The 110,465-nt window shown below is 64.3% G+C and carries 98 protein-coding genes and 2 pseudogenes (1 of these 100 running past the window's edge); 46 read left to right on the top strand and 54 right to left on the bottom strand.

Translation table 11 applies throughout. From position 1 onward, the window contains the following. Positions 1-189: 189 nt before the first annotated feature. The gene (locus GCT19_RS12210; protein WP_018434595.1) at positions 190-837 is read right to left on the bottom strand and encodes a hypothetical protein; all 648 of its coding nucleotides are present in this window, start codon (positions 835-837) and stop codon (positions 190-192) included. 176 nt (positions 838-1,013) lie between these two features. After that, entirely contained in the window at positions 1,014-2,258 is a 1,245-nt protein-coding gene (locus GCT19_RS12205; RefSeq protein WP_176137820.1) for a tyrosine-type recombinase/integrase, read from the bottom strand. 558 nt (positions 2,259-2,816) lie between these two features. Between GCT19_RS12205 and katG the strand changes: the two genes are divergently transcribed. After that, on the top strand, positions 2,817-5,075 hold the full coding sequence (katG, locus tag GCT19_RS12200) for a catalase/peroxidase HPI (protein ID WP_018434593.1): 2,259 nt from the start codon (positions 2,817-2,819) through the stop codon (positions 5,073-5,075). A 132-nt stretch (positions 5,076-5,207) separates the two neighbouring features. On the opposite strand, the gene GCT19_RS12195 is transcribed toward katG, so the two are convergent. Next, the gene (locus GCT19_RS12195; RefSeq protein WP_013089534.1) at positions 5,208-6,224 is read right to left on the bottom strand and encodes an alcohol dehydrogenase; all 1,017 of its coding nucleotides are present in this window, start codon (positions 6,222-6,224) and stop codon (positions 5,208-5,210) included. Positions 6,225-6,429: 205 nt separating this feature from the next. On the opposite strand from GCT19_RS12195, the gene GCT19_RS12190 reads away from it, so the two are divergent. From GCT19_RS12190 to GCT19_RS12150, 9 genes are all read left to right on the top strand, one after another. Next, a complete protein-coding gene (locus tag GCT19_RS12190; protein ID WP_152852068.1) occupies positions 6,430-6,987 on the top strand; it encodes a carboxymuconolactone decarboxylase family protein in 558 nt (185 codons plus the stop codon). 36 nt (positions 6,988-7,023) lie between these two features. After that, the gene (locus GCT19_RS12185) at positions 7,024-7,899 is read left to right on the top strand and encodes a helix-turn-helix domain-containing protein (protein ID WP_152852067.1); all 876 of its coding nucleotides are present in this window, start codon (positions 7,024-7,026) and stop codon (positions 7,897-7,899) included. 146 nt (positions 7,900-8,045) lie between these two features. Further along, on the top strand, positions 8,046-9,317 hold the full coding sequence (locus tag GCT19_RS12180) for an MFS transporter (protein ID WP_152852066.1): 1,272 nt from the start codon (positions 8,046-8,048) through the stop codon (positions 9,315-9,317). 202 nt (positions 9,318-9,519) lie between these two features. After that, entirely contained in the window at positions 9,520-10,560 is a 1,041-nt protein-coding gene (locus tag GCT19_RS12175) for a zinc-dependent alcohol dehydrogenase family protein (RefSeq protein ID WP_018434587.1), read from the top strand. 212 nt (positions 10,561-10,772) lie between these two features. Beyond that, complete coding sequence (chrA, locus tag GCT19_RS12170; RefSeq protein WP_152852065.1) at positions 10,773-12,014, top strand: chromate efflux transporter; 1,242 nt, start codon at positions 10,773-10,775, stop codon at positions 12,012-12,014. A 157-nt stretch (positions 12,015-12,171) separates the two neighbouring features. Further along, entirely contained in the window at positions 12,172-13,026 is an 855-nt protein-coding gene (locus tag GCT19_RS12165; RefSeq protein WP_152852064.1) for a potassium channel family protein, read from the top strand. A gap of 140 nt (positions 13,027-13,166) precedes the next feature. After that, entirely contained in the window at positions 13,167-13,442 is a 276-nt protein-coding gene (locus GCT19_RS12160; protein WP_152852063.1) for a DUF1488 family protein, read from the top strand. Between the two features lie 134 nt (positions 13,443-13,576). Then, on the top strand, positions 13,577-14,011 hold the full coding sequence (locus GCT19_RS12155; RefSeq protein ID WP_018434583.1) for an Hsp20/alpha crystallin family protein: 435 nt from the start codon (positions 13,577-13,579) through the stop codon (positions 14,009-14,011). Positions 14,012-14,061: 50 nt separating this feature from the next. Beyond that, a complete protein-coding gene (locus GCT19_RS12150; RefSeq protein ID WP_018434582.1) occupies positions 14,062-14,754 on the top strand; it encodes a BON domain-containing protein in 693 nt (230 codons plus the stop codon). A 51-nt stretch (positions 14,755-14,805) separates the two neighbouring features. On the opposite strand, the gene GCT19_RS12145 is transcribed toward GCT19_RS12150, so the two are convergent. Further along, positions 14,806-16,170 (bottom strand): MBL fold metallo-hydrolase RNA specificity domain-containing protein, encoded by a 1,365-nt coding sequence (locus tag GCT19_RS12145; protein ID WP_152852062.1) that lies wholly within the window; start codon positions 16,168-16,170, stop codon positions 14,806-14,808. Between GCT19_RS12145 and GCT19_RS12140 the strand changes: the two genes are divergently transcribed. The 6 genes and pseudogenes from GCT19_RS12140 (at position 16,169) to GCT19_RS12115 (ending at position 21,174) form a co-directional block, all read left to right on the top strand. Next, positions 16,169-16,357 (top strand): hypothetical protein, encoded by a 189-nt coding sequence (locus GCT19_RS12140; RefSeq protein WP_152852061.1) that lies wholly within the window; start codon positions 16,169-16,171, stop codon positions 16,355-16,357. The genes GCT19_RS12145 and GCT19_RS12140 overlap by 2 nt on opposite strands. A gap of 72 nt (positions 16,358-16,429) precedes the next feature. After that, positions 16,430-17,362, top strand: a complete 933-nt coding sequence (locus GCT19_RS12135) for a LysR family transcriptional regulator (protein WP_152852060.1) — start codon at positions 16,430-16,432, stop codon at positions 17,360-17,362. A 118-nt stretch (positions 17,363-17,480) separates the two neighbouring features. Beyond that, the gene (locus GCT19_RS12130; protein WP_152852059.1) at positions 17,481-18,689 is read left to right on the top strand and encodes a YbfB/YjiJ family MFS transporter; all 1,209 of its coding nucleotides are present in this window, start codon (positions 17,481-17,483) and stop codon (positions 18,687-18,689) included. An 18-nt stretch (positions 18,690-18,707) separates the two neighbouring features. Beyond that, positions 18,708-18,955: pseudogene (locus GCT19_RS12125) on the top strand (MFS transporter); the annotation flags it as partial. Between the two features lie 85 nt (positions 18,956-19,040). Next, positions 19,041-20,141, top strand: coding sequence for an NAD(P)H-dependent flavin oxidoreductase (locus tag GCT19_RS12120; RefSeq protein ID WP_018434575.1), 1,101 nt, complete (start codon positions 19,041-19,043; stop codon positions 20,139-20,141). 79 nt (positions 20,142-20,220) lie between these two features. After that, entirely contained in the window at positions 20,221-21,174 is a 954-nt protein-coding gene (locus tag GCT19_RS12115; protein WP_018434574.1) for a LysR family transcriptional regulator, read from the top strand. A gap of 28 nt (positions 21,175-21,202) precedes the next feature. Here GCT19_RS12115 and GCT19_RS12110 read toward each other — a convergent pair whose 3' ends face one another. Next, positions 21,203-21,913: an SDR family NAD(P)-dependent oxidoreductase gene (locus GCT19_RS12110; protein WP_013089504.1), complete on the bottom strand. Its 711-nt coding sequence runs from the start codon at positions 21,911-21,913 to the stop codon at positions 21,203-21,205. A gap of 500 nt (positions 21,914-22,413) precedes the next feature. Between GCT19_RS12110 and GCT19_RS12105 the strand changes: the two genes are divergently transcribed. The 6 genes and pseudogenes from GCT19_RS12105 (at position 22,414) to GCT19_RS12080 (ending at position 27,890) form a co-directional block, all read left to right on the top strand. Next, positions 22,414-23,976, top strand: a complete 1,563-nt coding sequence (locus tag GCT19_RS12105) for a DHA2 family efflux MFS transporter permease subunit (RefSeq protein WP_152852058.1) — start codon at positions 22,414-22,416, stop codon at positions 23,974-23,976. Positions 23,977-24,058: 82 nt separating this feature from the next. Beyond that, a complete protein-coding gene (locus tag GCT19_RS12100) occupies positions 24,059-24,496 on the top strand; it encodes a MarR family winged helix-turn-helix transcriptional regulator (RefSeq protein ID WP_013089501.1) in 438 nt (145 codons plus the stop codon). Positions 24,497-24,550: 54 nt separating this feature from the next. Next, positions 24,551-26,071 carry an efflux transporter outer membrane subunit gene (locus tag GCT19_RS12095; protein WP_152852057.1) on the top strand — a complete coding sequence of 507 codons (1,521 nt, stop codon included), beginning with the start codon at positions 24,551-24,553 and terminating at the stop codon, positions 26,069-26,071. A gap of 34 nt (positions 26,072-26,105) precedes the next feature. Continuing rightward, entirely contained in the window at positions 26,106-27,410 is a 1,305-nt protein-coding gene (locus tag GCT19_RS12090) for an HlyD family secretion protein (RefSeq protein ID WP_152852056.1), read from the top strand. Further along, positions 27,407-27,574 (top strand): annotated as a pseudogene (locus GCT19_RS12085) (MFS transporter); the annotation flags it as partial. The gene GCT19_RS12090 and the pseudogene GCT19_RS12085, both read left to right, overlap by 4 nt. A gap of 115 nt (positions 27,575-27,689) precedes the next feature. Beyond that, the gene (locus tag GCT19_RS12080; protein WP_013089498.1) at positions 27,690-27,890 is read left to right on the top strand and encodes a hypothetical protein; all 201 of its coding nucleotides are present in this window, start codon (positions 27,690-27,692) and stop codon (positions 27,888-27,890) included. A 110-nt stretch (positions 27,891-28,000) separates the two neighbouring features. Here the strand turns inward: GCT19_RS12080 and GCT19_RS12075 are convergent, their stop codons facing one another. The 3 genes from GCT19_RS12075 to GCT19_RS12065 form a co-directional block, all read right to left on the bottom strand. Beyond that, entirely contained in the window at positions 28,001-28,465 is a 465-nt protein-coding gene (locus GCT19_RS12075) for a RidA family protein (RefSeq protein WP_018434568.1), read from the bottom strand. Between the two features lie 47 nt (positions 28,466-28,512). Then, the gene (locus tag GCT19_RS12070) at positions 28,513-29,220 is read right to left on the bottom strand and encodes an SDR family NAD(P)-dependent oxidoreductase (protein ID WP_018434567.1); all 708 of its coding nucleotides are present in this window, start codon (positions 29,218-29,220) and stop codon (positions 28,513-28,515) included. A gap of 155 nt (positions 29,221-29,375) precedes the next feature. Next, entirely contained in the window at positions 29,376-30,062 is a 687-nt protein-coding gene (locus tag GCT19_RS12065) for an NnrU family protein (protein WP_018434566.1), read from the bottom strand. 511 nt (positions 30,063-30,573) lie between these two features. Here GCT19_RS12065 and GCT19_RS12060 point away from each other — a divergent pair. The 5 genes from GCT19_RS12060 (at position 30,574) to GCT19_RS12040 (ending at position 35,308) form a co-directional block, all read left to right on the top strand. Beyond that, entirely contained in the window at positions 30,574-31,293 is a 720-nt protein-coding gene (locus GCT19_RS12060; RefSeq protein WP_013089494.1) for a response regulator transcription factor, read from the top strand. Positions 31,294-31,900: 607 nt separating this feature from the next. Next, positions 31,901-32,575: a response regulator transcription factor gene (locus GCT19_RS12055; protein ID WP_026228506.1), complete on the top strand. Its 675-nt coding sequence runs from the start codon at positions 31,901-31,903 to the stop codon at positions 32,573-32,575. Between the two features lie 420 nt (positions 32,576-32,995). Further along, entirely contained in the window at positions 32,996-34,069 is a 1,074-nt protein-coding gene (locus GCT19_RS12050) for a DNA-binding protein (protein ID WP_018434564.1), read from the top strand. A 104-nt stretch (positions 34,070-34,173) separates the two neighbouring features. Further along, positions 34,174-34,857, top strand: a complete 684-nt coding sequence (locus tag GCT19_RS12045) for an FMN-dependent NADH-azoreductase (protein WP_018434563.1) — start codon at positions 34,174-34,176, stop codon at positions 34,855-34,857. A 4-nt stretch (positions 34,858-34,861) separates the two neighbouring features. After that, positions 34,862-35,308, top strand: a complete 447-nt coding sequence (locus GCT19_RS12040) for a cupin domain-containing protein (RefSeq protein ID WP_018434562.1) — start codon at positions 34,862-34,864, stop codon at positions 35,306-35,308. Between the two features lie 72 nt (positions 35,309-35,380). Here GCT19_RS12040 and GCT19_RS12035 read toward each other — a convergent pair whose 3' ends face one another. Beyond that, complete coding sequence (locus tag GCT19_RS12035; protein ID WP_018434561.1) at positions 35,381-35,788, bottom strand: hypothetical protein; 408 nt, start codon at positions 35,786-35,788, stop codon at positions 35,381-35,383. A gap of 292 nt (positions 35,789-36,080) precedes the next feature. Between GCT19_RS12035 and GCT19_RS12030 the strand changes: the two genes are divergently transcribed. Then, entirely contained in the window at positions 36,081-37,433 is a 1,353-nt protein-coding gene (locus GCT19_RS12030; RefSeq protein WP_018434560.1) for an MFS transporter, read from the top strand. 54 nt (positions 37,434-37,487) lie between these two features. Here GCT19_RS12030 and GCT19_RS12025 read toward each other — a convergent pair whose 3' ends face one another. Continuing rightward, the gene (locus GCT19_RS12025; RefSeq protein ID WP_321576790.1) at positions 37,488-40,004 is read right to left on the bottom strand and encodes a penicillin-binding protein 1A; all 2,517 of its coding nucleotides are present in this window, start codon (positions 40,002-40,004) and stop codon (positions 37,488-37,490) included. Positions 40,005-40,137: 133 nt separating this feature from the next. On the opposite strand from GCT19_RS12025, the gene fabV reads away from it, so the two are divergent. Then, positions 40,138-41,334 carry an enoyl-ACP reductase FabV gene (gene fabV / locus GCT19_RS12020; protein ID WP_018434558.1) on the top strand — a complete coding sequence of 399 codons (1,197 nt, stop codon included), beginning with the start codon at positions 40,138-40,140 and terminating at the stop codon, positions 41,332-41,334. A gap of 82 nt (positions 41,335-41,416) precedes the next feature. On the opposite strand, the gene GCT19_RS12015 is transcribed toward fabV, so the two are convergent. The 3 genes from GCT19_RS12015 to GCT19_RS12005 form a co-directional block, all read right to left on the bottom strand. After that, the gene (locus GCT19_RS12015) at positions 41,417-41,761 is read right to left on the bottom strand and encodes a hypothetical protein (protein ID WP_013089486.1); all 345 of its coding nucleotides are present in this window, start codon (positions 41,759-41,761) and stop codon (positions 41,417-41,419) included. Between the two features lie 157 nt (positions 41,762-41,918). Next, complete coding sequence (locus tag GCT19_RS12010) at positions 41,919-42,542, bottom strand: glutathione S-transferase family protein (RefSeq protein WP_152852055.1); 624 nt, start codon at positions 42,540-42,542, stop codon at positions 41,919-41,921. A gap of 84 nt (positions 42,543-42,626) precedes the next feature. Further along, positions 42,627-43,526, bottom strand: coding sequence for a LysR family transcriptional regulator (locus GCT19_RS12005; RefSeq protein WP_152852054.1), 900 nt, complete (start codon positions 43,524-43,526; stop codon positions 42,627-42,629). A gap of 94 nt (positions 43,527-43,620) precedes the next feature. Between GCT19_RS12005 and tam the strand changes: the two genes are divergently transcribed. Together tam and GCT19_RS11995 are read left to right on the top strand one after the other, a co-directional pair. Beyond that, complete coding sequence (gene tam / locus GCT19_RS12000; RefSeq protein WP_152852053.1) at positions 43,621-44,418, top strand: trans-aconitate 2-methyltransferase; 798 nt, start codon at positions 43,621-43,623, stop codon at positions 44,416-44,418. Between the two features lie 248 nt (positions 44,419-44,666). Further along, a complete protein-coding gene (locus GCT19_RS11995; protein WP_013089482.1) occupies positions 44,667-45,032 on the top strand; it encodes a hypothetical protein in 366 nt (121 codons plus the stop codon). 182 nt (positions 45,033-45,214) lie between these two features. On the opposite strand, the gene GCT19_RS11990 is transcribed toward GCT19_RS11995, so the two are convergent. From GCT19_RS11990 to nirB, 6 genes are all read right to left on the bottom strand, one after another. Further along, positions 45,215-45,580 (bottom strand): ArsR/SmtB family transcription factor, encoded by a 366-nt coding sequence (locus GCT19_RS11990; RefSeq protein ID WP_018434554.1) that lies wholly within the window; start codon positions 45,578-45,580, stop codon positions 45,215-45,217. Further along, complete coding sequence (locus GCT19_RS11985; RefSeq protein WP_018434553.1) at positions 45,564-46,025, bottom strand: SRPBCC family protein; 462 nt, start codon at positions 46,023-46,025, stop codon at positions 45,564-45,566. Before GCT19_RS11985 ends, GCT19_RS11990 begins: the two co-directional genes overlap by 17 nt. 118 nt (positions 46,026-46,143) lie before the next feature. Continuing rightward, positions 46,144-47,511 (bottom strand): MFS transporter, encoded by a 1,368-nt coding sequence (locus GCT19_RS11980; RefSeq protein WP_018434552.1) that lies wholly within the window; start codon positions 47,509-47,511, stop codon positions 46,144-46,146. Between the two features lie 168 nt (positions 47,512-47,679). Then, positions 47,680-51,861, bottom strand: coding sequence for a bifunctional nitrate reductase/sulfite reductase flavoprotein subunit alpha (locus GCT19_RS11975; RefSeq protein ID WP_152852052.1), 4,182 nt, complete (start codon positions 51,859-51,861; stop codon positions 47,680-47,682). Between the two features lie 49 nt (positions 51,862-51,910). After that, positions 51,911-52,276: a nitrite reductase small subunit NirD gene (nirD, locus tag GCT19_RS11970; RefSeq protein ID WP_152852051.1), complete on the bottom strand. Its 366-nt coding sequence runs from the start codon at positions 52,274-52,276 to the stop codon at positions 51,911-51,913. A 39-nt stretch (positions 52,277-52,315) separates the two neighbouring features. Next, positions 52,316-54,856, bottom strand: a complete 2,541-nt coding sequence (gene nirB, locus GCT19_RS11965) for a nitrite reductase large subunit NirB (RefSeq protein ID WP_152852050.1) — start codon at positions 54,854-54,856, stop codon at positions 52,316-52,318. A 590-nt stretch (positions 54,857-55,446) separates the two neighbouring features. Between nirB and cobA the strand changes: the two genes are divergently transcribed. Continuing rightward, a complete protein-coding gene (gene cobA / locus GCT19_RS11960; protein WP_152852049.1) occupies positions 55,447-56,247 on the top strand; it encodes a uroporphyrinogen-III C-methyltransferase in 801 nt (266 codons plus the stop codon). 38 nt (positions 56,248-56,285) lie between these two features. Here cobA and GCT19_RS11955 read toward each other — a convergent pair whose 3' ends face one another. Further along, on the bottom strand, positions 56,286-57,167 hold the full coding sequence (locus GCT19_RS11955) for an MOSC domain-containing protein (protein WP_152852048.1): 882 nt from the start codon (positions 57,165-57,167) through the stop codon (positions 56,286-56,288). Between the two features lie 260 nt (positions 57,168-57,427). Here GCT19_RS11955 and GCT19_RS11950 point away from each other — a divergent pair, with 260 nt between their 5' ends. Both GCT19_RS11950 and GCT19_RS11945 read left to right on the top strand, forming a co-directional pair. Then, positions 57,428-57,832 carry a heme-binding protein gene (locus tag GCT19_RS11950; RefSeq protein WP_013089473.1) on the top strand — a complete coding sequence of 135 codons (405 nt, stop codon included), beginning with the start codon at positions 57,428-57,430 and terminating at the stop codon, positions 57,830-57,832. A gap of 80 nt (positions 57,833-57,912) precedes the next feature. Next, the gene (locus tag GCT19_RS11945) at positions 57,913-60,087 is read left to right on the top strand and encodes a malate synthase G (RefSeq protein ID WP_152852047.1); all 2,175 of its coding nucleotides are present in this window, start codon (positions 57,913-57,915) and stop codon (positions 60,085-60,087) included. A 72-nt stretch (positions 60,088-60,159) separates the two neighbouring features. Here the strand turns inward: GCT19_RS11945 and galU are convergent, their stop codons facing one another. Together galU and GCT19_RS42710 are read right to left on the bottom strand one after the other, a co-directional pair. Next, positions 60,160-61,077: a UTP--glucose-1-phosphate uridylyltransferase GalU gene (gene galU, locus GCT19_RS11940; RefSeq protein WP_013089471.1), complete on the bottom strand. Its 918-nt coding sequence runs from the start codon at positions 61,075-61,077 to the stop codon at positions 60,160-60,162. A 285-nt stretch (positions 61,078-61,362) separates the two neighbouring features. Continuing rightward, positions 61,363-61,506 carry a hypothetical protein gene (locus GCT19_RS42710; protein ID WP_013089470.1) on the bottom strand — a complete coding sequence of 48 codons (144 nt, stop codon included), beginning with the start codon at positions 61,504-61,506 and terminating at the stop codon, positions 61,363-61,365. 259 nt (positions 61,507-61,765) lie between these two features. Here GCT19_RS42710 and GCT19_RS11935 point away from each other — a divergent pair, with 259 nt between their 5' ends. From GCT19_RS11935 to GCT19_RS11920, 4 genes are all read left to right on the top strand, one after another. Then, on the top strand, positions 61,766-63,016 hold the full coding sequence (locus GCT19_RS11935; RefSeq protein ID WP_152852046.1) for an acyltransferase family protein: 1,251 nt from the start codon (positions 61,766-61,768) through the stop codon (positions 63,014-63,016). 626 nt (positions 63,017-63,642) lie between these two features. Further along, entirely contained in the window at positions 63,643-64,482 is an 840-nt protein-coding gene (locus GCT19_RS11930) for an RNase A-like domain-containing protein (RefSeq protein ID WP_018431956.1), read from the top strand. After that, positions 64,479-64,781 (top strand): contact-dependent growth inhibition system immunity protein, encoded by a 303-nt coding sequence (locus tag GCT19_RS11925; protein WP_152852045.1) that lies wholly within the window; start codon positions 64,479-64,481, stop codon positions 64,779-64,781. Before GCT19_RS11930 ends, GCT19_RS11925 begins: the two co-directional genes overlap by 4 nt. 235 nt (positions 64,782-65,016) lie before the next feature. Beyond that, entirely contained in the window at positions 65,017-65,307 is a 291-nt protein-coding gene (locus tag GCT19_RS11920) for a contact-dependent growth inhibition system immunity protein (protein WP_152852044.1), read from the top strand. Positions 65,308-65,525: 218 nt separating this feature from the next. Here GCT19_RS11920 and GCT19_RS11915 read toward each other — a convergent pair whose 3' ends face one another. The 3 genes from GCT19_RS11915 to GCT19_RS11905 all read right to left on the bottom strand — a co-directional run bounded on the left by GCT19_RS11915 (position 65,526) and on the right by GCT19_RS11905 (position 71,706). Further along, positions 65,526-67,979, bottom strand: a complete 2,454-nt coding sequence (locus GCT19_RS11915) for a glycosyltransferase family 4 protein (protein ID WP_152852043.1) — start codon at positions 67,977-67,979, stop codon at positions 65,526-65,528. After that, a complete protein-coding gene (locus GCT19_RS11910; protein WP_152852042.1) occupies positions 67,976-69,442 on the bottom strand; it encodes a flippase in 1,467 nt (488 codons plus the stop codon). Before GCT19_RS11910 ends, GCT19_RS11915 begins: the two co-directional genes overlap by 4 nt. 62 nt (positions 69,443-69,504) lie before the next feature. Next, positions 69,505-71,706, bottom strand: a complete 2,202-nt coding sequence (locus GCT19_RS11905) for an NHL repeat-containing protein (protein ID WP_152852041.1) — start codon at positions 71,704-71,706, stop codon at positions 69,505-69,507. A 33-nt stretch (positions 71,707-71,739) separates the two neighbouring features. Between GCT19_RS11905 and GCT19_RS11900 the strand changes: the two genes are divergently transcribed. The 4 genes from GCT19_RS11900 to gmd all read left to right on the top strand — a co-directional run bounded on the left by GCT19_RS11900 (position 71,740) and on the right by gmd (position 75,194). Further along, complete coding sequence (locus tag GCT19_RS11900; protein WP_018431962.1) at positions 71,740-72,105, top strand: hypothetical protein; 366 nt, start codon at positions 71,740-71,742, stop codon at positions 72,103-72,105. A gap of 159 nt (positions 72,106-72,264) precedes the next feature. After that, on the top strand, positions 72,265-73,347 hold the full coding sequence (locus GCT19_RS11895; RefSeq protein ID WP_152852040.1) for an acyltransferase family protein: 1,083 nt from the start codon (positions 72,265-72,267) through the stop codon (positions 73,345-73,347). Further along, positions 73,344-74,093, top strand: a complete 750-nt coding sequence (locus GCT19_RS11890) for an SGNH/GDSL hydrolase family protein (RefSeq protein WP_152852039.1) — start codon at positions 73,344-73,346, stop codon at positions 74,091-74,093. Before GCT19_RS11895 ends, GCT19_RS11890 begins: the two co-directional genes overlap by 4 nt. Before the next feature lie 57 nt (positions 74,094-74,150). Next, positions 74,151-75,194: a GDP-mannose 4,6-dehydratase gene (gene gmd / locus GCT19_RS11885; protein WP_152852038.1), complete on the top strand. Its 1,044-nt coding sequence runs from the start codon at positions 74,151-74,153 to the stop codon at positions 75,192-75,194. A 41-nt stretch (positions 75,195-75,235) separates the two neighbouring features. On the opposite strand, the gene GCT19_RS11880 is transcribed toward gmd, so the two are convergent. The 16 genes from GCT19_RS11880 to GCT19_RS42705 form a co-directional block, all read right to left on the bottom strand. Further along, positions 75,236-75,601 carry a response regulator gene (locus tag GCT19_RS11880; RefSeq protein WP_018431965.1) on the bottom strand — a complete coding sequence of 122 codons (366 nt, stop codon included), beginning with the start codon at positions 75,599-75,601 and terminating at the stop codon, positions 75,236-75,238. A gap of 31 nt (positions 75,602-75,632) precedes the next feature. Continuing rightward, on the bottom strand, positions 75,633-76,613 hold the full coding sequence (locus tag GCT19_RS11875; RefSeq protein ID WP_152852037.1) for a chemotaxis protein CheX: 981 nt from the start codon (positions 76,611-76,613) through the stop codon (positions 75,633-75,635). 28 nt (positions 76,614-76,641) lie between these two features. Next, positions 76,642-77,181 carry a hypothetical protein gene (locus tag GCT19_RS11870; RefSeq protein WP_321576789.1) on the bottom strand — a complete coding sequence of 180 codons (540 nt, stop codon included), beginning with the start codon at positions 77,179-77,181 and terminating at the stop codon, positions 76,642-76,644. After that, a complete protein-coding gene (locus tag GCT19_RS11865) occupies positions 77,178-77,909 on the bottom strand; it encodes a methyl-accepting chemotaxis protein (RefSeq protein WP_321576788.1) in 732 nt (243 codons plus the stop codon). Before GCT19_RS11865 ends, GCT19_RS11870 begins: the two co-directional genes overlap by 4 nt. Before the next feature lie 37 nt (positions 77,910-77,946). Beyond that, positions 77,947-80,325, bottom strand: a complete 2,379-nt coding sequence (locus GCT19_RS11860) for an ATP-binding protein (protein WP_152852035.1) — start codon at positions 80,323-80,325, stop codon at positions 77,947-77,949. A gap of 329 nt (positions 80,326-80,654) precedes the next feature. Continuing rightward, the gene (locus GCT19_RS11855) at positions 80,655-81,821 is read right to left on the bottom strand and encodes a glycosyltransferase family 4 protein (RefSeq protein ID WP_018431970.1); all 1,167 of its coding nucleotides are present in this window, start codon (positions 81,819-81,821) and stop codon (positions 80,655-80,657) included. A gap of 70 nt (positions 81,822-81,891) precedes the next feature. Further along, positions 81,892-83,121: a glycosyltransferase family 4 protein gene (locus GCT19_RS11850; RefSeq protein ID WP_152852034.1), complete on the bottom strand. Its 1,230-nt coding sequence runs from the start codon at positions 83,119-83,121 to the stop codon at positions 81,892-81,894. Beyond that, positions 83,118-84,620 (bottom strand): glucose-6-phosphate isomerase, encoded by a 1,503-nt coding sequence (locus tag GCT19_RS11845; protein ID WP_152852033.1) that lies wholly within the window; start codon positions 84,618-84,620, stop codon positions 83,118-83,120. The genes GCT19_RS11850 and GCT19_RS11845 overlap by 4 nt, the downstream gene beginning before the upstream one ends. Before the next feature lie 3 nt (positions 84,621-84,623). Beyond that, a complete protein-coding gene (locus GCT19_RS11840; protein WP_018431973.1) occupies positions 84,624-85,784 on the bottom strand; it encodes a glycosyltransferase family 4 protein in 1,161 nt (386 codons plus the stop codon). Next, a complete protein-coding gene (locus tag GCT19_RS11835; protein WP_152852032.1) occupies positions 85,781-86,722 on the bottom strand; it encodes a glycosyltransferase family 2 protein in 942 nt (313 codons plus the stop codon). The genes GCT19_RS11840 and GCT19_RS11835 overlap by 4 nt, the downstream gene beginning before the upstream one ends. A gap of 56 nt (positions 86,723-86,778) precedes the next feature. Next, on the bottom strand, positions 86,779-88,977 hold the full coding sequence (locus tag GCT19_RS11830) for a polysaccharide biosynthesis tyrosine autokinase (protein ID WP_152852075.1): 2,199 nt from the start codon (positions 88,975-88,977) through the stop codon (positions 86,779-86,781). Positions 88,978-89,114: 137 nt separating this feature from the next. After that, on the bottom strand, positions 89,115-90,320 hold the full coding sequence (locus tag GCT19_RS11825) for a polysaccharide biosynthesis/export family protein (protein ID WP_152852031.1): 1,206 nt from the start codon (positions 90,318-90,320) through the stop codon (positions 89,115-89,117). Further along, positions 90,314-90,769 carry an arsenate reductase/protein-tyrosine-phosphatase family protein gene (locus GCT19_RS11820; RefSeq protein ID WP_018431976.1) on the bottom strand — a complete coding sequence of 152 codons (456 nt, stop codon included), beginning with the start codon at positions 90,767-90,769 and terminating at the stop codon, positions 90,314-90,316. Before GCT19_RS11820 ends, GCT19_RS11825 begins: the two co-directional genes overlap by 7 nt. Before the next feature lie 33 nt (positions 90,770-90,802). Further along, positions 90,803-92,248 carry a UDP-glucose dehydrogenase family protein gene (locus tag GCT19_RS11815; protein ID WP_152852030.1) on the bottom strand — a complete coding sequence of 482 codons (1,446 nt, stop codon included), beginning with the start codon at positions 92,246-92,248 and terminating at the stop codon, positions 90,803-90,805. 81 nt (positions 92,249-92,329) lie between these two features. Then, complete coding sequence (locus GCT19_RS11810) at positions 92,330-93,727, bottom strand: undecaprenyl-phosphate glucose phosphotransferase (protein WP_152852029.1); 1,398 nt, start codon at positions 93,725-93,727, stop codon at positions 92,330-92,332. Between the two features lie 229 nt (positions 93,728-93,956). Further along, positions 93,957-94,127 (bottom strand): hypothetical protein, encoded by a 171-nt coding sequence (locus GCT19_RS42705; protein ID WP_176136293.1) that lies wholly within the window; start codon positions 94,125-94,127, stop codon positions 93,957-93,959. A gap of 204 nt (positions 94,128-94,331) precedes the next feature. Between GCT19_RS42705 and GCT19_RS11805 the strand changes: the two genes are divergently transcribed. Beyond that, the gene (locus tag GCT19_RS11805; protein WP_152852028.1) at positions 94,332-95,903 is read left to right on the top strand and encodes a mannose-1-phosphate guanylyltransferase/mannose-6-phosphate isomerase; all 1,572 of its coding nucleotides are present in this window, start codon (positions 94,332-94,334) and stop codon (positions 95,901-95,903) included. A 69-nt stretch (positions 95,904-95,972) separates the two neighbouring features. Here GCT19_RS11805 and GCT19_RS11800 read toward each other — a convergent pair whose 3' ends face one another. Continuing rightward, positions 95,973-97,166, bottom strand: a complete 1,194-nt coding sequence (locus GCT19_RS11800; protein WP_018431980.1) for a transposase — start codon at positions 97,164-97,166, stop codon at positions 95,973-95,975. A 582-nt stretch (positions 97,167-97,748) separates the two neighbouring features. Beyond that, the gene (locus tag GCT19_RS11795; protein ID WP_018431982.1) at positions 97,749-98,048 is read right to left on the bottom strand and encodes a YciI-like protein; all 300 of its coding nucleotides are present in this window, start codon (positions 98,046-98,048) and stop codon (positions 97,749-97,751) included. Positions 98,049-98,496: 448 nt separating this feature from the next. Here GCT19_RS11795 and GCT19_RS11790 point away from each other — a divergent pair, with 448 nt between their 5' ends. The 3 genes from GCT19_RS11790 (at position 98,497) to GCT19_RS11780 (ending at position 100,453) form a co-directional block, all read left to right on the top strand. Further along, positions 98,497-98,796 (top strand): PsiF family protein, encoded by a 300-nt coding sequence (locus GCT19_RS11790; RefSeq protein ID WP_018431983.1) that lies wholly within the window; start codon positions 98,497-98,499, stop codon positions 98,794-98,796. A 234-nt stretch (positions 98,797-99,030) separates the two neighbouring features. Further along, positions 99,031-99,480, top strand: a complete 450-nt coding sequence (locus GCT19_RS11785; RefSeq protein WP_026228011.1) for a hypothetical protein — start codon at positions 99,031-99,033, stop codon at positions 99,478-99,480. A gap of 385 nt (positions 99,481-99,865) precedes the next feature. Continuing rightward, a complete protein-coding gene (locus tag GCT19_RS11780) occupies positions 99,866-100,453 on the top strand; it encodes a BPSL1445 family SYLF domain-containing lipoprotein (RefSeq protein ID WP_026228012.1) in 588 nt (195 codons plus the stop codon). Between the two features lie 231 nt (positions 100,454-100,684). Here GCT19_RS11780 and GCT19_RS11775 read toward each other — a convergent pair whose 3' ends face one another. The 11 genes from GCT19_RS11775 to mltG all read right to left on the bottom strand — a co-directional run. Then, positions 100,685-101,752, bottom strand: coding sequence for a glycosyltransferase family 4 protein (locus GCT19_RS11775; protein ID WP_152852027.1), 1,068 nt, complete (start codon positions 101,750-101,752; stop codon positions 100,685-100,687). A gap of 268 nt (positions 101,753-102,020) precedes the next feature. Beyond that, positions 102,021-103,433, bottom strand: a complete 1,413-nt coding sequence (otsA, locus tag GCT19_RS11770) for an alpha,alpha-trehalose-phosphate synthase (UDP-forming) (RefSeq protein ID WP_018431987.1) — start codon at positions 103,431-103,433, stop codon at positions 102,021-102,023. 144 nt (positions 103,434-103,577) lie between these two features. Continuing rightward, positions 103,578-104,801 (bottom strand): mechanosensitive ion channel family protein, encoded by a 1,224-nt coding sequence (locus GCT19_RS11765; protein WP_152852026.1) that lies wholly within the window; start codon positions 104,799-104,801, stop codon positions 103,578-103,580. A gap of 156 nt (positions 104,802-104,957) precedes the next feature. Continuing rightward, positions 104,958-105,314: a Rap1a/Tai family immunity protein gene (locus GCT19_RS11760; RefSeq protein WP_018431989.1), complete on the bottom strand. Its 357-nt coding sequence runs from the start codon at positions 105,312-105,314 to the stop codon at positions 104,958-104,960. 24 nt (positions 105,315-105,338) lie between these two features. After that, positions 105,339-105,509, bottom strand: a complete 171-nt coding sequence (locus tag GCT19_RS42700; protein WP_176136286.1) for a hypothetical protein — start codon at positions 105,507-105,509, stop codon at positions 105,339-105,341. Then, positions 105,506-106,237 (bottom strand): ankyrin repeat domain-containing protein, encoded by a 732-nt coding sequence (locus tag GCT19_RS11755; protein ID WP_152852025.1) that lies wholly within the window; start codon positions 106,235-106,237, stop codon positions 105,506-105,508. The genes GCT19_RS42700 and GCT19_RS11755 overlap by 4 nt, the downstream gene beginning before the upstream one ends. A 52-nt stretch (positions 106,238-106,289) precedes the next feature. Beyond that, the gene (locus tag GCT19_RS11750; RefSeq protein ID WP_152852024.1) at positions 106,290-107,081 is read right to left on the bottom strand and encodes a TatD family hydrolase; all 792 of its coding nucleotides are present in this window, start codon (positions 107,079-107,081) and stop codon (positions 106,290-106,292) included. A 91-nt stretch (positions 107,082-107,172) separates the two neighbouring features. Further along, on the bottom strand, positions 107,173-107,688 hold the full coding sequence (locus GCT19_RS11745) for a GNAT family N-acetyltransferase (RefSeq protein WP_013089432.1): 516 nt from the start codon (positions 107,686-107,688) through the stop codon (positions 107,173-107,175). Between the two features lie 48 nt (positions 107,689-107,736). Continuing rightward, entirely contained in the window at positions 107,737-108,771 is a 1,035-nt protein-coding gene (locus tag GCT19_RS11740) for a DNA polymerase III subunit delta' (protein ID WP_152852023.1), read from the bottom strand. 94 nt (positions 108,772-108,865) lie between these two features. Continuing rightward, positions 108,866-109,486, bottom strand: coding sequence for a dTMP kinase (tmk, locus tag GCT19_RS11735; protein WP_018431994.1), 621 nt, complete (start codon positions 109,484-109,486; stop codon positions 108,866-108,868). Continuing rightward, positions 109,486-110,465, bottom strand: the 3' portion of a protein-coding gene (mltG, locus tag GCT19_RS11730) for an endolytic transglycosylase MltG (protein ID WP_152852022.1). 31 nt of this gene lie beyond the right edge of the window; only the last 980 of its 1,011 coding nucleotides appear in the window; its start codon lies off the right edge, out of view — the gene reads right to left on this strand; it ends in the stop codon at positions 109,486-109,488. Before mltG ends, tmk begins: the two co-directional genes overlap by 1 nt.

The raw sequence follows: 110,465 nt of genomic DNA, 5'->3' as shown, positions 1-110,465 counted from the left end.
CCCCGCGCCGGCGATGGCCGTGCACGGACAGCCGCCGCGAGCCCACCAGCACGCCACCGGGCTGGTCAGGCCCGCGCGCGTGACAGCCGCGCACCGATCGCCGCGCCACGCCGACATACACGCCGCCGGGCCGCACAGGCCTGCGCGCGCTGTCTCGCCGCTTACGCGATCACCCGCATGGCGGCGACGTTACGACTTTCTCGGCTCTTTCGGCATCCGCTTGCCCGATGGTGCCGGCGCGGGCCTGACCGGCCCGGCGACTTTCATGTCGGCTCGGTGCGGTTGTCTGTGCGCGGCCATCGCGCGCGCAGGCCTGTGCGGCCCGGCGGCGTGTATGTCGGCGTGGCGCGGCGATCGGTGCGCGGCTGTCACGCGCGCGGGCCTGACCAGCCCGGTGGCGTGCTGGTGGGCTCGCGGCGGCTGTCCGTGCACGGCCATCGCCGGCGCGGGGCCGGAAGGGCGAGAGAGCGGCGGACGCGCGTCACCCGGATGCCCCGGCAGATGACCGTCATGGCTCGCCATCACGCGATGCAGCTCCTCACGGCGATGGAAAACCTCCGCGCGACGATCGCCATGCGCATAGAACTGGCGTTGCCGGACACCGTCCCGCCCGACGACCCAGATATATGTATCGCCGCCGACAAACACCACGTCGCGATCGACCACATTGGCGACGTACACATCGGTCGGCAACGGCTGATACGCGGTCACCGTCACTTCGGTCGGGCGGTTCGGTGCGCTGACGAGCTGGCCTTGCCCGCTGGTCACGCAGCCTGCGAGAAAGGTCGCGCACGCAGCCGACGCCAACAGCGCCTTTGTGATGTTTATCAACTTCATTCCCCGGTTTGTCTTGTTTATTTGTCGAGCGACGCCCTTTTAACGGCCGGGCATTTTGCATTCTTGAGATATGAATCGCCGATCGGGAAAATTAGTTGGTCAATGCGCAGGCGAAAACCGCGCAGGCAAAAAAGCATGCGCCATTGCGCGTGCGCAGCCGGGGCTCCGATCCGCGCTTAATTGCCGCCCGGATTGCCTTCTTTAGACTTCGCGTCGTGCCAGTTCATCCGGTGCCGATTGACGGTCTCGGTATGCCGCGCGTCGTCCTCGGTGTGCAGATAAAGGCTGGTCGTATTCAGCGACACGTGGCCGAGATTGTCGCGAATCGTGCGCAGATCGACGCCGCCGTCCGCCTGATGCGAACCCGCCGTGTGCCGCAGCCAGTGCGCCGACGCGCGCTCGAGTTCGTCGGCGCGATCGGCGAATTCGGGGCCGCGCGCGCGCAACCACATCGCCGCGCCCGCGAAGATGCCCTTGATTGCGTCGTGAATCGCCGAGCGCGACAGGCAGCGTTTGCGACCCTTGAACGGCAGCACGAGCGGCGTTTCCTCGGCGCGGGTCGGCAGCGCGGCGAGGCCATTCAGCGTCCGGTAGCTGCGCAGCTCCTGAACCAGTTCGGCCGACACCGGCACGATCCGCTCCTTGTCGCCCTTGCCGAGCGTTTCGAGCCACCACTGGTCCTGACCGTCGGCGCCGAGCCTTCTGAAGAACTGGCCCATCTGCCCGCCGGCGACCTCGGAAATGCGCATGCCTTGCAGATAGAACAGCGTGGTCAGCCAACGGCAGCGCGCGTAGTACGCGCGCTGCGCATCGGTATCTTGCGGCAGCTGCTCGACGAACAGCTTCACTTCGTCCCACAGCGACGTCGATAGATAGCGCGTGACGCGCGGCGCCGAGCGCTTCGCGCGCTGTCGCAACAGCGCCATCGGATTGCCGCGCAGATAGCCGGCGTTGACGAGCCACGTGAACATCGCGTTCAGGATGATCAGCGCCTGGCGCTGGCTGGCCGGCGACAGCGGCCCGTTGAACGGGCGCCAGCGCGCGTCGCCGCGCGCGTACTTGCCGCCGTTCGCCGACACCCAACGCGCGGCCGGTTGCGGATCGGCGATGAACGCCTTGAACAGCAGCAGATCTTCATGCGTCAGCGACGACAGCGGCTTGCCGAGTTGCACGACGGCCCACAGCAGCAGCCGCTCGGCTTCCTTGCGGTAGTTGTCGAAGGTGGTCTTGGTGTCCGCGTAATTGGAGAGCCACGCGCGCACCGCGTCGAGGTCGTTGCGCGCTGATAGCTGGGAGTTTTCCGCCGCGCCGCGATTGGTGCCGTCGCGGCCATCGAGCAGTTCCGGCACGACGAGCGATTCGACGGGCTGGACGGTGGCAAGCTCAGCGTTCGGGGCAGCTTTCGGCACGGCTTTGGACACGGTTCGGGACACTCCTCGGGCGCACGCCGGTTGGCGTCATTCTGCTCCGCTCAGGCGATGTGCGAAGCGCTTGCCTGAAAAGAAAACAGTGCCCATTTTGTTGCGGACGAAACGCGAAACCCTATCACACAGTCGGGCGCGCCTGGCGCAAAACAGCGGGGCCCGCTCAAGCTTCGACGCAGTGACGATCGTTCGGCATACAGTAATGGAGGGCGCCGTGCGATTGTTGCCCGCTATAGTCGCCATCTATTACCGGCATTGCCGGATTCGAATTCTATTGAAGTTTGCCCTCGCCTATATTCGAATAGGAGTGGCGCGTCGGCCGGAGTCATCCCCCGGGGTTATCCGTCAGGGACTCCGGCCACGTTTCCTTCAACGTTGGATTTCATGAGTGCACTGCCGAATCGTTCGGCTGACTGTCGGGTTTCTCGATCGTCAATTTGCCACGGAAGCCTGACAGGATGACAAACGCATAACAAGTACCTTGCATGGGATTGGAGAAAGTGCTGCGCACCGACTCCGATCGACAACGGAGACATCCTCCAAAGGAGAGAACGCATGTCAAACGAAGCAAAGTGCCCGTTCATCCACACCGCCGGCGGCGGGACAACCATTCGAGACTGGTGGCCGAAGCAATTGCGCGTCGACCTGCTGAACCAGCATTCGAACCGCTCCAATCCGCTAGACAAGGACTTCAACTATGCCGAGGCATTCAAGAGCCTCGACTACGACGCGATCAAGAAAGACCTCGCCGCGCTGATGACCGATTCGCAGCCGTGGTGGCCCGCTGACTTTGGCCACTACGGACCGCTGTTTATCCGTATGGCATGGCACAGCGCCGGCACCTATCGCATCGGCGACGGCCGCGGCGGCGCAGGGCGCGGCCAGCAGCGTTTCGCGCCGATCAACAGCTGGCCGGACAACGTGAGCCTCGACAAGGCGCGCCGGCTGCTATGGCCGATCAAGCAGAAATACGGCCAGAAAATTTCGTGGGCCGATCTGCTGATCCTGACCGGCAACGTCGCGCTCGAAACGATGGGCTTCAAGACATTCGGTTTCGGCGGCGGGCGCGAGGACACGTGGGAACCGGATCAGGACGTTTATTGGGGCAATGAAAAGACCTGGCTCGGCGGCGATGTGCGCTACGGCAAGGGCGCGGCCGGCAGGGAAGACGACGAAGGCGTGCTGGTCGCCGATGAAGAACTGCACGGCACCGAAAAGAGCCGCACCGATCCGCCCGGACGCAACCTCGAAAACCCGCTCGGCGCGGTGCAGATGGGCCTGATCTACGTGAACCCGGAAGGCCCGGACGGCAATCCCGATCCGCTCGCGGCCGCGGTCGACATCCGCGAAACGTTCGCCCGCATGGCGATGAACGACGAGGAAACCGTCGCGCTGATCGCCGGTGGCCACACATTCGGCAAGACGCACGGCGCGGGGCCCGCCGATAACGTGGGTCCGGAACCGGAAGGTGCCGGTCTCGAGGAGATGGGGCTCGGCTGGCGCAACAGCTTCGGCACCGGCAAGGGCGCCGACACGATCACGAGCGGGATCGAGGTCACGTGGTCTTCCACGCCGACGCAGTGGGGCATGGGCTTCTTCCACAACCTGTTCGGCCACGAATGGGAGCTGACCAAGAGCCCGGCGGGCGCGAATCAGTGGGTGGCGAAGGGCGCAGAGCCCACGATCCCGCACGCGCACGACCCGTCGAAAAAACTGCTGCCGACGATGCTGACGACCGACCTGTCGCTACGCCTCGACCCGATCTACGAAAAGATCTCGCGGCGCTTCATGGACAATCCGGACGAGTTCGCCGACGCGTTCGCGCGCGCGTGGTTCAAGCTCACGCACCGCGACATGGGTCCGCGCGCCCGCTATCTGGGCCCGGAAGTGCCGGCGGAAGAACTGCTGTGGCAGGACCCGATTCCGGCCGTCGATCACCCGCTCGTCGATGACAAGGACGTCGCGGCGCTGAAGCAGAAGATCCTCGCGTCCGGACTATCGGTGTCGCAGCTGGTCACGACCGCGTGGGCCTCGGCCTCGACGTTCCGCGGCTCGGACAAGCGCGGCGGCGCCAACGGCGCGCGCATCCGGCTCGCGCCGCAGAAGGACTGGGCAGTCAACCAGCCTGCCGAGCTCGCGAAGGTGCTGAAGGTGCTCGAAGGCATCCAGAGCGAGTTCAACGGTGCGCAGTCCGGCGGCAAGAAGATTTCGCTCGCCGACCTGATCGTGCTGGCGGGGAGTGCCGGCATCGAGCAGGCTGCGAAGAACGCCGGGCAGCAGGTGACGGTGCCGTTCTCGCCGGGTCGCATGGATGCGTCGCAGGATCAGACCGACGTCCAATCGGTCGGCGCGCTCGAGCCGGTCCACGACGGCTTCCGCAACTATCTGGGCGGCAAGTTCCCGGTGGAGGCGGAGAAACTGCTGATCGACAAGGCGCAACTGCTGACGTTGACGGCGCCCGAGATGACGGCGCTGATCGGCGGCCTGCGCGTGCTGAAGGTGGGCGGTGGCAAGGAAGGCGTGCTGACGGACAAACCGGAAACGCTGACCAACGACTTCTTCCGTAACCTGCTCGATATGGGTACGGAATGGACGCCGGTGTCGGAGGCCGCGGAAACGTTCGAAGGCGCCGACGCGAAGACCGGCGAGGTCAAGTGGACGGGTACCCGTGTCGATCTGGTGTTCGGCTCGAACTCGGTGCTGCGCGCCCTGAGCGAGGTCTACGCGAGCGAGGACGGTAAGGAGAAGTTCGTGCGCGACTTCATTGCCGCGTGGGTCAAGGTGATGAATCTGGATCGTTTCGATCTGGCTTGATCCAGCGACTGCGGCGCGTGGTTCCTTGCCACGTGGACGCAGTGTTTGAAGGTCGTTTTGAGAAGTCATCGAGCGCGATTGCCGGGATGCCGGCAATCGCGTTTTTTCTTCGTCTGCGTCCGAGATATCCACTCAGACCATCTTCAATACCACCCTGAAACGCGCGTGACCGCTGATCATCCGGTCGTAGGCCTGCGCCGCCTCGGCGAGCGGATACTCCTCGATCATCGGCTTGACGCCGGTGAGCGCGCTGAACGCGAGCGTGTCCTGCGAATCGGCCGAGGTGCCGGAGGGCCAGCCTTGCACCGAGTTGCGTCCCATGATGAACTGCACGATCGGCACTTCGATCGGTTCTTCGGAAACGCCGACCATCACGAGCTTGCCGTTCAGGCCGAGACCGCCGAGCGTGGCGGTCATCGCCTTGCCGCTCGTCACCGTGGCGAGGATCAGCTTCGCGCCGCCCAGTGCCTGCAATTTCTCGGCGACGTTTTCCGTCTTGCTGTCGATGTAGTGATGCGCGCCCAGTTGCTGCGCGAGCGGGGCCTTGTCCTGACCGCGCGCGATCGCCACCGTGCGAAAGCCCATCTTGCGCGCGAACTGCACGCCGAGATGACCGAGGCCGCCGATACCCAGAATCGCGACCACGTCACCGGCGCGCGCGCCGCTATTGCGAATCGCGTTGAAGGTCGTGATGCCCGCGCACAGCAGCGGCGCGGCATCGACATCCGACAGATCGTCGGGAATGCGCGCCAGCGCTTCGACCGGAGCCACCATGTATTCGGCGTAGCCGCCGTCGTAGCTGATGCCGGGGATCAGCGCGAACTTGCACAGCACGAAGTCGCCCTGGCGGCAGTGTTCGCATTTGCCGCAATGCCCGCCGTGCCAGCCGACCCCGACACGCTGCCCGGCCTGCCAGCCCTCGACACCCGCACCGACCGAATCGATCACGCCTGCGATCTCGTGACCCGGCACACGCGGATAGGTGAGGCCCGGCCACAGCCCGTCCTTGGTCATCACATCGCTATGACAGATGCCGCAAGCCTGAATCCTGATCCGCACGTGACCGGCGCCCGCCTCGGGCACTTCACGTTCGACCAGTTCGAGCGGGCCGCCGGCCTGCTTCACTTCGACTGCTTTCATCGTGGGCATGATGTTCTTCCTTTCCAGTGGTGAACGGGACAAGAGGGGAACAAACTCAAACATCATAGTCCGCGCCCAGGCGGCTCGCCAGAAAGAAGCCGCCGTCAATTGGCTGGTGACGATGACATCCGATGTAATTGGCGCGCGGCGTGGCCGCCACTAATCTTCGACTACCGCGCCGCCAATCCGATGGCGCACACGTCCAGGAGATACCATGTCCAGCTATCCCGTTCACACGATCGAGTCCGCTCCCGAGCAATCGAAACCCGTGCTGCAGAAATTGCAGCAGACGTTCGGCGTGATTCCGAACATCGCGGCCAAGATGGCGGCTTCACCGGTGCTGATCAACGGCTTCATCGGCCTGTTCGAGCGCGTGCATGCGAGCAGTCTGACGGAGCCGGAAATCCAGACTTTGCTGCTCACCAACGCCGTGACGAATGCGAGCGAATGGGCGGTCGCGTTTCATACCGCGGTCGGCTTGCATGAGGGCTTGCGTCGCGCCGATGTCGACGCGATCCGCCAGCGCGGTGTGCCCGACGACGCGAGGCTCGCGGCGCTGTCGACGCTCGCGCGCACGCTGATCGAAAAGCGCGGCCGCCTCGATGATGAGGACCGCCAACGCTTCCTCGCGGCAGGCTTCAGCGCGGAGCAGATTCTCGAGGTGGTCGCGGTGGTCGCCGCATCGACGATCACGAACTACACCGGCAGCGTGACCGAGCCGCCGCTCGAACCGCAGTTCGCGGAGTTCGTGTGGCACGCGCCGGCGCGCTGAAGTGTTCCTTTCAGCCATTAAAAGGAGGGCAATGCGATGAACGTCACGAGTCACGATCCGAAAGTGCAGCCGGGCGATATCGGTAGTCTGTTGCGCTACTGGCGTGACGTTCGTGGCGTGAGTCAGCTCGATCTGTCGCTCGAGGCCGGCTTCTCGCAGCGGCAGATCAGCTTCATCGAAAGCGGGCGCAGCGTGCCGGGCCGCGACACGCTGCTGACGCTTGCGCAAACCCTCGACGTGCCGCTGCGCGAGCGCAACGCGCTGCTGCTTGCCGCCGGTTATGCACCGGTCTATTCGGAAGCACCGTGGAATGCGCAGGAAATGCACGGCGTGGTTCGCGCGCTCGAACGGGTCGTGCGTCAGCATGAACCGTTTCCGGCGCTCGTGATGGACCGCGACTGGAACGTGCTGATGAGCAACGATGCGGCGCCGCGCTTTTTCAACTGCTTCATCGACATGGCCGCGCGCGAAGGTCCGCGCAACATGCTGCACTTGATCTTCGATCCGCTCGGCATGCGGCCGTTCGTCGCCGATTGGGAGGAGGTCGCGCGAAGTTTGCTGCAACGCGTGTATCGCGAATCGGTGGGTCATGTGGTCGGCGCCCACACGCAGCGTCTACTCGATGAACTGCTTGCGTACCCCGATGTGCCACGCGACTGGAAGACCCATCATGGCTCTTCCACGACGGCCGCGACGCTGCCGATGATTCCACTCGGCTTCATCAGCGAAGGCGTGGTGCTGCGTTATTTCTCGATGGTCACGACCGTCGGCACACCGCAAAACGTGGCCGCGCAGGAGCTGCGCATCGAATGCATGTTCCCCGCCGACGACGAAACCGAAGCACGACATCAGCAGTTGCTTGCGGCGCATGGGTTGCCGCAACCTTCAATTTCGGCAAACCGTACGCCGTGATCATGCAGTTTCGCCAGCGGCGCGGGATTGCTTCGTGGCAGTCCCGGGCACGCTCGATGCTCCGGCGACATATGCGCTGATCTCCTTGCGCAATGTCCCGACGGACGCCTGATCGATAGAAGTCCATCGCTCGCGGCCGCCGAAAACTGGAAGAACACAACACGAAACCGACCACCCCCTTACTGGCAGTCAGCCTCTTCGCGGCCGATGTGCAGGCAGGCGCGGGACCCTTTCTCGGCATCTATCTGCAAGCGCATGGATGGAGCCCCGACATGATCGGCACCGTGCTGACGTTGGGGGCCATCGTCGGCGTGCTCGTGACGGCTCCCGCTGGCGCGCTGGTCGATGCCATTTCCCATCGTCGCGCGGTGGTCGTTGCCGCAAGCGCGCTGACGGTCGCCGCCGCGGGCGTGATCTGGATGTCGCGCGGCTACTGGCCGATCGCGCTCTCGCAGATCGCGACTGCGGTGGCGGGATCGGTGATGGGCACGGCGCTGATGGGACTGACGCTCGGCATGACCGGCCGCAGAAACTTCGACCGGCAATACGGCCGCAACCAGGTGGCGAACCACGCCGGCAACATCGTGGCGGCGGCTTTGTCCGGCGCGGTCGGCTGGTGGCTCGGCATCGTCTGGGTGTTCGCGCTCGGGGCGGCGTTCGGCGTTGCGTGCATTGTCTCCGTGCTGCTGATTCCCGCGCGCGCGGTGCATCGGCACTATGCGCGCGGCCTCGCGCACGAGGACGACAAGGACCGCGCGCAAGTGCGCGCGGACAGCGTGCGCGCGCTGATCCGCTGCCGCCCGCTGCTGTTGCTCGCGCTCGCGCTGGCCGCTTTCAGCCTCGGCAATTCCGCGCTGCTGCCGCTTTACAGCCTTGCGCAAGCGGCGGCCCACCACCGCAACGCCAGCGCGATCACGGCGGCCAATATCATCATTTCCCAGCTCGTGATGCTGAGCGCCGCGCTCTACGCGAGCCGCGCGATCCGCCGCTGGGGTTTCTGGTGGGTCATCCTCGCGACGCTGATCACGCTGCCGCTGCGCGGCTTGACCGCGGCGTGGATCACCGCCGAGTGGGGGATCGTGCCGGTGCAAATCTTCGACGGTCTGGGCTCCGGGCTGCAAAGCGTCGCAATCCCGGCTCTGGTCGTGCACCTGTTGCATGGCAGCGGACGGGTGAACCTCGGTCAGGGGGCGGTGAAAAGCGTGGAAGCGGCGGGCGGCTGCCTGAGTCCACTGCTCGGCGGATGGCTCGCCAGCCGCTTCGGCTACCCGACGGCCTTCATTGCGCTCGGTAGTCTCGCGTTCATTTCGCTGGCCGTGTGGATCACCCAAGGCGCGACGATCAGGCGAGCGTGCGATACGCGCCGCGACGAGCTCGAGAAAATGGCCGACATCGACGCGTCGGCGTTGTTTTCGTAGCCCGGACTCTGCTGCACGGAATCAGTCGGACCCAGATGCTTGACCCAGATCAAGCCACCAGCCATGCCGGCGCGCACGATGTAAGCGCGTGACGCATTGCGTTTTCGCCGCCGCTCGCCGCCGCATGACTCGACCGGGTCGACGCGAGAACACGTTTGCCGCCACGCATCGTGTTTCATTCCGGCCACAGGAGAAGTCCGTCATGAAAGCACTCGTTTATCACGGTCCCGGCAAAAAGTCGCTCGACGAACGGCCGATTCCCGAACTCACCGCGCCCACCGATGCAATCGTCAAAGTCACTCGCACGACGATCTGCGGCACCGATCTGCACATTCTCAAAGGCGACGTGCCGACCTGCGAGCCCGGCCGCATTCTCGGCCACGAAGGCGTCGGTGTCGTGCACCAGCTCGGCGAGGCGGTGAGCGGGCTCGCGGCTGGGGATCACGTGCTGATCTCGTGCATCACCTCGTGCGGCCGCTGCGACTACTGCCGGCGCGGCATGTATTCGCATTGCACGACGGGCGGCTGGATTCTCGGTAACCGGATCGACGGCACGCAGGCCGAATATGTGCGCATTCCGCATGCGCAGAGCAGTCTGTACCGGATTCCGGCCGGCCTCGACGAAGAGACGCTCGTGATGCTGTCCGACATTCTGCCGACCGGCTTCGAATGCGGCGTGCTCAACGGCAAGGTTCAGCCGGGCTGCACGGTGGCGATCGTCGGCGCCGGGCCGATCGGGCTAGCGGCGCTGTTGACCGCGCAGTTCTACTCGCCGGCGCAGATCATCATGATCGATCCCGATGTCAACCGGCTCGAGGTCGCGCACCGCTTCGGCGCGACCGCGTGCGTCGACAACGCGCATACCGATGCGGTCGCGCAAGTGCTCAAGCTGACGGAATCGGTTGGCGCCGACTGTGTGATCGAAGCGGTCGGCATTCCGCCGACGTTCGAGCTTTGCCAGCAACTGGTCGCGCCGGGCGGAACGATCGCGAACATCGGCGTGCACGGCGTCAAGTGCGATCTGCATCTGGAACAGCTGTGGGATCGCAATATCGCGATCACGACGCGTCTCGTCGATACCGTCAGTACCCCGATGCTGATGAAGACGGTCAAAGCAGGCCGGATCGATCCGACGCGTCTGATCACGCATCGGTTCCGGCTCGACGATATTCTTGCGGCTTACGAAACGTTCTCCAGTGCGTCGAGCACGCGCGCGCTGAAGGTGTTGATCGAAGCGTCATAGACGGGGCGCGGGGTGCCGGAGCGATGGCGCAATGGCGGCGTCCGCCGACGCGTGGCTCGCGTGCGTCGCGCCGCGATTACCCAGATCGAGCGCGAGTGCGGCGCATGGCCGCGCGGCAGACCTCTATACTGTGCGTCGTCAAAACACGAGGCCCGTCGTCGGCTTGTGGCCCGTCGGCTCGCGAAGCCGGCATCGCTCGAACCCGCCCATCCATGGATACTGATTTGTCGTCGCCGCGCCGCTCACGGCTCACGCGCGTTATCGAGGTTTTCAGCGCATTTCTTAAACTCGGGCTGACCAGTTTCGGTGGCCCGATCGCTCACATCGGCTACTTCCGGCGCGAGTTCGTCGAGCGGCGCCGCTGGCTCGACGACGAAGCCTTCACCGACCTGATCGGCCTGTGCCAATTTCTGCCGGGACCGGCGAGCAGCCAGGCGGGATTTTCGATCGGGCTGCTGCGCGCCGGGTGGGCCGGGGGCCTTGCCGCCTGGTGCGGCTTCACGCTGCCGTCGGTATTCGTCATGCTGGCCTTCGCCGCGATCGCGCCGGACCTCGGCGGAGCGCTCGGCACGGGTGTGATCCACGGCCTGAAACTCGTCGCGGTGGCCGTCGTCGCGCAGGCCGTCTGGGACATGGCGCGGCGTCTGTGTCCGGACCGTCGCCGCGCGGCGATCGCGCTCGCGTCGCTCGCATTGCTGAGCGTGCTTGGCACCGTCTACGCCCAACTGATCGTGATCAGCGCCGGCGCCGTGCTTGGTGTCGCGCTGTGCCGGACCGCGGAGACGCAAGCGCCGCGTGCCATTGCGCTGGGAGCCGGCGATTTTCAGGTGTCGCGCACGGCAGGCAGCGCCGCGCTGGTGGTGTTTTGCGCGTTGCTGTTCGCGTTGCCACTATGGGCGGCAAGCGGAACCTCGCAAGGCATCCGCGTATTCGACGCGTTCTATCGCTCCGGCGCGCTCGTGTTCGGCGGCGGGCACGTGGTGCTGCCGTTATTGCAGCGTGAAACCGTCGCGACCGGATGGGTCGCGCCCAACGACTTCCTGGCCGGCTATGGCGCGGCCCAGGCGGTACCCGGACCGCTGTTCACGTTCGCGGCGTTTCTCGGCTGGATGATGGCGCTGCCACCCAGACACTGGAGCGGCGCACTGCTCGCGACAGTGGGCATCTTTCTGCCGGGTCTGCTGCTCGTGCTCGCCGCGTTGCCGTGGTGGCAGGCGCTGCGCGCGCGTGCGGCGATGGCGGCGGCGCTTGCCGGGGTCAATGCCGCAGTGGTCGGCCTGTTGGCCGCCGCCCTTTATTCGCCGGTATGGACGAGCGCGGTGTTGTCGGCGACGGATTTCGCCGTCGCGTGCATCGGCTTTTTGCTGTTGCTGCGCTGGAAGGTGCCGCCGCTTGCGGTCGTCGTGCTGTGTGTGGCGGCCGGCGTTGCTCAAACGGTGTGGCATCCGCTTTGACAGCGCCAATCGCGCACGGCTTTCGAAAGCACTGATCTGCATCAAGGCCGACAGCCACGGGTCGGTTAGCCTGCAACGATGATCGCGCGGCCTCGGTGCGTTTGCCGCACTACGACGGTATCGCGCGAAACCCGACAGGCCGGAAGCCATTCGCGCGATGACGGACCACATGATCGACCACGGCCTCGGCGGCTACGGACTGGGCGGTGCAAGCGCGCACGACGGCCCGCGCGCCGTGCGGGCATGGCGCCACCTGCGCTGGGGGCTGTGCGCGCTGAGCTTCTGCGCGATTCCCGCGTTCTACGTCGAGCTGACCGTGCCCACCCCGTTCGCGCTGACCCTGTCGCGGACACTGTACCTGGCGATGTTCGCCGGCTTTGCGTTGTCGTTCACCTGGCTGGCCCATCTGAGCAGACGGCCGAAGACGCTGCTCGCGAACAACTGGCTCGACCTGCTCATCGCGTTGGGCGCGGCGCTCAGCACCGGTTTCGGCACGCCGCCGTGGCAGCCCGTCGAATGGCTGCTGCGGCTGTCGTTCATGGGTATCGTCGCGTTGCGCATCGTGCTGTCGCTACGCGAGTTCGTCACGCCGAACCGATTGATGTGGCTGCTGCTCGCCGGCGCACTCGTGCTCGCGATGGCCGGTGCCGGCTTTTACTGGCTCGAACCGCACGTGCATTCCTACTCCGAAGGGCTGTGGCTGGCGTTCGAAAGCAGTGCGACCGTCGGCTACGGCGACATCGCGCCGACGACGCCCGCAGCGCGTGTGTTCGCGGTATTTGTCGTGCTGCTTGGCTACGGCATGTTGTCGCTGGTCTTCGCGAGCATCGCCGCCGCATTCATCGGCAAGGAAGAGAGGGCGCTGCGGCGTGAGATGCATCGGGATATCAAGCATCTGAACGATGAAATCGTGCGGCTGCACGCCGAACTGAAGGCGTTGCGGCAGACGCTCGACGCCACCGCGCGACGCAGCGACGCCGACGCCGGTTCCGTGACGCGCCCGGGCGAATGACGCTTCGTGCCGACACGGCCGCGGCAAACGGCGCCACCGCTGATGATGCGGGACGCTGCGTTGACGTACGTCAAACCCGCCGTGGATTGCGTGGTTAAGCTGGAGACGTCGCGGCACTTCATGCCCGTGGGGGCGTCACCATGCATATTTCCTTTCCATCCTGCATGCCCGAATACTGCGCCCGCGATCTGGTGCTGGCGTTTCCGGCGCTCGTCGACGATCGGCCGGTGCAGTGCGCGATCACGGCCGAGGCACTCGAAGATCATTTCGGCGCACGCTCGCTGCGCGAAGACGATCTGGTCCAGGCGTTCCTCGCGCACCGCTATCAGATCGAACAGGCAGCCAAACAGTTGCTCGAGGAGGTCGGCGCCAAGCCCGTGCTGCTGCATAGCGGGTTCTTCAGGTTCAGCGCGTGACCCGTCGAGCGGACGCGCTTGACGTGGATCAACGACGCGCCTGCGCGCCCGGCTACGCTGAAGGCATGGTGAGCCGAGCACGGCTCGGTCGACTGGGCCCCGGTCGTGGCCTGTTTTATTCAAAGGAGGGTGCAATGAGCAATCTAACGCGTATTGATCCGCTTTCGCTGGACCCTGTGTCGGAGCTGTTCCAGGGTTTCTTCCGGCCGATGCGGTCGATGCTGACGACCCAGGACACGGAACTCGCGTCGATCAAGATCGACGTGACGGAAAGCGACGCGGCTTATTCGGTGAAAGCCGAACTACCCGGCGTGGACAAGAAAGACATCGACGTGCAAATCGACGGGAGCGTCGTGTCGATCAACGCGAAGGTCGAGCGCAACACGGAGGAAAAGGAAGGCGAGCGCGTGATCCGCCGTGAGCGCTACGCCGGAACTTTCAGCCGCTCGTTCTCGCTCGGCGGCGAGGTCGACGAGGCGAACGCGAAAGCCGAGTACAGGGACGGGGTGCTGTCGCTCAGCCTGCCGAAAAAGGCGTCCGGTGATCGCAAGCGGCTGACCATCGACTGATACGGGAGGGTGGCGCGCCGTCGCACGGGCCAGTCGCGAGGAGACACTTGATGAAAACCGACAGACAACTGCAGCGGGAAGTCGAGGAAGAACTCGAGTGGGACCCCGCGGTCACCGCGACGGATATCGGGGTGGAAGTGACGAACGGCGTCGTCACGCTGTCGGGCCATCCGCCGAGCTTCGCAGAAAAACTGGCCGCCGAAAAAGCCGCGCAGCGCGTGGCCGGTGTGAAGGCGGTCGCGGTGGACATGCAAGTCCGCCTGCCGAAGCCGGACCAACACAGCGACGAGGACGTGGCGGGCGCGGTTCACGCGATCCTTTACTGGAGCGTCGCCGTACCCCACGATGCGATCAAGATTCAGGTGGAGAAAGGCTGGGTCACGCTGACGGGAATGGTCGACTGGGCCTACCAGCGCCACATCGTCGCGCGCGCGCTCGGCCAGATGCGTGGCATTCGCGGCCTGACGAACGCGATCGAGGTGCGCCGCAAGGTGGCGTCCGATGAGATCAGCAAGAACATCGAAGAGGCGATGCGGCGGCACGTCGAGCGCGAAGTCAGACACATCGGCGTCGACGTGAAGGACGGCACGGTCACGCTGACGGGCAAGGTGGGCTCCTACGCGGAACGCAAGGTCGTGCGTGGCGTCGCGTGGAGCGCGCCCGGCGTGTGCGCGGTGGTCGACGATCTCGTCGTCGATGCGAGCGTCCCACGCGAACCTGACGGTGACGCAGCCGAACGCTAACAGCCACGCTCCCACTCGCGACCGACAATTCCGTTCGACCGTTGCACAGACCTAGAGCTGCCCGAGCTCGACGCTTTGCCCATACACCGGCACCTCGCATGACCAGCCGAGCGTCTCGACGATGTGCCGCCGCATCGCATCGGCCGCGGCGGGCTCGCCATGTGTGACGAACGTGCGAGCGGGCGCGTCGGTCAGACTCGACAGCCAGTTCAGCAGCTCGCGGTAATCGGCATGCGCGGATAGCGACGGGATCGATTCGACGTTCGCGCGCACCCGCACGTATTCGCCGAACAATTTGATCGACGGCTCGTGGGCCGCCAGCGCCGCGCCGCGGGTGCCGGCCGCCTGGTAGCCGACCAGCGCGATCGTATTGCGCGGATCGGACGCATACAGCCGCAGGTGATGCAGTACGCGCCCGCCGGTCGCCATGCCGCTGCCGGCGATGATCACCATCGGCCCGTTATGCGACGCGATCGCCTTCGACTGATCGACGTTTCTGACCATGATCGCGGCTTTGTCGATCGCATTCGCGTCGGAGATCGTCAGGCGATGTTCGGCGAGATGCCTGCGATACACGTCGGTGACGCTGGTCGCCATCGGACTGTCCAGATAGACGGGCACGTGCGCCATGCGCCCGTTCTCCTTCAGCTTCGCGATGTGGTAAAGGACCTCCTGCGCGCGCCCGACCGCGAAGCACGGCATCACCACCACGCCGCCTTTGGCGAAGGTGCGGCTGAAGATCCGTTCGAGATCGTCGCGCGGATTCGAATCCGGATGCAGGCGGTCGCCGTAGGTCGATTCGACGACCAGGTAATCGGCATGCGCGAGCGGCGCGGGCGCACGCATGATCGGGTCGTCGGGGCGGCCCACGTCGCCGGAGAACGCCAGCACCTTGTGATTGCGGCACATGACGACGCTCGCCGCCCCGAGGATGTGCCCCGACGGCAGAAAGCGGAAGCACAGCCCATGCGGCAGGTCGACCGGCGTGTCGAAGCGGCGGGGCGCAAGCAGATGCAGCGCGCGCTGCGCGTCGTCCTGCGTGTAGAGCGGCAGCGCCGGCCGATGCTTCGAGAAACCGTGGCGATTCGCGAACTCCGCTTCCTCTTCCTGTAGCTTCGCGCTGTCGCGCAGCATGATGTCGCACAGCGCGGCGGTGCCGGGCGTGCAATAGACGGGACCGCGAAAGCCGTTTCGCGCGAGCAACGGCAGATAGCCGCTGTGGTCGAGATGCGCGTGGGTCAGGACCACCGCGTCGATCGAATCGGCCGGCACCGGCAGCGCGGCCCAGTTGCGCAGCCGCAGGTTTTTGAGGCCCTGAAACAGCCCGCAATCGACGAGGGTGCGCAAGCCGGGTTCTTCGAGCAGATACTTCGAGCCGGTGACGGTCTCGCTCGCACCGAGAAAGGTCAGCTTCATGATTCCTCCGTTGCTCGCGGATGGATTCTCAGATGGCACCATTTCAACGGATGCGGGCGCCGGGCTTTTGATCTGGATCATCGGTCGCGCAGCGCTCGCGCGCAAACGGCGGTTAGGGGCGCTTGCGCTCGATCAATCGCAGCAAGCCGAACAAACAGCCACTCTGACGCTTCTCGTATTCCGCTAAGATCGTGCCGGAATTCGCCGACCCAAAAGACCGCGGCGTCCCCCAAAGCCCAATCTCATCACCAAACACGCAATGGACCGTATCGACGCCATGAAGGTATTCGTCGCCACGCTCGACGAGGGAAGTCTGGCGGGCGCAGGCCGCCGGCTGGGCCGCTCGCCCGCGGCGGTGAGCCGGGCCATCGCGTTTCTGGAGACGCACACGGGCACGCCGCTGCTACATCGCACCACGCGCACGATCCGGCTCAGCGAAGCGGGCGAGCGTTATGCCCAAGCGTGCCGGCGTATCCTCGCGGATCTCGAGGAGGCGGACCTGCTCGCCGCCGACGAGCGCTCCGCGCCGCGCGGCCTGCTTGGCGTGACCGCGGCGGTGGCGGTGGGCGAGGAGGTGTTGCGCCCGATCGTCGATGCGTTTCTCGACCGCCACCCGCAAGCGTCGATCCGTTTGCACCTGCACGACCGGCCCGTCAGCATCGTCGACGAGGGCATCGACGTCGCGTTGCGCATCGCGCATCTGCAGGACTCGACGCTCGTCGCCATTCCGGTGGGCGAGGTGAGGCGGGTGGTGGTCGCTTCGCCCGACTATCTCGCCACGCATCCGGCCATCGCGGTGCCGGCCGATCTCGCCAGCCATCCGATCATTTCAATGACCCATTTCGGACTCGACTCGTGGAGCTTTCCGGCCGCGCGTCAAACGGCGCTGCCGCAGGTCGTACGGTTCACGCCGCGCTCCATCGTCAACACGATCCGCGCGGCGCGGGCTTCGGCCGTGGACGGGCACGGCGTCACGCGGCTTTTCTCGTATCACGTGGCCGAACAGGTCAGGACCGGTGCGCTGAAGATCGTGCTGCGCGACAACGAGCATGCGCCGCTGCCCGTCAATCTGGTCACGCCACAAGGCCGCCTTGCGGTGCCGAAGGTGCGCAGTTTCGTCGATTTCGCCGCGCCATTGCTGCGCGAGTATTTCGAGCGGGCCCAGCAAATCACCGACGCCGATCGACGCTGATTCGATCGCTACGCGGAAGAATGACTTCCGCAGCGCGGTGATTCTCTCGAAACGCGACTCGATCTAGACTGGCTCCCTATTCATCAGGTGCTTAACAGCATCGATCATGGGAGTCGTCATGCAGCAAGCCGTCTCGAATCCGGCCGCATCGGCCGGCTATAACGTCTGGCGAGGCACCCTCGCCGGGGCCAGCGCGAGCCTGATCGGCATCGGTCTCGCGCGTTTTGCCTATACGCCGCTTTTGCCGGCCATCATCGGCGCGCACTGGTTTCCCGCCTCGACCGCCGCTTATCTGGGCGCGGCTAACCTCGGCGGCTATCTGGCCGGCGCGCTGCTGGCGGGCTCGATGGTGCGAGTCGCGAAACCCGCCACCGTGCTGCGCGCGATGATGTTGCTCGTGACCATCGCCTTCGTCGCCTGCGCGGTGCCCGTGTCGTTCCTGTGGTTTTTCGTCTGGCGCCTGGCGTCGGGGATCGCGGGCGGCGCATTGATGGTGCTCGCCGCGCCGACGATCCTTGCGCACGTGCCGGCGGCGCGCCGGGGCTTCGCGAGCGGCGGCATCTTCACGGGGATCGGGCTCGGCATCGCGGCCTCCGGTACGATCGTGCCGATTCTGTTGCACCAGGGGCTCACCTGGACGTGGCTCGGACTCGCAGCCGTTTCGCTCGTGCTGACCGCCGTGGCCTGGAACGGCTGGCCCGAGCAGGCGGCGCCCGCGCACGCGGCCGCGCATTCGCGCTTCGAAAAAGCGCCTGCGTATCCCCGCGCCGGCCTGCGTGCGCTCTATGCCGAATATGGCCTGAACGCCGTGGGGCTCGTGCCGCACATGCTGTTTCTCGTCGATTTCGTCGCGCGCGGGCTCGGCCGCGGCGTCGATGCGGGCGCCGAATTCTGGGTGTTGTACGGCCTGGGCGCGATCGTCGGGCCGCTCGCGGCGGGGCATCTTGCCGATCGCGCGGGCTTCGGCCGCGCGCTGCGCGTCGCGTTTCTGGTGCAGGCCGTTGCGGTCGCGATTCCGGCCGCGGGCTTATTCGGACCGGCGGGGCTGATGGTGTCCGCCTTTATCGTGGGCGCGTTCACGCCGGGCATCGTGCCGCTGGCGCTCGGTCGCGTGAACGAGTTGCTGGTGCACCATCCGTCCGCCGTCAAGGACGCATGGAGCCGCGCGACGACGAGCTTCGCCGTGATGCAGGCGCTGGCGGCCTACGGTCTTTCGTTCGTGTTCTCTTCGAGCGGCGGCAATTATCCGGTGCTCTACGCGATTGGCGCGGTGGCGCTTCTGTTCGCACTCGCCGTCGATCTGTTCGCCGCGCGCAGCGCCAAATGAATGCGACGGTGTCGTCTTCACCGGCCGCGCGCGGCGGGCGTGGTTATGGCATGCTCGGCGCTCGGGAGCATGCTGCTGGCCGCGCGCCTCGGCGCGCTGGCCGACCGGTCAGGAAGCTGGCGCATGATCGTTGCGTGCCTCGTGCTCACGGGGCTCGCGATGGTGCCGCAAGCGTCCGTCACGCAGCGGTGGCCGTTCGCGGCTTTGCGTGGGCCTTGGGTATGACGCTCGCGGGCCTGTTGCCGTCGATCGGCAAGCTCGCGCGCTGGCCGCACGGCCGCGCTGGAGCCTGACAAGCTGGCAAGCCGGCATGTACATTGAACCTTTTAACGCATCCGGTGGGAAGGGAACATGAGCACTCAAGCGGACAATCGCGCGTTACTGCGCACGCTCGGCATCCACAAGCCAATCATTCAGGCGCCGATGGCGGGCGTCACCACGCCGGCGCTCGCGGCCGCGGTGTCGAACGCGGGCGGTCTGGGCTCGCTCGGCGTTGCCGCGATGAACGCGGAGAACGCGCGCCGGGCGATCCACCAGACCCGCGAGCTAACGACGAAGCCGTTCAACATCAATGTGTTCTGCCATCGTCCGGCCACCCCCGATGCGGCCGTCGAGCGTGCATGGCTCGATTGGCTCGAACCGGTGTTCCGGCAATACGGCGCGACGCCGCCGCAAGCGCTCTCCGAGATCTACACGAGTTTCGTCGTCGACACCGCGATGCAGGCGATGCTGCTCGCGGAGAAGCCGGCCGTCGTCAGCTTCCATTTCGGCTTGCCGCCCGATGCGGTGATCGCGCAACTGAAGCACGCGGGCATCCGTTTGCTGGCGAGCGCGACCAATCTCGATGAAGCGGCGGCGGCCGTCGAAGCAGGCGTCGATGCGATCGTCGCGCAGGGCATCGAGGCGGGCGGTCATCGCGGAATCTTCGACACGACCGGGCGCGACGAGCGCCTCGGCACGTTCGCGCTGACGCGTCTGCTGGTGAGCGAGTTCGACGTGCCCGTGATCGCGGCGGGCGGCATCATGGACGGCGCCGGCATCGCGGCCGCGCTCGCGCTGGGCGCGCAGGCGGCGCAAATGGGCACGGCCTTCGTCGCGTGCCCGGAAACCTCGATCGACGACGCTTATCGCAGCGCGTTGCTCAGCGATGCGGCGCGCTCGACGACATTCACGTCGGCCATTTCGGGGCGCCTCGCGCGCAGCATCGTCAATCGCTTCACCGCACTCGGAGAGGACCCGCAAGCCCCGCGTACACCGTCCTATCCGATCACCTACGACGCGGGCAAGGCGCTCAATGCAGCCGCCAAGGCCAAGGGTGAGTTCGGCTACGGCGCGCAATGGGCGGGCCAGGCCGCGCCGCTTGCGCGTTCGCTGCCCGCCGGCGAGCTGATCGCGCAACTGGAACGCGAAACGCGTGAAAGTATCGAGCGCTTGCAATCGGTGTGGAACTGAGCAGTCTGATTTTCATGCCTCGCATCGATCGAAGACATCGGCACGCGTCCTCGAAACAAAAGAACAAAGGGAGACAGGCATGCACCGCAAATTCGACGATCTGCTGTTGGGCAGCATCGAGCTCTTCTGCCTCGCGGCGGAGCTCGGAAGCTTTACGCTCGCGGCCAACGCCGCGAGTGTCACGCCGGCGGCCGTGAGCCGCTCGGTCGCGCGGCTCGAGGAACGGCTCGGCGTGCGCCTGTTCGTACGCACGACGCGCCAGATCCGTCTGACCGACGCGGGGCGGCGCTATTTCGAGCAGTGCCGTCAGGCCCTGTCGCAACTGATGGACGCCGAGCGCGAAGTGACGGGCGAACAGACCACGCCGGCCGGCGTGGTGCGCATCAGCATGCCGACGCCGTACGGGCACTATCGCGTGTTGCCGCTGCTGCCGGCGTTTCGCGAGCGCTATCCGCAAGTCCGGGTCGAGACGCACTTGAGCAATCGCAACATCGACTTCGCGGACGAGGGTTTCGATCTCGCGATACGCGGACGCGCACCGGCCGATTCAAACCTCGTCGCGCGCAAGCTCGAAGATGCGGAGATGGTCGTGGTGGCGACGCCCGCCTATCTGAAGCGTGCGGGCGTGCCGAAAACCATCGAGGACCTGCAGGCCCACGAATGCATCCAGTTCGAAATGCCGAGCAGCGGCCGTCATCTCGCGTGGACCTTCGAAGGCTCGCCTGAAAATGCCGACGTGCTGACGCGGGGAAGCTATGGAACTTCGGGCGACGCGCTCGCCGGCGTGACGCTCGCGCGTGCCGGCGCGGGTCTCTTTCAGACGTATCGCTTCGTCGTGGCGGACGACCTGCGCGAAGGTCGGCTCGTGGAAGTGTTGCGCGAGGCGGGCGGGCGCACGCGGCCATTCATCCTGCTTTATCCGCACGCGCGCTATCTGACTTCGCGCGTGCGGGCTTTCGTCGAATTTCTGATCGAGCAGTTGGCCAAACCCACGACACCGCCAGTGCCCGCGCCGCGCACGCGCGCGCACTGAGCGGCGCGCGCGTCTTCGGTTGGCTCGCTCAGTGTCCCGCGCTCTGGCCGCCGTCCACATGCAGAATCTCGCCGGTCACGAACGGCGCCGAGTCGAGATAGACGATCGCATTCACGATGTCGCTCATCTCGCCCATATGACCCACTGGATGCAACGCGCCGAGCGCCGCATGGGTTTCCGGCGCATGCATCGGTGACTTGATGATGCCGGGCGACACCGCATTGGCGCGAATGCCGCGCTTCGCATATTCGATCGCGAGCGAGCGGGTCGCGGCTGCAAGGCCGCCCTTGGTCAGCGAGGCCAGCACGGACGGCACGCCGTCGATCGCGTGATCGACGAGCGTCGTCGTGATGCTGACCACGTGGCCGCGCTCATGCTTCTCCATCTCGGCAATCGCGAGCTGCGTGATGTGGAAGAATCCCGCGAGATTGATGCCGGTGATCGTCGCGTAATCTTCGGCCGTGTATTGGGTGAACGGCTTGGCCACGAAAATGCCCGCATTGTTGACGAGCGTATCGACACGACCGAAACGCGCGACCGCTGTATCGATCACGCGTCGAGCCGTGGCCGGATCGGCGATGTCACCGGCCACGGTGACGAGGTTGGGATCGTCGGACGGCTTGATGCTGCGCGATGTCGCGACCACGTTATGGCCGAGCTTGCGAAATGCCTTGACGGTTTCGGCGCCGATGCCTTGCGATGCGCCGGTGACCACGATGACTTTGGGAGACTGACTCATAGTGAACCTCGAAGTTGGTTGGATCAGCAATCTGTGATCGGACTGTTGGTTGGTTCCGATGGCTACTAATTTATGCAGTCGTGCTCCGCTTTTGCACACAAGGCGCGGACAAACAGTTGTGAGCCGCAGGAACAAGCGGTGAGTGATGGCGCGTGTCGGCAGTGGTCCTGTCAGTGCTGGTCGCGATTGTCGCCGGCAGATCAATTCAGTTTTCCACCACGTAACGCATACAGCGAGGGAATTCGCTTGCTAAAATCTGCACAGTCAAAGATATTGAAGTCAGATATCGAGGAGGCGATCGATGACCCGCGTGCTGGACAAGCTCGAGAGGGCAGGCCGTCGCCGCGCGCAACACGCCTCGGAGTCGGACTTCGACGCGTTGAACCGGCTTCTTGCAAGACTGCTCGACCGCCAAGGCAGCATTTTTTTTGGTCATTTATCTGATATTGCAGATAATCGCCCGGCACTGACGGGCGCATCGAACCGAGACGAGGACGTAAATGAAGTCATCGACCAATCCAGGCGCGCCGGCCCAGCTGACTGGCGCAAAGTTTGCCCTCGGCACATTCGCCGTGGCGCTCGCCACCTTCATGAACGTGCTCGATTCGTCGATCGCGAACGTCGCGATTCCGACGCTGTCCGGCAACCTCGGCGTGTCGATCGACGAAGGCACATGGGTCATCACGCTGTTTGCCGCGGCCAACGCGGTGTCGATTCCGTTGACAGGGTGGCTCACGCAGCGCATCGGCCAGGTCAAGCTGTTCGTGTCGGCGATCCTGCTGTTCGTGCTGTCATCGGCGGCGTGCGGGCTCGCGCCGAACCTGCTGGTGCTGCTGATCGCCCGCGTCGTGCAGGGTGCGGTGGCGGGGCCGCTGGTGCCGTTGTCGCAGGCCATGCTGCTCGCGTCGTTTCCGAAGGAAAAAAGTTCGAACGCGCTGGCGTTGTGGGCGATGACGGCGACGGTCGGGCCGATCGCGGGGCCGGCGCTAGGCGGCTGGATCACCGATAGCTACAGCTGGTCGTGGATCTTCTACATCAACGTGCCGGTCGGCCTGTTTGCCGCGGGCGCGATCTGGGCGATCTACCGCGATCGCGAGACGCCGGCCCGCAAACTCCCGATCGACAAGGTCGGCCTGATCTCGCTGATCGCATGGGTCGCGCCGCTGCAGATCATGCTCGACAAGGGCCGCGACCTCGACTGGTTCAGCTCGCCGGTGATCTGGGCGCTGATGATCGTCGCCGTGGTCAGCTTCCTGTTCTTTCTGATCTGGGAATTGACCGAGGAAAAGCCGATCGTCAACCTGCGGCTTTTCGCCAGACGCAACTTCCTCGGCGGCACGGTTGCGATTTCGGTCGCCTATGCGATCTTCTTCGCCAATCTCGTGATCCTGCCGCAGTGGATTCAGGGCTACCTCGGCTACCGCGCGGTGGACGCGGGGCTCGTGACCGCGCCGCTCGGCATTTTCGCCGTGATGCTCGCGCCGGTGATGGGTAAGCTCATGCCGCGCTCGGACATGCGGGTGCTCGCCACGCTTGCGTTCGTCGGATTCGCCGGGGTGTTCTTCATGCGTTCCAACTACACGACCGGCGTCGACGCGTGGACGCTCGTGCTGCCCACCTTGCTGCAAGGTATTCCGACCGCGCTGTTCTTCACGCCGCTGACAGCGATCATCCTGTCGGGTCTGAAGCCGGAGGAGATTCCGGCGGCGGCGGGTCTGTCCAACTTCGTGCGGATTTTCGCGGGAGCCGTGGGCACCTCGCTGATGAGCAACGCGTGGAGCGACCGTACGATCCTGCACCATGCACGGCTTGCCGAGCAAAGCAGCGTAGAGGACCCTGGTTTTTCCGGCGCGATCGCGCACCTGCAGGCGGCACTGGACGCGGGCATTCCGAAGGCCACGGCGTTTTACGAGGCCTCGCTGAACGCGCAGGCCACGATGCTGGGCCTGAACGACATCTTCTGGATCTCGGCGGTGATCTTCGTCGTGATCATCCCGCTGATCTGGGTGACGAAGCCGACCAAAGCTGGCGCCGCGGGCGCGGCGGCCGCCGGCGGACATTGAACCCGATTGGCCAACCCGGCTCCTCTTCTTGACATTATCTGACAATGCAGATAATGTCCAAATCAACAAGGAGGACGCCGCTATGGACCACTACACGACGAAGAACTTCATGCTTACACAGAGTATCGGCTTCAGGCTCGTCAAGGCCCGCAACGTCGTCGTCGCGGAAATGGACGCGGCGCTCAAGGACCTCGACATCAACGGCCAGCAAATGGGCATCCTGCTTTCGCTGAAGCAGGGTGTGGCAACCACGCCTTTCGAGCTGTCGAAGCTGCTCGGAATCGACACCGGCCTGATGACGCGGATGCTGGACAAGCTGGAAACGAAGGGGCTGCTGCAACGATCGCGCGACCCGCAAGATCGCCGCGTGGTCAATCTGACGTTGACCGCGGAGGGGCAGAAAACCGCGGCGCGGATTCCTGAAGTCGCACCGCATGTGTTGAACGCCCGCTTGCGCAAATTCACGAAGGCCGAGTTTGCCGAGCTGGACCGCCTGCTTCGCAAGTTCACGGGCGATTGAGCGGCGCGGCCGTGGGCCGCGCTTTTTTCACCCATTAATCTGATTTGTCAGAAAATGAAATCGCAGACTTCTAAGGCAAACACCGTCGCCCGTTCGCTGAAGCTCGGTGTTTCGGTGATCTCTTTCGCAGTGCTGGCAGCGTGCGCAAACTATGCGGGCATCCACAGCGACAAACAGATCGATCAACCGCAACAGCTGGAAACGTCCCGGAGCCTCCCGCAAGAGCAGGGGCATTGGCCGTCCGCCGACTGGGTCGACCAGTTCGGCGACGCGCAACTGAAAGTCTTAATCGCCGAGGCGCTGCAAGGCAGCCCGACGCTCGAGCAGGCGCGCGCCCGAGTCGCACAGGCCCAAGCCTATAGCGAAACGGCGAAGGCGAATACGCTGCCGCGCGTCGACGCGTCGTACACGCTGACGCGCCAGCAATTCAGCAGCACCGCGTTGATTCCGCCGCCGTACGCCGGCTCCTGGCAGACCGAGAACAAGGGGCTGCTGACCGCTTCTTACGATCTCGACCTGTGGGGCAAGAACCGCGAGGCGCTGCGCGCGGCTGTCTCGGAGGCGTCCGCGAGCGAGGCCGACGCGCAAGTCGTCCGGCTCACGCTCGACACCTCGATCGCCCGCAGTTACAACGAACTGGCTCGGCTCTACGCTTTGCGCGACATCGCGCAGCAGGAAGTCGCGCGGCGCGAGCAGATCGAGCGCATCACCGCGGGCCGCATCGCAAACGGACTCGATACCGAAGTGGAGCGCAAGACGGCCGAGGCGAATCTGTCGACCAGCCGCGCTCGCGTCAGCGCGCTCGACGGCAGCATCCTGAGCACCCGGTATCAACTGGCGGCGCTGCTTGGCAAGGGTCCCGACCGCGGACTGGCGATCACGCGGCCGACGCTCGGCGGCGGCGACGACGTGCGTCTGCCGGACAACCTGCCGGCCGATCTGCTGAGCCGGCGGCCCGACATCGTCGCGGCGCGCTGGCGCGTCGACGCGATCACGCACGAAGTGAAGGAAGCGAAGGCCGAGTTCTATCCCGACATCAACCTGAGCGCCGCGATCGGTTTCGACGCGTTCGGCTTCGGCCGCTTCCTGAGCGCCGCGAGCCGCACCGCATCGGTGGGCCCGGCGATCCATCTGCCGATCTTCGATGCCGGCGAGCTGCGCGCGCAGTTGAAGGGCCGCTACGCCGAGTTCGACTATGCGGTGGCGACCTACAACCAGACGCTGATCGGCGCGCTGAGCGGCGTGGCCACGCAAATCGCGCAGATCCGCTCGAGCGACGCGCAGCTCGGCGATGCGCTGGCCGCGCAGCAGGCGGCGAGCGATGCCGACCGTCTGGCGACCACGCAATACAAGGCCGGCCTGACCAACCAGCTGACCGTGCTCAATGCCGACGTCACCGCGCTGAACGCCGACGAGGCGATCGCCAATCTGAAGATGAACCGTCGCGACCAGCAGATCCAGCTCGCCTCGGCGTTGGGCGGCGGCTATGTCGATACGTCGGCGCAAACCGGCCATCACGGGGACGTCGCCGCCGCACCCACTAGTCAAGTCAAATCCGCGGTTGCCGCCCGTTGAACGGCACGTCGGGAGACCTATCAGGAGAACTGCAATGAGCGATTCGATTACGACCGACCGCGAACTGGCGGATCGGGAAGAGGAACAGAAGACCGGCACGCCAGCGCCGGCCACGCCCCAAGGCGACAACAAGTCCACGCCGCCGGCACGCCGCAAGCGCCTGATCGCGCTGCTCGGCGCCGCGGTGGTGCTCGCGGGCGCGGCCTACGGCGCCTACTACTTCACCGAGGGCCGCTATCACGAACAGACCGACGATGCGTACGTCAGCGGCAATCTCGTGCAACTGACGCCGCAGGTCACCGGCACGGTGATCGCCGTCAACACCGACGACACCCAAATCGTGAAGCAAGGCGACGCCGTCGTCACGCTCGATCCGGCCGATGCAAAACTCGCGCTCGCCGATGCCGAAGCGCAGCTCGGCCAGACCGTGCGCCGCGTCAGCGGCTTGTTTGTCAACAATGACTTCTACGCGGCGAATGTCGCGCAGCGCGAAGCCGATCTGAGCCGAGCCCGCGACGACCTGCACCGCCGCGAGGCCGTCGCCGATACGGGCGCCGTGTCCGCCGAAGACATCGCGCACGCCCGCGACGCGGTCAGCGTCGCGCAGGCCGCGCTCGACGCCGCGCGCCAGCAGGGCGAAGCCAATCACGCGCTGACCGACCGCACCACGGTCGAACAGCATCCTGACGTGCAGGCCGCCGCCGCGAAAGTGCGAACCGCGTGGCTCGCCTATGCGCGCGATACGTTGCCGGCGCCGGTGACCGGCTATGTCGCGCAACGCCGGGTTCAGGTCGGCCAGCGCGTTGCGCCCGGCACGCCGCTGATGGCGATCGTGCCGCTCGACGGGGTCTGGGTCGACGCGAACTTCAAGGAAGTGCAGCTCAAGCACATGCGGATTGGCCAGCGGGTCACGCTTACCTCGGACGTCTACGGCCGAGGCGCCAGGTATCACGGACGTATCGAGGGCTTCTCAGCGGGCACGGGCAGCGCGTTCGCGACGCTGCCGGCGCAGAACGCCACCGGCAACTGGATCAAGATCGTGCAGCGGCTGCCGGTGCGCATCGCGCTCGATCCGGCCGAGCTGGCCGCGCATCCGCTGCGCATCGGACTGTCGATGGCAGTCGATGCCGACACGCGCGACGAATCCGGTTCGCAGTTGGGCGCGGCGCGGAACACGCGCTACAGCACCGATGTTTTCGCGCAATACGATGCACAGGCCGATGCCGAGATCGACAAGATCATCGGGCAAAACCAAATGGTCTCGCGCGCGCCGGTCGCGCAACCGCAACCGCAATCGCAGCGCGTGGCGACGCATCAGCGCAAGGCGAACGCTGGTTGATCCGAATCAGCGCGAGCTTGTCGCGACAGAGCACGAAACAGCAAGGGGCGCTAGTATCTGCATCGTCATTCGGCGGTGCGATCGGTGCGACGGTCAGCGGCTGGTCGATGACACGCTATGGCCGGACGGGCATCGTCCCGTTCGGTATCGCGCTGGGCATTCTCGCCACCGCGATTCATTGGATCGGCACGCCGCGAGGAACCGTGGCCGGGGTCCAGACAAATCCGGATGATTGCGAGCTACGCCTGGCTCTAACGTTGCTGACTGGGGAGGGAAAACGTGAAGTTCTCGATGAAAACCGAAATCCGCGCAAACGATGTTTCGACGATCGAGCATGCAATGAAGTCGGTGGACCCCGACGCGAAAGTCGCGGTCGACGTTGGCGCGCAAAGCGTGAGCGTCGACTCGTGGTTGATGCCCGAGGAGTTTCTCGTCGCGTTCCACGACGAGGACTACGACGTGGCCATCAAGGAGTGGTGACACGAACGACGCTCGCGGCGGTATCGCGGCGGGTGGATAGCTGACGCGAGGAACGCGGTGCAGCGTGCCGCGAAGCGGGAAGGGCAAGCGTCGTGCGCGGTGCGAGTCGATCAGACGGGCAGAATCTCAGCGATGACGACGATCACGACGGCGGCGTTGGCGGGACCCTGGCTATGCGAGAACGCCGAACGCGCATGTCCAGCCTTGTCACCAAGCACGGCGGCGAACAGATCCGACGCGCCGTCGACCACGGCAGGCTGATCGTAAAAACCATTGGCGGAACTGACGTGCCCCTCGACGCGAACGATGTGATGCAGGCGCTCGAAGCCGCCGAGATGCCGCGAGATCTGCGCGAGCACGTTGAGCCCGGCGAGTTGGGCCGCCTTGCGGCCCTGTTCGAGCGTCAGGGTCTCGCCGACGCGCCCCGTATAGACCATCTTGCCGGCGGACAGCGGCACCTGCCCGGAGACGAAGAGCAGGTTGCCGGCTTCGCTGACAGCCGTATAGCTGCCGAGCGGTTGCGGCGGAGCAGGCAGTTCGAGACCGAGTTCGGCGAGTTTCTGTTGGACGGACATGATGAACTCCTTGAGTGTGGTGTCGAGTGCGGGCGGCGCTAGACCATTTACTGGCCTGCGCTCTGGCCGCCGTCCACGTGCAGGATTTCGCCAGTCACGAACGGTGCCGAGTCGAGATACAGGATCGCATTGACGATGTCACTCATGTCGCCCATGCGCCCGACCGGATGCATCGCGGCGAGCGTCGCGTGCGATTCGGCGGGATGCATCGGCGATTTGATGATGCCGGGCGACACCGCATTGGCGCGGATACCGGCGCGCGCATATTCGATGGCGAGCGAACGTGTCGCGGCATTCAGACCGCCTTTCGTCAGCGACGCGAGCACCGACGGCACCTTGCTGTTTGCCTTTTCCGCGAGCGTCGTGGTCACGCTGACCACGTGGCCGGTGCCATGCTTCTGCATCGCTTCGATCGCGTATTGGGTAATGTAAAAGAAGCCGTTCAGGTTCACGTTCAGGATCGCCGCGTAGTCTTCGGCGGTGTACTGCGTGAAAGGCTTCGCGATGAAGATGCCCGCGTTGTTGACGAGTGTATCGACGCGGCCGAAGTGCTCGATGGCAGCGTCGACGACGCGGCGAGCGGTAGTAGCGTCGCCGAGGTCGCCGGCCACGGCGACATAGTCGGCCTCGACGGCCGGTGCGATCGAACGAGCCGTGGCGACGACGCGATGACCCTGCGCGCGGAAAGCCTTGACGGTTTCAGCGCCGATGCCTTGCGATGCGCCGGTAACGATGACAACCTTGGAAGTGCTCATGGTTTGTCTCACAGTGTGATTGATTCGGCCTGCTGGCCGTTCGAATCGATGGACCCGATGCAGCGCACTGTAGGCGCATCCGCCGCGAATTCGAACACACACCGTGGACAAAGAGTCTTGCGCCACGAGAACAAATCTCGTGGAATCGGCGCCGGTTACAGCCAGCGCCAGATGCCCGCCGGCCAACCGGAGAGAGGGATATGCGCCCAGGTCGCCACGAGCCAGAAAACCACGCCGCCAACCAGCGCGTGCATGCCGAACCCACCCAGCCGCGCGCGGCCGGCGGCGATCGCCGCGAACGGCAGATAGCTCGTCTTCGATTCCCATGCGGGCCACAGATCGGGTTGCAGCCGCCGCTTCTTGCGGTCCTGCAATGCGGCGCCGACCAGCGCGAGGATGATGATCGCCCCGGCAAGCACGATGTTTCGGGTGACCGGGAGCACGGCGATATGGCACAGCCCCCACAGCGCGAACGACCACATCATCGGGTGACGTGTGACCGCGTACACGCCGTGCGCCGCTTCGGGCAGAGCGGCGGGCCGGCCACCGGTGGGCAACGCCGGGTTGCGGATCAGCGAACCCATCAGAAGGATCGATGCGATCAGCATGACCACGGTCACAACCGCCCACAGCACGTTGCCTGCCGGCCATAGCGGCTCGGAGACGGGCGTCCGGTCGTAAGCCATGACCATCCAGCCGAAAGTCAGAATCGCGATCAGCGAATAGACGCCCATGGCGGCCCGTTCGCCGATTGCCCGGACCATACCGGCCCGCAGCGGATGGGACAGGAGAAAGTGGCTGCCGACAAAAGCGAACGCCGCCACGACAAGTGTGCTTTCCATGGGCCCGGCTCCTCGAGTCAGATGTTCGGTCGAACGTGTGCACTGGAGAATACTACTTCGTGTGCCGCAATGAGCGCGGCAAGCCCTTCGCGAGTTCGATTGGCGCGTGCGGGCAGCCGGCTTGGGTTACTAGCCTTTGCACGGCCCGTCGACGGGACGTGAGCCGCCCGTCGTTAAAGAGAGTAGATGATCGATCGATCGCTGAAGTCAACTTTGCAAGGCAGAGAGATCATGTTCAGCCGGAATGCCCTCATGGGTAGTCTCATCGTCGCAACGGCGGGGACACTCGCCATCGGATCGGCCGCGCAGGCGGGGCAATGGGCACCGCGTCGGGGTGCGCTCCCTGGAGGATTTAGACCAAGAATGGGTTTACTGATGACGAGGATGGACTAGGGTGACCTTTCCACGCAATAAATTAAACGTCTCAGGTCATTGGATGAAAAGAACCCAGGATCGCAAAGCGTGAAGGTAAACCCGCAGAGCAAACATCCCGGCGCTGACTATCATACAAATGTCCTATCTCGACGATATTGACAATATGGATGCGTTCGCAATTCGGGTCATCCTTGCCGATGACCACCCCGTCATGCTCAGCGGCATCTCGCATGAGTTTGCAGAGGTGAAGACGATCCAGCTGGTCGGTACAGCGAGGAATTCGACTGAGTTGATCGCGCTTCTCACGAGCACACAATGCGACGTTCTCGTATCCGATTACGCAATGCCTGCCGGCGAATACGGTGATGGAATCGCGCTGTTCTCTCTGATCAAACGTCGCTATCCCGCGATCAAGATCGTCGTTCTAACCATGCTGGACAACCCGGCGGTGATACGTGCGCTCGTTACACAAGGTGTAACGTGCATCGTCAGCAAATCCGATGCTGGCACCCACCTTATTCCTGCCGTTCATGCCGTCCATAGCGGCGGCAAATATTATTCGCCAACGATCAATCAGATCGTCCAGTCGATCGACTGGAACCGTCGGGGCAGGGGCTCATCGGACGTGCTGAGTCAGCGCGAATCCGAAGTTGTGCGTCTGTTTGCATCCGGGCTGACTGTGAACGAGATTGCCGAGAAATTGAGTCGCAGCAAGAAAACCATCAGCACGCAGAAATCGAAGGCGATGGAAAAACTCGGCATTGAACGAGAAGTCGATCTGTTTCGGTACGCGATGGAAAATGGGCTCGTGACTTCGTCGCAGAAGACGTCTGACAGTTCTTCCTCCACAGAATAAATGCGGGACGCGACTCCGTTTTTCAAAAGTAAATCTCTTACGGGACGCTTGCATTTTTGCGGATCTGCATTCCGTCGTTGGCCGGATAGTCGCTCTGAAGAACGCATGCGTGGCAAGTGCAAGTCCGCGATTCCTGGCTGTCGCAGTGACGTAGGCGCGTCTGTCCTTTGGAAGCACCGCGAACGTACGCCCGTCCTATTTTCTGAAATTCCTCACTTATAAGACTGAGCCTATTACTGATCCGATGCGGCGTAGATAAAGTCTACGCCCGTCCATTGTCAATAGGACACGACACGAGAAGCACGACGTGGAAATGCACTTGAGTTTCCGCCACGGTTGATCTGCGCTGCGATCAGCCGCGTTTTTTTATAGGGGCTCATTGACAGCGTCTGTCGTAAGGCGGCAGCGCAGCAGAAACGTATGGAAAGCCATCGCTCAGATGGCTGAGTTGACCGGGCAGGGTAATCGACAGGGGCGGCATCACCTGCGTACGAGCCGATGACACGGTGCTTCGCGGCTCGCTTTGGTCATCGGGTCTGGTCACGCGAACCCCTCATTTTTAATGGCGTCTCCGACGCCTCAAATTACATTGCTACGGAAGTCGGTTATGACCACATCAAGAATCCGCGTAATACTCGCAGACGATCATCCAGTGATTCTCGAAGGGGTGCGATACGAACTCGAAAGAAGCAGCACGATCTCGGTTGTTGGCACGGCGAAAAATTCGACCGAACTGATGGCCGCTCTCACCAACTCGCCTTGCGACGTGGTTGTCTCGGACTACGTGATGCCCGGCGGACGTTATGGCGACGGACTGGCGCTTTTCGCGGCCATTCGCCAGCACTCTCCGCACGTGCGCGTGGTTGTGCTGAGCATGATGGAAAATCCGGCGGTTGTGCGCCTGCTGATGCAAGGAGGTCACTCCTGTATTTTCAGCAAGGCTGATCCGATCAGCAACCTGACGATCGCGGTACATGCCGCCTACGCGAATGGTCGCTATCTGTCGCCGCGCATGGCGGCGATCTCAGACACGATCAAACCGGGTGCGCGCGGCAACACCGCCGGAGCCGCATTGACGCGCTGTGAACTGGAGGTCGTACGCCTGTTTGTTTCCGGGATGACCGTAACGGAAATTGGCGAGCTTTTGCGTCGCAGTAAAAAAACGATCAGTACGCAAAAAAGCACGGCAATGCTCAAACTGAGTATCGAACGAGACGCGGACCTGGTGCGTTATGGAATCGAAAGCGGATTGGTGTCGTCCGCGGAGCCGGCTAATTCGTAGCACAGCGCGACTCGTAAGTGTTTGGGGTCTCAGGCTCAATTCAGCGTGAGCATGACCCGAGTCCCGACTTCCCTGCGACGCTGCCGCTGTCGGACCGAGCGACTGCGGCCGAATGAGGGCACTCCATATCAGCAAATCATCTGTCGCGATCACAAATGATCGCGGCCACTACCCATCGAGCACCGAGTCTCCAGCCCGTAGGACTTTCCACGTCGCAGGCCGCCTGAAGCGGCGTTGTTGAATCTCAGCGCCGCAACATCCCAGGTGGCAAGTGCTGGGCAAGACAAAATCCGACAGAGTGTTGATAATACAACGTAAGGCGATAAATACACTACACACCATGTCCTTAAACACGACATTAGTACTATAATGTCGTGTATAAGATTTCTTCGAACTCGATCATCCCCAAGGCGCTTTCCCATGACCCTCGAAGCCGATATCGAAGTCGCCCGTCAGAACGCGCCCGACACGCAGACGCTTTATCGCGAAGTCTGCGCGCTGCTGTTTTTCCGCTACGGCGAAACTCCGACCGCGAACCGCCTGTATCAGTTGGTGCGCAAAGGCAGCATGAGCGCGCCGGCCAGGGCGTTGCGCGATTTCTGGAGCGACGTGCGTGACAAAACGCGCGTCGACGTCGGCCGTCCGGATTTGCCGCCCGAGGTCGCAGCGGCCGCCGGCGAATTCGCGGCGCAGATGTGGCGTCTATCCAGCGACGCTGCGACCGCCGCGCTCGACGTATTCAGGCAGGACGCCGACGCGCAAATCGCCGCGGCGAAAGAACAGGCCGAGCAACGAGACAGGCAGCGTCAGGAAGCCGTCGACGAGGCAGAACAGTCGGCCAACGACGCCGCGACCCTGCGCACCCGGATTGCCGGTCTCGAGGCGCGGATCGTCGAGCTGCAAACCGCCAACGACATGCTGGCAGCGCAACTGACGACATCGAAGGAAGAAATCGCGGCAGGAGCCGCCGCGCTCGCCGATGCCCGCCGCGATTTCGCCGACGAACTGGCGAAGCTGCGCCGCTCGCACGAGCAGAACGAGCAGCGGCTCGCCGCGGCGGAAAAGCGCGCATTGCTGGAAATCGACGGTGAACGGGCCGCGGCGCAACATCTGCGCAAGGAGCTTCAGGCGAGTCATGAACGGGCGGCGACGCTCGAAGCCGAAGCGCGAACCGAGCGCGACGCGCTGCGGGATGAGTTGGCCGCATCGAAGGCGGAACTGGCTGCCTCTGCGGCGCGGCATGCCGAGACCCGCGGGCAGCTCGCGGAAAAGGATGCGTTGCTGACTGAACGGGCGGCTGCGACCGACCTGCTGCGCCAGCGCATCTACACGCTGTCGCGGCAGATCGAGACCACGCGAACGGAAAGAACATCCGCGCGCCCTGCCCGCCGCGCCCGCGGAAAATCATCCGCGCAAGGCCGCGCAGCGGCGGGTTTCTCAGGCGGACCGTTCGTCAAACGTTCGTCCAACGCCAAACCACCCGAGTCGCAATAAGTGGCACAAGTGGCCACCTCGAATTCGACAAAACCGGTTATTCCACCAAACCAGTCGACCGTCTAATCTGATCTCACGTTAATCCCACCGCAAGGACGGTCAACATGAAGATCATGCACGTCGACGCCAGCGCGAAGCGCGAGCGATCCAATTCCCGCGCACTCGCCCGCTATTTTCTCGAGCGTCTGCGCGAAGAGCGCGTCGAGTTCGACGTCGACTATCTGGATGTGACGGTCGATACACCACCACACGTCAACGAAGCGTTCGCGATCGCCACCTACACGGCCGCGCAGGAGCGCACGGCCGCGATGCGGGCGACGCTGGCGGCGTCGGATGCGCTGTGTGCGCGCCTGCTCGCCGCCGACGCGCTGGTGTTCGCCATGCCGATGTACAACTGGTCGATGCCGTCGGTGTTCAAGGCGTTCATCGACAGCGTCACGCGGACCGGCGTGACCTACCTGCACGCGGAAGACGGCCACATCGTCGGGCAGCTCGGCCGCCACAAGGTGTTGTTCATCACGAGCCGCGGCGCGGATCTGCGCGCGGGCTCGCCGTATGAATCGATGGATGCGCTAACGCCCGCGCTGAAGGCGGCATTCGGTTTTCTTGGCGTCGCCGCGCCGACTTTCGTCAATGCGCAGCCGCTACAGTTCGCCAATCCCGAAGCGCGGACCGCGGCGCTCGAACGAGCGCGTGAAGAATTGGCCACGGTTGCGGCGCAGTGGGCACAAGGCGAACGGGTGGCAAACCAGCAAGCCGAGGCGTTGTGCCAGACTGTCGTGGAGTGAAGCTATGAATACGATCCGCACTCTATTCGCGTCGGCACTGCTCGCCGGCGCGGCGCTCGCGGGAACGTGGCAGTCCGCCTTTGCCGCCGACACCGGTGAGGCGAGCGCTGCCCCTCACGAAACCATCGCCCCCGCTTTCGCCGTACCGATCGCGAACGTGCCGGGCAAGACGATGACCGCGCTCGTCGTCGACTATGTGCCGGGCGGCAAATCGGCGCCGCATCGGCATGGCCAGGCGTTCGTGGTGGGCTATGTGCTGTCGGGCGCGATCCGCAGCCGTGTCGATAGCGGGGCCGAGCGGGTCTACCATGCGGGCGAATCGTGGACCGAGAAGCCCGGCGCGCATCACATGGTCAGCGAGAACGCGAGCACGACCGAGCCCGCAAAACTGCTGGCGATTTTCGTCGCGGATACGAACGACCAACACCTGGTGACGTTCGATAAAAAATGACTGTCATCGGGCGGCGGCACTCGCCGCCCGCGCGGATCGATGCAAGTGCAACGAGCCGCGCGCCACGCTGCGTCAGAAGCGCGGATGACACTCGAAACTGACCGACGACGCGTGCGCGGTCATCGCGCTGACGCCGCTGACGGTCTCCCTGTTCACGCTGCTTTGCATGCCGCGACGATCGCAGTAGTCGCGCGCCTCGTTCATCGCGAGTTCATGCGCGCGCGCCCAGGCCATGCGCCCACCGGTCGCGCTCGCGGCGACCGTGTAGCTGCCGGCCTTGCCGCTCGCGACCACATCCGTGCTCGACGCACAGCCGACCAGACTCGCGCATGCGAGCGCAACCGCGACCGCTGCGCGCATGCGCGTGAGCAGCGGCGCCCTCTTCCTTTCTGCGCCTGCCACTTTCGCGACGCGCTCGGCTTCACATTCCCGCACCGTTTTGCACGCTTCGGCAAGACTGTCCGAACCCTGATTCGACATCGTGGATCACCTGCATTTTTAACTGATTAGTCAGGCAGTAATTATCCGGAATCGTTCGCGCAAGATCAGCCGATACAACCGAAAACACTGTTGCGCGGCTCTTAACAATGGACACAAGCGCGATGCCGCGACGACGTCCGCAATGAGCGGACCATGTGGTTCACGAAAGAGCTTCCAGAATCCCTTTTGAGCGTTTAGTCTGTAGCGATGCCTGTTCGACGGACAGGCATATCGAACCGCGGACCCCACCACATAGCGGCATACACCGGTCGCCGAACCGGAGGAGACATATATGGATCTCGAGGCACGTACCCTTCACCGCGTCACGATGCGGCTCATCCCGTTTCTGATGCTGTGCTACTTCATCGCTTATCTGGATCGCGTCAACGTCGGCTTCGCCGCGTTGCAGATGAACAAGGCGCTCGATCTGTCCGCGAGCGCGTTCGGCTTCGGCGCGGGCGTGTTCTTTCTCGCGTACTTCTTTTTCGAAGTGCCGTCGAACCTGCTGCTCGAACGATTCGGCGCACGCCGCTGGATCGCGCGAATCATGTTCTCGTGGGGCATTCTCGCGGGCGCGATGGCCTTCATTCCGGACATCGCGCGCTTCACCGGGCTCTCGCCCGCGCACGTGTTTTACGGCCTGCGGATTCTGCTCGGCATCGCCGAGGCCGGCTTTTTCCCGGGCATCATTTTTCTGCTGACCTTGTGGTTTCCAGCCGCGTATCGCGGGCGCGTGGTCGGCTATTTCATGGCGGCAATTCCGCTATCGACGGTGATCGGCGGCCCGATCTCCGGCGCGCTGCTTTCGCTCGACGGCATCGGTGGGCTCGGCGGCTGGCAGTGGCTGTATCTGATCGAGGCGGCGCCCGCGGTATTGCTGTCGTTCGCGGTGCTGTTCTATCTGACCGACAAGCCCGCCGATGCCACCTGGCTCAGCACCGAGGAGCGCGACTGGCTGATCGCGCGCCAGAAGCAGGAGCGTGAGCATCGCGAGGCGGTGCGCCACTTCAGCGTGAAGGAGGCGCTGATCAATCCGCGCGTGCTCGCCATCGCGCTGATCTATTTTGGCGCGAATGCGACCAACTACGGCCTGAGCTTCTTCCTGCCGCAGATCGTGAAGGCCTTCGGTCTGACCAATCTCCAGACGGGTTTCGTCACGTCGCTGCCGTACGTGATCGGGCTCATCGGCATGATCGTGTGGGGGCGGCATTCGGATCGCCACCTGGAGCGCCGCTGGCACGTCGCGATTGCGCTGTTCATTGCGGCTGGCGGCATCGCGGTCTCGGCCGGACTCGACAATCCGGTGCTGAAGATGGTTGCGCTGTCGATTGCCGGCTTCGGCATCTTCGGTTGCCTGCCGGTGATCTGGACCTTGCCGGCCGCGTTCCTGTCGGGCGCGGCGGCTGCGGGCGGCATCGCCGCGATCAATTCGCTCGGCAATCTGGCGGGTTTCTTCGGCCCGTTCGCGATGGGCTGGATCAAGGACAGCACCGGCGGCTTCGGCGCCGGGCTGCTATGCCTCTCGGGAGCGGGGCTGATCGGGATGGCGGCGGTGCTGTTGCTGCATCACGACACGTCGCTCGAGACGGTGCATGGGAATCCGCATGCGCGGCCGTCGGGTGAAGCGGGCGTCGCGAGACCTTAGCCCTTCTGCCTCACCGAGTTCGATACGCACCCGGGCAGCGCGCCCGGGTCGCATTCAGTTCGCCCCGCTGCCGTTATTCGACCTTTCGCCGCCCTGAGCGCGCGCATCGGGCGGCACGACGTCGTCTGGCGTCGGGGTCGGCGCGAGCGCGGCCGCACCGCCGCCATGCGTTTCACCGTCGACGGTATTACCGGGCGGGGTCGTGGGAGCCGCTTCCGACCCAGGCGCCGGCAGCAACGGCGGCATTTCGCGCACTTCGCCCTGCACCGCGGACGCGCCCGCTGCCTCTGACGCCGCCGGTGCAGCCACGGCAGACGCCGGCGGCGCCACCGGTGCGCGCCGCGCCGGAGCACGCGCCACGACCTGCTTGTCCGGCTGCGCCGGCGTGCGCGCGAACAGGCTCTCGATCCAGTTGCGCAAACGCTCGGCGCGCTCCGCGAACCAGCCGGGCTGCTGTGCGGTATCGAATTTCATGTGGCTGTCGACGAGCCGCGAGCGCTGCGCGCGCTGGAAGAAATCGCCGACGATCGGCAGCGCGCTATGCGCCCCCTGCCCCCAGTAATCGCTGCGCAACGTCACGCGGCTGTCATTGAAGCCGACCCACGCCCCCGCCACCAGTTGCGGTTGCATCAGGATGAACCAGCCATCCGCGTTGCCCTGGGTCGTGCCGGTCTTGCCCGCGACGTCGCCGCGCACGCCGAAGCGCGTGCGGATACTCGCGCCGGTGCCGCGGCTGACGACGTCGCGCATCACGTCGACGAGCGTGCGCGCCGCGTCGGCGGGCAACTCGCGCCTCGGCGTGGCCGGGCTGAATTCGGCGAGCAGATTGCCGTTGCGGTCCTCGATGCGCGTGACCATCAGCGGCTCGACGTAGCCGCCGAGGTTCGCGATCGTGCTGTACGCCGACACCATTTCCTTCAGCGTGACCGGGCTCGTGCCGAGCGCAAGCGACGGCACCGGGTCGAGCTGGCTGTCGCGCACGCCCATCGCCCGCGCGAGCTTCGCGACCCGGTTCGGACCGACCGACTCCATCACCTGCGCGGTGATGCGGTTGCGCGAATACGCGAGCGCATCGCGCAGGCTGATCATGCGGCCGCTCGGCTCGTCCTCGTCGTTCGGCTTCCAGAGTTCGCCGCCGGCGAGTTCGATCTGGACCGGATTGTCGGGCAGTTTGTCGTCGGGCTTCGCGCCGGCCTCGAAGGCCGCCGCGTAGACGAACGGCTTGAACGTCGAGCCCGGCTGACGGCGCGCCTGCTGCACGTGATCGAACGGATCAACGCCAAAGTCGCGGCTGCCGACCCACGCCTTGATCTCGCCGGTGCGCGGGTCCATCGCGAGGAAGTCGGCCTGCACGCGCGTCTTCGTGTCGCACACGCTTTGCACGAGCTTGCGATCGGCGAGCAGGTGTTTGAGCGCGTCGTCGTCGGACAGGCCCGTATCCCTGGCCGCGCGGAAGTCGGGCGTTTCGCGCAGGAACGTGCGCAGCAGGTCCTTGTCCGCCGAGCAGCCCGCGCGCGTGCCCCACGCCGAGTTCGCGATGTTCTGCAACTGGTTGCCCTGCAGCGTGACCGCCTGGGTCGCCATCGTCTGGAGGAGCGAGTCGATCGTCGTGCGCACGACGAGTCCATCGGAATAGATGTTGTAGTCGTTGCGATCAGCCCACGCGACCAGCCATTTGCGCAGCTGCTGCGTGAAGTGCGGCGCGGGTCCGGGCGGCTCGATCTGGCGCTCGAAGTCCAGACGCAGCGGCTTGCGGGCGAGCCCGTCGTACTGGGCGGGCGTCAGTTTGCCGTACTTGACCAGCTGCGCGAGCACCGTATTGCGCCGCTGCAACGCGCGCTCGGGGTTCAGGACCGGGTTGTAGTACGCGTTGCCCTTCAGCATGCCGGTCAGCGTCGCCGCTTCGAGCACGTTCAGTTCGGACGCGGACTTGTCGAAATAGGTGCGCGCGGCCATTTCGATGCCGTACGCGTTGTACAGGAACGGCACCGTGTTCAGGTAGGTTTCGAGGATCTCGTCCTTCGTGTAGAACGCCTCGATCTTCAGCGCGGTGATCGCTTCCTTCAGCTTGCGCGTCAGCGTCGGCGCACGGCCGATTTCGTCGGGATACAGATTGCGCGCGAGCTGCTGGGTGATCGTCGAGCCGCCCTGGCGGTCGCCGGAGAACGTGTGCAGCGCCGCCGAAGCGGTGCGCCGCCAGTCGAGTCCGAAATGCTGATAGAAGCGGTGATCCTCGGTCGCGATCAGCGCGTTGACGACGTTCGGCGAGATGTCCTTCAGCTTGACCCACTCGCGGTTCGACGGCTTGAACTCGGCGAGCAGCTTGCCGTCCGCCGACAGGATCTGCGCGGGCTGCTCGATCTTCGCCTTGCGGATGTCGCCGATGCTCGGCGTGAACGGAATCAGCAGCAGCATGTACAGCACGAACAGCACCGGCAGCGCGGCGAGCCCCCACGCGAACGTGCGGCGGGTCGGGTGGCGCAAATGCCACGCGGCCTTCGCGAACAGCGGGTTCGCGAGGGTCAGCCCTTTGTCGAGGGCCGCCAGAAAGGAGGAAAAGAGGCGCTTCACGTGCTGTCGTCGGCTGGGAAAGGCGCAATCGTACCAAGATGTGGGGAGTGCGCCGATTTTTGCTCCATTCGTGGGATGGAGTGCGGCTCCGGCGGGCCACTATAATGTCGCCAATTCCGACAAGAGGTGCTTCATGATCATCAAACCGCGTGTGCGTGGCTTCATCTGTGTATCGACCCATCCGACCGGCTGCGAAGCCAACGTCAAGGAACAGATCGAGTATGTGAAGGCACGCGGCCCCATTGCCAACGGGCCGAAGAAGGTGCTCGTGATCGGTGCGTCGACCGGCTATGGCCTCGCCGCGCGCATCAGCGCCGCGTTCGGCTCGGGCGCGTCGACCCTCGGCGTGTTCTTCGAGCGCGCCGGCAGCGAAACCAAGGCTGGCACGGCCGGCTGGTACAACACCGCGGCGTTCGAGAAGTTCGCCACCGCCGAAGGCCTGTACGCGACCAGCATCAACGGCGACGCGTTCTCCGACGAAGTGAAGGCGCGCACCATCGAAGTGATCAAGCGCGATCTCGGCCAGGTCGATCTGGTCGTCTATAGCCTCGCGGCGCCGAAGCGCCAGCACCCGAAAACGGGTGAAGTGTTCAGCTCGGTCCTTAAGCCGATCGGCAAGGCAGTCAATCTGCGCGGCATCGACACCGACAAGGAAGTGATCAAGGAAACCGTGCTCGAACCGGCGACGCCGGAAGAAATCGCGCACACGGTCGCGGTGATGGGCGGCGAAGACTGGCAGATGTGGATGGACGCGTTGGGCGAAGCCGGCGTACTTGCCGACGGCGCGAAGACCACCGCGTTCACCTACCTCGGCGAAAAGATCACGCACGACATCTACTGGAACGGCTCGATCGGCGCGGCCAAGAAGGATCTCGACCAGAAGGTGCTCGGCATCCGTGAAAAGCTCGCGGCCAGCGGCGGCGATGCGCGTGTCTCGGTGCTGAAGGCGGTCGTCACGCAGGCGAGCTCGGCGATTCCGATGATGCCGCTGTATCTGTCGCTGCTCTTCAAGGTGATGAAGGAAAAAGGCACGCACGAAGGCTGCATCGAGCAGGTCTACGGCCTTTACAAGGACAGCCTCTATGGCAGCCAGCCGCATCTGGACGACGAAGGCCGTCTGCGCGCGGACTACAAGGAACTCGATCCGCAGGTGCAAGGCCGCGTGCAGGAGCTGTGGAACCAGGTGACCAACGACAACATCTACGAACTCACCGATTTCGCCGGCTACAAGACCGATTTCCTGCGTCTGTTCGGCTTTGAAATGAAGGGCGTCGATTACGAGGCGGACGTCAATCCGGACGTGCAGATTCCGAATCTCGTGCAGGTTTGATTCATAGGGGGCGGGCCCGCTTCGCGAGCTCGCCCCCTGCTGTTGCCCCCGCCTTACTCCCTCCCCTCACTCCTTCCACACGTCAGCACGGATACGCGCCCTGCAACGAGCGCAGAATCGCGAGCCCGATCGGAAAATCGTCGGAAATGCCCGGGTGCTTCGCGAAGAACGCATCGAGCAGCGGATAGACCGTCTGGTTGCCGATTGCCAGCGTTTCTGGCGGACAGAACAGCTGCGGCTGTTTCCGCGAGACCAGATCGCCGTTCGCCCAGCCGAACGCATTGATCGTGCCGGTGATGTACGCCGCATAGATCGAGTTGTTGTCGGCGTGCGCCCATTTCTTGTATTGGGCGGCAGTCATCTCGGCGCTCGCGTTCAGAGTGAAGCACGCCGTCAGCACGGCCAGCGCGAATTTCGTTACCCGCATCGTTGGACCTTCAATGTCGCTAAATGGGCGCCATTGTAGGCGACGCGGGGTACACCGCGCAGCAGCCGTCGGCGCGGCAACGCGAAAGCAATGCGTAAGCGTTAAAGGCGGATTCCGTAAGCATCGGCGAGTTGTCGAAGCGCCCGCGAATCAACGATTACGGCGTGCCGTTACGGCAATACCTGCGATACCCGTCGCGCTCGGCCAGGCGCGTCATATAAGCGGCTACCGCCGGCAAATCGTCGTGCTGCTGCGGCGTTTCGAGCCAGCGGTTCGCGGACAGCGCGATCGGAATATCGGCGAGCGAGAACGCCTCGCCCGCGATATACGCGCCGGTGCGCGCGAGTTGCTGCTCGACGATCGCCATATGCTTCGACCAGTTCGCACACGACGCGGCGATCTGCCGCGGGTCCTGATGCTCGGGCGAATGCCGCACGAGCGCCAGAAACGCGTAGCCCCACGAGCGGTTCAATTCGCTCGCCTGCCAGTCGATCCATTGATCGCAGCGCGCGCGCTCGACCGGATCGGCCGGATAGAGCCCGTCACCGCGATAACGGTTCGCGAGGTAACGGATGATCGAGTTCGATTCCCACAGCACGAAGTTGCCGTCGCGAATCACGGGGACCATCGCGTTCGGATTGAGCGCGCGGAATTCGGCGACATCGGTCGAGCGAAAGCCCGAACCCCAGTCTTCCTGCTCGAACGCAAGTCCGAGTTCCGCGCAGGTCCACAGCACCTTGCGCACGTTGATCGAGGTGGTCTTGCCGAGTATCTGCAGCATCGGTGGTTGTATGTCGCGTCGGTAAAACGGGTTGAAGGAATCAAACCCGGAAGCCAGGGAGTTTGCCTTGCGCGCGGCGCGGCGTCATCCGCTTTTCAGCGTCGCCTGTTCACGGATCATGTCGTACAGCGCCTGCGCTGCCGGCGACAACTGCGCGGTCTTGCGCGCGACCAGCACCAGTGTGCGCGACACGGTGGGCTGCGTGAGCTCGACGGTGCGCACGGTCGGATACGCGCCCTTTTGCAGCGCGAGCGCGGGCACCACGGCCACGCCGACACGCTGCGCGACGAGCCCGAGCGCGGTCGAACTGCGCTGCACCTCGTAGAACGACCGCAGCGCGAGCTCGCTGGATTCCAACGCGACGTCGAGCAGCGCGCGGTTGCCGCTGACCTCGCCGGCGAAAATCAGCGGGAACGCCTGCAACTGCCGCCATGCGATGCGCCGCCGCTTCGCGAGCGGATGGTCTTCGTGGCAGATCAGCACATAGCGGTCTTCGGTGAGCGGCACGCTGGCGAGATCGGGATGATGCTCGCGCGCGATGTTGATGCCGAACTCGACCTCCCTGCGCAATACGGCCTCTTCCACCGCCGCCGACGCGTGATCGAGAATCTTGATGCGATTGTGCGGATAGCGCGCCGAATAGGCCTGCAGGATGCGCGGCAGATATTGCACGCCGACGGTCGGCACGCACGCGATCGACACGTCGCCGCGTCGCGCGATGCCCGTTTCGCGAATTTCGACGAGCGCGTCGGCCAGCTCGCCGAGCAGCCGGCGCGCGTGCGGCAGAAAATTGCGGCCGATTTCGGTGAGCGCCATCGAACGTGTGGTGCGCTCGATCAGTGTGACGCCGAGATAGGTTTCGAGCTTGCGCAGCCGCTGCGTAATCGCGGTTTGCGTTACGTGTAGCGAATCCGCCGCGCTCTGAAAACTGCCGCGATCGGCAATCGCGACGAACGCCTGGACGCCGAGCGTGTCGATTTTCATTAGAAAAATGAAGTAATCGGAATCATAAATTCATTTTACTCTGGGCTGAGAGCGGCCGAGAATGACCGCAACGAACCCCGCGAAGGAGCCAAAGATGACCGGCAAAACCACCAGCGAGCACAGCGATTGGCACGCGAAGCAGTACACGCTGTTCGAGAACGAGCGCACGCGGCCGGTGCGCGATCTGCTCTCGGCCGTGCCGTTGGACGGTGCCCGGCTCGCGGTCGATATCGGCTGCGGACCGGGCAACTCGACCGAGGTGCTGGCGGAGCGGGTGCCGGGTGCGTCCGTCAGCGGCATCGACAGCTCGGCCGACATGATCGCGGCGGCCCGTCGGCGGTTGCCGCAATTCCGCTTCGACATCAGCGAAGTGTCGACGTGGGACGCACGCGGCCCCTTCGACGTGATCCTCGCGAACGCGGTACTGCAATGGGTGCCGGACCACGAGCGGCTGTTCCCCGCGCTGGTGGCAAAACTCGCGACGGGCGGCAGCCTCGCCGTGCAGATGCCCGTCAATCTCGACGAACCGGCGCACCGGCTGCTGCGCGAAATCGCCGCCGATGGGCCTTGGGCGTCCAGGCTGAAGGGTGTCGGGCGCACCATGCGCCACGACGCGAACTGGTACTACGCGCTGCTCAAGCCGCTGTGCGCGCGCGTCGACGTGTGGCGCACGGTCTATCACCACCCGCTCGCAGGCGCCGACGCAGTGGTCGAATGGTTCAAGGGCAGCGCGCTGCGGCCGTTTCTCGCCGCGCTCGACGACGCCGAACGCAGCGCGTTTCTTCAACGCTATCGCGACGGAATCGCCAAAGCCTACCCGGCGCTCGCCGATGGCACGGTGCTGCTGCCGTTTCCGCGGCTTTTCATCGTCGCGACGCGTGGCGAACGGTGAGGCCGCGCCCGGGAACCGGCGCCAGCCGCTGAACGCCGCGCGGCGGGGTTCAGGCGAGTCCTCCGAGGTCGATCGGGCGTCCCGCGCACGTCGCGGATGCATCGCCCGAAAGCCAGCCTGTTGCGGTGCCGCACGCTAGGGTTGGTCAGGAATTGCCGCCCGGGAATTCCGCATGCTAATGTTTATAAAAGCGGAGGACGGCGCCCGCCGGCCTCACCGGGAAGCCATTTACTGCAGCGAGCGTCGCCATGAGTGATGTACGCCAACATCTGAGTCCCCGTGACCGCCTGGAGCTGCTGTGCTGGCTCACATGCGGAAGCCTCGGCGCTTATTATCTGAACGAAGACTGGCCCGACGCGGCCTTTCACGTGCAGTCCGCGCACAAGTGGCTCGACCGCCGCGCCCGCGAAGCCGACTGGCTGTGCATCGCGAAGCTGTCAGCCACCGCCGTCGAAATCGCGCGGCGCCACGCGCGCTTCGTCGATACCGACTGGGCGCGCGACGCGGTCGAGGAAATTCTCGATACCGACGAACTCGATCCGCAAGCCCGGCTCGTCCGGCAGGTGATAGCCGACTGCCAGAGCGCGCTGGCCGACAAGCGGATCGCCGATTAGCCGCGGGCCGGCTTTCCTTCCTTTTTTGCGGTGTTCCAGGGGCCAATTTGTTGGCCCCTTTTGCGTTGTGGCGCGCTTCCGCGCACGATGCGCGACTTGAAGTCGGTAAAAAATGCGGCACACACCGTCGGGCGTGATCTTTGGCCGGCCGGTTCGCGCAATTGCCGCGACCGCCCCGCCCTTCATTCCTCGACCATCGTCTTCAACTTCAGCAGCGCCTGATCCCACTGCCGCGAAATCGCGTCGAGCGCGCGGCGCGCCGCGTCCAGATGCGCCGGCTCGAACGCCCACAGGCGCTCGCGTCCGACCTTGACATCGTGAACGAGGCCCGCGTCGGCCAGCACCTGCAGATGCTGCGTGACCGACTGCCGTGTGATGTCGGTGCCGGCCGTCAGCTGCGCGATCGACATCGCACTGCCCGCGCACAAGGCCGCGACCAGACGCAGGCGCGTTTCGTCACCGAGCGCCGCGAATACCACCGCCGAACGGCGCAGCGTCGCCGCCTTGAGACCCGCCTGCGCGGAGCCCGCCTTAACCCGCGCCGACATATCGTTCGATATTGACCATCTGCTGTTCCCAGCCGCCGGCGTTCAGCCGGAACGCTTCCGCGCGGCGCCCGACCGGCAACTGGTCGAAGCCCGATTCGACGACGCGCAGCAGCGTGCCGGACTCGACCTCGCTCAGATCGAATTCGACGAGCGTGGTCGGCTCGGGTGTGTAGTCGATCGTGATGTCGATCGCGGCCGGATGCCAGCGCCACGACAGATGATGATCGGGCTCGACACGCTCGACCAGCACGTCCATCACCAGATGCTCATAGCCCGGATAGGTGATGTGCCCCTGCGTGGATTGCCCGGCGACGAACTGCTTGCCGGTGAGGTTCACGCCGAACCATTTGCCGAATTCCTCGGCGTTGGCCAGTGCGCGCCAGACGCGCGAGCGCGGCGCCTTCAACAGAATCTGCTTTTCGATGCGATCGGTCGATGAGTTCATATGCAGCCTCCTGGCTGCATATTAGAAACACCGTCGCTGATATGCAAATATTCGACTGCGCTTTTTCTACCGCATCATGCATGCGGCGCCGGCCCGACCTAGCGCCGCGCGCCGTACCTCACTCCGTCGCATGCGCATGCATGACACCGGTCTGCATCGACCACGCCATCCACGGCCGGCGCAGCGCGACGATCGCAAGGAAGGCGCACGCCGACAGCGTGCCGAACGTCGCGAAGCCCATCTGATAGCTGCCGGTGCTCTCCTTCGCGATGCCCATCACGACCGGCAGATAGAAGCCGCCGATCCCGCCCGCCGCGCCGACGATGCCGGACATCAAACCGGTGCGGCCGGCCCAGCGATGCGGCACCAGCTGGAACGTCGCGCCATTGCCGAGTCCGAACGCGACGTACATGCACAGCAGCAACGCGATGCCGCCCGCGAACGACGGCATCGCCGTCGCGAACAGGAAGTCACAAATCGCGATGCTCGCGAGCAGCACGGTCAGCGCGCGCACGCCCGACACGCGGTCGGCAATCAGGCCGCCGAGCGGACGAACCATCGCGCCGGTCGCGGCGAGCAGCGCCATGAACAGACCCGCGTCGATCTTCGACAGTTGATACAGGTTGGTCAGCAGCAGCGACACGTACGAAGACATGCCGACGAACCCGCCGAACGTGATGCTATAGACGAGCATGATGACCCACGTATCGCGTTCGGCAAGCACCGAGCGGTAGCGTTGCGGCAGCACCGCGATTGCGAGCAGCGCGCCGATCACCGGTAACAGCAGCACGCCGGTCTTGCCCGCGCCGAACAGCCCCGCTTCGACGAGCAGCACGAGCACGATCAGGCCGGCCAGCGTCGTCGCGAAACTGCCGAACGCGCGCAGCACGCTGCCGGTTTTGACGCCCGCGTCGTTGGCCCAGAAGTACAGCGTGATCGCGGCGATCGCGAGCAGCGGCAAGGCGCCGCCCGCGGCGAGTTGCCAACCGTAGCGCGTGGCCAGTTGTGGGAACAGGAAGCCGTCGAGCACCGCGCCGATGTTGCCGGCCGCGGCCAGGCCCAATACGAGGCCCTGCACCTTCGGCGGATAGTTGCTGCCGGCCATCGGCAGCGCGACCGCGAAGCTGGCGCCGCCAACCCCGAGGAACACGCCGAGCACCAGCAGCATTTCGTACGACGGCACCGATTGCAGCAACGGCAGCACGATCGTCGGTACCGCCGATAGCAACACGCCCATCAACGCAATGCGTTTGCCATGCGCGGACTGATACAGATTGCCGAGCGTCACGCGTAGAATCGCCGCGGACAACACCGGCACCGCGACCAGCAGACCCTGCTGCGCGGGCGTCATCGCGATGCTCTTGCTGATGAACGGCGCGAGCGGCCCATACAGCACCCAGACGGTGAAGCCCGTGTCGAAATACAGAAAGCAGGCGACCAGTGCGCGCCAATCGCCGCTTCGCAGGGAGTGCATCACGTTTTTCATCAGAGATCCTCGGTAAATAAAATGCCTGGTGGTCCGGTTGCTGCGTTACTTGTGTTGCACCGGCATGTCGTCCGGAGTTTTAGCCGGGACTCGACATGCAAGCGTCATGCCATCATGCTGTGTGTTTTGAGGCCTTTTTTAAGGCCTTTTTCGAAACGCGTCGGCGGCTCAATACACGTCGCGTGCATAGCGCTTTTCGCGCGTCAGACGGCTCACGTATTCGAGTGCTTTCTCTTCGCTCATGCCACCGTGCGTCGTGATGACGTCCTTCAGCGCCGCATCGACATCGCGCGCCATCCGGTTCGCGTCGCCGCATACATAGAAATGCGCACCGTCTTCGAGCCATGCCCACAGTTGCGCACCGTGCTCGCGCATGCGGTCCTGCACATAGATCTTGTCGGCCTGGTCACGCGAGAACGCGACGTCGAGTCGGGTCAGCAGACCGCTCGCGCGCATCGCTTCGAGTTCGTCGCGATAGTAGAAGTCGGTCGCGGCATGTTGTTCGCCGAAGAACAGCCAGTTGCGTCCGCGTTCGCCGCGTGCCTGCCGTTCGTGCAGAAAGCCGCGAAACGGTGCGATGCCGGTGCCGGGGCCGACCATGATCATCGGCGTGTCCGGGTGATGAGGAGGACGAAAGTGCGCGGACTTTTGCACGAACACGGGAACCTCGGCGTCGCTTGCGCGATCCGCGAGAAACGTCGACGAAACGCCCTTGCGGTGCCGCCGTCCGTTGCTGTAACGCACCGCCGATACCGTCAGATGCACCTCGCCCGGATGCGCCTTCGGGCTCGATGCGATCGAATACAGGCGCGGCTGCAGGCGCTTCAGCATGCCGGTGAGTTCGGCGGCCGAGAGCTCCACCGGAAACTCGTGCAATACGTCGGCGAGCTGCTGTCCCCATAGCCATTGCTTCAGATCCGCCTTGCGTTCGGGCGCGAGCAAATCGCCCAGCGCGCCGTTGCGGCTGCGCGCGGCGACGAACGCGAGCGCTTCGGCGCTCGGCCGCGCGATTTCGTAATGCTTGGTGAGCGCATCGGCGAGCCGCATGTCGCCGATACCCGTGACATGCACCGATGCCTCCGCGTGCAGACCGCTCAGCGCGATCAGTTCGTCCACGAGTTCGGGGCAGTTGCTCGGCCACACGCCGAGCGCATCGCCCGCTTCGTATTCGAGGTTCGTCTCGCCCGTTTGCAGCGACACGTAGCGCGTATCCTTCGCGGCGCCCTGCCGGTTCAGTCGCAGATTGCCGACAACGCGCGACGCTGCCGGCCGCGCCTTGGTCGGCACCGCGCCCACCACCGCGTTGATCATGCCGCCCGGCGGCAGAGCATGCAGCGCGGCATCCGCCTGCTTGATGCAGACGATCACGCGTTCGAGCCATGCATCGGCGCTCGACTGATATTCGATATCGCAATCGACGCGCTCGGTCAGACGCAGCGCGCCCTGCGCGGCGAGCCGCTCGTCGAGCCGACGGCCGTGACCGCAAAACTGATCGTAGTTGCGATCGCCGAGCGCAAGCACCGCGAAACGCACGCCGTCGAGGCGCGGCGCCGTGGCGGCGTTCAGATGCGTCCAGAAGTCCTGCGCGTTGTCGGGCGCATCGCCGTCGCCGAACGTGCTGGTCATCAACAGCACGTATTGCGCCTTCGCGAGCGCCGCGAACGGATAGTCGGCCATGCACGCGGTGCGGATTTCGAAGCCCGATTCCATCAGGCGCGTCGCGTAACGCTCGGTCAGCGATTCGGTGTTACCGGTTTGCGAGGCCCACAACAGCGTGACCTTCGGCCGTGCGCGCACGATGCGCACGCCCGATTCGGATGCCTCTTCTTGCGCGGCATTCGACGGCAATGCCGCGCCTGGAGTCCGGACCGTCGTCGCGCTGCGGCTATACAGTCCCGCAAGCAGACCATCGACATAGAGCCGCTTCACCGCATCGAACGGTGCGCTGTGCGGCAGCACCGGCACGTTGTCGAGACCTTGCGCTTCAGACGAACGCAGGCCACTGACGAAACCCGCCAGATACGCGCGCTCCGGATCGCTGAGCGTGGGCATCGCTACGGGCTCGGGCGGCAATTGCAGCAAAGTCGTGAGGGCTTCGATACGAGGCATGGGTTGATCCTTGGCACTGGGCGCTAAAACCGCTGCGTCGGTGAAGGTAGAGAGCGCGTCGTCCTTGCGTGTGTCCGCGACGCGATCGGCCGTCACCGGACTCAGCGCGACCGCGCAGACTTTCAGTTCGGGCTGTAGTGAAACCGGATCGACCGCGTCGTTGGTCACCGCGTTGATGCACAGCTCGTCGCCGAACACGTCGTTCCAGTGCATCGGCGCGAAGCACTGACCCGCGCTCACCCGATCGGTGACGACGGCAGGCAGCACCGCGCGGCCGCGCCGCGAACGGATCTCGACCGCGTCTTTCGCGCGAATGCCGAGTTCGGCCGCGTCGTGCGGATGAATCTCGACGAACGGTCCCGGGTTCAGCTTGTTCAGCATCGCGACCTTGCCGGACTTGGTCATCGTGTGCCATTGATGCTGCACGCGGCCCGTGTTCAACACGATCGGAAACTCACGATCGGGCAGCTCGGCCGCGGGCTGATACGCGCGCGCGAAAAACTTCGCCCTGCCGCTCGCGGTCGGAAAAGCAATGCGCGGGCGGCTGCCATCTTCGGACTCTCCGAGCGTCTGGCTCACGCCGTCATTCAGATAGCGAAGCGGATTGCGCTCGGACGAATCCGCCGACGCGATCGGCCACTGCAGCGGCGCATCCTTCAAGCGACGATGACTCGCGCCGCGCAGGTCGTAGCCGGTCGCGGGGTTCGCCGCACGCGTGAGTTCGGCGAACACTTCGTCGGCGCTCGCATAGCTGAACGCATCGGCAAAGCCCATTTCACCCGCGATGCGCGCGATGATCTGCCAGTCGGGCAACGCCGCGCCGGGCGGCTCGATGGCCTGCTGCATCAGCGTCAGATTGCGCTCCGAATTGACCATCACGCCTTCGGCTTCGGCCCACAAAGCGCCTGGCAGCAGCACGTCGGCGTAGCGATTCGTTTCGGTGTCGAGGAACGCGTCCTGCGCGATCACGAGTTCGGCCGCACGCAAGCCGGCGATCGCGGTCTGCCGGTTCGCGACGGTCGCGACCGGATTCGTGCAGATGATCCAGCACGCCTTGATGTCGCCCGCGGCCATGCGCGCGAACAGGTCGATCGTGCCGTTGCCCGCGTCCGCTTTGAGCGTGCCCGGAGCGATGCCCCACAGCGCTTCGATGAACGCGCGATCTTCGGCGACCAGCGCCGAACGCTGGCCCGGCAACCCGGGGCCCATGTAGCCCATTTCGCGGCCGCCCATCGCGTTCGGCTGGCCCGTCAGCGAGAACGGTCCACTGCCGCGCCGGCAGATACGGCCCGTCGCCAGATGCAGATTGCACAGCGCATTGGTGTGCCACGTGCCGTGCGTGCTCTGGTTCAGGCCCATCGTCCAGCAGCTCATCCAGTCTTTGGCCGACGCGATCATCTGCGCGGCGCGACGGATGTCGTCGGCGGCGAGGCCCGTGATGCGGGCGACGTTCTCCGGCGTATACCCGGCCAGAAAAGCGGGCATCGCGTCCCAGCCTTCGGTATGTTCGGCGATGAAAGCCGCATCCGTTGCGCCGTTTTCGTGCAGCAGATGCAGCAGACCGTTGAGCAACGCGAGGTCGGTGCCGGGTTTGATCTGCAGGAACAGATCGGCTTTCTCGGCGGTTATATTGCGGCGCGGATCGACGACGATCAGCTTCGCGCCCGCCTTCACGCGATCCATCATGCGCAGGAACAGAATCGGATGACAGTCGGCCATATTCGCGCCGCTGACGAAAAACAGATCCGCGTGATCGAAGTCTTCGTACGAGCCGGGCGGTCCGTCCGCACCGAGCGACAACTTGTAGCCGCTCGCCGCGCTCGCCATGCACAAACGAGAATTTGCTTCGATATTGTTCGTGCCAATAAAGCCCTTCGCGAGCTTGTTGACCAGATACTGCGCTTCGAGCGACATCTGCCCTGACACATAAAACGACACCGCATCGGGACCATGCTCGTCGATCACACGCCGCAGACGCGCCGCGGTGTCGCTCAACGCCTGCGCCATCGGCAAAGGCACCGGGTCTTCGTCGCGCGCATGTCGTACGAACGCGCCTTCGAGACGCCCCGACTTGCGCAGCGCGACGTGAGCCGACTGCCCTTTGGTGCAGAGCCGGCCGAAGTTGGCCGGATGCTCCTTGTCGCCGGCGATCTTCACGACCTGGCCGTCCTCGACGTGCAGCACCATGCCGCAGCCGACACCGCAATACGGACACACGCTCTTTACGCTGGTAGCTGTCATGCGCGAATGATCTGGTTAGAACTCTGAAGGATGAAGCGAGGCCGTTACCTCAAACCGCGACCCACACCTGGCCGTTTTCGACGCGCGCGGCAAACGCGCTGACCGAATACGACGGCGTTTCCAGACATTCGCCGGTGCGCAGATCGAAGTGATGCTTGTAGATCGGCGACGCGACCACGATGCGCTCGCCGAGACTGCCGACGAGTCCGCGCGACAGCACCGCCGCGTGCGAACCCGGATCGAAGTTTTCGATCGCGTAGACCGTGGGTTCGGCGGGCGCTTCCGCTTCGCCGCCGTCGACGTGAAACACGGCCACCTGCTCGCCGTTGACGAGCGCGCAAACGCCGGTGTTCGGCACGATGTCGTCGAGCGCGCAGATCGCGGTCCAGGCGCGGGGCAAGCGTTCGTTCTTCATGACTGGGCTCCTTTTGAGTTAAGCGGGAATCGGTTGAGGTCAAACCGTCTCGACGACAATGGGAATCCCGATGCGTGGCGCCTGCCGCTCAGCAGGCGTGGCCGGCCGGATCTGTCCGCGCTCCTCGACGAACGCGACGTTGCTGTCGGACTCGCCGCTGTTGACGAAATGGCGGAAGCGTTTGCGTGTTTCGGGATCGGTGACGGCCTTCTTCCATTCGCACTCGTACGTGTCGACCACGTGCTGCATCTCCGCTTCGAGTTCGGCGGCAACGCCAAGGCGATCGTTGACGATCACGTCGATCAGATAGTCGAGACCGCCTTCGAGGTTGTCGCGCCACACGCTGGTGCGTTGCAGCCGGTCGGCGGTGCGCACGTAGAACATCAGGAAGCGGTCGATATAGCGCACGAGCGTCGCCTTATCGAGGTCCGCGGCGAGCAGTTCCGCGTGACGCGGCTTCATGCCGCCGTTGCCGCACACGTACAGATTCCAGCCCTTCTCGGTGGCGATCACGCCGACGTCCTTGCCCTGCGCTTCCGCACATTCGCGGGTGCAGCCCGACACGCCGAACTTGATCTTGTGCGGCGTACGCAGGCCCTTGTAGCGATTCTCGAGTTCGACCGCGAGACCAACCGAATCGCCGACGCCATAGCGGCACCACGTCGAACCGACGCACGATTTCACGGTGCGCAGCGATTTGCCATACGCGTGGCCCGATTCGAAACCGGCCGCGATCAGCTCTTCCCAGATCGACGGCAATTGCTCGACGCGCGCGCCGAATAGATCGACACGCTGACCGCCGGTGATCTTCGTGTAGAGGCCGTATTTCTTCGCGACCTGCGCGACCGCGATCAGGCCGTCGGGTGTCACTTCGCCGCCGGGCATGCGCGGCACGACCGAGTAGGTGCCGTCGCGCTGGATGTTCGCGAGGTAGTAGTCGTTGGTGTCCTGCAGCGATGCGTGCTCCTTCTTCAGCACGAATTCGTTCCAGCACGATGCGAGAATGCTGGCGACCGCCGGCTTGCAGATATCGCAACCGAGCCCGCGGCCATGCTTCGCGAGCAGCGCGCCGAAACTGCGCAGCTTCTCGACGCGCACGAGGTGATACAACTCCTGGCGCGAATACGGGAAGTGCTCGCAGACGTGGTTGTTGACCGCGAGGCCCTGCTTCTCCATTTCGGCCTTCATCACTTGCGTGACGAGCGGCACGCAACCGCCGCACGAGGTACCCGCGCCGGTCGCGCTCTTCAGCGCGCCGATGTCGGTTGCGCCCGCGCACACGGCCGCGCACAGCTCGCCCTTCGACACGTTGTTGCACGAGCAGATCTGCGCGGCCGCGGGCAGCGCCTCGACGCCGAGCGCCGGCTTCGCGCTGCCGTCCGCTTGCGGCAGGATCAGGAATTCGGGCGACGCGGGCAGCTCGATGCGGTTCAGCATCATCTGCAGCAGCGTGCCGTATTCGCTCGCGTCGCCGACCATCACGCCGCCGAGCAGATACTTGCCGCAATCGGACACGACGAGCTTCTTGTAGATCTGCTTGCGCTCGTCGCTGAACTGGTAGGTGCGGCTGCCCGGCGTATTGCCGTGAGCATCGCCGATGCTGGCGACATCGACGCCCATCAGCTTCAGCTTGGTGCTCATGTCGGCGCCCGCGAATTCGGCCGAGTCGCCCAGCAACTGCTTCGCGACCACGCGCGCCATCTCGTAGCCGGGCGCGACGAGGCCGAACAACTGACCGTGCCACAGCGCGCATTCGCCGATCGCGTAGATGTGCGGATCGCTGGTGCGGCACGCGTCGTCGATTGCGATGCCGCCGCGCGCGCCGAGTTCGAGGCCGCATGCGCGAGCCAGATCGTCGCGCGGACGGATGCCTGCGGAGAATACGATCATGTCGGTGTCGAGATGGCTGCCGTCGGCGAATTGCATGCGGTGCGTGCCCGCTTCGCCGTCGACGATCGCCGTCGTGTTCTTGTGCGTGTGCACCGTGACGCCGAGTTCTTCGATCCGGCCGCGCAGCACGCGCCCGCCGCCATCGTCGACCTGCACCGCCATCAGGCGCGGCGCGAATTCGACCACGTGCGTTTGCAGGCCCATGTCGCGCAGCGCCTTCGCGCATTCGAGGCCGAGCAGACCACCGCCGACCACCGTGCCCGTTTTCGAGCGAGCGCCGCATTCGCGCATCGCTTCGAGATCGTCGATCGTCCGATACACGAAGCAGTCACCGCGCTCGCGGCCCGGCACCGGCGGCACGAACGGATAGGAGCCGGTCGCGAACACGAGGCGGTCGTACGGCAGCGTTTCGCCGCTCGCGACCGTCACGGTGCGCGCGTCGCGATCGACCGCGACGGCCCGCGCGTTCAGCTTCAGTTGCACGCCGTGGCGCTCGAAGAAGCCGGGCTCGACGAGCGACAGGTCATCGGCGGTCTTGCCCGAGAAGAACTCGGACAGATGCACTCGATCGTAGGCCGGTCGCGATTCTTCGCCCAGCACCGTGATGTCGAGATCGTGCGCGGCCTGTTGCGCCAGGCATTCGACCAGTTTGTGGCCGACCATCCCGTGACCGATAACGATGATTTTCATGAGCGCGCTGTCCTCTGGTGTCTGGCGAAAGCGATTGCGGAAATAAAAACGGCGTCCCGCGAATCCAGCCGAGGGCTGAATCCGGGGGACGCCGTTGTCCTGTTGGGTGCTGCGGGGCGCTGCTTTGTGCTGCAAGCGCGACGAACCCACGTTGGTCCGATGGCAACGCTTATTGCAAAGGCTGTGCCAATTTCGATCAATGCGCCGGAAAGCACGATGGGACGGGACTTTGCCGCAAATCGCGCGGCCTCAGAGCGCAGTCCGCGCGCGACGCGTTTTGATGCGGCAAAGCACAGGGATGGTGCGACGCAGCACTGTGGACGTGCGAAACGAAGGCGCACGCAGGTCCGATCGCGATGCTGTTTTCTGCGTGAATCGCAGCGCGTGGCAACGCCTTGCGTGCCTCTATTCGATCGATGGCGTGGTCCTTGCATTGGTCCTCCGCAACGTCATCGCGGCAACGTCGTCGCGATGCGCAGGCTCAACCGTCAACCGGCAATGCAATGGACAACGGCGTCCCCTCGTGATCGTCACGGGCGGACGCCGTTTTCGTTTCGAGCCACGAGAAACTCACGGCACAAGGACACGACATGAACATCAACACCGGCAAAGTCACGCTACTGAGCGCGGGCCCAGGCGACCTCGACTTGCTGACGCTGAAGGCCGTCAAGGCGCTCGCGGCCGCCGACGTCGTGCTGCTCGACGACCTCGCGAATCCCGACGTCGTGACGCTCGCGCCGCAGGCGCGCGTGATTCGCGTCGGCAAACGCGGCGGCTGCCGCTCGACGCCGCAGGCGTTCATCGAGCGGCTGATGCGGCGCTATGCGCTGAAGGGGCTCCACGTGGTGCGCGTCAAGGGCGGCGAAGCGCTGCTGTTCGGCCGCGCGGGCGAGGAACTCGCGGTGCTGCGCGACGCGGGCCTCGCGGTGGAGATCGTCAACGGCATCTCGTCGGGCTTCGCGGCCGCGGCCGGGCTCGGCATGTCGCTCACGCATCGGCGGCATTGCCACGGCGTGAGCTTCGTCACCGCGCATACCGAAGACCACGGCGAGCCGGACTGGGCCGCGCTCGCCGCGACGCGCACGACGCTGGCGATCTATATGGGCATGCGGCGCATCGACGGCATCGCCGCCGCCTTGCTCGCGCACCTGCCGGCCGGCACGCCGGCCGCGGTCGTGCAGTGGGCCGGCGGCCGCGACGAGCGGCGCCTGTTGACGCGGCTCGATCGGCTCGCCGCCGATGCGCTCGACGCGGGCTTCGGCAGTCCGGCGGTGATTCTGGTGGGCGATGCGGTTGGCGAGAGCGCCGAAGCGCCTTCTTGGGAACGCGAAGGTCGCGGCGAAGAAGGTGGGGAAACGCTGCCCGCGCCGGCGATTGCGCGGGCGGCGTGATATCCGATTAAAGCGGGCCTCGCCCGTCTTTCATCCAATCAATCGCCGAAGCCGAGCTCCGCGTCGACCTGCTGCCCAACCCGCAGCCAGGCCCCCGCCCCGCTCGCGACCAGCGCGTTGTTGCCGAACGTGACCGCGCCGTCGAAGCGTGCGCTGACGCGATAACCGAGCATCGTGTCGGTCGGCTCGTTCGGCCAGTCGGGATCGGGCGCGCCGCGGGCCTGATCGATAGTCGGCATCGGACAGCGCGAGCACAGCTTGACGAGACGCAACTCGACGCGCGCGCTCGATTCCGCATCCGCATCGGCGGCGAGCGTCTCGACATAGTCCTCCTCATAGGCATCGAGGCCAGTGAGCACGATGTTGGGCCGAAAGCGATCGATTCCGATCGACGGCGCGCCTTTGCCGTTCAGCCGCGCATTCAGATCGTCGAGCGAGGCCTGGCCGACCACCAGCAGCGGAAAACCATCGGCGAAAAAGGTCGTGGCACCGCCGGTGCTGTCCGTGTAGTCCGGATCGACGATGCGTTCGCGCTCCGGATCGAAGCGCAGCAAGCGCGCGGGCAGACCGAGGAACTCCGTGAACCAGGCTGCCGTTTCTTCGCCGGTGTCGAGCCCGTAGGCCGCGTCGCGCCACACCGCGGTATCGACTCTGGCCGCGCCGGCGAGGCGCGCGGCATCGAGCGGCGTGCGCAGTTCACGCATGCCCGGCGCGTTGACGATCAGATCCTCGGCGCCGAGTTCTACCTTGATCAGGGCCATGCGCGGATATGCGCGCTGCGTGAACATCGCGCCTTCGGGATCGACGATCATCCAGTTGCGGTCATATTCGAGGCCCGTCGCCAGCAGGCGCGCCGCATCGAGCGGGATGCCCGCGCAGGATTTGATCGGATAGACGAACAGCTCGCTGATGGTTGGCATGATCTGAGATCTCGTTGGGAACGCGGTTGTCAGGTGGAGACGCGATTGTAAAGCGCTGCGCGCGTATCGGTGATGGCGACCAGGGAAGCTGCCGTTCCGCGCTGAGGCGGCGGGAAGTAGAATCTTCGGATCAGACAGGCGCCGGCGCGGGGCATGCGGCATGCGGCAGAGCTGCGAAAGCGCGCGCAGGCGCCGTATCGACCCGTTACCGAAAGAAGCCACAAAAGCCACCTTCCCCTCACCGAGACAGGACATTCATTATGCTGACCAAACCCGTGTTGACCGTCGCCGAGACGACTCGCATTGTCGATGCCGCGCGCGCGGAAGCCGAGAAGAACAAGTGGCCCGTCGCAATCGTCGTCGCGGACGACGGTGGCCATCCGCTCGCGGTGCTGCGTCTGGACGGCGCGGCGCCGTCCACCTCGTATATCGCGACCGAGAAAGCGCGCACCGCGGCGCTCGGCCGGCGTGAAACCAAGGTCTATGAAGACATGATCAACAACGGCCGCACCGCATTCCTCAGCGCGCCGTTGCAGGGCACGCTCGAAGGCGGCGTGCCGGTGATCGTCGACGGCCATGTGGTCGGCGCGGTCGGCGTATCGGGCGTCAAGTCGGAGCAGGACGCACAGATCGCGAAGGCCGGCATTCAGGCGCTCGGCGTTTAAAGCGCCGGTCGCCGAAGCAATCCCGTGGCACAACGCGGGCCGATGGCCCCTCATCGGTCCCATAACAGATGGAGCAGTCGATGACTCAGATGAACCCGCGCGGCGGACTGCAGGTCGCCGCCAACCTCGACCAGTTCGTTGAAACCGAAGCCCTGCCCGGCACCGGAATCGACAGTGCCGCCTTTTGGTCGGGTTTCGACGCCCTCGTGCACGAGCTGGCACCAAAGAATCGGGCGTTGCTCGCCGAGCGCGACCGCCTGCAAACCGAACTCGACAACTGGCATCGGACCCATCCCGGCCCGGTGCGGGATCTGCGCGCGTATCGTGCGTTTCTCGAAGGCATCGGCTACATCGTGCCCGTGCCCGCCAGCGTCCAGGCCACGACCGACCACGTGGACAGCGAAATCTCGGAGCAGGCCGGCCCGCAGCTCGTCGTGCCGCTGTCGAACCAGCGCTACGCGCTGAACGCCGCGAACGCGCGCTGGGGCAGCCTGTACGACGCGCTGTACGGCACCGATGCGATTCCCGAAGCGGGTGGCGCGGAAAAGCAGAAAGGCTATAACCCGGTGCGCGGCGCCGCGGTGATCGCGTACGCGCGCAAGTTCCTCGATCAGGCCGCGCCGCTCGCGAACGGCTCGCATGCGGATGCGACCCGCTATAGCGTCGAGAACGGCCAGCTGGTCGTCGCGCTGAAGAACGGCACTGCCGCGCTGAAGACACCCACGCAACTCGTCGGCTATCAGGGCGACGCGAGTGCGCCGTCGGCGGTGCTGCTCAAGCACAACGGCCTGCACGTCGAGATCCAGATCGATGCGAACGATCCGGTCGGCAAGACCGATGCGGCGCATGTGAAGGACGTCGTCGTCGAAGCGGCGGTCACGACGATCATCGATTGCGAAGACTCGGTCGCGGCCGTCGACGCCGACGACAAGGTGCAGCTCTATCGCAACTGGCTCGGTCTGATGAACGGCGACCTGACCGAACAGGTCACGAAGAACGGCAAGACCTTCACGCGCCGGCTCAACGCGGATCGCGAGTACACCGGCGCGGACGGCAAGTCGCAGGTCAAGCTGCATGGCCGCTCGCTGCTATTCATCCGCAACGTCGGCCACCTGATGACGAACCCGGCCGTGCTGACCAAAGACGGCCACGAGATTCCGGAAGGCATTCTCGACGCGGTGATCACGACGCTGTGCGCGCTGCGCGACCGTCAGAACAAGCTGAACTCGCGTACCGGCTCGATCTATATCGTGAAGCCGAAGATGCACGGCCCGGCCGAAGTCGCGTTCGCGAGCGAGCTGTTCGCGCGCGTCGAAGACCTGCTGAAGCTGCCGCGCAATACGATCAAGATGGGCATCATGGACGAGGAGCGTCGCACCAGCGTGAACCTGCTCGCCTGTATCGCCGAAGCGTCGGCGCGCGTCGCGTTCATCAACACAGGCTTCCTCGATCGCACCGGCGACGAGATGCACTCGGCGATGGAAGCGGGCCCGATGATGCGCAAGGGCGACATGAAGTCGAGCAAGTGGATCGCGTCGTACGAGCGCAGCAACGTGCTGGTCGGTTTGAGCGGGGGCCTGCGCGGCCGCTCGCAGATCGGCAAAGGCATGTGGGCGATGCCGGACCTGATGCACGCGATGCTCGAGCAGAAGATCGGTCATCCGAAGGCTGGCGCGAATACAGCGTGGGTGCCCTCGCCGACCGCTGCGACGCTGCACGCGCTGCACTATCACCAGGTCGACGTGCAGGCGGTCCAGCAGGAACTCGAACGCACCGACTACGCGAAGGTGTACGACGAACTGCTCGATGGCCTGCTGACGATTCCGGTCGTCGAAAAGGCGCAATGGAGCGACGAAGAAATCCGCGCCGAGGTCGACAACAACACGCAAGGCATTCTCGGCTACGTGGTGCGCTGGATCGACCAGGGCGTCGGCTGCTCGAAGGTGCCGGACATTCACAACGTCGGCCTGATGGAAGACCGCGCGACGCTGCGTATTTCGAGCCAGCACATCGCCAACTGGCTGTATCACGGCGTGATCAAACGCGAGCTCGTCGAGGAGACGTTCAAGCGCATGGCCAAGGTCGTGGACGAGCAGAACGCGGGTGATCCGCTCTACCAGCCGATGGCGCCGCGCTTCGACACAATTGCGTTCAAGGCCGCGCAGGCACTCGTATTCGAGGGGCGCCAGCAGCCTAGCGGTTATACCGAGCCGTTGCTGCACAAATTCCGGCTCGAGGTGAAGAAGCAGGGTTGAGGCTGTCCGGCTGAAGCGACGACGGGCGCCGCGCAATGCGACGCCCGTTTTTTATTTCACGACCTCGTCAGTTCACGCGGCTTCGGCCGTCAACTGCCCCGCCTCGCCGGCTGGCGCTTCGTTCTGCATATACGCCTGCAAATACGCCTCGAATTCTGCCTTCACCTCTGGGTGGCGCAGCGCGAATTCGACGGTCGCCTTCAGATAGCCGAGCTTGCTGCCGCAATCGAAGCGCGTGCCGAAGTAGCGATACGCGAGCACCTGCTCCTCGGTCAGCAGCGACTGCACCGCGTCCGTCAGTTGCAACTCGCCGCCCGCGCCCGGCTTCAGCGCGCGGATATGCTTGAAGATCGTCGGCATCAGCACGTAGCGTCCGACCACGCCGAGATTCGACGGCGCCTGATCCGGCGCTGGCTTCTCGACGATGCCCGACAGCTTGATCACGTTGTCTTCCCACTCGCGACCATCGACGACGCCGTATGAGCGGCTGTCCTCGCGTGCGATCGTTTCGACACCGATCACCGAGCTGTGATAGTGATTGAACGTATCGACGAGCTGGCTCATCACGGGCTTCGTGCTATGCAGAAGGTCGTCGGCGAGAATTACGGCGAACGGGCTGTCGCCCACCAGTTTTTCGGCGCATAGCACCGCATGGCCGAGACCGAGCGCTTCGGCCTGGCGCACGTAAAAGCAGTCGACGTTGGCCGGTTTGATGCTGCGCACCAGATCGAGCAGCTTCTGCTTGTTGCGCGCTTCGAGCTCGGATTCGATCTCATAAGATTTGTCGAAGTGATCTTCGATCGCGCGCTTGCTGCGGCCCGTCACGAAGATCATTTCGGTGATGCCGGCGGCGATCGCTTCTTCGACCGCGTACTGGATCAGCGGCTTGTCGACGATCGGCAGCATTTCCTTCGGACTTGCTTTGGTAGCCGGCAGGAATCGTGTCCCGAGGCCCGCTACGGGAAACACGGCTTTGGTGACTTTCAGCATGGTAGGCATTCCCACATCGGTTAGAAGTTGGTTGTTCGCGGACCTGGCGGCCAATCGATGTCGGCGCAAGACTAGCAGAAAAATCTGCGAGGTTCACGGAAGCGGTCTTTCTCAGATTTAATTCGGATAATTCACGCATTAATCGCAATGCGATATTGCGAAAAGCTGATGAAATTATTACGCATAGATCGCCAGATGGTGAGTGAGAAAATCCGAAGCTCTTACCTTTCGGATGGCCTCTGGCATGACCCGCCTGGCGATCTGGCGACCGGCTTCGGCCGCACGTTATTCCTGTTCGTCGACGGGCGGCAGCTTGCCTGGGTTCATTCGGAAACGACGGATCGGTTCGTTGCGCAAGGCATCGCGGTAGGCGGAGGCGGCCACCAGGATCAGCAGGACGGCCACGCCGGCGAGTAAATGCAGGTTCATGACTTCACCTCGGGTCAGAAAATCCTTGCTCTAAATTAGCACGACAAAAGCGATAAATAATTCGGCATTCCATACCTCGCCAAGCAATTACAATTCGTCACAAAATTGATGTCGAATTCAATCCGAAACGCAATTTTTTAATCATTTCCTGGGATTGTGATGCTCTAGCATGGATGCGTCGCGGGTGCGCAAGGCCGCCCGCCCGAAGGCCGATGTCGCCGCAATTTATTCTCTTTACTGCTTCAGATAAGGACCGCGTATGAGCGACCCAGCACTGGATGCCGCCGGCTCATCCCTGCCCCTCTCCCCGCTGCCACGCTCGGAGAAAAACGCGGCCGCGGCGCACGGGCGCAGCGACGCGCATATAGATAGCGCCAGCAAGGAGCATGTGATCGACGCGATGCGAGGTTTCGCCGCGCTGCTGGTCGCCTATTTCCATTGCCGCCAGATTGTGTGGGTCGGCATGCAGGCGTTTCATCAGAGCGTCGGACATTCGTTGAGTCCCAATAGTCTCGCCGCGTATCTGACGTTTCCGATCGCCTGGGGCTCCGCCGGTGTGCCGATGTTCTTCGTGATCAGCGGCTACTGCATCCATCGCGGCGGCGCGCTGCGGCTCGCGGGCAATCCTGGTTACCGGCTCGATGCTGGCAATTTCTGGCTGCGGCGCTTCGCGCGCATCTATCCGGTGCTGCTCGCGGCGCTGGTACTGACCTTCGCGCTCGATTCGCTGAGCCTGCAATTGCCGCCCGTCAGTCACAAAATTCGCGACATCGGCTGGCAGCCGTTTCTGGTCAACCTGTTTTCGCTGCAGGGTGTGGCAGGCAAAACGTATGGATCGAACGGCGCGCTGTGGACGCTGTCGCTGGAAGTGCAGTTCTATGCGATCTATCCGCTGCTGTTCGCGCTGCGGCGGCGCATCGGCATGAACGCCCTGCTTGCGCTCGTCGCGGTGATCAACGTTGCATCGGCGTATCGGCTGGAGCGACATGATCTGCAGTTCTTCACGTCGTACTGGTTCTCGTGGACGCTTGGTGCATGGATCGCTGATGTCAGGGCGTGCAGCGCGCGAGAGGCGCGCGCGTCCGCATTGCTGTACGTGCTCGCGGCGGTATTGATCGCTGCAGGCTGCGCGGCGTTTCATTTCGGTCAGTACGGCGCGTTTCAGATCTGGGCGCTTGGCTTCGCGTGCTATCTGTACAAGGCTCTCGATGCACGTCATGTCCCCCGCCGTGAAACGGGCGGCGTGCGCGCGCTGCTTCGTTCCGGGTCGGATGCGGTAGCGCGCTTGCTGTCGCGCGTCGGTGACTTCAGCTTCTCGCTGTATCTGATCCATCTGCCGATCTTCGTGCTGCTGTCGGCCTGGCTGTTTCGTTCGTCGTTGCAGATGTCGATCTGGCCGTCGTTTGGTTACATGCTGGTCGCCGTGCCGGCCGCCTATGTGTTCTATCGGCTGGTTGAAATGCCTGCGATGAAGTGGTCGGCGAGTTTCAAACCTGGACGGCGCCGATAGAACCTATAAAGTTCGGGCTCGATGACGATATCTTCACGCAAGGTCAATATTTAGTGGTTGTTCTGTACGGAAAATTGAAACGGTATCTCGCCCCAGATTTCAAGATTCAACGTTTTCCGTTCTAGTTTGGCTTGCAGCTACTTAAAAATGCCTGGCCCGGCAAGGTAGGAATAGACCATGCCGGCGTTTTGCTCGGTCGGGTCACCGTTTCGTTTCACGGTCGCCAAATACTGCCCCCGGGTTGGGCAGCGTAGAAGGCTTCGTAGCTGTCGTAGGAGTGGTCAGCATGTGTGCTGCCAGATAGGGCGGCCAAAGCCGTCACCAGTATCGTAGTGATTCTCATCGATATGCGTTGGCTCCTGTCGCTGTCAGATAGCCGGGGCTCGTGCACCACATCTTCCTGTTTCTGGTTTTGTCGTCCATTCTGATTTTCCAGGAAGCACCCGACGAATTAATCTTAAGGGTTTTCTGTCAACACCTTCAGTTTGAGATTAAGACTTTTTAACAAATGTTCACTATGCTTTCTGGGTGTCTTATTTTGATCGCCTAAAATCATCCGTCGCCCATTCCATCTCCCTGTAGTTGCCTGCTAGCGTGGCAGCCCAATAACTCCAGAGGACACCGGAATGTCATATCAACACGATTCGGACGGCGTGCGCGTGGTACTCAGTGCGCCGCAGCTGGCTGCGGTGCTCTCCCGTCAGTCGATCAGCCCCACCGAAATGCTTTCCAACCGACTATGGGGCGGCTTGCAGGTAGTCGGCGGGGTACTGGAAATGGTCGGAGCGGCAGCGCTTTGCGTGCTGCCGGAACCGACGATGGCAAGCAAGGCCGGATGTGTTGTGTTCGGTGTGCATGGCTCAGATACGGTGTCGGCAGGTGTACGCCAAATCTGGACGGGCCGGGATACGGCCACGCTGATCCAGCAAGGTACGACGAAACTGGCCGAGGCGATGAAGGCCAGTCCTGACATGGCGAACAATATCGGCCTGTCAGTCGATATCATCGTGCCGTTTGGTTTCGCTGGCTCGATCAAGGCTGCACGCGTGGCCAGCGTCACGATGGGCCGGATCAATCTGCAAATGCATGAGGCAAAAGCCCTAGATCCGAGGCTTGGAGGGCATACAATAAAGGAGCACATTGGAAAGTCAGAGGAGTATTTGAGGGCGCGCCTGAAAAAATACCCTAAAATGGACGTCGCATCTTCTTTCTACGATCTCAAAACAGCAGAATTGGCCATTTCGGAAATTGTGCGGAATAATTCTCTCAAAATTAGATCCTGGTCACGGTCCCGGCCAGGTTATCACCTTGTCTTAAACGAAAACGCTGGCAGGGATATTGGCTATGGAGTGGTTAGGGAAACGGGGGAATTAATTCGGCTACATGGAATCCGGTTGGTATTGAAGCATGAAACATACAATGGGATGCCATACTATATTATTACTTCATATGCAACCAAATTATGATTCACGCGGAAAATAACCCTTCATATCCGAATCTCGATATTCTGTTTGGCGGATATTTAAATCAGGATTATCACTATATCGGAGACTCGATTGAAGAAATTGTCGGCATCTATAAAAATGCGATTACTTCTGAAATGCGCAAGTCTGCTATCAACGAAATTAACCAGCTAGCAGTGAACTTCGGCGAAAACCTGGATAGTGCCTTCTATGAAATGTACGGACATGATTTCAATCCGAAGCTATGGGGTCACACGACCGCATCGTTTCTTGAGGAACTTAAGCGCATTCTGAGCGAGTAATGCACTCGTCTCCTCTCGTAAAAAACGGATCGAAAGTCCTTCGACTTTCGCCCCGTTACGCCGCGCAAGGACCGGCCAAGCCCTGTCTACCCTCGCGTAAATACACCGCTCTGCTGCCCCGCCACGCTCTTCAGAATCCCCGCGCCCCCATCCACATAGCTGCGCGCGCCGAAACGCTCGTACAACAATATGCCGTATTACATATTAACCGCGCACGTCGACTAAAGGACTGCCAATGTTATCGGACCGCTACCCCAGAATGTACGAGCTGTTCGGCGCGTATTTCAATGAGGATTTTGATTTGTGGGGAAACACAATCCCTGAAATTGTCTCATGCTATAAAGATGATAGCCCGCCGGAATATCGGAAAGAAATAATTGGTGAAATAAATTCGTTCTTGAATGACCATCCGTCCGACCTGGATTCTGCGTTCGAAAGAGATTACGGCTCAGGGTTTGATCCTGATCTGTGGGGCCACACTACGGCCTCGTTCCTTGACGAGTTGAAGCTCCTTCTAAGCGAGTAATCTACTGATCGCCGCGACCGGGCGGTTCGACGCCCCCTGCGCATGCACGTGCGGTGATGTTCGCAGGAAAGATGGAACACGACGATTTGCGGGATATACCGGGTGTCGTAGAATGCGGCGCAATAAAAAAACGGAGTGAAGGTCGTCCGACCTCCACCCCGTTACGCCAAGCAAGGACTGGCCAAGCCCCTGTCTACCCTCGCGTAAAAAGCATCGCGCTACTGCCCCGCCACACTCTTCAGAATCCCCGCGACCCCATCCACATAGCTGCGCGTGCCGAAGCGCTCCTGCGCGGTCCGATAGCCGTTCTCGACCAGCTTGTCACGCAAGTCGCCGTTCGAGCGCAATTCGGCGAGCGTATCGGCGAGCGCATGCGCATCGCCCGGCGTACACAGCACGCCGTTCTCGTAGTCGTCGATGATTTCGAGCACGCCGCCCGCGCGCGACGCCACGACCGGCCGCTGCGCGAGCATCCCCTCGACGATCACGCGGCCGAACGGCTCCGGCGTGATCGACGTATGCACGACCGCGTCGACCGCGCACATGCAGGCCGGAATGTCGTGCTGGAAGCCGAGAAAATGCACCCGCTCGCCGAGCTTGTGCGCGGCGACGAAGGCACGCAGTTCGACCTCGTACTGGTCCTCGCCGAACAGCGCCGCGCCGACCAGCACCGCATGCATCTGCGGATTGAGCACCATCGCTTCGAGCAGCACATGCTGTCCCTTCCAACGCGCAAGCCGGCTGAACGAGCCGACGAGGAACGCGTCGCGCGGCAGATTAAGGCGCTCGCGCAGCACCGCCTGCGGCACCGTACGCAATGCGTCGAACGGCTCCGCGGCAATCCCGTTGAACACCACGTCTATGCGCTTGCTGTCGAAGCGCGTGAGCTTCGCGAACGCCTGCGCCGACGCGGCCGAATTGGCGATCACATGCGTGAGCCCGAGCCGCGCGCACCACTTGATGATCGCGAGCTGCTTGCCGCCGAAATGCTCGGCGCTGACGATGTCGCGCAAATGCCAGACCACCGGCCGTCTCGCGAGCTTGCCGGCCACGGCGCCGATCACCATCGCGCGCTGCGTGTTCGCGTAGATCACATCCACTTTGCGCGCCCGTTTTGCGGTGGCACGCACGAGTGAGATGAGCCCCTTCAATGCCTGACCCTTCGGCAGCGAACCGCCCTGCTTGCGCACATTTTTCAGCACCCCGGCATCGAGCACGGTGACCGCGACACCGGTCTTCGCGAGCGCGGTGTTGAATGGCCCGTCGTCGAACAGCACGACCTCGATGCGCGAGCGCAGCGCTTTGACGATTTCGAGCAGCGACAGCTCGGCGCCGCCGAGCACGCCGCTCTGATCGACTGCAAGAATGCGCGGCACGTTCGCGGCGCTCTGCGAGCCCGGCCGATACGGCGTATAGGGCGGCAGCGTCGCGGCGCGCAATGCGGGCACCGCCGCGCGCACCTGCGCGAAAAAGCGCTCGCGGAAATGCGCGGCCGAAAACTGCTCGGCGTTGTCGCGGCAATGCTCGGGCTGGAACTGGTGCCCAAGCTCGTCGAAACGATTCACGGCAGCGATGATCGAGTCGGCGTCCTGCTCATCGAAGAACATGCCGGTCGGCTTCGGCTCCGACAAATCGCGCACGGTTTCGAGCGCCCCGCCCTTGCCGTAGGCAATCACCGGCGTGCCGCAAGCCTGCGCCTCGACCACCGAAATGCCGAAGTCCTCTTCGGCCGCGAACACGAACGCCTTCGCGCGGCTCATGCGGTCCTTCAGCACCTTGAAAGGCTGATAACCCATGATTTCGACGTTCGGCCCCGCCTTCGCGCGAATCTTCGCCATGTCGGGCCCATCGCCGATCACGACGAGCTTGCGCTCGGGCATCCGCGCGAACGCCTCGACGATCAGATCGATCTTCTTGTACGGCACCATCCGCGACGCGGTCAGATAGAAGTCTTCCTTCTGCGTGCACAGCGTGAACGCGTCGACATCGACCGGCGGGAAGATCACCTGCGCGTCGCGCTGATACACCTTCTTGATGCGTCGCGCGATGAACGCCGAGTTCGCGATGAAGCCGTCGACCGAGTTCGACGTGCGGATATCCCAGTTGCGCATGTAATGCAGAATCACCCGCGCGAGCGCCGACTTCGGGCCGTTGGTCAGCTTCGACTGCTGCAGATACTGATGCTGCAAATCCCACGCATAGCGGATCGGCGAATGCACGTAGCTGATATGCACCTGGTCGGGACCGGTCAGAATGCCCTTGGCGACCGCGTGACTGCTAGAGATCACCACGTCGTACGCCGACACGTCGAGCTGCTCGATCGCGAGTGGCATCAGCGGCAGATACGAGCGGTACTTGCTGCGCGCGAGCGGAAGTTTCTGGATGAACGAGGTCGTCACCGGCTTGCCGCGCAGGAAGCTGCGATCGTCGAGAAAGTCCACGAGGCTGAACAGATCCGCATCGGGAAAGCACGCGATGATCTGCTCGAGCACTTTCTCCGCGCCCGCGTAGGTGACGAGCCAGTCGTGCACGATCGCGATGCGCACGTTTTTGTTCGCGCGCGGCGCGCTACGGCGCATTGCCGGCTGCATACCCGGCACGCTCGTCAGTTCGTCGAGCGCGCTGCGCGTCGCAGGCCTCAACAGGTTTTTTTCAAGGACGTCTTGGTTCATGCGCTTTTCCTCGGATTCAGTCGCAATAGCAGTGAACGCGCAAGATTGCGCAAGGCGGGCGTCATCGTGATCGACCACGCGACGTTCGCGCCGACCATCAGCACTCCGGCGGCAATCGCGAGCGCGAGGCTCGGCAGGAAGCTCGCGAGCCACAGGCTGGCGAGCAGGAAGGCGAGATGGGCGAGCATGTCGAGCATGATCTGGCGCGCGCGGATCGCGGCGAAATGCAGCAGCACCGCGTAGTCGAACAGTGCCCGCGCGGAAACCGCGACCGCCGCGCCGGTCAGTCCGAAATGCGTGATACCGAGCCACAACGCGCCGGCGAACAGCGGCAACTCGACGAGGCCGATCCGCGCGGCAGTGGCTGGATTGACCTGTGACTGAATCAGGATGCGCGTCACGTTCGCCTGGCCGACGAGCCACACCGCGACAATCATGATGCGGCCAACGGGGGCCGCGATCGTCGCGATCTCGTTGCCGACCCACAGATGCAGGAACGGTTCGAGCACCAGCATCGCAACCAGCGCGACTGGCGTGAACACGCCGTTCAGGAATTCGAGCGACTGCTGCGTGATCGTATCGGCATCCGCGCGGCCAACCGCCGACAGCCGCGGAAACAGCGTGCGCACCAGCGCGGTCGGCACGATGTTCAGACGCGTGACGAGATTCTGCGGCACCGTGTAATACGTGACGAACCGCGCACCGAGGCGTGATCCGAGCATCACGCGATCGAGCGAATCGGCGACCATCGTCGTCACGCTCGCGATCAGCATCCAGCCGCCGAAGTTGAACAGCCCCTTCGCGACGCCGAGCCGCGGCGGTTCAATGCTGCGTATTTCAAGCACTTTCAGCGCGTAGTGGCCGAGCAGCAACGCGGCGAGAATCCGCGCGACCACAGCCGCGGCGAGTACGTTCTGCAAGGTCGCGCCGAGCCACAGCGCGGCACCGAGCGGCAACAACTGGAACAGGAACGTGCCGATCGTCTGATTCGTGTTGTAGACGCCGAAGCGTTCCGCGCCATTGATCGCGCCCGCGAACACCCACGACACGTTCGCGATCGGAATCGCGACCGCGAGCCACGGCAGCGCCATATAGACTTCGTGCTGCAGCTCGGGCGATACCTTCGTGAAATACGCGGTGTACAGGAACGCGCCGAAGTAGATGATCAGACCGCCCACCACGCCGGTCGTCAGATTGAGCCAGGTCGCGCTCCAGAACACGCGCGCGCTTTCCCGCTGATCGCCCGACGCGCGTGCCTTCGAAATATGGTTCTGCGCGGCCATGCTCATGCCGAGATCGAGAATGCCGAAGTAGCCGATCAGCGTCCACACGAGACTGATCACACCGTAGCGCTCGACGCCGAGCAGCCGGATATACGACGGCACGGTCACGAGCGACACGAACGTCGGCAGCACGAGCCCGAAAAAATTGATCGCTACGTTCCTGAGAATGCCTTTGTCCATCGAATCCCTTGGGTTTTGCGGTTAGATTGCGTGCGGCGCTGCGTCAGCGAGGCCAACGCTGCTCAAGGCTTCCAGCGATACATCAGCACCTTGCCGCGCGCGTCTTCCTCGACGAACACCAGGTACTCGCCATCGGCGCGCTTCGTCGCGCTGATGCCGTTCGGCACGTCGACCCAGCCCGACGCGCGGCCCACTTCGGGGCCCGGCCGGATCACGCCGAGTTCGCGGCCGCTGTCCTTGTCCCACACGTGCACCGCGCCGACCGGCTCGACGCCGAACACGTATTGCCCCTCGACGGTGACGCCGATGATCGTCGCGATCGGCTTGCTTTGCGTCTGCCACGGCAAGCTGATTGCATAACGCTGCACCGGCTTGCCGCTCGACCACTTGTCGTAGCGCACCAGCACGCGCCCCACTTCCTTCCAGAAGCCCTGCGTGGTCGGCATATCGGCCGTATAGCCGCTCGCGTACATCGTGTCGGTGTCCGGTTCATAGATCGCGCGATGCAACTCGCTGAACGATGCAGGCACCGGGTACTGCGTCAGGTTCGAGTACGCGTAGACCGGGTTGCCTTTCGCATCGAGTCCGCCGAAACGGAAGCGATAGATGCCCTTCGTATCCCGGGTGCGCCAGATGTCGCCGGCCGTATCGACCCACCAGCCCCAGCCACCCGCGAGCTTCGTGCCGCTCGTGTTCGGCGTGTATTCGTCGCGCTGGAAGTGGCCATCGCCATTCATGTCGCGCCAGATCCAGTCACCGCCCGACGGCGCATTCGGCACCTTCGCGACCGCGCGCTCGCGGCCTGCGACAAATCCAGACGGAATCGCGCTCTCGCCGTCGTGCTGTGGATCGAAGCGATAGATCTTCAGATGGTCCGCATACATGTCGGTCAGATAGAGGAACGTGCGCCCCTTCAACCGCCGCGCGATCGGCAGCCCCGGATACTGGTCGGTATGGAACACCGGATCGTCCGGGTACTTGAACCGGTTCGACAGGAATCCCGCGTATTTCCAGTCCTGCCCCGACGGCTTCGACAGATCGAGTTCGAAGCGCTTGTTGCCGGTATAGACGCTGTCGGGCCGGGCCGGATCGATCCACGCGCCGTCGACGAACAGCAGCCCCTCGACCTGCCAGTTGCGCTTGCCGTCCGGCGCGTAGCTTTCGAGCGTTGCGCCGAGGCCCGCGCCGATCGGCTCGTAACGCGGGCCGATGCCATTGGTCGACACGTACACGTTGCCGCGCGCATCGATACCGACGCCAGTCAAGCCGTTGAATCGCAATGGTCCCGGCTTGCCCGCGACGCCGCTGAAAATGCCGCCGCGCTCCCCGAGCGTGCCCGACGCCGTGTAGCGGCCGTCGCGCTTCGTGAAGAACAGCACCTGCTGGCGCGGACCGTTGTCGGCGATCAGCAGGCGGCCTTGCGCATCGACGGCGAGGTCGACCGCGACCGTGTCGGCCGGCAGCGTGATGGTTTCATCGATGCGCTGACCGGTCGCGGTGTAATGCTCGATGCCCGGCGCGCGATCGCTGCGTGTGCCGCTCAGCACCCAGAGCGTGCCGTCGGGTGCGAGCGCGAGACGTCCAGGCTCGTGCACGCTCCACGTCGCCTTCTGCTGCATCGACTCGGCATCGTAGACTTCGATGCGATTGCGTGCGGTATTGGCCGCGAACAGCGTCGTGTCGTTCGCAGCGAGCCCGTCGATCTCCGCGTTCGTGCCGGTCGGCACTTCGTTCATCATCAGAAAGCCGGCCGCGAGCTGCGCATGCGGGTCCGCCTTTTTAGCGGCGGGCTGAAACGGTGCCACGCGCTTCGGCTCGCCGATCAGGCGCCGCGAAATGCCGAACCATTGCTTGCCCTTGTCCGGCCATACGCCCGGCTCGACCAGGTGCCCCTTCTCATTGCCGACCGCGATCGCGACGAACGCATATTTGCGGTTGACCGCGATCGCATTGCCGCCGGCGTTGCCCCAGCCATGCGTGCCGCCCGCGAAGCCGAGCATCTTGCCGTCCTGATAGACGCTCGCTTCGGCGCCGCTTTCGTCCCACGGTGCGTTCGTATAGACCTTGCCGTCCGGCGTGACCGCGATCGCGGTGATATTGATCTGCGTCCATGTGCCATCGCCAAAGCCAAAGCTGTTGCCGATCCATGAGGTCTTCGCGTTCAACGTGGTTTCGGCGCAAGCGGGCAGACCGACTGCTGCGGCGACGACGCCGGCAGCGCAGGCTGTCAGGGCGAACCAGCTTTTGAACGTGATACGGCGCAAAGCGGAACCTCCAGTCGATGCCCGGTCAACGCGATGCGCGCGGACCCGCGCCCGCTCGGGGCGAATTTCAGTGATGTGGTAAAGCGAAACGAAGCGCAACCGATTGAAGCGCGGCGCCTGAAGGCGGCCGTCCGCACGGCTAAGTTACGCGGAAAAAATGCGGCGACGAAAATCGAAAATAATTCAAAAATATTCGTTCGCTTATACGTCGCAAAAGAAATGAATTTAAAAATCGATGAAAACGAAAGCCTGGCCGCCACTCGGCTCTGTCGCGACAATCCTCCGTTCCTGACGATGTGGGATCACGCAGTGCGCATTTATTACGGAGTGCCCGATGCTGATCAGATAACCATAAAAGTTTTTCTGGAATGGTCAAAAAAATACCCTGTTTCAATCTGATTCAATTAGCCCATTCCAACAGATTTTTTCTCGATTTTATTTTCCCTAGAATCAATTGCACTTCAGTTGCGACGCGAAGCGCGCGCCTGTTCGCCGGCTCTGCGTTGCGAACCGCGCGGCCCTTCGCCCGGCCCATCCGCTTTACACCATGGACGGTTCATGACAGCCAGCGCTTTGCCCCTCGCGCCCTCCCATTCCCGTATCGTGCAACTCGACGGTCTGCGCGCGATCGCCGTGCTCGCAGTGTTCGCCCAGCACGCGTTGAAAGCGCCGCTATGGATGGGCGTCGATCTGTTTTTCGTTTTGAGCGGCTTTCTGATCAGCGGCATCCTGCTCGATCGCAAGGCGCGTCAGCAGTCGTATTTCAGCTATTTCTACGCACGGCGCGCGCGCCGCATTCTGCCGCCGTACCTGCTGCTGATGGCCGTGTCATCGGTGCTGTTCGGTCTCGCGTGGGCGCAGCACTGGTACTGGTATGCGTTCTTCGCGACCAATATCGGCGACGCACTCAATCAAAGCGGCCACGAAAGCCTCAATGTGCTGTGGTCGCTCGCGGTCGAGGAGCAGTTTTATATCTTCTGGCCGTTCGTGATCCTGCTCGTGCCCGAGCGTCTGCTCGGCGGCGTGGCGGCCGCGCTGATCGTGCTGGTGCCGCTGCTGCGCGCGCTCGCCACGCCGTGGTTCGACTCGTTCTGGCCGATCTACTACCTGACGCCGTTCCGTATGGATCTGCTCGCCGCCGGCGCGCTGCTCGCGGTGGCCGTGCGGCGCGATCGCAATGCGCTCGAACCGTACAAGGGACTCGCGGTGCTCGGCGCGCTCGCCGCACTCGCGGTGCTGGCATGGCTGCATCTGCACTTCCCGCGTTTTCGCGCGGCGAATACGCCGTTGTCGAATGCGGGGCTCTATAGCGTGTCGCTGGTGCTGTGTACGTCGATCGTGGTGATCGCGTTGCAGAGCAAGGGCATCGTTAAGCGGCTGCTGTGCAATCCCGTGCTCGTTTATATCGGCACCATCAGCTACACGATCTATCTGATCCACCTGAGCGTGCTGTACATGGTGTGGCCGCTGCATTTGAACCGCTACCTGAGCGCCGCGATCGCGCTTGCGATCACGCTCGTCTACGCGAGCATCACGTGGTTCGCATTCGAGAAGCGCTTGATTTTCGCTACGCGCGGCACGAGAGCGACGGCACACGCCGGCGCCGGCGTTGCGCGGCAAGCACCGCAAAGCCGCGCATGAACCGCCTGGCTGTGGTTGCTGCCCGCGTGCTGGGCGTCGCGTCGGCGCTGACGTGGCTCGCGCCGACTACGAGCGCGGCCGTGGACGAGCCGCCAACGTCATCGCCGACGCAAGTGCTGATCGACGCCTACGGCGATTCGACCACGCTCGGGATCACCTGTAGCGATGGCCACTGCGGTCCGCAAGGGCGCAACGCGGTTTCGTATCTGCAGCAAGCGTTGCAGGCGCATGACGGCGATCGCGTGCGTGTCACGAACTACGGCGTCGGCGGCACGATGGCCTCGCAGTTGCGCGACGGCACCGGCAATCGTCGCGCGGGACCGACGGCCGGGCTGCCGTGGCGCGAACGTCTCGCCGTCTCGCCCGCGCGGATCGTGCTGCTCAACTATGGCATCAACGAAGTGATGCAGAACCAGACGCCCGAGCAGTTCTACGCGGCCGAATCATCGCTCGTGCAAACCGCGCGAGCGCTCGGCAAGGAGCCCGTTTTGCAGACCTCGAACCCGATGCCCGATAACCGGCTCAACGCACGGCTCGCCGCGATGGTCAAGATGACGCGACGCGTGTCCGCCGAACAGCAGGTGCCGCTCGTCGATCAATTCGCGTATGTGAGCGGCCTGCCCGACTGGAAGTCGCTGATGTCGGACGGCGCGCATCCGAAACCGGAGTTGTACCGGCTGAAGGCCGACCAGGATTATCGGGTCGTCGAACCGTTGGTGCGGCGGCTGCTGGACGAAACACGTTGAGCCGCGCGTTTACGCGCGTTCCGTTCCTTTTCTCATTCTCAAACTAGAAGGCAAGCTATGAGCCAATCACGCAAAGCGATCATCACCGGCGTATCCGGACAAGACGGCGCCTATCTGACCAAGCTGCTGCTCGACAAGGGCTATCACGTGACCGGCACCTACCGGCGCACGAGTTCGGTTAACTTCTGGCGCATGCGTGAGCTTGGCGTGCTCGATCATCCGAATCTGCGTCTGGTCGAACACGACCTCACCGACCTCGGCTCGACACTGCGTCTGCTCGACGGCACCCAGGCCGACGAGCTGTATAACCTCGCCGCGCAGAGCTTCGTCGGCGTGTCGTTCGACCAGCCAGTGACCACCGCCGAAGTGACCGGCGTCGGCGCGCTGAATCTGCTCGAAGGCCTGCGTATCCTGAGCCCGAAGACGCGCTTCTATCAGGCATCGACCTCCGAGATGTTCGGCCTCGTGCAGGCGGTGCCGCAACGCGAGAGCACGCCGTTCTATCCGCGCAGCCCGTATGGCGTCGCGAAGCTGTTCGCGCACTGGTCGACGATCAATTATCGCGAGTCGTACAACCTGTTCGCGAGCAGCGGCATTCTGTTCAATCACGAATCGCCGCTACGTGGCCGCGAATTCGTCACCCGCAAGATCACCGACACGGTCGCGAAGATCAAGCTCGGCAAGCAGGACGTGCTCGAACTCGGCAACCTGAGCGCGCAGCGCGACTGGGGCTTCGCGCTCGAATATGTGGAGGGCATGTGGCGCATGTTGCAAGCCGACGCGCCCGACACCTTCGTGCTCGCCACCGGCCGCACCGAGACCGTTCGCGATTTCGTGCGCATGGCGTTCACGGCGGCGGGCTTCCAGCTCGAATGGTCGGGCAAGGACGAGCGCGAGACCGGCATCGATGTCGCGACCGGCAAGACGCTCGTGCGCGTGAACCCGAAGTTCTATCGACCGGCCGAAGTCGACCTGCTGATCGGCTGCGCGGACAAGGCACGCGACACGCTCGGCTGGCAACCACAAACCTCGCTGGAACAACTGTGCCAGATGATGGTGCAGGCGGACATCGCGCGCAACGAGCACCACGAGACGTTCTAACACCGCATCCGTGTGCGGCGGAGTTCGCCGCACACTATCCGTCAACCCGCCAGCTTCCGGAACGTCTCCAGCACCGCATCGCCCTTGAACGGCTTGACGATCCAGCCCTTCACGCCAGCGGCCTTGCCGCGCTCCTTCATTGCGGGGCTGCTTTCGGTCGTCAGCATGATCACGTTGACGGTCTTGTTCGCGAGTTCGCCGCGGATTTTTTCGACCATCGTCAGGCCGTCCATGTTCGGCATGTTCACATCGCTGACGATCAGGCGGATATTCGAATCCGTCTTCAGCTTCGTAAGGCCATCCTTGCCGTCGATGGCAGTCGCGACGTCCAGACCGTTTTTCGCCAGAAAGCCCGCGACTTCATCGCGTACCGTGCTCGAATCGTCCACCACCAGAATCTTTGCCATAGCCATTCCCTTGCGTCACCGACGCGTTGTATCAAAACAGATCCAGTTCGCCGGACTCGACCAGATCGTCGACATCCACCGTGTTTTCAGAAAAATCTTCGGGTGACCAGCTCAGGTTGAACACGAAGCGCTGATCGATCGACACCGACTGTCCTCTCGCCGCGTCGCTCAATCGGTATTGAAACCGCAACTGCGGATTGTCCGAACCGAACGAGATATAGCGGTGCTTGTGATTGACGAGCAGAGGCACCTGCACCTGACTCGCTTCGCGACCGTTCCGCGCACCGAGGAACCGGTCCTTGAACGCACCCCAGATCAGATTCGTCAATTCGCCGAGCACGTTGTTCAGATCGCGAAAGCCTGCTTGCGTCGTGCCCCTGCCGGCATCCCGTGCCGCGCGATCGCGCTCGATCATGCCGAGCAGCGGTTCCTCTTCGGCCTGCATCAACATATAGCCGCGGCACCAGGTGCCTTCGAGCGGAATCAGGCTGAACACCTCGCCGAAGATGATGCGATCGCGCACGACGCTGGGCGTGTCGCGTTGCACGGTGACGCCGTCGAACAACGTCGCGAGCCTTGCATCAGTGATCTCGGCGATACCGCGCACGAGCGCGTTCGGAAAGTCGAGGCTGAAGATGTATTGATCCACGGCTTCACGCAGCGCCGTCAGATCGGCGCCATTGAAATGCGCGCACGCCGCGTTCTTCATAGGCTTCGGAAGCTGTTCGAGCGGCGCGTCGCCGCTCGAACGCAGGATCACCGGCAATTCGGGGCGCAAGGTATTGATCCGCACCGCAGTCGTTGCCGCGTGTTCGACCGATCCACCGTAGTTATCCGCCAGCAGAACGCCGCCGAGATCGATATTGGTGGCGAGTACCGAGCCGAGGCGGCTGCTGTCGCGCACCTTCAGTGCAATCAGGTTGTGCTCGTCGAAAAAGAGCTTCAGCGCTTGCGCGTGTGCCGGACTGTCGTCGAGCACGAGCATCTTGCTGACGGGCTTGCTGGTATTCATCGTGTTTCAGTCTGCGAATGCAGTGTTGCTAGAAAAGTTCGAGTTCGCCTTCGGCCTCATCGGCCGTCGCGAGTTCAGCCTTGAAATCGAGTGGCGCCTGCGCGCACACGCATAGCGTGACGCCCAGCCGGGCCGCACCGCCGATCGTCAGCTCGTACGCCCACACGTGATCGGGCCGCAATTCATCCAGATACTCGATACAGGTGCTGTTCAATTCATACGGCGTCGACATGCCGAGATCGGGGAAATGATCGACCAGTTGCTGGTTCATGTAGCCGCAGCACAGATTGCCGAGCTCCATCAGCGTTTCCGACAGCGAACGCGTCGTGTCGCCACTGGCGTAGTACGCGCGCGTTGCTTCATCCTTGCTGAAATGCAGCACGAACAGCAGCCGAAAGCCGATCGACGAGATCGTCAGCGCCATCGCGCAAGGGCCGGGCGGATGATCGCGATCCCACCTCGGCACCGCGCTGATCTCGCACGCATCACCCGGCGTCACGGGTAATCTCGCGCGAGCCGCGTGACAGAAGATGTCCGCGATGCTTTGCAACGCCAGATCGGTAATCACGCCGCGGCCTGCTCGAGCCTGGATTGAAACTGGGTCGCCAGCACTTCGACGCCGCCGAGCGACGCCGTGATCATCTTGCCGCCGGCCTGGATGTCCTGGAACGTCGCTGCGGTCGTCAGGTCGTTGCGATGCAGGCTCTCCTGATAGCTCTTCGACAGTTCCTGCGAGCGCGATGCGAGCGAGCGCACTTCACCCGCGACGATCGAAAAGCCGCGACCGGCGGTGCCGGCGCGCGCCGCTTCGATCGACGCATTCAGCGAAACGATCAGCACGTGCTGCACAATCGACGACAGCTCCTGGTTCTTCTTGTGCATGTCACGGTTCTGCGACATCAGCGAAATCATCTGCTCGTGCCAACGCTCGAACGTGGTAGTCAGCGTTTTCAGACGGGCCGCCTCGTGCGCGATCCGCGTCGCGTGCTGCAGCCATTCGTTGCTTCGCGCGCTCGCGGCGTCGAGGGACGCCTGCAACGCTTCGCGATTGCGCTCGCCCTGCTCGGCCTGCGCGCGCAGATCGGCGAGCAGCGCCTCCAGTGCGACGCGCTCACCGTTGGCCTGCTCGCCGACCAGGACCGCCGCGTCGAGTTGCCGTTCGAGGGCTCGCCGCGCGAGCGTGTCGACACGTTGCGCTTCTGCACTGACGCGAAGCTTCCGACGAAAAAAAATGCCCGTCGCGAGCGCGCAGACGATACCGCCAACGCCTGCGGCCACAAGATAACTTTCAAGCACGACCTGCTCCCATCGCATCGTTCAATCGATCAGGCCGTTAGCCTGCCACCTCATCCGCGTCACGCTCGCGCGCTGCCTCGACGGACGCATCGAGACTGTCCACCGCCCAGTCCTCGGGGAACGACACGACGGTCTGAAAGCGGCGATAGTCCGCGCCGCGACGATCGTCGGTGAAACGCAATTCGATGCGGCCATGCTCGCGCCGCACGAAATCGCGCACGGCATCCATGCCGACGCCGCGACCCGAAATCTCGCTGACGCTCTGCGCGGTCGAGAAACCGGAACGGAAGATCAGCTCGGCAATCGCTTCGTCGCTGAGCGCGGCATCGGCGTCGATCCAGCCGCGTTCGATCGCGGCCGCGCGGATCTTCGCGAGCGCGAGACCGCGGCCGTCGTCGCTGATGGTGATTTGCAGCGCGTGATGATCGACGCCCACTTCCAGCTCGATGACGCCGGCCGCGTCCTTGCCGTTCGCGATACGCTCGGCGGCAGGCTCGATGCCGTGGTCGACCGAATTGCGCAGCAGATGCGTGAACACATTGCGCAGCGTATGGCTGATCTCACTGCGCACGCGGTAGCCGTTGTTGTCGATGCTGACGACCGGCGCCTCCTTGCCGAGTTCGGCCGCCAGAGACGGCAGCGATTCGAGCACGCCGGCGAGCGCTTCGTAGATCGATTCGGTGCCCAACAGACGCAGCTCGCGCTGCAACGATTCGCGCATCGACACGAGTGCGTCACGGTCGGCCGGATCGGCGCTTTCGAGCAGGTCCAGCTGCTTCTGGATCAACTCGCGATCGACGATCAGATAGCGATCCATCGCGCTCTTCTGGCCGGGGCCCTTGCGGCCGAGGCTCACTTCGTTGATCGTCGCGTAGGTTTCGAGCGCGGCCTTCACGCGCTGCAGATCCTCGATCAGAAGCTTCTGGTCCCACGCTTCGCCGCTGTCCGCGCGGCGCAACGCGTCGTAACGCTGTTCGGTTTCGTGGACGACGCCGGTCAGATGCTGAAGGCTATACGTGCGCGCATTGCCCTTGACGGTGTGCATGTTGCGGAACAGTTCGGCGACGGCCTCGTGACTCGGCTCATGATGCTGACGAATGATCCGCTCGTTCTCGCTGATGAAGCCCGTCGCGCTTTCGACGAAATGATGGAACTTCTCCTGGCTCACCGCGAGAATCTCGCCGATCATTTCCAGCCGGCGCTTCTGTTCGCCGGCCTCGGCGGCGAGCGCGCGCAGTTCGGTCACGTCGCGCACGCACAGCATCAAACGCTGCACGACGTCGTGTTCGTCGGTAATGGCCGACCAGCTCAGGTCGAGCGTCTTCACGCGGCCATCGGCCATCGGCTTCGCGATCTCGTTGACGAGCAGGTGCTGATTGAACTCGAAGTTCATGCTGTCTTCACCGATACATGCGTGCAGCGCCGCTTCGATCTGCGAGAGCTCATCGCTGTTGATATCGGTGCCGCCGAACACGAGGTCGAGCAACGGACGGTCCGCAATCTCGCGTGTCTCGAAGATGGCCTCCAGATACGCGGAGTATTCCGGATGCACGACCACGCCTTCGACCACCGTCAGAATCCCCTGCTGCATGTTTTGCAGCATCGCCTGGATATCGGCGGTCTTCTGCTTCAACTGCAGCGAGCTTTGCTGGATCTTCTCGATCATGCCGTTGAACGCGACGATCGAATGACCGATCTCGTCCATGCGGCCAACCGGCACGCGGCGCGTGAAGTCCTGGCTCGCCGCGATCTCGCTCATCTCCACCTGCATGCGGCTCAGCGGCCGGGTGATCTGGCGATACAGCAGCGCGCTGATCAGCAGCAGCACGACGATGGCCGCGCCGGTCGCGGCGCCGATCGCCGTCGTCGTGGTGGCGAGCGCGCTGTTCAGGTCGTCGATCGCGGCGTCTTTCTGGCGGTTCTTTTCGATTCGCAGCGTCTCGACGATGCCTTCGAGTTCATCGCGGTACTGCGCGACGTTCGCGAACAGATACGCCTGCGCCAGCTCGTTTTTGCCGTCGGCCTTCATCTTCGCGGTGTCGTTGACCGCGTTGAAATAATTCGCGAGGCTGTCGCGCGCCTGGCTCACGAGGCCGGTTTGGGCCTGACCTTGCGCGGCCTTCGCCTGCACGTCGAGCGCCGCGTGCAGCGACGCTTCCTTGCTCTTCAGCAGGTCGCGAGCCTGCGCGACCATGTTCTCGTCAGGCGCATAGACGAGCGTCATCATCGCGAGCTGCACGTCCTTGAGCTGCGACACGAGGTCGGCCGACGCCAGCGCGCTCGGCACGACGCCCTGGGTGACCTGCCTGACGTTGGCTGCGCTGTTGCGAGTCTGAAGCACAGCGTATCCACCAATGGCGGATAGCGCGACAAGCATCAGAATGACGAGTAGCGTGATGCGGTGACGGATGGTCATCTGAGAATCCCCGAGGTCTGAAAATACAAGGTCCCCGCTTTGAGCGGGACGCCCGTGTGTTTTTGTACTTTCGGGCGCGGGGATTATCGTCGCGGATGTGTGACGTCAACGTGACGAAGTCGACGCCGGGCGACACGTTTGAGGGTTTTGAAAAATAACGTCGAAAAATGCGTGACCAAGGGCTGATCCGGGCTCAAGTTCGAAAGAAAAATGCCGTTATTGATAGCCTGTTTTTTTCGTTAGCCCTGCGGCGGCATGAACGCGAGGCCCGATCGCCACGATCCGGCCTCGCCTGTCGTTTCATTTCATCGAAGCGTCGCCGCTGCGCTTCAATGCAACGCGTCCCCCGCGATCGCTTCGGCATACACCGCCGCGACTCGCTTCGCGATCACCGCGTTATCGAAGTGCTCGCGCGCATAGCGGCGGCATGCATCCTCATCGGGCAGCTTTAGTGTGCCGTTCAGCGCGCCGGCGAGTCCCGCGGCGATCGCCGCTGCGCCGGTCTGCGGCAACACCAGATCGGGCGACAAGCCCGCCACCGCCTCAGGCAATCCGCCGACCGGCGTCACCAGCACCGGCGTACCCGACGCAAGCGATTCGACCGTGATGAGCCCGAAGCCTTCCAGCGCGACCGTCGGCACGACGCTGAGATTGGCCGCGCGATACAGCGCCGCCAAATGCTGGTCGGGCACGAAACCGAGCAGCTTCACGTTGTGTTCGAGCCCCGCGTCGTCGATGCGCGCCTGAAGCTCGCTTTCGAGCCGCCCCTTGCCCGCGATCAGCAGCAGTACGTCGGGCGCACTGCGTTTCACCAGCTTGACCGCATCGATCAGATCTTCGAGGCCCATGCGCCGCACCAGCCGCCGCACCGCCAGCACGATCGGCCGATCCTGCGGCAATTGCAGACGCAAACGCGCTTCGGCTTGCGTGATCGGCAGATTGAACTGCTCGACATCGACGCAGCCCGGCACCACGCGCACGCGCTCCGGCGAGATGCCGTAGCGCGCCGTCAGGATCTTGCCGAACGCGTCCGACAGTACGATCAGCCGCGACGAACGCGCATACACCGACTGCTCCAGATAACGCTTCGCGCGCTGGCCGAGCGAATCGGCGCCTTCGACGTGGCTCTCGTCGGCCCACGGCCCCTGAAAATGCGACACCTGCGGAATGCCGCGCGTCACGTCGAGGCCCGCAAACGTATAGAGCGCGAAGTGCGACGAAATCACGTCGGGCCGCGAGCTGCGGATTTCATGGCGCAACGCGCGGCGTGCCGCCATCAGCCGCAACGGCAGCGGTTGCGCGGCGGGTCCGAAGCCGTTGATCGCGCCACCGGTATCGGCCGCGACTTTCGGCGAGCCGGCGACGACGCCGCGCACCGCGACGCCCGCGCCGGGCAGCGCGCCGACCAGCGAGTAGTACATGCGGTCGAGGCCGCCCGCGCGTTCGGGAAACCAGTGCATCCCGATTTGCAGTGATTTGATTGAGCCAGTCGTCATGATGGTGTACCCCTGTGTGTTGCTTGCGGTGAGTTGCGATGTCCTGGCGTGGATGGCGCGGTTCGCGCGCTCATTCCACGCTCTTCTGTCCGGCGAGATGGTTCAGCGTCAGCGCATCGTTCTGCGCGACAACCGTCGCTTCGGTCTGGCTACGCCGGCGGTTTTCCTGCTGCCCGGCCAGTTGCCGGTACAGCGCGATGTATTGCGCGGCCATGCGCGCCCAGCCGAAGCCGGTTGCGAGCTCGCTCGCGGCTTGGCCCATCGCGCGGCGCGCGGTGTCGTCGCCGGCCAGTTGCGCGACCGCGCGAGCGAGCGCCTGCGGGTCGTCGGGATCGTCGAGCACGATGCCGCACTCGGGCGTGATGATCTCGGCGCCGCCGGCGGTGCGCGCGGTTACGACGGGCAGGCCTGCGGCCATCGCTTCGAGCAGCGACAGGCTCATCGCTTCGTAGCGCGATGGAAACACGAACGCGTCGACCGAATGCATCAGCACCGGCATCTCCTTCACGAGCCCGAGAAAATGCACGCGATGCGCGATGCCGAGCGCCTTCGCCTCGTCCGGGTACGGGCTGCCAGGCAGAAAGCCGGCCACCGCGATCTGCACATGCTCGGGCAGATGCTTCAACGCGGCGAGCACGGTGCCGAGATTCTTGCGCGGGGTGCGCAGATCGCCGACGAACAGCAGCAGGAACGCATCGTCCGGTAAGCGGAACTTCGCGCGATCGCCGCTCGCCGCCGCGAAGCCCTGCGTGTCGACGCCGTTGTAGATCACGTCCACGCGGTTGCGCGGCGTGAGGCCGATCGCGCGGATTTCGTCGGCGACCTTCTGCGACACCGCGGTGATCACCTTCGAGCGCCGGTAGGCCCAGCGTTCGAGCAGTGCGTTGCAGCGCGTATAGACCGACTGGTACGCGGACCACACGCCCTTCGTCAAACCGAACGGGTAGTACTTGCTCGCGAACCAGCCGCTATGCACGAAATGCGAGGTATTGACGTCGGCGCGCATCCAGGTGATGAAGCCGTTCACGTGCAGCACGTCGTAGTCGCGCCGATGCGCGCGCAGCCACAGCGCGCTCTTCAGCGCGAACACCTGCTGGCGCAGCAGATTGGTCGGCCACCAGCGGCCGATCTTCACCGGCGCCCAGCGCACGTTCGGATGCGCGAGCAGCTCGGGCGCCACGTGCGACGCGACCAGCGTCACGCGGATGTTCTCGTCGAGCGCCGCGCGTGCGATCTCGTGATTGACGCGCCCCTGGCCGTCGTTATGACGCACTACGTGCGTGACTATGGCGACTCTCAATCCGTGCCTCCGTGGAGAAATTGCGTGCGTGCGCGGTTCATTTTTTCGTAGTGAACCGCGGAAAGAATCGAAAAAGCGCCCATGAAGAGCAGCAGGCCGCCCGTGCCGACCAGCGAGTTCGTGAACACGAGCATCGCGAAGGTCGCCAGACACAGGCTCAGGCACGCGGAGACGAACTTGTCGTCGCGCAGCCTGAACGACGCGAGCACCGCGCGCGTCAGCAGCCACACGATGCCGGACATGTACAGCAAGGTGCCGGGCCAGCCGAGCACGAACGGAATGTTCATCACGCCGCTGTCGAAGTTGCCGTACTGGCCGAGCTGGCCGCCGTCGTTGGAAAGCTTCGTCGAGGTGCCGGTCGCGCCCATGCCCTCGCCGGACACGTCGGTAAACGCGGTCTTCGCGAAGCTCGCGTAGAACTCGTTACGCGCCGCGTAGCTCTGGTCGTCGTGCAGATTGACGATCGTGTTCAGGCGCGCCTGCATCCGTTCGGCCACCGGACCGACCGCGAGCAGCGGCACGCAGAAGCCGGCGAGCAGCACCGCGCTCGCGACGATGCGCACGCGCACCTTGTTGTTCGACTTCACCAGCTGGATCAACAGCGCGATGACCCAGCCGCCCCACGTCGAGCGCACGAGGCTCAACGCGAACGAGAAGAAGCCGAGCCCGGCGGCGATCCAACGCACGCGGTGCTGCGCGGCCATCACGAAGACCATCGCGCCCATCATCGCGAACGCGAACGGGCCCGACGAATTCATCGTGCTGAACACGCGCACGCCCATCGGCACCGGGTCGCCCTGCGAGTTCATCTGCGAGCCGAGCATCCACAGCACGTCCCATGGCGGCATGATGAAGAACTGGATCAGGCCGTAGCCGCCCATCACCAGCATGCCCCAGATGAACGTGTTGATGATCGTGTCGCGGTACTGCGGATACTGGCGCGTGTGCGCCATGATGTGAAAGCCGATCAGGATCGGATAAAGCCAGTTCGCGAGGTCGTAGGTGGCCGCGAGCGGGCCGCTCGACATCACGCCGATCAGGAACGCGTAGACGAGGCCGAGCAGGATCAGCAGCACCGGCAAACCACGGCGCTGCGCGAGCAGCCGGTAATAGCGCAACAGCGACAGGCCGCTGATCATCGTGACGGCGAGCGGCGCGACCTGGATCAGACTCGTCGGCGTGAACGCGCCCTTCGACCAGTCGGCGAGACGCCGCACTTCGGGGCTCAGAAACCACAGCCACCACATGAAGCCGATATAGCGCGCCGGGCTCTTGAAGTAGAGCCACAGGCCCGTCAGGATCGCGAGCACCGGAAACGCGAGCGTCAGCACCGTGCCCTGATGTGCGACGATCAGCACCGCGGTGATCAGCCACAGCAACAGCGGCGGCAGCCATTCCCGCCTTGCGCCGGACAGCAGCCCGCTCGCGCTGGTCTTCGCGGCGCCGGCGTTGGCCGCGCCTGCCGGCGGTATTGGGTTCGCGCGCGGAATCGTCGACATCGCTTAGAGGCCTCCGCGCGATTCGCGCGCGGGTGCGGCGCGTTGCTCGTGCGTGGCCGCGGCCGTGTGCGCGCTCGCCTGCCCGCGCGCGCTCAGCATCTCGCGCGTGATCCGCACGTGCTGCATCGCGTAGTGCTGGGTGGTCAGATCGCGCGCGAGCAGACCGGCCGCGGCTGCCTGCGCCTGGCGCAACGCCTCGGCGGGCTCGGCGGCGAGCCGGTCGACCGCGGCGCGCAGCGCCTCTGGAATGAACGGCGGCACGTAGGCGGCTTCGTCGGCGGGAAAATAGTCGCGCAGCGCGCCGACGTCGGTCGCGACCATCGGCTTGCCGACCGCCGCCGCTTCGAGCATCACGGTGATGCCCGACGCGTGCGAGTTGGGCCGCAGCGGCACGACGATCACGTCGGCCCAGTCGTACAGCTCGTGCTGCTTCCTGATGCCAGAAAACAGCGCGATTTCGACGTTCGACGCGCGCAGCGACGCGGGAATACGCCGCCGCGTCGCGAGCTTCACCGTGTAGCGCGGATCGTTGCCGAACGCCTTGATCAGCGTCTCCCAGTCACGGTCGCGATCGTTGCCGATCGCCGCGATGCGCAGCGGTGTACGCGGCGTCCACTGCGTCGGCGGGTTGACCGGGAAGTCGCGTGTATTGAGGCCGTAAAGCAGCGGCGTCGCGTCGCGGTGGAAATAGTCCTGACACAGCTCGGCGTTTTCGCTCGCGAGCGTGGTCAGCCGGTCCGCGCGCGTCATCAGCTTGCGATACAGCCAGCTGCGCACGATGCCGTACGACGGCCACTTGTCGAGCAGCCACACGCTTTGCGCGAGCAGCAGCGGCGACGCGCCGGGCCCCGCCTTGCGGCCGCACAGCAGCAGCATCAGCGCGGCGGACAGCCACTCCTGCTCGGTATGCGTCCAGATCACGTCCGAGCGCAGCATCTGCGCGCGATTGCGCCACGTATGGATGAAATCGAAACCGAGCGCGGCCTTCAGCGCGCGCCGCACGAGCCGCACGGGCCGGCTTTCGCGCGCGTCTTGCGAATAGGTCAGCGCGAATGCTTCGGACTCCGCGTGGTGATAACCGTACAGGCAGCCGATGTCGTCGCCCTTGCGATAAAAGCGCGGATCGGCGCCGTAAAACAGATGAACGTGAACCTTGGTGCTCATGCGGACACTCCGCTCTTCGACAGCGCGCGCCGCGCCTCATGGGCGCCCGCGCGCACCTCGCGCCAGCGCGACAGCCGCAATTGCGCCTGTTTCGACAGCAGCGCGAGCGCCGCATGCGTGAGGCCCGGATAAAGCCGTGTGCCGACCAGCGTCCACCACCACCACGCGGCTTCGCGGCGCAGCGGCGGCAACTGGTCGCGCAGGATCAGATGGAAGTTGAACGCGGCATTGCGCAGCGCGGCCATCGTCTGTGCGTCGCGCTTGTCGTCGTCGAAACGTTCGGCGGGGAAATGATCGACGGCAACCTGCGGGTCGTAGACGAGCTTCCAGCCCGCGTTCTTTACCGCGAGGCTGAACGCCATGTCGTTGTGCACCTGCGCGCCCGCGCCGCGCAGACGCGCGTCGAAGCGGATCGTGCGCACCGCGTCGCGCCGGTAGCTCATGTTGGCGCCCTTCAGGATGTCGACTTCGCGCGCGGCGCCGACCCCCAGGTGATGATTGCCGATGATCTTGCCGCGCGCGGTCACCTTGCCGACCAGCGGCCGCTCGCCGTCGAGCACGCGGCCTTTTTCGTGCACCCAATCGCGGCCGCCCAAGGCGCCCAGGCGCGCATCGGCTTCGAACGCGGCGGCGATGCGCTCGACCCAGTCGCGGCGCGGCGCGGCGTCGTCGTCGGTGATCGCGATCACGTCGCCGCTGGCGGCATCGAGCCCGCGATTGAGCGCCGCGACCTGGCCGGGTATGTCCACCGGTGCGATCACCAGCGGCAGGCGGCCGCGCGTGAACGGATCGCGCAGGCATGCATGGGTCGCGTCGTCGTCGACGCGTGCGACCACGATCACTTCGTCGGGCGCGCGCGATTGCCGCTCGAGCGCCGCGAGGCAGCGCGCGAGATCGGCCGGGCGGCGATAAGTCGGTACCAGTACCGTCAGTTTCATCGTGATGTCCTCGGTTCCTGTTGGGCAGAAGTCGGCGCTGGAGTCCGCTGCGCGCGTCACGTGCTCAGGTATTCCTGGGTCGCCGCGTAGCCGCGGTCGTAGCCGACCCGCGAGCGCGCCGGCATGCCGTTGAAGATGCCGCCCTGCACGTGCACGCCCGCCGCGCGCAGGCGCTTCAGCGCATCGGCCAGCTCGATCTCGCTGTGCATGCCCGAGCGCATCACGAAGAACGTCGAGCCCGCATACGCGCCGATGATCGACGCATCGGTCACCGCGAGCACCGGCGGCGTGTCGATCAGGATCACGTCGTAGCGCTTCGCGAGGCCGTCGAGGTACTGCGGCAGACGCGGCGACATCAGCAGCTCGGACGGATTCGGCGGACGGCGGCCGCACGAAATGAAGCTCAAGCCCTCGACATTCGAAGGGCGAATCGCCTCTTCCAGCGAAATCTGGCCGCTCAGCAACTCGGACAGGCCGTTTTCCTGCACGCCGCCGATCTGACGTTCGAGCGCGCCGCGCCGCATGTCGCCGTCGATCAGCAGCACGCGCTTGCCCGAATGCGCGAGCAGCATCGCGAGGTTCACGCTGAGGAAGCTCTTGCCGACGCCGGCCATCGGGCCCGTCAGCATCACGATGCGGTTGCGCGCGTCCATCAGCGTGAACTGCATCGCGGTGCGCAGGCTGCGCAGACTTTCGATCGTCACGTCCTTCGGCCGCGCATTCGCGAGCACCGGACGCAGCCGTTCGCCGCCGCGCGCATAGCTGCTTTCGAGCTGCACCTGCTCGGCGCTCTGCGGCACGAGGCCGAACACCGGCAGATGGAACGCGCGCTCGACGTGATCGGGGTCGTCGATGCCCTTGAACAGATTGCGGCGCAGGAACACGAAACCGGTGCCCGCGATCAGCCCGAGAATCACCGCCGCCGACATGATCAGCATCTTCTTCGGCTTGACCGGCGCGCCGGGGCGCAGCGCCGCGTCGACGATATGCACGTTGCCGCCCGTGCCCGCCTTTTGCACCGACAGTTCCTGCACGCGATTGAGCAGCAGCACGTAGATGTCTTCGGCGACCTTGGCATCGCGCTGCAACTGCACGGCCTTCACTTCGGTGGCCGGCAGATCGCGGAAACGGTCCGCGTATTTGGTGCGCTGCGCCTGCAGCTCGGCCATCTGCTGACGCGCGGCGACGAGCGTCGGATGGTCGTCGCCGTAGCGCTCGGCGAGCTGCGTCATTTGCAGACGCAACGCGGCGATCTGCTGCTCGTACTGCACGCTGCCTTCGAGGTAGACCTTCGCCTCTTCGCTCGCGTTGATCGAGCCGGACTGACGTTGATAGGCGGTCAGCGCGGCTTCCGCGCGTTCGAGGTCGGCCTTCAGGCGCGGCTCCTCGCTCTTCAGGAAGTCGAGCATCTTGCTCGCGTCGGCCTGCTTGTTCGACACGTGCTGCCGAAGATACGACTGCGCGAGCGCATTGGCGACCAGCGCCGCATGCTGCGGACTCTTGTCCTCCAGCGAGATCTGGATCACGCCGGTCTGCTTGCCCTGCTCCTGCACCGCGATCGCCGACTGGAACGCGGTGATCGCGTCGAGATCGTTCGAGCGCACGATGGTGAACTCCTGCCCGGGGCGCGCGACCAGCTTGTTGACGACCATCGTCACGCCGCCGCCCTGCGCCTGCTGACCGACCTCGCCGCGCAGCAGCAGCGAGCCGTTCGGCGCGAACAGCTCATAGTGCTGCGCGTCGATCACGCGCAGCAGCAGCTTCTCGCCTTCGAGCGACGGCGTCACGTCGATCGAATCGACGTCGACGTTTTCACCGCCCCATGCGTATGACGTGAGCCCGAGCCACGCACGCGCGGGCTGGCCCGGCGTCGCGAGGCGCGCGGCGATGTTGCCGAGCAGCGGGACCGTCTTCGGCGTCACGCTGAAGTTCAGCTTCAGCTGCTGCACGACCGGGGCGACCACGCCACGGCTCTTGATGATTTCGATCTCGGCGTCGGTCGGCAGCGACGTCGAGCCGCTGGTGATCGCGGCGCCGGTCTGCGTTTGCGTGAGCGCCTGCGACATGCTGTCGGACGGCTCGACGCGTACATGCGCATCGGCCGAATACGTCGGCTTGGCGAGGTAGCAGTAGGCGAGCGCCATCGTGACGATAATCGCGGTGATCGCGAGCAGCCACCAGATGTCGTCCAGGATCACCTGCACCAGTTGTCCGAGGACGACGTCTTCTTCTTCGGTCTTGATCGGACCAGCCATGTGTGGAGAGAGTTGATTGCTCACTGTTCCATCCCGTGTCGTTGGCTTCGGCTTTCGCGTCAGCGGTACTTCTGCTTTCGTTGCGCGTCCCGCGCCGGCCTCTACAACAGCGGCGCGGGACGTTACAGCCCAAACGTTCAGCGCGTCAGCTGCTTCAGATAGAACAGCGTTTGCACGCTCGGCAGCACCTGCTGCAACACGCGGTTGAACGTGGTCGACGCGGCAGTGCCCACGTACACGACGTCGAGCGGCTGCAACTGGAACTGCGAGGACAGCATGATCGAGTCCGGCTGCGTCATATCGAGGCGGAACACCTCGGGCGTGGTCGGATGCTCGCGCATGCCGCGCATCACGAAGATCTGGCGCGGATTGGCGTCGGTGTTCAGGATGCCGCCGCCCTGCGTGAGCGCATCGGCGATCGTCATGCGGCCGCGGATGATCGGCACCTGGATCGGCGTCTTCACTTCGCCCATCACGAAGATGCGGCTGTCGGTGCGGTCCGGCACGTTGACCACGTCGCCGTTCTGCAGCATCACGTCCTGCGTGGTGTCGCCCTGATCGAGCATGCGATCGGCGTTGAGCACGTAGAGCTTGTGGTTGCGCGTGAGGCGCACGCGCTGGATGTCGGCGTCCGGGTTCGTGCCGCCCGAGCGCGTGATCGCGTCGACCAGCGTCAGCGGCACGTCGCTGACCGCGAGCGGTCCCGGCTGCTTCACTTCGCCGGTGACCTGCACCTTCTGGCTGCGATACGACAGCACGCGCACGTCGACCTGCGGATTGCGGATATAAGGCACGAGGCGCGCGGCAAGCTGATCGCGCAGCTGCGTGGTGGTCTTGCCCGCGGCCTGGATGCGGCCGACGAACGGGAAAAAAATCGTGCCGTCGGCGGCGACGGTCTGGCCGTACGGGTCGGCCTGGCCCGGCAACGCGGCCGTATACGGCTGCTGCAACGCGCCCGCGATCGTCTGCGTAGTGTTGCCGCCCGAGGACAAGGTGCTGCCCTGCGGCGTGGTCAGCTCAGGGTGATCCCACACGGTGATGCCGAGAATGTCCTGCGGCGCGAGGTGATACACGTACAGCGACGGATCGGACAGCGCCGACGGCGGCAACGGCTCGGTTTTCGCGGCGGCGGCTTGCGCCTGCGCCATGATCAGGTTCGCGTCGATCAGATGGACCGGATAGGTTTCGCTCGGCGCCTGATCGTTGTCCTTGAGCCGCGACGTGTCGAGATAGTTGCCCGGTGCGGTCGCGCAGGCCGACAGAAAAGACGTCAGCAGAAGTGAGGCGGCGAGCTTCGTGCGCAAGCTCGCGAATGAGTTTTCGATGCGGGGTTTCTTCAGCATATTTTTTTCAGCCATCCCATGACCAGATGTTCGATGAGCACGAGACTCTCCCTGTATTCGTCTTCCGCGCCGCCGTGCGGATCGGCGACGTCCGAATCGGCTTCCCACTTGCCGAGCGGATAGACCTTGCCGCGCGCGGACGGATCGAGCGCTTCGACCTTGCTCACCTGCGCGCGCTCGCTCACCAGCACGAGATCGGCCGCGCGCACGAGCGACCGGTCGAGACGCCGCGCGTGATGCAGGCCGGCCGCGACGCCGCGCTCTTCGAGCAGGCGCCGCATCACCGGGTCCATGCCGTGGCCGTTCACCGCGCGAATGCCCGCCGAATGAAACGCGATCGGCGCGGCGCCCGGGCGCGGCGCGCGCGCCTGGCGCGCCTTGAACAGCATCTCGGCGGCGGGCGAGCGGCACACGTTGGCGTGGCACACGATCAGCACGTTGGCGAACATGGCGGGTTTCCTCGCGCGGCAATCGCAGTGGCCTCAGCGGCCGAAGGTTTCCGCCGCGGCGATGCCCGCCGCGTGCATCGCGCTGTTCGCGCCGACGCGCGCCGGCGCATTGCGCAACGCGTGCCGCCGGCCGATCGCGTGATACTCGATGCCGAGTTCGAGCAGCACGTCCGGCTCGTACAGATTGCGGCCATCGAAAATCAGTGGCGTCTTCAGCATGCGTTTCAGCGCATCGAAATCAGGGCTCTTGAAGACTTTCCATTCGGTCAGGATCACGAGTGCATCGACGCCGCTCGCCGCTTCCATCTCTTCGTTCACGAACGAAAGGCGCGCATGCTGCTGCGGCACGTCCTTCAGATCGAGCGCGAGCACGCGCTTCGCTTCGTCGATCGACACCGGGTCGTAGGCCTTCACGCGCGCGCCGCGACGCAGCAGTTCTGCGATCAGCTCGCGGCTCGGCGCCGCGCGCATGTCGTCGGTGTTCGGCTTGAACGCGAGCCCCCACACGCCGAACGTGCGGTCCGACAGATCCTCGCCGAGACGCGCGACGATCTTCTGCGCGAGGATCTGCTTCTGCGCGTCGTTGACCGCTTCCACCGCTTCGAGAATGCGCAGGTTCGCGTTGTGATCGGCGGCGGTGCGGATCAGCGCCTGCACGTCCTTCGGAAAGCACGAGCCGCCATAGCCGCAGCCCGCGTACAGGAAGTCGTAGCCGATGCGCGGATCGGAACCGATGCCGCGGCGCACCGCCTCGATATCCGCGCCGACGCGATCGGCCAGATTCGCGAGCTCGTTCATGTACGAGATGCGCGTCGCGAGCATCGCGTTGGCCGCGTACTTGGTGAACTCGGCGGAACGCACGTCCATGTACAGCGTGCGTTCGCGATTGCGGTTGAACGGCGCATACAGGCGCTTCATCAGTTCGCGCGCCTTTTCGCCGGGCACGTCGTCGTCGCAGCCGAGCACGATGCGATCGGGCCGCGTGAAGTCTTCGACGGCCGCGCCCTCCTTCAGGAACTCCGGATTCGACACGACCGAGAACATCTGCTCGACGCCGCGCGCGGCCAGCTCGGCGGTGACCACTTCGCGCACGCGCGACGCGGTGCCGACCGGCACCGTCGATTTGTCGACGATCACCTTGAAGCCGTTCATATGGCGGCCGATGTTGCGGGCGGCGGCGAGCACGTACTGCAAGTCCGCCGAACCGTCTTCGTCGGCCGGCGTGCCGACCGCGATGAACTGGATGTCGCCGTGCGCGACCGCTGCCTCGACGTCGGTGGAAAACGTCAGGCGCTTCGCGCGGCGATTGCGCGCGATGATTTCCTGCAGACCCGGTTCGTGGATCGGCACCCCGCCGTTGTTGAGCACGTCGATCTTGCGCGCGTCGACGTCGAGACAGAACACGTCGTGGCCGATGTCGGCCAGACACGCGCCGGTCACGAGGCCGACATAGCCGCTACCGATGATCGTCAGGTTCATGGATTGCACCTCGATAAATAGAGTTGATTCAGAAACGCGCTCGCGCGATGCGTGGCATCGGCACGGCCCGGCGCGTCACGTTCAATAGGCGTTGCTGCCCGCGAAGCCTTTCCACAGCGTCAGCACGACGATCTTGATGTCGAGCCAGAAGGTCCAGTGCTGCATGTAGTACAGATCGAGCTTCACGCGGCCCATCATCTTTTCGATGCGGTCGGTTTCGCCGCGATAACCGTTGATCTGCGCCCAGCCGGTGATGCCCGGCTTGATCCGGTAGCGGTGCATATAGCCCTTCACCAGATCCTTGTAGATGTCGTCGTGCTCGAGCGCATGGGGACGCGGACCGACCACCGACATCTCGCCGCGCAGCACGTTGATGAACTGCGGCAGCTCGTCGAGGCTGGTGCGGCGCAGGAACGCGCCGACCGCGGTGATGCGCGGATCGCGCCGCGTCGCCTGGGTGATCTGGCCGGCCGCTTCCTTGTGGACCTTCATCGAGCGGAACTTGAAGATCTCGAACTCGCGGCCGTCGATCCCCTTGCGCCGCTGGCGGAAAAACACCGGCCCGGGCGAGCTGAGCTTCACCATCAGCGCGATCACGAGCATCAGCGGCGACAGCGCGAGCAACGCGGCGAGCGCGAACAGGCTGTCGAATACGCGCTTGGGCAGCACGCGCAGATCGGTGATCGGCGAGGCGGCCAGATTGATTGCGGGTACGCCGAGCAGCTCGACCATCGGCTGATTGAACAGCGTCAGGCTGCCGACGTCGGGGATGAAGCGGATGTTCACGAAGTCGTTGCGCAGATCCATCACGAAGCGATGGATCGCCTTCTCCTTCGAGATCGGCAGCGCGAGCCACAGCTCGCGGATCGCGCGCTGGCGCACCAGCTCGATCATGCGCTGATAGTCGCGCTCGACCGGCACGCCCGCGACCGCGTGCGCCGTGTCCGGGTCGTCGTACGGATTGATGGTGCCGTCCTCGTCGAACACGACGACGGGCGTGAAGCCGGCTTCAGGGCGGCCGCGCATCTGTTCGATCAGGAAACGGCCGTACGGCGCGCCGCCGACGATCGCGACCGCGCGCTGATTGAAGCCCTCGCGGCGCAGCCCGCGCAGGATCGAATAGACGATCACCTTGGTGACGACCAGCAGCACGATCGACGCGAGCGCCCAGTACACGAGCCACAGCCGCGACAGGCTGTCGGCGCGGTGCACGCTGAAGCTGATCAGCACGCCGGTCACTTCGACCATCAGCCAGCCGCCGGTGACGCGCGACAGCAGATCGTAGAGCGGCTTGCCGCGCCACGACTGATAGATGCCGAGCGCCGGAAAGAACACCACCACGAGCAGGCAGCCGAATGCGAGCGACACGCTTTGCATATCGTCGAGCCATACCACTCTGCCGCTGTGCACGGCCGCCGCCACCATCGCGGCGAGCGCGACCATGGCTATGTCGATGATTCTCGCTAGAACGCTCAGCATGCGCCGCCCCTCTGTTCGTCAGTCAAGTGCGATCCGTCGGTTGGTTGAATTGGGTGTTGCATGGGGTTTCACCGTTGCGCTTTTTATTTCCCATTTGCCTCGCGGCTGAATGGCACTGAATGCGCCTGAATTGACCAGGACGGAAAAGCCAAGGCCGAATGAGTGAATACCCTTGTACATACCTCAATAAAGCGGTATTAAAATTCGCGCGACAAGACCGCAAAAAATCTCAAATTGTATCGGTCAAAATTTCGAATTTTTTTATGCATTTTGTGCGGTAATTGTTGCCGCAATGCGGCTCGACGGAGGTTTCCGGGCAACTCACTTGAGCCTTTTCCGCCGAAGCTCGCGCTTTCCAAACAGTTCTGCCGGTGACGACCGGCGCCATCGGTGCTGTCATTCTTGCGCATCATTAAGCGAAAAAAATACCTGCCGGTTTTTTTCCGGTAATTTTTATTTTTTAATCAATCGATGCGATATTTTTTCACGCATTCCGAATAAATCCGCCGCAGGCTTTATCCGAATTGTATTTAACGCGCTTTTATTGATTCGCGACTTCGTGATAAAACTCGACGCATTCATCCAGCCTCGAGGAGAGTTCACCATGACAGCTCCGGCCCCGGTCACGCCCGCCGGCACCCGGCCTTCCCCCGCCGCTTCGTCCACGCCCTCAACCGCGACCAGCGTCAAGCTCAAGGTTCATCCCGTGATTCTCGCGGGCGGCTCGGGCACGCGGCTATGGCCGATGTCGCGCGAGCAGCATCCGAAGCAGTTGATTGGCCTGCTCGGCGACGAGTCGCTGCTGCAATCGACGACCCGCCGTCTCGATGGGCTCGAAGCCGGCTATCCGCTCGCCGGCCAGCTCGTGGTCGTCGCCAACGAAGAACAGCGCTTCACGACGGCCGAACAGTTGCGCACGGGCGGCAAGCCGAGCCGGCTGATACTCGAACCGGTGGGCCGTGACACCGCGCCCGCGTTGACGGTGGCCGCGTTGTCCGTCGCTGCGCAGGACGAAGACGGCATCATGGTCGTGATGCCCGCCGATCACGCGGTCACCGACAGCGCAGGCTTTCACGCGGCGGTCGCCGCCGGCGTTCAGCATGCGGCGGCCGGGCAAATCGTGACTATGGGGATCGTGCCGACGCGCGCGGAAACCGGCTACGGCTATATCCGCATCGGCGCGCCGCTCGGCTCTAACGATGTGCAGGATGCCGCGCAGACCGAAGGATCGGCGCGCCTCGTCGCGCATCGCCTCGACCGCTTCGTCGAAAAGCCGCATCTGGAACTCGCGCGGCGCTACGTCGAATCACGCGAATACTGGTGGAACAGCGGTATTTTCATCGTGCGCGCATCGACGTGGCTCAAAGCGATTCGCCATTTTCAGCCGGCCATTTACGAAGCATGCGAAGCGGCCTTCACGGGCAGCACGGCGGACGGCGACTTCTTCCGGCTGCAACGCGATGCGTTCGGCGCGTCGCCGTCGAATTCGATCGACTATGCGGTGATGGAAAAGCTGGGCGCCGATCAGAGCATCGCGTCGGGCGTGGTCGTGCCGCTGATGGCCGGCTGGTCCGACGTCGGTTCGTGGGACGCGATCTGGGACATCTCCGAGAAGGACGCCGATCGCAATGTGAGCCGCGGCCGCGTGATGTTCGAAGGTGCGAACTCGACGTTCGCGCATTCGGAAGGACGGCTGATTGCCTGCGTCGGCACGCAGGATCTCGTCGTCGTCGAGACCGCCGATGCGATACTCGTCGCCGACAAATCACGCGTGCAGGACGTCAAGAAGATCGTCAACCGGATTCGTGAGGATGGCGGGCTCGAAGCGGCCAATCATCGCAAGGTGCATCGGCCGTGGGGCAACTACGATTCCGTCGACACCGGCGAGCGCTTCCAGGTCAAGCGGATCGTCGTGAAGCCGGGCGCGCGGTTGTCATTGCAGATGCATCATCATCGCGCGGAGCACTGGATCGTCGTGCGCGGCACCGCGCTCGTCACGCGCGGCGACGAGCGCTTTATCGTGTCCGAAAACGAGTCGGCCTATATTCCGCTCGGCGTCACGCATCGCCTCGAAAACCCGGGCAAGATGCCGCTCGAAATGATCGAGGTGCAGTCCGGTTCGTACCTGGGTGAAGACGATATCGTCCGCTTCGACGATACGTACGGACGGCAATGACCTGCGACCGGCCGCAATGACGAGGCGGGACCCTGCGGCGGCGAAAAGCGGCCGCAGGGTCCGCCGGGCTCATCCCACGTACGAGATGAGTTCTTTGTAGGTCGCCGAAAAGCGCTCCACAGTGCCGCTGTCGGTCGTCACCGTGGGCGTGCTTGCGACGCCCGCGCTCCCGGTGTCCGACGGATAGCGGCGCAACGGCCCGCGCAATGCATTCAGTGATGGCTTCAGCGGCCCGTGCAACGGCGCGCCGTGATTTGACGCGTGATTCGCGAGGCCATCGATCGACGCCGGTTCCGGCACATGACGCAGGCCCGACAACGAACGGGTCGCGGAGCGCTGCGCAGGGTTGCCCGACGCGTGTGCCGACGCGGGTTCGGCGGCGCTTGCATCGGTCATCGTGGCGGCTGCCGCGTCGGTGGCGCATTCGCGATCGATCCACTGACGCGCCCAGTCGAGCGCGAATTGCTGCGCGTGCTGCGCATCCTCGAAGCGCGGGCCGACGAGGCCGGAGCGCTCGACACGCTTGCCGTCCCTGATGATCTCCGCCCACCCGCGATACATCGCATTCGGCACTTCCTCGACCACCACGTAGATCAGATAACCGCGCGAGTCGGTGACCTGCATGCCGCGCGGCGCGAGGCCCATCGTCAGCGACGGGCGCGGCTCGTCGGCCGCGACGGTCTCGGCCGTGTCGAATGCAGGCGGTTCGACGTGCGCCTCCGCCGATGTCGCCAACGCGGATGTCGCCACCGGGGCCGCCGGCACTGCCGCTGGCGCGAGCCCCGACAATTGCCGCGTGATGTCGCCGATCGGATCGGCCGTGCGCCATTGGCTCAACGCACTCGCGACGCCGGGCGCCTGCCACGACTCGGGGCTCTTCCACGACACGCCGCGCAGACTATCGTCTTCGCGCGGGCTCGGGGTTTGCGCCACCGGTGCCGCGGGTCTGGCTGTAGCGGGCGGCGCCGGTTGGGGAATGTACGCGAAGGTGCGGCCGCTCTGCGACAGCAGGCGGACCATCTCCAGCAGTGTGCCGTTCAGTTGCCACTCTTCGAAGCGGCGACGGCACGTGGGACCGGACGGATAGCGGCCCGGCAGCTTCGACCACGGCTCACCCGTGGTCATGATCCACAGCACCGCATTCGTCACGATGCGCGGTTCGGCGCGCGGCCGGCCGCGCCTGTTCAGACGGACGGCCGGCTCGTCGGAGACGAGGGGCGCGAGCAGCGCCCATTCGTCGTTGTTTAGCTCATCGAAAAACATTGGATTTTCTCCACGCGGCCTGGCCTGGCCGCGGCGTTGGGCCTGCCACGGATTCTCAGCGTTCACGACCCGTGTGCGGCCCTCGGTTGCACAAATTTGTTTTGTTCGTTCGGCTCGCTGGAGCAGTCCGCCCATGCGTGGTGCGGCTCTTCCCTATTGCGAAGCACAAAACGCGGTCTCACTCGTGCACGGGAAAATTTGTGCACGAAGCATACCACCTCATTCTTTGCATGAGTACAGTTGAGACAAGTGTTACCGATAGAAACAATCTTGTCTGTTTCGCTGCGTCGATTCTCGTATTGCCGTAACAGAAGCCACTGCTTATCCAGCATTGAATCGGTGTATTGCAAAGCACAATACCGCATTGCCGAACCGAATGCGCTTTTAGAAATGCAATTGCCGATCCAGCATGCATTTCTATGCCATTTGATGTTTGATTTGATCAGCGGTGTCGAGCGTCGGCGACAGAACAGCGACGCGCACGCGCGGTGACATAGAGGCAATGGGAGGCGCGCACGCGGCCGCTGCGCATGCGCGGAGTTCGACCCGACACGAAAGACGTCGAAGTCGCTTCGAGCGACGCTACGGGCGCACTGGTTTCGATGCCTGCTCGCCGACCACGGTGGTCCATTCGCGCACGCGCCAGCGCGTGACGAGTCCGGATAGCACGTACGGATCGGCCTTTGCAAAGGCTTCCGCGACTGCCGGCGAGGTGCCGGTGAAGAGCAGCACCGCACCGTCCGTCGGCTCGGTGAGTGCGCCGGCCAGCAGCAGTTCGCCCCGTTCGGCGGCGGCCCAAGCGAGTTTCAGATGCGCGTCGCGGTACTCGCCGCGTCGCGCCAGATAGTCGGGCACCAGTTCGTACATCAACAGGTAGTGCATCGTAAGTCTCCTCGCAAGGATGAAGGGTGACATGAAGCGGCGTGCATCGGAGCGCATTTGAGCATAACGGCCGCTACCGAATTTCGTGCCAATTTTCTATTCAGGTGCATTCGCAGCAATGTAGAAATTCTCATTGCCTGGTAGCCGTAGATCCAAATTCCGTAAGCCGTAATTTCCGTTCAATAAGTTTGAAATAATCGGCGCGACTCATCTGCATTGCATAACGAAATTCGCGCGCTCGTTCATTCAATCGTTTCAAACGCCGCATCGCCGGTTGCTGCCCGCTACTCAGGGAAAACGAGCGCGGACCGCTGTCAACCGGAATGCATTTCGAGCCGTTCTGGCAGACGGCATTTGCCATAATGGATGCGCCGATGGGCCCATGGATGCCGTCGTCGCCCGCGCGCATAAACGACCAGAAACGTTTTCACCACCGATGGAGTCTCCCATGAAAATCCAATCCGCTATCGCTACGCTGGTGTTGGGCGCGGTACTCGTATCGCCGGCGTTCGCGGCGAACAGCCAGCAGACCAAGATGGCCGACTGCAACAAGCAGGCCGGCGACAAGAAGGGCGACGAGCGCAAGGCGTTCATGCAAACCTGTCTTTCCGCGAAGCCGGCCGCCGCCGCGCCGATGAGCCAGCAGGACAAGATGAAGGCGTGCAACAAGCAGGCGGGCGACAAGAAAGGCGACGACCGCAAGGCGTTCATGAAGACCTGCCTGTCCTCGTCGGCGCCAGCCAACTGAGCAATACGCGTAGCCGTTCCCCACGCCGGCGCCCTGCCTGTGCACGCGGCGCTGGCGCGTCGTTCCACCTACGCGGCGCTCCGCCCGAGTCCCCTGCTTCGTAGTCCAGCCGCCGCGACCCGCCGTTTTCTTCTATGATGGCTGCGGAGACGGCCCACCCTCACATATAGAACCAATCACTACGCGGGCCGCCATCTTGTCGTTGGTGCTACTGAGCATCGATCGGAGGCAAGGATGGTATCGAAGCACAAAAACCGCTGGTTAAGGCGGTGGTTGCTGGTCATCATATTCTGGGCCGTGCCCGTGGCGATCGTGGCGGTCAACGAGATCCGCGAGGAAATGTCGTACAACGCGGTCGATCTCGATCGCGCGCTGACTACCTGGAATTTCACTCAGGCGCAGCGCGCCGCCGGCGCGCCTGCGCGTTGCCATGGCAAGCCCGACGAGGCGAAAGCCGCCGGCTGCCCGGCCGACGTGCTGGCTGCCAATGCGCCGCGTCAGCAGGACGCGATCAACGAATACAGTGTGCGCCGCTCGACGCTGTTCGCCTATCTGTGGCACGCGTTCGTCGGCTATTGGATCGTGCCGGCGGCGATCCTGTTCGTGATCGGCGCAATCATCGGCATGGTGCGCCGCGCGCTGCGGCGCCCGCCCGCGGTCAAGAGTCCGGTGAATCACGGGTGAGCGGCGGCCGCGCCGTTGGCACTCGCGGCCATCTGCTGCGCCGAAACAACACTTTCACTTCGATGTCGATGGGCCGCCACGGGACGCGAAAATCGGTAAAAACCGGCGCATCGCGGGGTCGCGCCGAAGCGTCCCCAAAATCGCCGCGCTTCGGGCGCTCGTCCGCTTCGCCTCCTCCGATCTTCGCTGGACGCGTACTTCGACGCTGCTCGGCGGACCGGTCAAATTTACTGAAAAGAACCTTGCGATCAGCCTCAAACCCTTGTCCCATAAGGCTTTTCGCGTTGCCACGCAACGCGCCTTTTAGACCAGGCTGTGTTATAACTCAGAGGCAACCATGCGACAACAACACGGTTGCGCACCGGACCCACCACGGAGAAAAACGATGCAAAGACGACACTTCATGTTGAAGACGACCGCTGCGCTAGCCTTCGGAGGCCTTGCACTCGCCGGGTGTACGACGACGGGCAACACTCCGGACAATGCTCATGTCAACGCCTCGAAACGACAGTCGATCGACGCCAGCGTCGACGGCACGCTGTCCAGGCTGTTCACGACCGTGCCGGGCTCACGTGAGCTGGTGTCGAAGGCGCGGGGCGTGCTGGTGTTCCCGTCGGTGATACAGGCGGGCTTCATCGTCGGCGGTCAGTATGGCGAAGGCGCATTGCGAGTGGGCGGCGCGACGGTCGGCTACTACAGCACCGTGTCGGGCTCGTTCGGCCTGACGGCGGGCGCGCAGTCGAAGGCACTCATCTTCCTGTTCATGACGCAGGATTCGCTCGACAAATTCCGCAACGCGGACGGCTGGTCGGCCGGCGTCGATGCATCGGTCGCGCTCGTGAAGGTCGGCGCGAACGGCGCCGTCGACACGACCACGGCCACCGCGCCGGTGCAGGTTTTCGTGTTGACCAACGCGGGCCTGATGGGCGACGTGTCGCTGCAAGGCACGAAGGTCACGCGGCTGAAGATCTGAGCGCGTTCATCGGCACGCTCCGCTGAACACTTGCGCGCGCGGGCTTTGCATCCGGATCGCATCGCGGCGAAGGCCGCGCGAGGGACCTTGTGTGGGTCATCGCGCGGCCTTTTTGTTGTGTGATGCCGATGCCGGCGCTCACCCGCGACAAAACTCAAGCGCGAAAAAAAACGGCGCCGCGCATCGCGCACCGCGCCGTTCTTCGCTTCGACACTGGCGAACGATCCCGCGTCAAGCGCCCGACGAATCGATCACCTTGAACCTCGAGCGCTTCTGCGCGCGAATCACCGACTGATAAGCCTCCACATACTGACGCGCCATCCGGTGCGACGTGAAGCGCTCCTCGAAGCGCCGCCGCACGCCCGTGCGGGGAACCTTGTGCAGCCTGTTCACGGCCGCCACCGCGCCGATCTCGTCCTCGACGATGAACCCGGTCACGCCCTCTTCGAGCACTTCCGGCACCGAGCCGCGATTGAACGCGATCACCGGCGTGCCGCACGCCATCGCCTCGATCATCACGAGACCGAACGGCTCCGGCCAGTCGATCGGAAACAGCAACGCATGCGCGCCCGACAGAAACTCGGCCTTCTGATGATCGGCAATCTCGCCGATGTACTCGACATACGGCAGGTCGAGCAACGGCCGGATATCGCGCTCGAAGTATTCGCGGTCGGCCGCATCGACCTTGGCGGCGATGCGGATCGGCATGCCGCAGCGGCGCGCGATGCGGATCGCCGTATCGACGCGTTTTTCCGGCGAAATCCGGCCGAGAAACGCGAGGTACTTCTGCTCGACCGGTTGCGGCGTATAGAGCTGCTCCGGCAGGCCGTGATAGACCGTGGTGAGCCAGCGCGCCTGCGGCAGCGGATGGCGCTGCGCATTCGAGATCGAGATCACCGGCACCGAGTTGAACGTGTCGAACACCGGCTGCTGCTCAGGCAGATCGAGCCGGCCGTGCATCGTCGTGACGAACGGCGTGTCCTGCCGCCTGAATACCGAGAACGAGTAGTAGTCGAGGTGGAAATGCAGCACGTCGAAGTCTTCGGCCTGGCGGCGCACCAGTTCCATCAGCAGCATGTGCGGCGCGACGCGGTCGCGAATGCCCGGATCGAGCCGCAGCGCGCGCGGCCACACCGCTTCGAGCTTCGCGCTGGTGACGGAGTCGCCGCTCGCGAACAGCGTCACGTCGTGACCCTGTTCGACCAGCGCTTCGGTGATGTACGACACGACCCGCTCCGTGCCGCCGTATAGCTTCGGCGGCACCGATTCGGTCAGCGGGGCGATCTGCGCAATCTTCATATTGTGTCTCCGTGAGCCGACGGCTGGCGCGCAATCGCGATGCCGTCGGCGACGCCGAGTATGACAGCGCCATGACGTCGGATCAATTCACGCGGTCCCTAAGCGCCGCATGCATCGTCGCTACGGAGGATTATTCCCTGGCGTCGGTGCAAAAGCCGCAGGTCTTGCAATTGCTCTGTGCTGTTACAAACGGCTTACATCCGGTGACACGGGGCCGCGCGCCGGCTTTGCGCGGGCTTTGGGCCTTCATCGCGCCATCATCGCGCCGTCATTGGTGGCCGCCGGCCTCGCCCGCCCGGCGTACGGGCACGCTGCGCAAATCCCTGAGAAAGCTGTCGCGCCACACCCCGAGATCGTTCTCGCGCAGCGCGGCCATATTGATTTCGTGACGCCGCTGGCGCGCGTCGAGCGGCATCTGCAATGCGCGCTGCAAGGCTTCGCACATGCCGATCGCATCGTGCGGATTGACGAGCACCGCGCCAGAGAGCTCGGCCGCGGCGCCCGCGAAAATCGACAGCACCAGCACGCCGGGGTCGTCGGGATTCTGCGCGGCCACGTACTCCTTCGCGACGAGGTTCATGCCGTCGTGCAGCGGCGTGACGAAGCCGATCTGCGACTCGCGAAACAGCGACATCAGCTTCCAGCGGTCGTACTGCTGGTTCAGATAGCGGATCGGCGTGTAATCGAGCCCCGAGTAGCGGCCGTTGATGCGCCCTGCCTCGTATTCGAGATCCTGGCGAATCTTCTGATAGGTCGCGACATCCGAGCGCGTCGGCGGCGCGATCTGCACGAGTGTGACGTTGCCGCGCCATTCCGGCGAGCGTTCGAGCAGCAGTTCGAACGCGCGAAAGCGCTCGACCAGCCCCTTCGAATAATCGAGCCGGTCGACGCTCATGATCAGCTTGCGCCCTTCGAGGCTCTGCTTCAGTTCGAGCACGTGCTGGCGGCTTTCGTAGCGTTTGGCCTGCTCGGCGATTTCGTCGGGAAACACGCCGATCCGGTACACGCCGGTGCGCAGCTTGCGCCCGAACGCCTCGACGCTGCCGTCCGCGCTGACTGTGCCGCGCGCGTGACGCGTCACGTAGTCGTGAAACGCCTGCTGGTCGGTGGCGGTCTGGAAGCCAAGCAGGTCATAGCACGACAGCGACTTGACGAGCTCCTCGTGCGGCGGAATGTTGAGCAGGATCTGCGGCGCGGGAAACGGGATGTGCAGGAAGAAACCGATGCGGTTCGTCACGCCTTCGCTGCGCAGCGCCTCGGCGAACGGGATCAGATGGTAGTCGTGAATCCAGATGATGTCGTCCGGTTCGAGCAGCTTGACCAGCTTGTGCGCGAGCCATGCATTGACGCGCCGGTAGCCCGCGTACTCTTCGCGCTCGTAGCGCGCGAGGTCGTTGCGGTAGTGGAATACCGGCCATAGCGTCGCGTTCGAGAAGCCGCGGTAATACTGGTCGTAGTCCTTGCGCGTGAGGCCGACGGTCGCGAAGGTCACCGCGCCGTCCTGCTCGAGCATCGGCCCCGCGTTGGCGACCGTTTCGCTGACCACGTCGCCGCTCCAGCCGAACCAGACACCCCCCGCATCCTTTAGCGCGCCGAATACGCCGACGGCGAGTCCGCCCGCCGATCCCTTGGTCTCCGTCGGCGTCGCGACGCGATTCGACACGACGATCAATCGGCCCATAGTGCATGTCCTCCGTAGTTCTTGCGGTGCGCCGCGCCGCCTGCGCGGGCGTAAGCAGCAATCGGCGTGCCCAGGCACCGTTGGGCGTGAGCGCGCTCGACGTTCGCGGCGCGCGATTCGTGAGCGGCGCTCGGCAACGCCTGACTAAGCCTGCTCCTCCGTCTTCTGCGGGACTTCGGCCGGGCCCGTGCGTCCGAGCCGGCTCGCCACCGGATCGGCTTCGGTATGCGCGGCGGTGCTGCCGGCTGGCGCCTGCCGGCTGCGCGGCAGCCAGTCGATCGGAGCAGCGCCGCTGGTCTCCAGCTCCGCCGACACCTCCGCACGCGCCCGCGGCAGGTACTCCGGGTAATGCCGGTGCACGAAATCGAGCAGCCCTTCGCGCACGCGGCAGCGCAAATCCCACGCGAGGCCGGAATCGGGCGCGCTGACGAGCGCGCGCAACTGCATCGCGCGCTCGGTGCAGTCGGTCACCTGCAGCACCTGCACGCGGCGGTCCCACTCGGGCGCGTTCTCGACGATGCGCGCGAGTTCCTCGCGCAGCGGCGCGAGCGGCATCCGGTAATCGACGAACAGGAACACGGTGCCGATGATTTGCGAGCTGTTGCGCGTCCAGTTCGTGAACGGGTTTTCGATAAACCATTGCAGCGGCACGATCAGCCGGCGCTGGTCCCACAGCCGCACCGACACGTAAGTACCGGTGATTTCCTCGATGCGCCCCCACTCGTTCTGGATCACGACCACGTCGTCGAGGCGGATCGGCTGCGACAGCGCAATCTGCAAACCGGCGATCAGGTTGCCGAGCACCGGCCGCGCCGCGATACCGGCGACCAGACCGGCGACACCGGCCGAAGCCAGCAGGCTCGCGCCGATCTGCCGCACATTGGGCAAGGTCATCAGCGCACCGCCGACACCGATGATCACGATCACGATCATCACCGAGCGCGCGAGCACGCGCGCCTGGGTATGGATGCGGCGCGCCTGCAGGTTATCGGCGGAATCGAGCGGATGGGCGCGGATGATCGCTTCGCCGATCGCCGCGGCCGAGCGCACGGACAGCCACGTCAGCGCGGCGATCAGCGCGATGCCGGTGATGTCGCGCACCGGTTCGATGAAGTTCAGGGTATCGGGCGCCTCGGACCAGACCCACGCGAACACGAGGATCACGAGGACGAACAGCGACGGCTTGTCGATGTAGCGCAGCACGACGCTCGTCAGCGCATGAGGCTGCGCGAGGCGCATCACGACACGCGCGCCGAAGCGGTGAACGCCGATCGCCACGACCGTCACGAAGGCCGTCACGATCAGCGCGCCGAGCCACGTATGCAACGGCGCGGCGGCCACGCGGTAGAAGTCGTCGATAGTAGGCATAACGGGCATCTTCCTCCGGGCTCGATGAGCGGCGGCGCGCCTGCGGGACTACTGACATCCGGGGGCGCCCCAGCGGGAGCGACGACCCCGACACCCGAGGCGCACGACAGCGCCTGGGCGTTACAACGGGTTCTTCAATGCGCGGGCGTTTATCGATCAGCTGCCGCTTTTGCAGGGAAACGCCTTGCCGAGACCCAGCGAAATCGCCGTGCTCGCGTTGTAGCCCGCGGCGTTCGGATTCTCGGCGATGTACTTGCGCACCGCGTCGGTCAACTGCGCCGAGCGCGCGTCCGGCGGCAGGCAGAAGTACTGGCCGACGCGCGGACCGGTGGTGCCGCCGATCGCGTCGATCGTGTTGAAGATGCCGTCGGCCGCGCCTTCGATGTAGGCCGCGCAGGCGCTACGCGAAGCGATGTCCGTCTTGGTGCACAGCTTGTTGAGGTCGCCTCCCGTAAACGCGGCTGCCGAAAGCGGCAAGGCAAGCGCGCCGGCGAAAATCAATGCCCGCAGCATGGTGTTCCTTTCCAGGGTTGTTTATCACGCGGTCTTTCTGCCGCGTCCGGACGGCGCGCCACGCGGCGCGCCGAAGTCGTCATTCTGCACTGTTTTGCGCGGCGGCAGCAGGCCCGCTGCCGCGCGGGTCGGACAAAACGGCAGCAAAACGGCACGGCCTCGGGGGCGCGCCGCGCGGCCTGCCGACAGCGTCATTGCTTCTGCTGCTGGGTCTGCTGCATGCGCGCCGTGAGCCCTTCGACGACGTCCGGTTCCTTGTAGGTCTTGGCGAAATCGAGCGCGGTCATGCCGATCTGGTTTTTCACCGACAGGTCCGCGCCATTGTCGAGCAGCAGCTTGACGGTCGACACGTGGCCGCCGCGCGCGGCCATCATCAACGGCGTGGTGCCGTTCGGCGAGCCCGTGTCGACGTAAGCCGAGTGGTCCAGCAGCACCTTGACGATGTCGTCGTGGCCGTTCGCGGCCGCGTAGTGCAGCGGCGCCCAGCCCTTCTTGTTGACCTCGGCGTCCTTCGCGATCAGCAGATTCACGAGGTTCAGGTCGCCGACCAGCGACGCCATCATCAGCGCGTTCTCGCCGGCCTTGTCCTGAATCTCGATGTCGGTCTTCTGATTCGCGAGCAACGCGGCTGCGACCTTGTCGGATTTTTCGCGCGCGGCGATCACGAGCAGCGGCATGCCCTGGTTGTCGACGCTGTTCGGGTCCATGCCCTTCGCGAGCAGCTTGTTGACGCCGTCGACGTCGTCGAACTTGACCGCCTTGATCAGCGTGTCGATCGGCGCTGCGTGCGCGGGCATCGCGACTAGCGCCGCGCAGGCGAGCGCGGCGGCGCATGCGAGACGGCGTGCCGGCGCGAGAGCCCGAGCGGCCGGTCCGGCGCACAGCGGTTGGAAAGCAGCGGACGACATCGAAATGTTTTTCATATAGTACTTTAGGAAAGCTTCCTATCCCTTTGATGGTGCGAGGCTTTTTAACTCAGACGCCGGCCGGCGCGGCGATTCCGAACAGCCTGAAGAAATTTTGCGTGGTTGCGGCGGCCAGCGCCTCGTCCGGCATCTCGCGTTGCTGCGCGATGAAGCGTCCGACATAACTGACGTACGCAGGTTCATTCGGTTTGCCGCGATACGGCACCGGCGCCAGATACGGCGAATCGGTTTCGATCAGCAGACGCTCGAGCGGTACGCGGCGCGCAACCTCCTGCACATCGGTCGCGTTCTTGAACGTGACGATGCCCGACAGCGAAATGTAGAAATTCTGCGCGAGCGCCTGCTCGGCGATGGCCCATGGTTCGGTGAAGCAATGCATGACGCCGCCCGGCACGCCCGCGCGCTCCTCGGACATGATGCGCAACGTATCTTCCGACGACGACCGGGTGTGGATGATCAGCGGCTTGCGGGTCGCGTGCGCGGCGCGGATGTGCGTGCGAAAGCGCTCGCGCTGCCATTCCATGTCGGCGATCGAGCGGCCTTCGAGGCGGTAGTAGTCGAGCCCGGTTTCGCCGATCGCGACGACCTTCGGGTGTTCCGCCAGTTCGACCAGCTCGGCCACGCTCGGCTCGCGCATGTGCTCGTGATCGGGATGCACGCCGACCGACGCGTACACGTTGTCATAGCGGCCGGCGATATCCAGCACCGACGGCAGCGTTTCGAGGTCCACCGACACGCACAGCGCGTGCGACACCGAATGGCTGCGCATGTTGTCGAGCACTTGCGGCAGACGGTCCGCGAGTCCTTCGAAGTTGATATGGCAGTGTGAATCGACAAACATGGTCAGGTCCTGCGAAAAAAGGCTTTGCAATCGGGCGACGGCGTGGCCGGGGCCGCTTGGGACAACTCAGATAGCTTGCTTGGTAGCTTGCTCAACTCGCGTGCGCAAGGCGCTTGCCAAGAATCACCAGATCGCGCTCGACGCCGTCCAGCACCGCGACGCGCGGCAGCGTGCCCCATGCGTCGAAGCCGAAGCCGCGGAACAGCCGCACGCTCGCTTCATTGTGACCGAACACGAAGCCGAGCACCGTGTCGATGCCGAGACCCGGTGCCGCGTCGAGCGAAGCCGCCAGCAACTGTTTGCCGAGACCCTGGCCGCGCGCGCTTTCGTCGAGATAGATGCTGACTTCGGCGGTGCGCTGATAAGCCGGCCGGCCATAAAAATCGGAAAAGCTCAGCCACGCGATCACGCGGCCCGCCTGCTTCGGATCTTCGACCACCCACAGCGGCCGTTTTTGCGGGCCGTGCGCATCAAACCACGCATGCCGGCTCTCAACGCTGACCGGCTCGAGGTCCGCGGTGACCTGGCGCGACGGGATCGTCGAATTGTAGATGGCGACGATCGCAGGCAGGTCGTCGAGCGTGGCGTCGCGGTAGGAAAGGCTCATGGTGGCTGGCTTGAATGGAATGAGACGGAAGGCTGTCCGGCTGCGGGCTCACGCGAACAGCGCGCGATAGCCGATGAACAGTTCCTCGAATACGAGCCGCGCGTTCAGCGGATGGTTCTCGACGGCGCGCTGGCGCGTAACGGTTCGCAGAAAGCGCGCGAATGCATTGGCGTCGGCCTGCGCGGCGCAGCGCGTCAGCGCGGCCGAGGCCTGCGGGAAATAGCGCGGCGCGCCGGCGGTGCGCTGTGCGAGCAGATCGTACATCCAGCGCTGCAGCCAGCCGAGCACGAGCGGCACCGGCAGCTTCTGCAGCGCCTCGCCACAGGCGAACGCGTCGCAGCCTGCGCCAGCCGCGAGCTGCTTGAGCGTCCAGTCGCGCAGCGGACGGTTTTCGTCGCTGGCGAGCGCGAGCGCGGCGAGCGGCGCGCCGCCCGCTTCGGCGAGCAGCGCGGCGGCGTCGTCGACGCCTTGTGCGGCGAGCCATGGCGCGGCGGTGTCCGGCGCAGGCACGCTCATCGGCCACTGACGGCAGCGGCTGATGATGGTCGGCAGCAAACGGTCGATGCGCGCCGACACCATCAGGAACACGACGCCCGCGGGCGGTTCTTCGAGCGTCTTCAGCAACGCGTTGGCGGCCGCGACGTTGAGCGCCTCGGCCGGATACAGCACGACCACGCGCGCGCCGCCGCGGTGCGAGCCGACACCGACGAAGTCGAGCAGACCGCGGATCTGTTCGATCTTGATTTCCTTGCTCGGCGTGCGGGTCTTTTTGCCCTCGTCGCCTTCGGCTTTTTCGGCCTTGTCTTCGGCGCCGTTCGCGAGACCGGCTTCGGCGGCGAGCGCCTCCGGCACGACGATGCGATAGTCGGGATGATTGCCCTGCGCAAACCAGTTGCAGGCCACGCACGAACCGCACGGCTCGCCGTTCGGCTGCGGCGCCTCGCACAGCAGACCCTGCGCGAGGTGCTGCGCGAAGCGCAGCTTGCCGATACCCGCCTGACCGTGCAGCAACAACGCGTGCGGCCAGTGGGCGCGCAGCTGCTGCAGGCGGTTCCAGTCATCGGCTTGCCACGGATAGATCATCGTTTGTCTTTTGAATCAATTGGTTGCACGCGTTACTTCAGATAACGAATCAACTTGGCGCGTGATTATAAGAAGCAGTAATATTGCCTCTGAATCAAAGAGTTGCAATCAACTCTTCAAGCTGCTTCTGGATCCGCGCGATGCTCTGCGAAGAGTCGATGATAGCGAATCGATACGGCGCTTCTTCGGCGCGGCGCATATATTCGGCGCGCGTGCGCTCGAAAAACGCCGCCGACTCGCTCTCGAAACGATCCGGGTTGCGCGCCGCGCTGCGCCGCTCGTTGGCAACGGCGGGCGGCAGGTCGAACAGCACGGTCAAATCCGGCTGGAAACCACCCTGCACCCAACGCTCGAGCGTCTCCAGCTTGTCGCGCGGCAGGCCGCGGCCGCCGCCCTGGTACGCGAACGTGGCGTCGGTGAAACGGTCGGACAACACCCAGTCGCCGCGCGTGAGCGCCGGCTCGATCACCTCGGCCAGATGCTGGCGGCGCAGCGCGAACATCAACAGCGCCTCGGTTTCGAGGTCCATCTTCTGATGCAGGACGATTTCGCGGATCTGCTCGCCGAGCGGCGTGCCGCCGGGCTCGCGCGTCATCACCACCGAGCGGCCGCTCGGCGCGAGTTTCGCCTCGAGCCGTTCGCGGAACCAGCCCAGATGGGTGGTCTTGCCCGCGCCGTCGATGCCTTCAAACGTTATGAATTTGCCGCGCGCCATCATTGCCCTCGAATGTATTTGTCCACGGCCTTGTTGTGTTCGCCGAGGGTGTCAGAAAAGATGCTGCTGCCGTCGCCGCGCGACACGAAGTACAGCGCGCTGCTCGGCGCCGGGTTCATCGCCGCCTGCAGCGACGCGACGCTCGGCAGCGAGATCGGCGTCGGCGGGAGGCCCATCCGCGTGTAGGTATTGTAGGGAGTGTCGGTCTGCAGGTCTTTCTTCCTGATGCGGCCGGCGTAGCTGTCGCCCATGCCGTAGATCACAGTCGGGTCGGTCTGCAGCGGCATGCCCGCGCGCAGACGGTTGGCGAACACGGCGGCGACGAGCGCGCGGTCGGACGCCTTGCCGGTTTCCTTTTCGATGATCGACGCCATCGTCAGCGCGTCGTACGGCGTCTTGTACGGCAGGTTCGGCGCGCGCGCGAGCCACGCTTCGTCGAGACGCACGCGCATCAGCCGGTAAGCGCGGCGGTAGATGTCGAGGTCGCTCGTGTCCTTGTCGAACAGATAGGTATCCGGGAAGAACAGCCCTTCGCCATTGCCGATCGACGCCTCGGGCGCGCCGATTGCGCTCATCAGATCGGCGTCGCTCATGCCGAGCGTGTCGTGCTTCAGCGCGGGATTCGCGTCGAGCTCGGCGCGCATGCGCTTGAAGGTCCAGCCTTCGATGATCGTCGCCACGTATTCGTTGACGTCGCCGCGCGCGATTTTCTGCAGCACCTCGTAGGGCGTGATGCCGCTCTTGAACTCGTAGTTGCCGGACTTCAGGTCGCTTTGCAGCCCGAGCAGCCGCGTCATCGCGATGAACAGCTCGGGTTCGACCGGCACGCCGCCGCGATTGAGCTGCAGCGCGACGCTGCGCAGGCTGCTGTGCGGTTTGACGGTGACGTCGAGTTGCGCCGGGGTCAATTCGAGCGGGCGGGTGGCCCAGTAGTATCCAGCGGCGATGGCCGCCGCGGTCAGCACAACGACGAGCGCGC

The organism is Paraburkholderia atlantica (assembly GCF_009362785.1).
In the GTDB taxonomy this organism is placed as follows: Bacteria; Pseudomonadota; Gammaproteobacteria; order Burkholderiales; family Burkholderiaceae; genus Paraburkholderia; species Paraburkholderia atlantica.
The sequence above is the reverse complement of the archived record's forward strand: the minus strand, read 5'-3'. Positions and strand labels throughout refer to the sequence as shown.

Bases quoted from the DNA above. Each gene is read 5' to 3' on its own strand.
- GCT19_RS12210 (WP_018434595.1), bottom strand. From the start codon at position 837: ATGAAGTTGATAAACATCACAAAGGCGCTGTTGGCGTCGGCTGCGTGC.
- katG (WP_018434593.1), top strand. From the start codon at position 2,817: ATGTCAAACGAAGCAAAGTGCCCGTTCATCCACACCGCCGGCGGCGGG.
- GCT19_RS12195 (WP_013089534.1), bottom strand. From the start codon at position 6,224: ATGCCCACGATGAAAGCAGTCGAAGTGAAGCAGGCCGGCGGCCCGCTC.
- GCT19_RS12190 (WP_152852068.1), top strand. From the start codon at position 6,430: ATGTCCAGCTATCCCGTTCACACGATCGAGTCCGCTCCCGAGCAATCG.
- GCT19_RS12185 (WP_152852067.1), top strand. From the start codon at position 7,024: ATGAACGTCACGAGTCACGATCCGAAAGTGCAGCCGGGCGATATCGGT.
- GCT19_RS12175 (WP_018434587.1), top strand. From the start codon at position 9,520: ATGAAAGCACTCGTTTATCACGGTCCCGGCAAAAAGTCGCTCGACGAA.
- chrA (WP_152852065.1), top strand. From the start codon at position 10,773: ATGGATACTGATTTGTCGTCGCCGCGCCGCTCACGGCTCACGCGCGTT.
- GCT19_RS12165 (WP_152852064.1), top strand. From the start codon at position 12,172: ATGACGGACCACATGATCGACCACGGCCTCGGCGGCTACGGACTGGGC.
- GCT19_RS12160 (WP_152852063.1), top strand. From the start codon at position 13,167: ATGCATATTTCCTTTCCATCCTGCATGCCCGAATACTGCGCCCGCGAT.
- GCT19_RS12155 (WP_018434583.1), top strand. From the start codon at position 13,577: ATGAGCAATCTAACGCGTATTGATCCGCTTTCGCTGGACCCTGTGTCG.
- GCT19_RS12150 (WP_018434582.1), top strand. From the start codon at position 14,062: ATGAAAACCGACAGACAACTGCAGCGGGAAGTCGAGGAAGAACTCGAG.
- GCT19_RS12140 (WP_152852061.1), top strand. From the start codon at position 16,169: ATGATTCCTCCGTTGCTCGCGGATGGATTCTCAGATGGCACCATTTCA.
- GCT19_RS12145 (WP_152852062.1), bottom strand. From the start codon at position 16,170: ATGAAGCTGACCTTTCTCGGTGCGAGCGAGACCGTCACCGGCTCGAAG.
- GCT19_RS12135 (WP_152852060.1), top strand. From the start codon at position 16,430: ATGGACCGTATCGACGCCATGAAGGTATTCGTCGCCACGCTCGACGAG.
- GCT19_RS12130 (WP_152852059.1), top strand. From the start codon at position 17,481: ATGCAGCAAGCCGTCTCGAATCCGGCCGCATCGGCCGGCTATAACGTC.
- GCT19_RS12120 (WP_018434575.1), top strand. From the start codon at position 19,041: ATGAGCACTCAAGCGGACAATCGCGCGTTACTGCGCACGCTCGGCATC.
- GCT19_RS12115 (WP_018434574.1), top strand. From the start codon at position 20,221: ATGCACCGCAAATTCGACGATCTGCTGTTGGGCAGCATCGAGCTCTTC.
- GCT19_RS12110 (WP_013089504.1), bottom strand. From the start codon at position 21,913: ATGAGTCAGTCTCCCAAAGTCATCGTGGTCACCGGCGCATCGCAAGGC.
- GCT19_RS12105 (WP_152852058.1), top strand. From the start codon at position 22,414: ATGAAGTCATCGACCAATCCAGGCGCGCCGGCCCAGCTGACTGGCGCA.
- GCT19_RS12100 (WP_013089501.1), top strand. From the start codon at position 24,059: ATGGACCACTACACGACGAAGAACTTCATGCTTACACAGAGTATCGGC.
- GCT19_RS12095 (WP_152852057.1), top strand. From the start codon at position 24,551: ATGAAATCGCAGACTTCTAAGGCAAACACCGTCGCCCGTTCGCTGAAG.
- GCT19_RS12090 (WP_152852056.1), top strand. From the start codon at position 26,106: ATGAGCGATTCGATTACGACCGACCGCGAACTGGCGGATCGGGAAGAG.
- GCT19_RS12075 (WP_018434568.1), bottom strand. From the start codon at position 28,465: ATGTCCGTCCAACAGAAACTCGCCGAACTCGGTCTCGAACTGCCTGCT.
- GCT19_RS12070 (WP_018434567.1), bottom strand. From the start codon at position 29,220: ATGAGCACTTCCAAGGTTGTCATCGTTACCGGCGCATCGCAAGGCATC.
- GCT19_RS12065 (WP_018434566.1), bottom strand. From the start codon at position 30,062: ATGGAAAGCACACTTGTCGTGGCGGCGTTCGCTTTTGTCGGCAGCCAC.
- GCT19_RS12060 (WP_013089494.1), top strand. From the start codon at position 30,574: ATGTCCTATCTCGACGATATTGACAATATGGATGCGTTCGCAATTCGG.
- GCT19_RS12055 (WP_026228506.1), top strand. From the start codon at position 31,901: ATGACCACATCAAGAATCCGCGTAATACTCGCAGACGATCATCCAGTG.
- GCT19_RS12050 (WP_018434564.1), top strand. From the start codon at position 32,996: ATGACCCTCGAAGCCGATATCGAAGTCGCCCGTCAGAACGCGCCCGAC.
- GCT19_RS12045 (WP_018434563.1), top strand. From the start codon at position 34,174: ATGAAGATCATGCACGTCGACGCCAGCGCGAAGCGCGAGCGATCCAAT.
- GCT19_RS12040 (WP_018434562.1), top strand. From the start codon at position 34,862: ATGAATACGATCCGCACTCTATTCGCGTCGGCACTGCTCGCCGGCGCG.
- GCT19_RS12035 (WP_018434561.1), bottom strand. From the start codon at position 35,788: ATGTCGAATCAGGGTTCGGACAGTCTTGCCGAAGCGTGCAAAACGGTG.
- GCT19_RS12030 (WP_018434560.1), top strand. From the start codon at position 36,081: ATGGATCTCGAGGCACGTACCCTTCACCGCGTCACGATGCGGCTCATC.
- fabV (WP_018434558.1), top strand. From the start codon at position 40,138: ATGATCATCAAACCGCGTGTGCGTGGCTTCATCTGTGTATCGACCCAT.
- GCT19_RS12015 (WP_013089486.1), bottom strand. From the start codon at position 41,761: ATGCGGGTAACGAAATTCGCGCTGGCCGTGCTGACGGCGTGCTTCACT.
- GCT19_RS12010 (WP_152852055.1), bottom strand. From the start codon at position 42,542: ATGCTGCAGATACTCGGCAAGACCACCTCGATCAACGTGCGCAAGGTG.
- GCT19_RS12005 (WP_152852054.1), bottom strand. From the start codon at position 43,526: ATGAAAATCGACACGCTCGGCGTCCAGGCGTTCGTCGCGATTGCCGAT.
- tam (WP_152852053.1), top strand. From the start codon at position 43,621: ATGACCGGCAAAACCACCAGCGAGCACAGCGATTGGCACGCGAAGCAG.
- GCT19_RS11995 (WP_013089482.1), top strand. From the start codon at position 44,667: ATGAGTGATGTACGCCAACATCTGAGTCCCCGTGACCGCCTGGAGCTG.
- GCT19_RS11990 (WP_018434554.1), bottom strand. From the start codon at position 45,580: ATGTCGGCGCGGGTTAAGGCGGGCTCCGCGCAGGCGGGTCTCAAGGCG.
- GCT19_RS11985 (WP_018434553.1), bottom strand. From the start codon at position 46,025: ATGAACTCATCGACCGATCGCATCGAAAAGCAGATTCTGTTGAAGGCG.
- GCT19_RS11980 (WP_018434552.1), bottom strand. From the start codon at position 47,511: ATGAAAAACGTGATGCACTCCCTGCGAAGCGGCGATTGGCGCGCACTG.
- GCT19_RS11975 (WP_152852052.1), bottom strand. From the start codon at position 51,861: ATGACAGCTACCAGCGTAAAGAGCGTGTGTCCGTATTGCGGTGTCGGC.
- nirD (WP_152852051.1), bottom strand. From the start codon at position 52,276: ATGAAGAACGAACGCTTGCCCCGCGCCTGGACCGCGATCTGCGCGCTC.
- nirB (WP_152852050.1), bottom strand. From the start codon at position 54,856: ATGAAAATCATCGTTATCGGTCACGGGATGGTCGGCCACAAACTGGTC.
- cobA (WP_152852049.1), top strand. From the start codon at position 55,447: ATGAACATCAACACCGGCAAAGTCACGCTACTGAGCGCGGGCCCAGGC.
- GCT19_RS11955 (WP_152852048.1), bottom strand. From the start codon at position 57,167: ATGCCAACCATCAGCGAGCTGTTCGTCTATCCGATCAAATCCTGCGCG.
- GCT19_RS11950 (WP_013089473.1), top strand. From the start codon at position 57,428: ATGCTGACCAAACCCGTGTTGACCGTCGCCGAGACGACTCGCATTGTC.
- GCT19_RS11945 (WP_152852047.1), top strand. From the start codon at position 57,913: ATGACTCAGATGAACCCGCGCGGCGGACTGCAGGTCGCCGCCAACCTC.
- galU (WP_013089471.1), bottom strand. From the start codon at position 61,077: ATGCTGAAAGTCACCAAAGCCGTGTTTCCCGTAGCGGGCCTCGGGACA.
- GCT19_RS42710 (WP_013089470.1), bottom strand. From the start codon at position 61,506: ATGAACCTGCATTTACTCGCCGGCGTGGCCGTCCTGCTGATCCTGGTG.
- GCT19_RS11935 (WP_152852046.1), top strand. From the start codon at position 61,766: ATGAGCGACCCAGCACTGGATGCCGCCGGCTCATCCCTGCCCCTCTCC.
- GCT19_RS11930 (WP_018431956.1), top strand. From the start codon at position 63,643: ATGTCATATCAACACGATTCGGACGGCGTGCGCGTGGTACTCAGTGCG.
- GCT19_RS11925 (WP_152852045.1), top strand. From the start codon at position 64,479: ATGATTCACGCGGAAAATAACCCTTCATATCCGAATCTCGATATTCTG.
- GCT19_RS11920 (WP_152852044.1), top strand. From the start codon at position 65,017: ATGTTATCGGACCGCTACCCCAGAATGTACGAGCTGTTCGGCGCGTAT.
- GCT19_RS11915 (WP_152852043.1), bottom strand. From the start codon at position 67,979: ATGAACCAAGACGTCCTTGAAAAAAACCTGTTGAGGCCTGCGACGCGC.
- GCT19_RS11910 (WP_152852042.1), bottom strand. From the start codon at position 69,442: ATGGACAAAGGCATTCTCAGGAACGTAGCGATCAATTTTTTCGGGCTC.
- GCT19_RS11900 (WP_018431962.1), top strand. From the start codon at position 71,740: ATGCGCGCGGACCCGCGCCCGCTCGGGGCGAATTTCAGTGATGTGGTA.
- GCT19_RS11895 (WP_152852040.1), top strand. From the start codon at position 72,265: ATGACAGCCAGCGCTTTGCCCCTCGCGCCCTCCCATTCCCGTATCGTG.
- GCT19_RS11890 (WP_152852039.1), top strand. From the start codon at position 73,344: ATGAACCGCCTGGCTGTGGTTGCTGCCCGCGTGCTGGGCGTCGCGTCG.
- gmd (WP_152852038.1), top strand. From the start codon at position 74,151: ATGAGCCAATCACGCAAAGCGATCATCACCGGCGTATCCGGACAAGAC.
- GCT19_RS11880 (WP_018431965.1), bottom strand. From the start codon at position 75,601: ATGGCAAAGATTCTGGTGGTGGACGATTCGAGCACGGTACGCGATGAA.
- GCT19_RS11875 (WP_152852037.1), bottom strand. From the start codon at position 76,613: ATGAATACCAGCAAGCCCGTCAGCAAGATGCTCGTGCTCGACGACAGT.
- GCT19_RS11860 (WP_152852035.1), bottom strand. From the start codon at position 80,325: ATGACCATCCGTCACCGCATCACGCTACTCGTCATTCTGATGCTTGTC.
- GCT19_RS11855 (WP_018431970.1), bottom strand. From the start codon at position 81,821: ATGACGACTGGCTCAATCAAATCACTGCAAATCGGGATGCACTGGTTT.
- GCT19_RS11845 (WP_152852033.1), bottom strand. From the start codon at position 84,620: ATGTCGACGATTCCGCGCGCGAACCCAATACCGCCGGCAGGCGCGGCC.
- GCT19_RS11840 (WP_018431973.1), bottom strand. From the start codon at position 85,784: ATGAGCACCAAGGTTCACGTTCATCTGTTTTACGGCGCCGATCCGCGC.
- GCT19_RS11835 (WP_152852032.1), bottom strand. From the start codon at position 86,722: ATGAAACTGACGGTACTGGTACCGACTTATCGCCGCCCGGCCGATCTC.
- GCT19_RS11830 (WP_152852075.1), bottom strand. From the start codon at position 88,977: ATGGCTGGTCCGATCAAGACCGAAGAAGAAGACGTCGTCCTCGGACAA.
- GCT19_RS11825 (WP_152852031.1), bottom strand. From the start codon at position 90,320: ATGCTGAAGAAACCCCGCATCGAAAACTCATTCGCGAGCTTGCGCACG.
- GCT19_RS11820 (WP_018431976.1), bottom strand. From the start codon at position 90,769: ATGTTCGCCAACGTGCTGATCGTGTGCCACGCCAACGTGTGCCGCTCG.
- GCT19_RS11815 (WP_152852030.1), bottom strand. From the start codon at position 92,248: ATGAACCTGACGATCATCGGTAGCGGCTATGTCGGCCTCGTGACCGGC.
- GCT19_RS11810 (WP_152852029.1), bottom strand. From the start codon at position 93,727: ATGCTGAGCGTTCTAGCGAGAATCATCGACATAGCCATGGTCGCGCTC.
- GCT19_RS42705 (WP_176136293.1), bottom strand. From the start codon at position 94,127: ATGACAGCACCGATGGCGCCGGTCGTCACCGGCAGAACTGTTTGGAAA.
- GCT19_RS11805 (WP_152852028.1), top strand. From the start codon at position 94,332: ATGACAGCTCCGGCCCCGGTCACGCCCGCCGGCACCCGGCCTTCCCCC.
- GCT19_RS11800 (WP_018431980.1), bottom strand. From the start codon at position 97,166: ATGTTTTTCGATGAGCTAAACAACGACGAATGGGCGCTGCTCGCGCCC.
- GCT19_RS11795 (WP_018431982.1), bottom strand. From the start codon at position 98,048: ATGCACTACCTGTTGATGTACGAACTGGTGCCCGACTATCTGGCGCGA.
- GCT19_RS11790 (WP_018431983.1), top strand. From the start codon at position 98,497: ATGAAAATCCAATCCGCTATCGCTACGCTGGTGTTGGGCGCGGTACTC.
- GCT19_RS11785 (WP_026228011.1), top strand. From the start codon at position 99,031: ATGGTATCGAAGCACAAAAACCGCTGGTTAAGGCGGTGGTTGCTGGTC.
- GCT19_RS11780 (WP_026228012.1), top strand. From the start codon at position 99,866: ATGCAAAGACGACACTTCATGTTGAAGACGACCGCTGCGCTAGCCTTC.
- GCT19_RS11775 (WP_152852027.1), bottom strand. From the start codon at position 101,752: ATGAAGATTGCGCAGATCGCCCCGCTGACCGAATCGGTGCCGCCGAAG.
- otsA (WP_018431987.1), bottom strand. From the start codon at position 103,433: ATGGGCCGATTGATCGTCGTGTCGAATCGCGTCGCGACGCCGACGGAG.
- GCT19_RS11765 (WP_152852026.1), bottom strand. From the start codon at position 104,801: ATGCCTACTATCGACGACTTCTACCGCGTGGCCGCCGCGCCGTTGCAT.
- GCT19_RS11760 (WP_018431989.1), bottom strand. From the start codon at position 105,314: ATGCTGCGGGCATTGATTTTCGCCGGCGCGCTTGCCTTGCCGCTTTCG.
- GCT19_RS42700 (WP_176136286.1), bottom strand. From the start codon at position 105,509: ATGACGCTGTCGGCAGGCCGCGCGGCGCGCCCCCGAGGCCGTGCCGTT.
- GCT19_RS11755 (WP_152852025.1), bottom strand. From the start codon at position 106,237: ATGAAAAACATTTCGATGTCGTCCGCTGCTTTCCAACCGCTGTGCGCC.
- GCT19_RS11750 (WP_152852024.1), bottom strand. From the start codon at position 107,081: ATGTTTGTCGATTCACACTGCCATATCAACTTCGAAGGACTCGCGGAC.
- GCT19_RS11745 (WP_013089432.1), bottom strand. From the start codon at position 107,688: ATGAGCCTTTCCTACCGCGACGCCACGCTCGACGACCTGCCTGCGATC.
- GCT19_RS11740 (WP_152852023.1), bottom strand. From the start codon at position 108,771: ATGATCTATCCGTGGCAAGCCGATGACTGGAACCGCCTGCAGCAGCTG.
- tmk (WP_018431994.1), bottom strand. From the start codon at position 109,486: ATGGCGCGCGGCAAATTCATAACGTTTGAAGGCATCGACGGCGCGGGC.